General features: G+C 58.5%; 113 protein-coding genes, 3 tRNA genes and 1 riboswitch (1 of these 117 cut by a window edge). Of the genes, 55 read left to right on the forward strand and 61 right to left on the reverse strand.

What is annotated here, in order from left to right; all coding sequences use genetic code 11:
• Window positions 1–177: 177 nt before the first annotated feature.
• From ACR0J8_RS16600 to ACR0J8_RS16615, 4 genes are read right to left on the reverse strand one after another with little or no spacing between them, the layout of a single operon-like run.
• A complete protein-coding gene (locus ACR0J8_RS16600) occupies window positions 178–1149 on the reverse strand; it encodes a 2-hydroxyacid dehydrogenase (protein ID WP_480526311.1) in 972 nt (323 codons plus the stop codon).
• Window positions 1149–2039 (reverse strand): succinate--CoA ligase subunit alpha, encoded by an 891-nt coding sequence (sucD, locus tag ACR0J8_RS16605; RefSeq protein WP_170616669.1) that lies wholly within the window; start codon window positions 2037–2039, stop codon window positions 1149–1151. The genes ACR0J8_RS16600 and sucD overlap by 1 nt, the downstream gene beginning before the upstream one ends.
• Window positions 2039–3235: a malate--CoA ligase subunit beta gene (locus ACR0J8_RS16610; RefSeq protein WP_170677652.1), complete on the reverse strand. Its 1197-nt coding sequence runs from the start codon at window positions 3233–3235 to the stop codon at window positions 2039–2041. Before ACR0J8_RS16610 ends, sucD begins: the two co-directional genes overlap by 1 nt.
• 28 nt (window positions 3236–3263) lie before the next feature.
• Complete coding sequence (locus ACR0J8_RS16615; RefSeq protein ID WP_480526314.1) at window positions 3264–4505, reverse strand: pyridoxal-phosphate-dependent aminotransferase family protein; 1242 nt, start codon at window positions 4503–4505, stop codon at window positions 3264–3266.
• Between the two features lie 221 nt (window positions 4506–4726).
• On the opposite strand from ACR0J8_RS16615, the gene ACR0J8_RS16620 reads away from it, so the two are divergent.
• The gene (locus ACR0J8_RS16620; RefSeq protein WP_321253760.1) at window positions 4727–5356 is read left to right on the forward strand and encodes a response regulator transcription factor; all 630 of its coding nucleotides are present in this window, start codon (window positions 4727–4729) and stop codon (window positions 5354–5356) included.
• Between the two features lie 154 nt (window positions 5357–5510).
• Here ACR0J8_RS16620 and ACR0J8_RS16625 read toward each other — a convergent pair whose 3' ends face one another.
• The gene (locus ACR0J8_RS16625; RefSeq protein ID WP_480526316.1) at window positions 5511–7979 is read right to left on the reverse strand and encodes a GcvT family protein; all 2469 of its coding nucleotides are present in this window, start codon (window positions 7977–7979) and stop codon (window positions 5511–5513) included.
• A 134-nt stretch (window positions 7980–8113) separates the two neighbouring features.
• Window positions 8114–9634, reverse strand: coding sequence for a trimethylamine methyltransferase family protein (locus ACR0J8_RS16630; RefSeq protein ID WP_480526318.1), 1521 nt, complete (start codon window positions 9632–9634; stop codon window positions 8114–8116).
• A gap of 94 nt (window positions 9635–9728) precedes the next feature.
• Between ACR0J8_RS16630 and ACR0J8_RS16635 the strand changes: the two genes are divergently transcribed.
• Together ACR0J8_RS16635 and ACR0J8_RS16640 are read left to right on the forward strand one after the other, a co-directional pair.
• The gene (locus tag ACR0J8_RS16635) at window positions 9729–10637 is read left to right on the forward strand and encodes a LysR substrate-binding domain-containing protein (RefSeq protein ID WP_480526320.1); all 909 of its coding nucleotides are present in this window, start codon (window positions 9729–9731) and stop codon (window positions 10635–10637) included.
• A gap of 184 nt (window positions 10638–10821) precedes the next feature.
• Window positions 10822–12225, forward strand: coding sequence for an MATE family efflux transporter (locus ACR0J8_RS16640; protein WP_480891217.1), 1404 nt, complete (start codon window positions 10822–10824; stop codon window positions 12223–12225).
• Window positions 12226–12234: 9 nt separating this feature from the next.
• On the opposite strand, the gene ACR0J8_RS16645 is transcribed toward ACR0J8_RS16640, so the two are convergent.
• The 14 genes from ACR0J8_RS16645 to ACR0J8_RS16710 form a co-directional block, all read right to left on the reverse strand.
• Complete coding sequence (locus tag ACR0J8_RS16645) at window positions 12235–13332, reverse strand: M56 family metallopeptidase (RefSeq protein WP_170616656.1); 1098 nt, start codon at window positions 13330–13332, stop codon at window positions 12235–12237.
• The gene (locus tag ACR0J8_RS16650) at window positions 13319–13714 is read right to left on the reverse strand and encodes a BlaI/MecI/CopY family transcriptional regulator (RefSeq protein WP_170616654.1); all 396 of its coding nucleotides are present in this window, start codon (window positions 13712–13714) and stop codon (window positions 13319–13321) included. Before ACR0J8_RS16650 ends, ACR0J8_RS16645 begins: the two co-directional genes overlap by 14 nt.
• A 66-nt stretch (window positions 13715–13780) precedes the next feature.
• Window positions 13781–14050: a DUF2160 domain-containing protein gene (locus ACR0J8_RS16655; RefSeq protein WP_480491731.1), complete on the reverse strand. Its 270-nt coding sequence runs from the start codon at window positions 14048–14050 to the stop codon at window positions 13781–13783.
• 143 nt (window positions 14051–14193) lie between these two features.
• A complete protein-coding gene (locus ACR0J8_RS16660; RefSeq protein WP_170616650.1) occupies window positions 14194–14991 on the reverse strand; it encodes a carbohydrate ABC transporter permease in 798 nt (265 codons plus the stop codon).
• Window positions 14988–15851, reverse strand: a complete 864-nt coding sequence (locus ACR0J8_RS16665) for a carbohydrate ABC transporter permease (protein ID WP_170677640.1) — start codon at window positions 15849–15851, stop codon at window positions 14988–14990. The genes ACR0J8_RS16660 and ACR0J8_RS16665 overlap by 4 nt, the downstream gene beginning before the upstream one ends.
• Entirely contained in the window at window positions 15848–16924 is a 1077-nt protein-coding gene (locus ACR0J8_RS16670; RefSeq protein WP_480526325.1) for an ABC transporter ATP-binding protein, read from the reverse strand. Before ACR0J8_RS16670 ends, ACR0J8_RS16665 begins: the two co-directional genes overlap by 4 nt.
• 1 nt (window position 16925) lies before the next feature.
• Entirely contained in the window at window positions 16926–17975 is a 1050-nt protein-coding gene (locus ACR0J8_RS16675) for an ABC transporter ATP-binding protein (RefSeq protein WP_480526326.1), read from the reverse strand.
• Window positions 17976–18037: 62 nt separating this feature from the next.
• Window positions 18038–19777: an ABC transporter substrate-binding protein gene (locus ACR0J8_RS16680; RefSeq protein WP_170806074.1), complete on the reverse strand. Its 1740-nt coding sequence runs from the start codon at window positions 19775–19777 to the stop codon at window positions 18038–18040.
• Window positions 19778–20073: 296 nt separating this feature from the next.
• Window positions 20074–20148 (reverse strand) — tRNA-Glu (locus ACR0J8_RS16685).
• Between the two features lie 22 nt (window positions 20149–20170).
• Window positions 20171–20245 (reverse strand) — tRNA-Glu (locus ACR0J8_RS16690).
• Window positions 20246–20354: 109 nt separating this feature from the next.
• Entirely contained in the window at window positions 20355–22097 is a 1743-nt protein-coding gene (recJ, locus tag ACR0J8_RS16695; RefSeq protein ID WP_480891223.1) for a single-stranded-DNA-specific exonuclease RecJ, read from the reverse strand.
• A 93-nt stretch (window positions 22098–22190) separates the two neighbouring features.
• Window positions 22191–23174: a class II fructose-bisphosphatase gene (gene glpX / locus ACR0J8_RS16700; RefSeq protein ID WP_170616638.1), complete on the reverse strand. Its 984-nt coding sequence runs from the start codon at window positions 23172–23174 to the stop codon at window positions 22191–22193.
• A gap of 70 nt (window positions 23175–23244) precedes the next feature.
• Entirely contained in the window at window positions 23245–24531 is a 1287-nt protein-coding gene (locus ACR0J8_RS16705; protein ID WP_480526330.1) for a homoserine dehydrogenase, read from the reverse strand.
• Between the two features lie 124 nt (window positions 24532–24655).
• Complete coding sequence (locus tag ACR0J8_RS16710) at window positions 24656–24904, reverse strand: hypothetical protein (RefSeq protein WP_480526332.1); 249 nt, start codon at window positions 24902–24904, stop codon at window positions 24656–24658.
• 100 nt (window positions 24905–25004) lie between these two features.
• On the opposite strand from ACR0J8_RS16710, the gene ACR0J8_RS16715 reads away from it, so the two are divergent.
• On the forward strand, window positions 25005–25592 hold the full coding sequence (locus tag ACR0J8_RS16715; RefSeq protein WP_170616632.1) for a TetR/AcrR family transcriptional regulator: 588 nt from the start codon (window positions 25005–25007) through the stop codon (window positions 25590–25592).
• A 15-nt stretch (window positions 25593–25607) separates the two neighbouring features.
• Here the strand turns inward: ACR0J8_RS16715 and ACR0J8_RS16720 are convergent, their stop codons facing one another.
• The gene (locus ACR0J8_RS16720; RefSeq protein WP_170806078.1) at window positions 25608–26519 is read right to left on the reverse strand and encodes a pirin family protein; all 912 of its coding nucleotides are present in this window, start codon (window positions 26517–26519) and stop codon (window positions 25608–25610) included.
• Window positions 26520–26678: 159 nt separating this feature from the next.
• On the opposite strand from ACR0J8_RS16720, the gene ACR0J8_RS16725 reads away from it, so the two are divergent.
• Window positions 26679–27149, forward strand: a complete 471-nt coding sequence (locus tag ACR0J8_RS16725) for a hypothetical protein (RefSeq protein WP_480526334.1) — start codon at window positions 26679–26681, stop codon at window positions 27147–27149.
• A 1-nt stretch (window position 27150) separates the two neighbouring features.
• Here the strand turns inward: ACR0J8_RS16725 and ACR0J8_RS16730 are convergent, their stop codons facing one another.
• From ACR0J8_RS16730 to ACR0J8_RS16740, 3 genes are read right to left on the reverse strand one after another with little or no spacing between them, the layout of a single operon-like run.
• Window positions 27151–27717: a pilus assembly protein gene (locus ACR0J8_RS16730; RefSeq protein ID WP_170677620.1), complete on the reverse strand. Its 567-nt coding sequence runs from the start codon at window positions 27715–27717 to the stop codon at window positions 27151–27153.
• Window position 27718: 1 nt separating this feature from the next.
• Window positions 27719–28252: a TadE/TadG family type IV pilus assembly protein gene (locus ACR0J8_RS16735; RefSeq protein ID WP_480891229.1), complete on the reverse strand. Its 534-nt coding sequence runs from the start codon at window positions 28250–28252 to the stop codon at window positions 27719–27721.
• Complete coding sequence (locus tag ACR0J8_RS16740; RefSeq protein WP_480526338.1) at window positions 28249–29886, reverse strand: Tad domain-containing protein; 1638 nt, start codon at window positions 29884–29886, stop codon at window positions 28249–28251. Before ACR0J8_RS16740 ends, ACR0J8_RS16735 begins: the two co-directional genes overlap by 4 nt.
• Window positions 29887–30216: 330 nt before the next feature.
• On the opposite strand from ACR0J8_RS16740, the gene ACR0J8_RS16745 reads away from it, so the two are divergent.
• The 4 genes from ACR0J8_RS16745 (at window position 30217) to rpoD (ending at window position 36211) form a co-directional block, all read left to right on the forward strand.
• Window positions 30217–31647 carry a Glu/Leu/Phe/Val family dehydrogenase gene (locus ACR0J8_RS16745; RefSeq protein WP_170806083.1) on the forward strand — a complete coding sequence of 477 codons (1431 nt, stop codon included), beginning with the start codon at window positions 30217–30219 and terminating at the stop codon, window positions 31645–31647.
• 136 nt (window positions 31648–31783) lie between these two features.
• Window positions 31784–32080, forward strand: a complete 297-nt coding sequence (locus tag ACR0J8_RS16750) for a hypothetical protein (protein ID WP_170616618.1) — start codon at window positions 31784–31786, stop codon at window positions 32078–32080.
• 78 nt (window positions 32081–32158) lie between these two features.
• Window positions 32159–34108: a DNA primase gene (gene dnaG, locus ACR0J8_RS16755; RefSeq protein WP_480891233.1), complete on the forward strand. Its 1950-nt coding sequence runs from the start codon at window positions 32159–32161 to the stop codon at window positions 34106–34108.
• A gap of 114 nt (window positions 34109–34222) precedes the next feature.
• The gene (gene rpoD / locus ACR0J8_RS16760) at window positions 34223–36211 is read left to right on the forward strand and encodes an RNA polymerase sigma factor RpoD (RefSeq protein WP_480526343.1); all 1989 of its coding nucleotides are present in this window, start codon (window positions 34223–34225) and stop codon (window positions 36209–36211) included.
• 185 nt (window positions 36212–36396) lie between these two features.
• Here the strand turns inward: rpoD and ACR0J8_RS16765 are convergent, their stop codons facing one another.
• Window positions 36397–37419 (reverse strand): helix-turn-helix domain-containing protein, encoded by a 1023-nt coding sequence (locus tag ACR0J8_RS16765; protein WP_480526344.1) that lies wholly within the window; start codon window positions 37417–37419, stop codon window positions 36397–36399.
• A gap of 447 nt (window positions 37420–37866) precedes the next feature.
• Between ACR0J8_RS16765 and ACR0J8_RS16770 the strand changes: the two genes are divergently transcribed.
• From ACR0J8_RS16770 to ribD, 4 genes are all read left to right on the forward strand, one after another.
• Window positions 37867–38265: a hypothetical protein gene (locus ACR0J8_RS16770; protein ID WP_480441964.1), complete on the forward strand. Its 399-nt coding sequence runs from the start codon at window positions 37867–37869 to the stop codon at window positions 38263–38265.
• An 18-nt stretch (window positions 38266–38283) separates the two neighbouring features.
• Window positions 38284–38697 carry a secondary thiamine-phosphate synthase enzyme YjbQ gene (locus ACR0J8_RS16775; RefSeq protein WP_480526468.1) on the forward strand — a complete coding sequence of 138 codons (414 nt, stop codon included), beginning with the start codon at window positions 38284–38286 and terminating at the stop codon, window positions 38695–38697.
• A 121-nt stretch (window positions 38698–38818) separates the two neighbouring features.
• Complete coding sequence (nrdR, locus tag ACR0J8_RS16780; RefSeq protein ID WP_039525240.1) at window positions 38819–39289, forward strand: transcriptional regulator NrdR; 471 nt, start codon at window positions 38819–38821, stop codon at window positions 39287–39289.
• Complete coding sequence (gene ribD, locus ACR0J8_RS16785; RefSeq protein ID WP_480526346.1) at window positions 39286–40386, forward strand: bifunctional diaminohydroxyphosphoribosylaminopyrimidine deaminase/5-amino-6-(5-phosphoribosylamino)uracil reductase RibD; 1101 nt, start codon at window positions 39286–39288, stop codon at window positions 40384–40386. The genes nrdR and ribD overlap by 4 nt, the downstream gene beginning before the upstream one ends.
• On the opposite strand, the gene ACR0J8_RS16790 is transcribed toward ribD, so the two are convergent.
• From ACR0J8_RS16790 to ACR0J8_RS16800, 3 genes are all read right to left on the reverse strand, one after another.
• Window positions 40383–42389 (reverse strand): capsular polysaccharide biosynthesis protein, encoded by a 2007-nt coding sequence (locus tag ACR0J8_RS16790; RefSeq protein WP_480526348.1) that lies wholly within the window; start codon window positions 42387–42389, stop codon window positions 40383–40385. The genes ribD and ACR0J8_RS16790 overlap by 4 nt on opposite strands.
• 3 nt (window positions 42390–42392) lie before the next feature.
• Complete coding sequence (locus ACR0J8_RS16795; RefSeq protein WP_480526350.1) at window positions 42393–43526, reverse strand: polysaccharide biosynthesis/export family protein; 1134 nt, start codon at window positions 43524–43526, stop codon at window positions 42393–42395.
• 80 nt (window positions 43527–43606) lie between these two features.
• Window positions 43607–44902: a capsule biosynthesis protein gene (locus ACR0J8_RS16800; RefSeq protein ID WP_480526352.1), complete on the reverse strand. Its 1296-nt coding sequence runs from the start codon at window positions 44900–44902 to the stop codon at window positions 43607–43609.
• Window positions 44903–45044: 142 nt separating this feature from the next.
• Between ACR0J8_RS16800 and ACR0J8_RS16805 the strand changes: the two genes are divergently transcribed.
• The 5 genes from ACR0J8_RS16805 (at window position 45045) to ACR0J8_RS16825 (ending at window position 48267) form a co-directional block, all read left to right on the forward strand.
• A complete protein-coding gene (locus tag ACR0J8_RS16805; protein ID WP_480526354.1) occupies window positions 45045–45632 on the forward strand; it encodes a riboflavin synthase in 588 nt (195 codons plus the stop codon).
• A 115-nt stretch (window positions 45633–45747) separates the two neighbouring features.
• Window positions 45748–46869 (forward strand): 3,4-dihydroxy-2-butanone-4-phosphate synthase, encoded by a 1122-nt coding sequence (gene ribB, locus ACR0J8_RS16810; protein ID WP_321253721.1) that lies wholly within the window; start codon window positions 45748–45750, stop codon window positions 46867–46869.
• A gap of 2 nt (window positions 46870–46871) precedes the next feature.
• Window positions 46872–47423 (forward strand): 6,7-dimethyl-8-ribityllumazine synthase, encoded by a 552-nt coding sequence (locus ACR0J8_RS16815; protein ID WP_170616594.1) that lies wholly within the window; start codon window positions 46872–46874, stop codon window positions 47421–47423.
• A complete protein-coding gene (gene nusB / locus ACR0J8_RS16820; RefSeq protein WP_170677597.1) occupies window positions 47420–47902 on the forward strand; it encodes a transcription antitermination factor NusB in 483 nt (160 codons plus the stop codon). The genes ACR0J8_RS16815 and nusB overlap by 4 nt, the downstream gene beginning before the upstream one ends.
• 59 nt (window positions 47903–47961) lie before the next feature.
• The gene (locus ACR0J8_RS16825) at window positions 47962–48267 is read left to right on the forward strand and encodes a hypothetical protein (RefSeq protein ID WP_480526357.1); all 306 of its coding nucleotides are present in this window, start codon (window positions 47962–47964) and stop codon (window positions 48265–48267) included.
• A gap of 215 nt (window positions 48268–48482) precedes the next feature.
• Here the strand turns inward: ACR0J8_RS16825 and ACR0J8_RS16830 are convergent, their stop codons facing one another.
• Together ACR0J8_RS16830 and ACR0J8_RS16835 are read right to left on the reverse strand one after the other, a co-directional pair.
• Window positions 48483–48908, reverse strand: coding sequence for an SRPBCC family protein (locus tag ACR0J8_RS16830; protein ID WP_480526359.1), 426 nt, complete (start codon window positions 48906–48908; stop codon window positions 48483–48485).
• Window positions 48905–49225, reverse strand: coding sequence for a metalloregulator ArsR/SmtB family transcription factor (locus ACR0J8_RS16835; protein ID WP_170616585.1), 321 nt, complete (start codon window positions 49223–49225; stop codon window positions 48905–48907). The genes ACR0J8_RS16830 and ACR0J8_RS16835 overlap by 4 nt, the downstream gene beginning before the upstream one ends.
• A gap of 113 nt (window positions 49226–49338) precedes the next feature.
• Between ACR0J8_RS16835 and ACR0J8_RS16840 the strand changes: the two genes are divergently transcribed.
• A complete protein-coding gene (locus ACR0J8_RS16840) occupies window positions 49339–49770 on the forward strand; it encodes an MmcB family DNA repair protein (RefSeq protein ID WP_170619748.1) in 432 nt (143 codons plus the stop codon).
• A 4-nt stretch (window positions 49771–49774) separates the two neighbouring features.
• Here the strand turns inward: ACR0J8_RS16840 and ACR0J8_RS16845 are convergent, their stop codons facing one another.
• The gene (locus tag ACR0J8_RS16845; protein WP_170616580.1) at window positions 49775–49963 is read right to left on the reverse strand and encodes a DUF6324 family protein; all 189 of its coding nucleotides are present in this window, start codon (window positions 49961–49963) and stop codon (window positions 49775–49777) included.
• Between the two features lie 77 nt (window positions 49964–50040).
• Here ACR0J8_RS16845 and ACR0J8_RS16850 point away from each other — a divergent pair, with 77 nt between their 5' ends.
• Both ACR0J8_RS16850 and ACR0J8_RS16855 read left to right on the forward strand, forming a co-directional pair.
• The gene (locus tag ACR0J8_RS16850) at window positions 50041–50523 is read left to right on the forward strand and encodes an N-acetyltransferase family protein (RefSeq protein ID WP_480526361.1); all 483 of its coding nucleotides are present in this window, start codon (window positions 50041–50043) and stop codon (window positions 50521–50523) included.
• A gap of 47 nt (window positions 50524–50570) precedes the next feature.
• A tRNA-His gene (locus ACR0J8_RS16855) sits at window positions 50571–50647 on the forward strand.
• 113 nt (window positions 50648–50760) lie between these two features.
• Here ACR0J8_RS16855 and ACR0J8_RS16860 read toward each other — a convergent pair.
• The 8 genes from ACR0J8_RS16860 to ACR0J8_RS16895 all read right to left on the reverse strand — a co-directional run bounded on the left by ACR0J8_RS16860 (window position 50761) and on the right by ACR0J8_RS16895 (window position 56211).
• Window positions 50761–51567 (reverse strand): ABC transporter permease, encoded by an 807-nt coding sequence (locus tag ACR0J8_RS16860; protein WP_170677588.1) that lies wholly within the window; start codon window positions 51565–51567, stop codon window positions 50761–50763.
• The gene (locus tag ACR0J8_RS16865) at window positions 51564–52451 is read right to left on the reverse strand and encodes an ABC transporter permease (RefSeq protein WP_480526364.1); all 888 of its coding nucleotides are present in this window, start codon (window positions 52449–52451) and stop codon (window positions 51564–51566) included. Before ACR0J8_RS16865 ends, ACR0J8_RS16860 begins: the two co-directional genes overlap by 4 nt.
• Before the next feature lie 82 nt (window positions 52452–52533).
• Window positions 52534–53283: a transporter substrate-binding domain-containing protein gene (locus tag ACR0J8_RS16870; RefSeq protein WP_170616571.1), complete on the reverse strand. Its 750-nt coding sequence runs from the start codon at window positions 53281–53283 to the stop codon at window positions 52534–52536.
• Between the two features lie 33 nt (window positions 53284–53316).
• A complete protein-coding gene (locus tag ACR0J8_RS16875) occupies window positions 53317–54093 on the reverse strand; it encodes an ABC transporter ATP-binding protein (protein WP_170677584.1) in 777 nt (258 codons plus the stop codon).
• Window positions 54094–54218: 125 nt separating this feature from the next.
• Entirely contained in the window at window positions 54219–54971 is a 753-nt protein-coding gene (locus ACR0J8_RS16880; RefSeq protein ID WP_480891247.1) for a phosphate/phosphite/phosphonate ABC transporter substrate-binding protein, read from the reverse strand.
• Window positions 54968–55405 carry a tellurite resistance TerB family protein gene (locus tag ACR0J8_RS16885; protein WP_170677580.1) on the reverse strand — a complete coding sequence of 146 codons (438 nt, stop codon included), beginning with the start codon at window positions 55403–55405 and terminating at the stop codon, window positions 54968–54970. Before ACR0J8_RS16885 ends, ACR0J8_RS16880 begins: the two co-directional genes overlap by 4 nt.
• 20 nt (window positions 55406–55425) lie before the next feature.
• Window positions 55426–55875, reverse strand: coding sequence for a tellurite resistance TerB family protein (locus ACR0J8_RS16890; protein WP_170616560.1), 450 nt, complete (start codon window positions 55873–55875; stop codon window positions 55426–55428).
• 42 nt (window positions 55876–55917) lie between these two features.
• Window positions 55918–56211: a DUF1330 domain-containing protein gene (locus ACR0J8_RS16895; protein ID WP_170677578.1), complete on the reverse strand. Its 294-nt coding sequence runs from the start codon at window positions 56209–56211 to the stop codon at window positions 55918–55920.
• Between the two features lie 262 nt (window positions 56212–56473).
• On the opposite strand from ACR0J8_RS16895, the gene ACR0J8_RS16900 reads away from it, so the two are divergent.
• The gene (locus tag ACR0J8_RS16900; protein WP_480526369.1) at window positions 56474–57271 is read left to right on the forward strand and encodes a peptidoglycan-binding protein; all 798 of its coding nucleotides are present in this window, start codon (window positions 56474–56476) and stop codon (window positions 57269–57271) included.
• Between the two features lie 47 nt (window positions 57272–57318).
• On the opposite strand, the gene ACR0J8_RS16905 is transcribed toward ACR0J8_RS16900, so the two are convergent.
• Together ACR0J8_RS16905 and secG are read right to left on the reverse strand one after the other, a co-directional pair.
• The gene (locus ACR0J8_RS16905) at window positions 57319–58962 is read right to left on the reverse strand and encodes a CTP synthase (RefSeq protein ID WP_480526371.1); all 1644 of its coding nucleotides are present in this window, start codon (window positions 58960–58962) and stop codon (window positions 57319–57321) included.
• A 160-nt stretch (window positions 58963–59122) separates the two neighbouring features.
• Window positions 59123–59488, reverse strand: a complete 366-nt coding sequence (gene secG, locus ACR0J8_RS16910; RefSeq protein WP_170616550.1) for a preprotein translocase subunit SecG — start codon at window positions 59486–59488, stop codon at window positions 59123–59125.
• A gap of 150 nt (window positions 59489–59638) precedes the next feature.
• On the opposite strand from secG, the gene nthA reads away from it, so the two are divergent.
• From nthA to ACR0J8_RS16935, 5 genes are all read left to right on the forward strand, one after another.
• Window positions 59639–60253 (forward strand): nitrile hydratase subunit alpha, encoded by a 615-nt coding sequence (gene nthA, locus ACR0J8_RS16915; protein ID WP_480526373.1) that lies wholly within the window; start codon window positions 59639–59641, stop codon window positions 60251–60253.
• The gene (gene nthB / locus ACR0J8_RS16920; RefSeq protein ID WP_480891252.1) at window positions 60250–60927 is read left to right on the forward strand and encodes a nitrile hydratase subunit beta; all 678 of its coding nucleotides are present in this window, start codon (window positions 60250–60252) and stop codon (window positions 60925–60927) included. The genes nthA and nthB overlap by 4 nt, the downstream gene beginning before the upstream one ends.
• The gene (locus ACR0J8_RS16925) at window positions 60924–61253 is read left to right on the forward strand and encodes a nitrile hydratase accessory protein (RefSeq protein WP_170616543.1); all 330 of its coding nucleotides are present in this window, start codon (window positions 60924–60926) and stop codon (window positions 61251–61253) included. The genes nthB and ACR0J8_RS16925 overlap by 4 nt, the downstream gene beginning before the upstream one ends.
• A 218-nt stretch (window positions 61254–61471) precedes the next feature.
• A complete protein-coding gene (locus ACR0J8_RS16930; protein WP_480891255.1) occupies window positions 61472–62767 on the forward strand; it encodes an adenylosuccinate synthase in 1296 nt (431 codons plus the stop codon).
• On the forward strand, window positions 62767–63009 hold the full coding sequence (locus ACR0J8_RS16935) for a DUF2842 domain-containing protein (RefSeq protein WP_170806099.1): 243 nt from the start codon (window positions 62767–62769) through the stop codon (window positions 63007–63009). Before ACR0J8_RS16930 ends, ACR0J8_RS16935 begins: the two co-directional genes overlap by 1 nt.
• A 128-nt stretch (window positions 63010–63137) precedes the next feature.
• Here the strand turns inward: ACR0J8_RS16935 and ACR0J8_RS16940 are convergent, their stop codons facing one another.
• The gene (locus ACR0J8_RS16940; RefSeq protein ID WP_480891258.1) at window positions 63138–64763 is read right to left on the reverse strand and encodes a hypothetical protein; all 1626 of its coding nucleotides are present in this window, start codon (window positions 64761–64763) and stop codon (window positions 63138–63140) included.
• 123 nt (window positions 64764–64886) lie between these two features.
• Between ACR0J8_RS16940 and ACR0J8_RS16945 the strand changes: the two genes are divergently transcribed.
• Window positions 64887–65594 carry a thiamine diphosphokinase gene (locus ACR0J8_RS16945; RefSeq protein WP_480526377.1) on the forward strand — a complete coding sequence of 236 codons (708 nt, stop codon included), beginning with the start codon at window positions 64887–64889 and terminating at the stop codon, window positions 65592–65594.
• Here the strand turns inward: ACR0J8_RS16945 and ACR0J8_RS16950 are convergent.
• The 4 genes from ACR0J8_RS16950 to ACR0J8_RS16965 all read right to left on the reverse strand — a co-directional run bounded on the left by ACR0J8_RS16950 (window position 65539) and on the right by ACR0J8_RS16965 (window position 69084).
• Window positions 65539–66453, reverse strand: a complete 915-nt coding sequence (locus tag ACR0J8_RS16950; protein WP_170676500.1) for a DMT family transporter — start codon at window positions 66451–66453, stop codon at window positions 65539–65541. The two genes, ACR0J8_RS16945 and ACR0J8_RS16950, sit on opposite strands and share 56 nt — an antisense overlap.
• A 38-nt stretch (window positions 66454–66491) precedes the next feature.
• Entirely contained in the window at window positions 66492–66908 is a 417-nt protein-coding gene (locus ACR0J8_RS16955) for a GFA family protein (RefSeq protein WP_480891261.1), read from the reverse strand.
• A 99-nt stretch (window positions 66909–67007) separates the two neighbouring features.
• The gene (locus ACR0J8_RS16960) at window positions 67008–68381 is read right to left on the reverse strand and encodes an L-serine ammonia-lyase (protein ID WP_480811352.1); all 1374 of its coding nucleotides are present in this window, start codon (window positions 68379–68381) and stop codon (window positions 67008–67010) included.
• Between the two features lies 1 nt (window position 68382).
• Complete coding sequence (locus tag ACR0J8_RS16965; protein WP_480891264.1) at window positions 68383–69084, reverse strand: glutathione S-transferase family protein; 702 nt, start codon at window positions 69082–69084, stop codon at window positions 68383–68385.
• A gap of 166 nt (window positions 69085–69250) precedes the next feature.
• Between ACR0J8_RS16965 and rpiA the strand changes: the two genes are divergently transcribed.
• The 6 genes from rpiA (at window position 69251) to ACR0J8_RS16995 (ending at window position 75441) form a co-directional block, all read left to right on the forward strand.
• A complete protein-coding gene (gene rpiA, locus ACR0J8_RS16970; protein ID WP_480811354.1) occupies window positions 69251–70039 on the forward strand; it encodes a ribose-5-phosphate isomerase RpiA in 789 nt (262 codons plus the stop codon).
• 129 nt (window positions 70040–70168) lie between these two features.
• On the forward strand, window positions 70169–71527 hold the full coding sequence (gene gor, locus ACR0J8_RS16975; RefSeq protein WP_480891267.1) for a glutathione-disulfide reductase: 1359 nt from the start codon (window positions 70169–70171) through the stop codon (window positions 71525–71527).
• Window positions 71528–71599: 72 nt separating this feature from the next.
• Window positions 71600–72745, forward strand: coding sequence for an FtsH protease activity modulator HflK (hflK, locus tag ACR0J8_RS16980; protein WP_480526389.1), 1146 nt, complete (start codon window positions 71600–71602; stop codon window positions 72743–72745).
• Window positions 72745–73623 carry a protease modulator HflC gene (hflC, locus tag ACR0J8_RS16985; protein ID WP_480526391.1) on the forward strand — a complete coding sequence of 293 codons (879 nt, stop codon included), beginning with the start codon at window positions 72745–72747 and terminating at the stop codon, window positions 73621–73623. The genes hflK and hflC overlap by 1 nt, the downstream gene beginning before the upstream one ends.
• Window positions 73623–73817 (forward strand): DUF2065 domain-containing protein, encoded by a 195-nt coding sequence (locus tag ACR0J8_RS16990; RefSeq protein WP_170616506.1) that lies wholly within the window; start codon window positions 73623–73625, stop codon window positions 73815–73817. Before hflC ends, ACR0J8_RS16990 begins: the two co-directional genes overlap by 1 nt.
• A gap of 181 nt (window positions 73818–73998) precedes the next feature.
• Window positions 73999–75441 carry a Do family serine endopeptidase gene (locus ACR0J8_RS16995; RefSeq protein WP_480526470.1) on the forward strand — a complete coding sequence of 481 codons (1443 nt, stop codon included), beginning with the start codon at window positions 73999–74001 and terminating at the stop codon, window positions 75439–75441.
• A 223-nt stretch (window positions 75442–75664) separates the two neighbouring features.
• Here ACR0J8_RS16995 and ACR0J8_RS17000 read toward each other — a convergent pair whose 3' ends face one another.
• The 5 genes from ACR0J8_RS17000 to ACR0J8_RS17020 all read right to left on the reverse strand — a co-directional run bounded on the left by ACR0J8_RS17000 (window position 75665) and on the right by ACR0J8_RS17020 (window position 79957).
• A complete protein-coding gene (locus ACR0J8_RS17000; RefSeq protein ID WP_480891269.1) occupies window positions 75665–76333 on the reverse strand; it encodes a Crp/Fnr family transcriptional regulator in 669 nt (222 codons plus the stop codon).
• Between the two features lie 159 nt (window positions 76334–76492).
• Window positions 76493–77098: an inner membrane-spanning protein YciB gene (locus ACR0J8_RS17005; RefSeq protein ID WP_170616502.1), complete on the reverse strand. Its 606-nt coding sequence runs from the start codon at window positions 77096–77098 to the stop codon at window positions 76493–76495.
• A 16-nt stretch (window positions 77099–77114) separates the two neighbouring features.
• Window positions 77115–78017, reverse strand: a complete 903-nt coding sequence (locus ACR0J8_RS17010) for an EamA family transporter (protein WP_480891272.1) — start codon at window positions 78015–78017, stop codon at window positions 77115–77117.
• Between the two features lie 88 nt (window positions 78018–78105).
• A complete protein-coding gene (gene ftsY / locus ACR0J8_RS17015; RefSeq protein ID WP_480891274.1) occupies window positions 78106–79260 on the reverse strand; it encodes a signal recognition particle-docking protein FtsY in 1155 nt (384 codons plus the stop codon).
• Between the two features lie 58 nt (window positions 79261–79318).
• Entirely contained in the window at window positions 79319–79957 is a 639-nt protein-coding gene (locus tag ACR0J8_RS17020) for a lysoplasmalogenase family protein (RefSeq protein WP_480526399.1), read from the reverse strand.
• A gap of 142 nt (window positions 79958–80099) precedes the next feature.
• Between ACR0J8_RS17020 and ACR0J8_RS17025 the strand changes: the two genes are divergently transcribed.
• On the forward strand, window positions 80100–80495 hold the full coding sequence (locus ACR0J8_RS17025) for a hypothetical protein (RefSeq protein WP_480489670.1): 396 nt from the start codon (window positions 80100–80102) through the stop codon (window positions 80493–80495).
• 8 nt (window positions 80496–80503) lie between these two features.
• Here ACR0J8_RS17025 and ACR0J8_RS17030 read toward each other — a convergent pair whose 3' ends face one another.
• Together ACR0J8_RS17030 and xseA are read right to left on the reverse strand one after the other, a co-directional pair.
• Window positions 80504–81145: a glutathione S-transferase family protein gene (locus ACR0J8_RS17030; protein ID WP_480526401.1), complete on the reverse strand. Its 642-nt coding sequence runs from the start codon at window positions 81143–81145 to the stop codon at window positions 80504–80506.
• A 3-nt stretch (window positions 81146–81148) separates the two neighbouring features.
• Window positions 81149–82633: an exodeoxyribonuclease VII large subunit gene (gene xseA / locus ACR0J8_RS17035; RefSeq protein WP_480526403.1), complete on the reverse strand. Its 1485-nt coding sequence runs from the start codon at window positions 82631–82633 to the stop codon at window positions 81149–81151.
• Between the two features lie 75 nt (window positions 82634–82708).
• On the opposite strand from xseA, the gene purD reads away from it, so the two are divergent.
• A complete protein-coding gene (gene purD / locus ACR0J8_RS17040; RefSeq protein WP_480526405.1) occupies window positions 82709–83971 on the forward strand; it encodes a phosphoribosylamine--glycine ligase in 1263 nt (420 codons plus the stop codon).
• A 117-nt stretch (window positions 83972–84088) separates the two neighbouring features.
• On the opposite strand, the gene ACR0J8_RS17045 is transcribed toward purD, so the two are convergent.
• Complete coding sequence (locus ACR0J8_RS17045) at window positions 84089–84811, reverse strand: FG-GAP repeat domain-containing protein (RefSeq protein ID WP_480526407.1); 723 nt, start codon at window positions 84809–84811, stop codon at window positions 84089–84091.
• Window positions 84811–85134, reverse strand: coding sequence for a 2Fe-2S iron-sulfur cluster-binding protein (locus ACR0J8_RS17050; RefSeq protein ID WP_480526409.1), 324 nt, complete (start codon window positions 85132–85134; stop codon window positions 84811–84813). The genes ACR0J8_RS17045 and ACR0J8_RS17050 overlap by 1 nt, the downstream gene beginning before the upstream one ends.
• A gap of 127 nt (window positions 85135–85261) precedes the next feature.
• On the opposite strand from ACR0J8_RS17050, the gene ACR0J8_RS17055 reads away from it, so the two are divergent.
• Together ACR0J8_RS17055 and ACR0J8_RS17060 are read left to right on the forward strand one after the other, a co-directional pair.
• The gene (locus ACR0J8_RS17055) at window positions 85262–85633 is read left to right on the forward strand and encodes an OB-fold nucleic acid binding domain-containing protein (protein ID WP_480891280.1); all 372 of its coding nucleotides are present in this window, start codon (window positions 85262–85264) and stop codon (window positions 85631–85633) included.
• Between the two features lie 257 nt (window positions 85634–85890).
• The gene (locus ACR0J8_RS17060; RefSeq protein ID WP_480526413.1) at window positions 85891–86382 is read left to right on the forward strand and encodes a hypothetical protein; all 492 of its coding nucleotides are present in this window, start codon (window positions 85891–85893) and stop codon (window positions 86380–86382) included.
• Between the two features lie 69 nt (window positions 86383–86451).
• On the opposite strand, the gene ACR0J8_RS17065 is transcribed toward ACR0J8_RS17060, so the two are convergent.
• Window positions 86452–87150, reverse strand: coding sequence for a glutathione S-transferase N-terminal domain-containing protein (locus ACR0J8_RS17065; RefSeq protein WP_480526415.1), 699 nt, complete (start codon window positions 87148–87150; stop codon window positions 86452–86454).
• A gap of 118 nt (window positions 87151–87268) precedes the next feature.
• Window positions 87269–87346, forward strand: a riboswitch (SAM riboswitch).
• Window positions 87347–87410: 64 nt separating this feature from the next.
• On the opposite strand from ACR0J8_RS17065, the gene metZ reads away from it, so the two are divergent.
• On the forward strand, window positions 87411–88601 hold the full coding sequence (gene metZ / locus ACR0J8_RS17070; protein ID WP_480891284.1) for an O-succinylhomoserine sulfhydrylase: 1191 nt from the start codon (window positions 87411–87413) through the stop codon (window positions 88599–88601).
• Window positions 88602–88646: 45 nt separating this feature from the next.
• Here metZ and ACR0J8_RS17075 read toward each other — a convergent pair whose 3' ends face one another.
• Window positions 88647–89429, reverse strand: coding sequence for a HalD/BesD family halogenase (locus tag ACR0J8_RS17075; protein ID WP_480526418.1), 783 nt, complete (start codon window positions 89427–89429; stop codon window positions 88647–88649).
• 127 nt (window positions 89430–89556) lie between these two features.
• Between ACR0J8_RS17075 and ACR0J8_RS17080 the strand changes: the two genes are divergently transcribed.
• The 5 genes from ACR0J8_RS17080 to ACR0J8_RS17100 all read left to right on the forward strand — a co-directional run bounded on the left by ACR0J8_RS17080 (window position 89557) and on the right by ACR0J8_RS17100 (window position 94872).
• Window positions 89557–89712, forward strand: coding sequence for a hypothetical protein (locus ACR0J8_RS17080; RefSeq protein WP_480891287.1), 156 nt, complete (start codon window positions 89557–89559; stop codon window positions 89710–89712).
• 3 nt (window positions 89713–89715) lie between these two features.
• Window positions 89716–90819, forward strand: coding sequence for a GTP cyclohydrolase FolE2 (folE2, locus tag ACR0J8_RS17085; RefSeq protein ID WP_480526420.1), 1104 nt, complete (start codon window positions 89716–89718; stop codon window positions 90817–90819).
• Window positions 90820–91094: 275 nt separating this feature from the next.
• Entirely contained in the window at window positions 91095–91799 is a 705-nt protein-coding gene (locus ACR0J8_RS17090) for a hypothetical protein (protein WP_480891290.1), read from the forward strand.
• A gap of 50 nt (window positions 91800–91849) precedes the next feature.
• Window positions 91850–93298 (forward strand): TrkH family potassium uptake protein, encoded by a 1449-nt coding sequence (locus ACR0J8_RS17095; protein ID WP_170616471.1) that lies wholly within the window; start codon window positions 91850–91852, stop codon window positions 93296–93298.
• Entirely contained in the window at window positions 93298–94872 is a 1575-nt protein-coding gene (locus tag ACR0J8_RS17100; protein WP_480526424.1) for a thiamine pyrophosphate-binding protein, read from the forward strand. Before ACR0J8_RS17095 ends, ACR0J8_RS17100 begins: the two co-directional genes overlap by 1 nt.
• A 65-nt stretch (window positions 94873–94937) precedes the next feature.
• Here ACR0J8_RS17100 and ACR0J8_RS17105 read toward each other — a convergent pair whose 3' ends face one another.
• On the reverse strand, window positions 94938–96677 hold the full coding sequence (locus ACR0J8_RS17105; protein ID WP_480526426.1) for a serine protease: 1740 nt from the start codon (window positions 96675–96677) through the stop codon (window positions 94938–94940).
• Between the two features lie 205 nt (window positions 96678–96882).
• On the opposite strand from ACR0J8_RS17105, the gene ACR0J8_RS17110 reads away from it, so the two are divergent.
• Window positions 96883–97812, forward strand: a complete 930-nt coding sequence (locus ACR0J8_RS17110) for a glycine--tRNA ligase subunit alpha (RefSeq protein WP_480526428.1) — start codon at window positions 96883–96885, stop codon at window positions 97810–97812.
• An 8-nt stretch (window positions 97813–97820) separates the two neighbouring features.
• Here ACR0J8_RS17110 and ACR0J8_RS17115 read toward each other — a convergent pair whose 3' ends face one another.
• On the reverse strand, window positions 97821–98453 hold the full coding sequence (locus ACR0J8_RS17115) for a MarC family protein (RefSeq protein WP_170616463.1): 633 nt from the start codon (window positions 98451–98453) through the stop codon (window positions 97821–97823).
• Between the two features lie 71 nt (window positions 98454–98524).
• Between ACR0J8_RS17115 and ACR0J8_RS17120 the strand changes: the two genes are divergently transcribed.
• The 8 genes from ACR0J8_RS17120 (at window position 98525) to glmM (ending at window position 109446) form a co-directional block, all read left to right on the forward strand.
• Window positions 98525–99070 (forward strand): DUF6446 family protein, encoded by a 546-nt coding sequence (locus tag ACR0J8_RS17120; protein WP_480526430.1) that lies wholly within the window; start codon window positions 98525–98527, stop codon window positions 99068–99070.
• Window positions 99071–99080: 10 nt separating this feature from the next.
• Window positions 99081–100292 carry a sodium/glutamate symporter gene (gene gltS, locus ACR0J8_RS17125; RefSeq protein ID WP_480891295.1) on the forward strand — a complete coding sequence of 404 codons (1212 nt, stop codon included), beginning with the start codon at window positions 99081–99083 and terminating at the stop codon, window positions 100290–100292.
• 9 nt (window positions 100293–100301) lie between these two features.
• Window positions 100302–102521: a glycine--tRNA ligase subunit beta gene (glyS, locus tag ACR0J8_RS17130; RefSeq protein WP_480891298.1), complete on the forward strand. Its 2220-nt coding sequence runs from the start codon at window positions 100302–100304 to the stop codon at window positions 102519–102521.
• Window positions 102522–102564: 43 nt separating this feature from the next.
• Window positions 102565–105126, forward strand: a complete 2562-nt coding sequence (locus ACR0J8_RS17135) for a putative PEP-binding protein (protein ID WP_321253623.1) — start codon at window positions 102565–102567, stop codon at window positions 105124–105126.
• A 186-nt stretch (window positions 105127–105312) separates the two neighbouring features.
• Window positions 105313–105954: a cell wall hydrolase gene (locus ACR0J8_RS17140; protein ID WP_170619755.1), complete on the forward strand. Its 642-nt coding sequence runs from the start codon at window positions 105313–105315 to the stop codon at window positions 105952–105954.
• Window positions 105955–106150: 196 nt separating this feature from the next.
• A complete protein-coding gene (locus ACR0J8_RS17145; protein WP_480891302.1) occupies window positions 106151–107071 on the forward strand; it encodes a dihydroneopterin aldolase in 921 nt (306 codons plus the stop codon).
• On the forward strand, window positions 107068–108066 hold the full coding sequence (folP, locus tag ACR0J8_RS17150; protein ID WP_480891305.1) for a dihydropteroate synthase: 999 nt from the start codon (window positions 107068–107070) through the stop codon (window positions 108064–108066). Before ACR0J8_RS17145 ends, folP begins: the two co-directional genes overlap by 4 nt.
• Before the next feature lie 36 nt (window positions 108067–108102).
• Entirely contained in the window at window positions 108103–109446 is a 1344-nt protein-coding gene (glmM, locus tag ACR0J8_RS17155) for a phosphoglucosamine mutase (RefSeq protein ID WP_480526440.1), read from the forward strand.
• On the opposite strand, the gene ACR0J8_RS17160 is transcribed toward glmM, so the two are convergent.
• Window positions 109443–110345, reverse strand: coding sequence for a DMT family transporter (locus ACR0J8_RS17160; protein WP_480891309.1), 903 nt, complete (start codon window positions 110343–110345; stop codon window positions 109443–109445). The genes glmM and ACR0J8_RS17160 overlap by 4 nt on opposite strands.
• A gap of 79 nt (window positions 110346–110424) precedes the next feature.
• On the opposite strand from ACR0J8_RS17160, the gene ACR0J8_RS17165 reads away from it, so the two are divergent.
• Window positions 110425–110739, forward strand: a complete 315-nt coding sequence (locus ACR0J8_RS17165) for a metalloregulator ArsR/SmtB family transcription factor (protein ID WP_170806132.1) — start codon at window positions 110425–110427, stop codon at window positions 110737–110739.
• Window positions 110732–111187, forward strand: coding sequence for an SRPBCC family protein (locus tag ACR0J8_RS17170; protein WP_480891312.1), 456 nt, complete (start codon window positions 110732–110734; stop codon window positions 111185–111187). The genes ACR0J8_RS17165 and ACR0J8_RS17170 overlap by 8 nt, the downstream gene beginning before the upstream one ends.
• A 45-nt stretch (window positions 111188–111232) precedes the next feature.
• Here ACR0J8_RS17170 and ilvC read toward each other — a convergent pair whose 3' ends face one another.
• Window positions 111233–111862: the 3' portion of a ketol-acid reductoisomerase gene (ilvC, locus tag ACR0J8_RS17175; RefSeq protein ID WP_170616439.1), read on the reverse strand. It continues 393 nt past the right edge of the window; 630 of the gene's 1023 nt are visible here — the last part of the coding sequence; its start codon lies off the right edge, out of view; it ends in the stop codon at window positions 111233–111235.

Genomic DNA, 111862 nt, shown 5'->3' on the forward strand with positions numbered 1-111862 from the left:
GCTCGATCTCGTCGCGCTGGCGCCCCAACTCGGACCGGATCGAGCCGAAAAGCTCAGGATCACGATCCGAAAGAGACTGGGTGAAAAAACCATTTGTGCGGTGGGGGGCGTTCACGTGGAAACCTCCTGAAAAGGCCTCCCGACGGGATCACCGGCGGGAGGAAGTGAGGGAAAAGGTCAGATTACACGGTCCCGGGGCGGGCGGCCGGCAAAGAAGTCACTGAGATTGTCGAGAACCCTGAACCCCATGGCTTCACGCGCTTCGCGGGTGGCGCTGCCAAGGTGCGGCAGCATCACCAGATTGTCGCATTGCAGAAGGTCCGGGCTGATACGTGGTTCGCCGTCGAACACATCCAGCGCAGCACCGCCGATTATGTCGAACATCAGGGCCTGAATAAGCGCCCATTCGTCAATCACTTCGCCGCGCGCGGTGTTGATCAGGAAGGCGTCCTGTTTCATCAGGCTCAGCCTGCGCGAGTTGATCAGGTGGCGGTTCGCCGCGCCGCCAGGGCAGTGCAGTGAGACGAAATCGCATTGCGGCAGCAGTTCGTCCACCGTGTCCACCTGAACGGCGTTGCATTGGCCCAGAACGTCCGGCGGTACCTGGCTGCGGTTCTGCACGATGATCTTCATGCCGAAGCCATGATGGGCGCGGCGCGCCATTTCCTGACCGATGCGGCCAAAACCGATAATGCCCAGTGTCTTGCCACTGACCTTGGTGCCAACCAGATGGGTAGGGCGCCAGCCGGACCAACCTCCGGCGCGCAGTTCCCGTTCGCCTTCACCTGCACGACGGGCCACCATCAGCAGCAACGTCATGGCCAGATCGGCGGTGCATTCGGACAGCACGTCGGGCGTGTTGGTGACAGTCATACCCAGATCGCGGGCTGCAGGTTCGCAGATGTGACTGTAGCCGACACCATAATTGGCCAAGATCCTGGTCTGCGCGGCAGGCACATCCAGCGCCTCGGCGCTGAGTGTGTCGGTCACGGTCGGCAACACCGCGTCATACCGTTTCAGCGCATCGCGGATTTCGGCCGGAGACATGGGTTTGTCTCCGGTGTTCAGCACGGTGTCATAGCTCTCGGCCAGTTGCGCCTCGACCGCGGCAGGCCAGCGGCGTGTTACAAGGACTGAAGGTTTAACCATCACGCGGCCTTTCCCATGACGCGGGCGATCGTTTCGCCGATGACTGCGGGGTTTTCTGCCACGGTCACGCCTGCGGCAGAAAGGATTTCAACCTTTTCCGAGGCACTTTCGCCAAAGGCCGAAATGATCGCACCTGCATGGCCCATGGTCCGGCCCTTGGGGGCTGTCAGACCCGCGACATAAGCCACCACGGGCTTGGTGATGTGGTCACGGATATACTCCGCCGCTTCGGCCTCTTGCGGGCCGCCGATCTCTCCGATCATGGCAATGACCTCGGTGTCTTCGTCCTGTTCGAACCGTTCAAGGATGTCACGGAAGGACGAACCGTTGATCGGGTCGCCACCGATGCCGACGCTGGTAGACACACCGATTCCGCGTTCTTTGAGCTGCGCTGCAGCCTCGTAGCCCAGCGTGCCCGAGCGCCCGATGATTCCCACGTTGCCCGGCAGGTAGATATGGCCGGGCATGATACCCAGCAGCGCCTTGCCCGGGCTGATTGTTCCGGCGCAGTTCGGCCCGGTCAGCACCATGCGCTTGTCGCGCGGGTAGCGGTACATGTAGCGTTTGACCCGGATCATGTCCTGCGCGGGGATGCCGTCTGTGATGCAGACGCAATAGCGGATGCCGGCATCCGCCGCTTCCATGATCGAATCCGCTGCAAACGGTGGCGGAACGAAGACAAGGCTGGCATCGGCACCTGTGGCCTCGACGGCCTGTTTGACGGTGTCAAAAACTGGCACGCCTTCGACGGTTTCGCCACCTTTGCCGGGGACCACGCCGCCGACAACATTGGTGCCGTATTCCAACATGTCCTTGGTGTGAAAACGCGCCATGCGTCCGGTGATACCCTGAACGATAACGCGGCTGTCGCGGTCGAGAAGAATGCTCATTACACAGCCCTCATCTTGGTGTTTTGGGACAGGTCGTTGCGCCATGCGCCAACGGCGCGTTCGGCGGCTTCCATCAGGGTGGTTGCACGGATGATCGGCAAACCGGATTTGGCCAGAATCTTCTGACCCTCTTCGACATTCGTACCGGCCAGACGCACGATGACAGGAATGTCGATGTCCAGTTCGCGCAATGCCTGCACGACACCTTCTGCAACCCAGTCACAGCGGTTGATTCCAGCAAAGATGTTGACCAGAACCGCCTGAACATTGCTGTCCGACAAAACCAGGCGGAAGGCCTTGGCGACCCGCTCGGGTGAAGCACCGCCGCCGATATCGAGGAAGTTCGCAGGCTCCCCACCGGCCAGCTTAATGGTGTCCATCGTGGCCATGGCCAGACCGGCACCGTTCACGATGCAGCCGATATTGCCTTCGAGGCCGACATAGGACAGGCCACGATCAGCCGCGCGGCTTTCACGGGGGTCTTCCTGGCTTTTGTCGCGCAGTTCAGCAATCTGCGGGTGACGGAACAGGGCGTTGTCGTCAAAGCTCATCTTGGCGTCCAGCGCCAGAACGCGATCATCGCCGGTTATGACCAGAGGGTTGATCTCGACCATGGTTGCGTCCAACTCACTGAATGCGGCATAGCAGCCCTGCAGGGTGCGGACCATTTGCTGCACCAGTCGCGGCTCAAGCCCCAGTTCGAAGGCGATCTCGCGCGCCTGGAATTCCTGCAACCCCACAGCCGGTTCCACGATTGAGCGTACGATGCTGTCCGGGCGTTCGGCCGAGATCTCCTCGATCTCCATTCCGCCTTCGGACGACGCGACAATCATCACCCGCTGGCTGGAGCGATCAAGTACGAAACCCAGGTAAATCTCGCGGTCGATGGGCACGGCGGCTTCTACATATACGCGGTAGACGCCTTTGCCTTCCGGGCCGGTCTGATGCGTAACCAGCTTGCGCCCGAACAGGTTGTCACAGGCCTCGTAGATCTCGCTTTCAGTGTTGCACAGCTTGACGCCGCCAGCCTTGCCGCGCCCGCCTGCATGCACCTGCGCCTTGACGATCCACTTGTCGCCGCCAAGCTCGCGAGCGCGGTAGGCGGCTTGCTCGGGGCTGTAGGCCAATGCACCCGGCGGGACATCGACCCCAAACTTCGAAAGGACCTCTTTGGCCTGGTATTCATGAATATCCATCTGCATTCCTCCCGTTCATGCAGTGCGATTACGCGGCAATTGATGTGCCGTAACGGCTTTCCAGCAGCGCCTCGATTTCTTCGAAATCGACGGTGCCTCCCAACTCATACAGAGCCTCGGCGAACAGGCGCACGATGCGGCTGACGGCCTGATGGTTGAGCTGGTTCAGAATGCCGATGCGAACCTGCACCGGGGCGCTGAGCGTGGGCCAGATGCCAAACCCGCGCGCCCGGCAATTCTGAACAAGTTCCATTTCACGACCTGCCAGCTCTGTCGGCAGATTGAGCACGACAAGGCTGGGCATGTCCGAGGTCACTTCGCAGCCAAGCGCGGTCACAGCGTCGCGCAGAACGCATTCGTGTGTGCGATATGACGCGGATCGCTTGGCCAGCCCCTCCTGAAGGGTCAGGCGCAGCGACTCGTGAAACGCGGCAACGGCGTAGCCCGAATGTGTGCGGTGATAGGTTCCCTTTTCGACATCCTGCCCGTCGACGATGCCCCAGTGGCGGGCTTCGAAAATCGGGTTGTGGACATAGGTATATGCACCCGTCGCCTTCAGCGAATTGATATACGAGTCGGTGAAGCTGACTGGCGCGTAGGTCAGTGGCAGGCAGCACAGGCCTTTCTGCGGGCAGGATGCCCAGCCTGCGATTCCGGGAAAATCATCAATCCGGAAATCCTCGACGCCCAAGGAAGAAACCGCGTCGATCAGGCCCATGGCCCCATGACGTTCGCAGGCATCCGAGAAACCGCGCGGATCGTTGATGCGCCCCGATCCGGTTTCCCAATGCGCCATGAAGGCCCATTTCGGTTTATGGCGAGCCAGGGCCTTTTCGACCATTTCACCCGTAACCGGTTGCCCATGAGGCACTTCGATCACGACAACGCTTGCCGCCTGCGGGTCCAGCGGGCTGGCGGCGTGTTCCTGCGGTGTCGCGGCCTTGATCCGCAGGGTCAGCGAGTCGATGCCCGAAAACGTACCGTTCGAAAAGGCGACCACCTTGTCGCCCGGCATCACGGCCGAGAACATGGTGTCCAGCGCGCTCCAACCGGTGCCGGCGACGGCGAAGGTATAGGCGTTGTCGGTACCCCAGATTTCGCGCAGCATGTATTTGCATTCGACCATTCCGCGCAAAACATCGCCTTGCATGTGGTCTGCAACGCCAGCGCTGGAAAACGCCTGCAGGACGCGGGCGTCTGTATTGCCGGGGCCGGGTCCGGCCGCCAGGGTCTCGGGGATTTCCAGCGGGGGATAAACCTGGAACGTCATTTGTGATCCTCCTCAGCTACGGGATGATTGGCAGAGCCCGTGTGTCGCGTTGGCGATCAGCAAAACTGCAACTTGCCCGAACGCGCAACGTAACTTAATACTGCTTTTGGGCATCTAATTGGGTGGGAAAAAACCTACCCATTAATGTAAGAATACAAAGGTGTACTGAGATAGAACCTACCGGAATGGGTAGTTATTGAGAATTTTGGGCGGAAAATCAAATGACTGAAAAACCCCGATACCCGATTGACGTCATGCTGGCCGACAACAATCCGCTCGTCCTGTCTGCGATGTCGGAGATTTTTGAACGTGATCCGCGATTCTCTTTGGTGGCCACGTCCGCCACAGCCGAGGGGTTTCTGGGCGCGGTGATGCGGGTGCCTGTGCAGGTCTGCGTCGTGGCGTGGAATCTGCCGATTTTGGGTGCTGCCAAACTGATCGAGGTGCTGCGTGAACAGCAAAACGCACCCCGTTTCATTGTGTATGGCGACGAGGCCGGCGACGTTCCCAGGTTGGCCATGCAGGCCGGGGCCGCAGGGTTTGCCCCACGGTCAGGTGAAGTGGAGGGTTTGCTTGAAACCTGCGCCGACGTTGCCGCCGGCAAGATGGTGTTTCCCTTCATCGATGTCCGGAAGATGCATCAGGATCCGATTCATGGCCTGTCACGCAAAGAACGCGCGATCCTGGAGGCTTTGGCCAAAGGACTGTCAAATCGTGACCTGTCGAAAGAGCTGCAAATATCGACGAATACGGTCAAATTTCATCTGTCCAATATTTATGAAAAACTGTCCGTCAAAAACCGCGCTCAGGCGATCGCATATTACTATTCTTCGAAGTCAGCGCCTGAATGAGTGAGGCTCGTTTTGCGGCTGATCGTATGGCGTTCGCCGGATAATCCGGCGACGAAACACAGCCATTGCTGCGACGGAGTTCAGGGACCACCTGAACTCCGCTGATTCCGTCAGAATTGCGAAGGGCGCCCAGGCGGGCGCCCCGTACAAAATTTCAGCATCGCATATTGGCGCCGTTGGGATCGTAAAGCGGGCCGCCAAGCACTTCGGCATCGTAGAACTCGCCGAGGATTTCAACCTGAAGGACCGTTCCGGGCGCTGCGTGCTCCGACGCGACATAGCCCATCGCCATGGAATAACCCATCCGGTGCGCATATCCGCCTGAGCTGACGTAACCTACCGCCGCGCCATCCTTCAGGATTGCTTCGTCGCTGGAGACATCGATCCCTTCGACGTCGATTGTCATGGTCACAAGCTTTTGTTTCACACCCTCGGCACGGAAAGCTTCGGTCGCCTGCTTGCCGACGAAATCTTTCTTCCAGTTGATGAAGACATCCATTCCGCTTTCCACTGCATTGAAATCCGGCCGGAATTCCGTGGTCCAAACACCCCAGCCTTTTTCAAGCCGCATCGACATGAGCGCACGAGCGCCATACCAGCGATAGCCCAGATCAGCCCCGGCACCCTCGATCGTTTCGGCAAGCCGCAACAGGTATTGGGGGCGGCAGTAGATTTCAAAACCAAGCTCGCCCGAGAAACTGATACGGTTCAAAATGACCGGAGCCCCGCCCACGAAGGTTTGTCGCAGATCGCGGAATTTCATGGCGTCGGCGCTGACATCGGTGCGGGTGATACGCGACAACAGCTCTCGTGACTTGGGACCGGACAGCGCTATCCCGTGCCAGTCGTCTGAAACATTGGCATAAGCGACATCGTCCGGCAGATCCGTTTCGAACCAGCGGCGGTGCGCTTCCTGCATCGCGCCCGACCCAAACAGCATAAAGTGATCCTCGGCCAGGCAGGCAACGGTCAGGTCACCGTACAGCTTGCCTTTTGGGGTCAGCATCGGTGTCAGGGTCAGGCGGCCGGGTTTTGGAACATAGCCTGCGAGAATACGGTCCAAATATGCGCGCACGCCTTTGCCCTTGAACTCGTGCTTGGCGAAGTTGGCAATCTCGATGCCGCCGACGGCATTCTGCACGGCGTTCACCTCGCGTTTGACATAATCGAACGAGCGGTTGCGCTCGAAAGTCGGATCCTCGTGGGCGTCCTCGGGACCGTCCGCAAACCACTGGGCGTTTTCAAGTCCAAAGCCCTGATCCATCAAGGCACCCTTCGCGACCAAACGATCGTAAAGCGCGGTGGTTTTCTGCATCCGGCCCTTGGGAAGGGTCTCGTTGGGGAAGGTCATGACAAAGCGGCGTTCGTAGTTTTCAGCCGATTTGACGGTTCCCCAATCCGGCGTCGCAAACTCGCCAAACCGCGCGACGTCCATGGCCCAGACATCGATCGAGGGTTCTCCGTCGATCATCCATTCCGCCATGGTCAGACCAACGCCGCCGCCCTGACAGAACCCCGCCATGACACCCACCGCGACCCAATAGTTCTTCATCCCCGGAACCGGGCCGATCATCGGGTTGCCGTCCGGGCCGAAAGTGAATGGCCCGTTAATCATGTCCTTGATGCCAGCCTCGCCGATTGCCGGTATCCGTTCGAACGACATTTCGAGTCGTTCGGCGATGCGGTCGAGATCGGGCTGCAGCAACTCGTGGCCGAAATCCCACGGGGTCCCGTCGACTTTCCAGGGGGTCGACTTTGGCTCATAGGTGCCCAGCAACATGCCCTGCCGTTCCTGCCGGAAATAGATGTTGGCCTCATAATCGATACCCGCGGGCAGGCGACCGGCTTCGCCCATGCTTTCCATGCGCTCGGCGATCATCGGGATCTTGTCGGTGATCAGGTAGTGATGCTCCATCGGCTGTACCGGAAGGTGAATGCCGGACATCTGGCCGACTTCGCGGGCCCAGAGGCCACCGCAATTGACCACCTGTTCCGCATTGATCGTGCCTTTCGGTGTCGTCAGATCCCAGCTGCCGTCCGGGCGCTGGCTCATCGCGGTCACACCGCAATGGGTAAAGTACTGCGCGCCGTGTACACGGGCCGATTTGGCAAAGGCATAGGTCGCGCCCGAAGGGTCAAGATCACCGTCCTGATCGTCCCAAAGGGCTGCGTGGTAATGCTTGGGGTCGATCAGCGGATGACGCTCGGCCAGTTCCCTTGGACTTATGAATTCCTGATTGAGCCCCATGTACCGCGCCTTTGAACGTTCGCGTTTGAGGTAATCGTACCATTCCTTGGTCGACGCGGCGTAGAAGCCCCCAGTGATATGCAGGCCAACCGAGTGGCCCGATGTCTCTTCGATTTCTTTGTACAGATCAATCGTATAGCTTTGCAGGCGGCTTATGTTGGGGTCCGAACTGATCGTGTGTATCTGCCCGGCGGCGTGCCAGCTGGACCCGGATGTCAGTTCATCGCGTTCCAGCAGTACGACATCCTTCCACCCGAACTTGGCAAGGTGAAAAAGGATCGAACATCCGACGACGCCGCCGCCAATGACGACAACCTTGGCGTGGGAAGGAAGCGGTTTGCCTGTGGCTGTATCGTCTTTTTGAATTTCGGGCATTGAAGGTGTCCTTGGTTAAGCTTTCAGCGTTTCAAGAAAGGCCGGGTTGGGTCCGAAGTGTTCTTTGCGTTGCCCACGCGATCATTGCGGTTCCGGTCACGACGTTGGCAGGGGGCGTCGCGTTGGCTGTTTTCCTAGTACCAGGCATCGGGCAATTCCTCTTTGCGTCTGGCGACAAATGCCTCCAGTTCTTCGCGCAGCGGGGCGTCGATCGGAGGTTCCTCATATTCTTTCAGCATCTGTTTCCAGCGACTGTGGGCGCGCTGGCGCATGTCTTCCGAGCCGTTTTCTTCCCAGCTTTCGACATTCTCGCTGTCGCTGAGCCTGGGTTCGTAGAATGCTGTCTGGTAGTGGCGCATCGTGTGACCGCATCCCAGAAAGTGCCCGCCTGGGGCGACTTCGTCGTATGCGTCCCGGGCCAATGCGTCGTCTGAAGTGTCCAGCCCCTGGCACAAGACTTTCTGATAGGATCCAAGCCGGTCCGCATCCATGATCAGCTTCTCGAAACCGGTGCACAATCCGCCTTCCAGCCAGCCTGCCGAGTGCAAGACAAAATTTGCCCCTGCCAGCATAGTGGAATGCATGGAATCCGCGCTTTCGTATGCCGCTTGGGCGTCCTCGATCTTCGATGCTGTCAGGGACCCGCCGCACCGCAACGGCAACCCGGCGCGGCGCGCCAGTTGACCTATTGCATAGTTCGACATGACAGGTTCGGGCATTCCAAAAGTGGGTGCGCCCGATTTCAACGACATCGACGACAGGAAGTTGCCCAGCACAAAAGGCGCGCCCGGGCGGATTAGCTGAATATACGCACAGACCATCATCGCTTCGGCCATGGCCTGTGCCACGGACGCCGCGGTTGAGACCGGCCCCATTGCCCCCGAAAGGATAAAGGGCACCACGACCATGCCTTGCCCGCGGGTTGAATACACCCGTGCCGCTTCGGTCACCACACGGTCCACCAAAAGTGGAGAGTTCGTGTTCACGTTCCCCATGATGACGCAGTTATCGGCCATTACGTCGGCACCGAACACGATTTCGGCCATGTCGACGCTGTCCTGCGCGCGGCTCATTTCCGTAATCGCGCCCAGATGCGGTTTGTCGCTGAGGGTCATGTGCGCGAACAGCATGTCGAGATGCCGTTTGCTGACCGGAACGTCACAAGGCTCACAGGTGACGAAGCCACCGTGATGCAGGTTCGGGTGAAGATAAGTTAGTCGCACGAGATCCCGGAAGGCGGCCATATCGCCATATCGGCGCCCACCTTCGAGATCGCGTACAAAAGGGGCGCCGTAAATCGGCGCGAAGACCTGATGCTTGCCGCCAATAATGACTGATCGGTCCGGGTTTCGGGCCAGTTGTGTGAACTCGGCCGGAGCCTGAGAGCACAGATTGCGAATCCAATCGGCCGGCGCGCGCACGATGTCGCCGTCGACCTTTGCACCTTCGCGCTTCCAAAGCGCAAGCGCCTCGGGGTCGTCGCGAAAGGCGATGCCCACGTCTTGCAGGATCCAGTCGACCTGTTCCTCAAGCCGAACGATCAGATCCTCATCAAGCACATCGAAATGCGGGATGATGCGGCGAATATAGGGTGAGGGCGGTGCGCCATTCTGCGCATTTCCTCTTGTTCTTGAACTGCGTGCCCGGCGCACCATGAATGCCCTTTCTGAATCTGTCTATCCTGAAATTATCGTCTGGGTGGGCCTTTGTGACGTTTGAAAATTTCGATGAATTAGATAAACACAGCTTATGCAAAAGCTTTGGTCACATCTGTCCTCACCGCGCCACCTCGTCTTTTTCGAGGCTGCAGCAAGGACTGGATCGTTCACACGTGCGGCGCAGGAATTGAACGTTCAACAACCAGCGGTCAGTATGGCGATCAAGCAACTTGAAAGCTCGCTTGGTGTTCTTCTGTTCCAGCGTAGTCACCGTAAGATCAGCCTGACAAATGCTGGAAGCAAGCTGTTCGCCGACGTGACACGTGCGTTTGAACAGCTTGCGCAGTCCGCCGAATCCATCCGGCAGTTTGCCAGCAATGATCACGTGACACTCAGCGCGTCTTCGGCATTCAACAACTATTGGCTTCTGCCGCGCATCGGGTCCTTTCAGCGCATCCATCCGGATATCGACCTGCGCCTGCAATCCAGCGATCGAGAGCCTGATCTGAATGTTGAAACGATCAGCCTGGCCATTCGACTTGGGGCCGGAGACTGGCCGGACTGCGAATGTGCGTTGATCGCCGAGGAAGTGATCTATCCAGTCTCGTCGCCCCGGGTGATGGCGGCAGCGGTAAATCTCCGAAATGTGCCGGGGCTTCTCAGCCAGCGCTTGATCCATCTTGAGGAACCAATTCGCGAACGCCCTTCGTGGCGGCAATGGTTCTGGGAGTTCGGAGTGACGGAAATACCCCCGCGCAGCGGACTGCGCCTGAATGACTACGCGCTGGTGCTTCAGGCCGCGATTGCGGGCGAGGGGTTCGCCTTTGGGTGGGACCATCTTGTTGCCCCTTTGGTTCAGCAAGGCCTGCTTGCCGCGCGGCCAGAGTGGACCTGGAAAACAGGGAAGGGGATCTACCTGGTTTGGTCGAAGTCCCGGGAGCTGACACCCAAGGCCGAAATCGTGCGGGATTGGATATTGTCTGTGAAGCAAGGTGCCTGACGAGAGGGTCGCTGGCGGCCATCGAGAGTTTTTTCGTTTCTTGCGACGGGCCAAGGAGTGGCCGCCGTCTGAACCCTATCGCAACTGTTCCTGATCTGCGCGACCTCAGGTGAATTGGGGTTGCCGCCCCTTCCCAAACGGCGGCAAGGTGACACAAAGCGCCTGAACAGGAGCAAAGAACAACATGGCAGGTCAGTCCGGCAACGACGCCGTTTTTTTGAACGGCAGCCTGATGCGGCACGTGACGCGCATGTCCTTGACCACCAGCATTGGTCTGATGGCAATTTTCGCGGTCGACTTTGTGGACATGATATTCATCTCGATGCTGGGCAATGACGCGCTGGCTGCGGCGGTCGGCTATGCGGGGACATTGTTGTTCTTTACCAACGCCATCAATATCGGGCTGTCGATCTCCGCCGGGGCGCTCGTTGCACGTGAACTGGGCGCGGGCAGGCCAGAGCAGGCGCGCCACTATGCATCCAGCGTCGCGGTTCTGGGGCTGATTGGTGGTATCCTGATTTCGGCTTTGGTTCTGATGAACCTGACCTTTCTACTGTCGCTTCTGGGCGCCGAGGGCGAGGTGCTGAGGCTTTCGGTCCGCTATGTTTCGATCATCCTGCCGACAATGTGCGTCATGTCCGTTGCCATGACGGCGATGGCTGTATTGCGCGCGCATGGTGATGCGCGACGTTCGATGATTGCAACGATCTACGGCGGTGTGGTGAATGCCGTCCTGGATCCTGTGCTGATCTTCGCGGTGGGGCTTGGACTGGATGGCGCCGCAATTGCATCGGTTTTGGCAAGGCTTTGTATGCTGGCAGCCGCGATACTGCCCGCGTTGCGCGTGCACCGGGGCTTTATGCGGCCATCGCTGTCACAGGTTGCGCACGATCTGCGCCCTGTGCGAACCATCGCAATTCCAGCGGTTCTGACCAATGTCGCCACGCCGATTGGAAATGCCATCGTGGTTCGGGAAATTGCCCAATATGGAACCGACGCGGTGGCGGGGATGGCCGTGATCGGCCGCCTGACGCCGGTGGCGTTTTCTGTGGTGTTTGCTTTGTCAGGCTCAATCGGTCCGATCATCGGGCAGAACTTCGGGGCCGAACGATATGATCGTGTGCGGGGCGCCTTTTGGGCCGGTATCCGGTTTACCGGGGTATACGTCGTGGCAATGGCGGCTATCCTGTTTCTTCTGCGAGCACCAATCGCGGATTTGTTTGCAGCGCAAGGCGAAACACGGACGCTGATCTACCTGTTTTGCGGACCGCTGGCGCTGGCTTCGTTTTTTAACGGAGTGATTTTTGTCGCAAACGCCAGTTTCAACAATCTTGGGCACCCGGTTTATTCCACCTGGATCAACTGGGGGCGACATACCGTTGGAACTTGGGTCTTTGTCGTTATCGGATCCAAGCTGGCGGGCGCTTCTGGCGTGTTGCTGGGACAGGCCTTTGGTGGGGTAATCTTTGCCCTGGTGGGATGGGTTCTGGTCGAGCGCGTCGTCGCAGGGCTGGCACACCCGCAGAAGATCGACCCGTTTACAGGGCAAAACCGTATCCACTCGCTGTTCGGGCGTCGCGGCTGGTGATCTGAGGGATCAGTTACCCTGGTTACGGGCCTCCAGCCGTTCCAGATTGACAACCGTTGACAGCATCAGCCGATCATGGCTCCAGTCATGTGTCTGCCGAAGCGAGGCTGATCCAAGCGCGAGCAAGGTTGCAAAAGTCAGCGTCAGACCCAAAAACAGAACCGGCAGCGGAGCCGTGGCCACCTGCGTGTCGGTCAGCGCGATCACCCGCTGCTGCAAAACCCGCTTGGCCTTTCCACCAGAAACCAGCGCTACATTCAGAACCTTCGGGTTCCGCATCGCGACTGTACGGGCGCAATAATCAAGCAAGCAGGACGTGTAGTCCCGCGCGTCGATCCCTTTGCGGGCAACAACCGACTGATCACAGGCCAGTTCCCGCAACCGGTCGAACTGATATTTCAGAAGCTGATAGGCCGGGTTCCAGAAAAGAACGGGGCGCAACAGTTCGAATCCCAGTTCCCATTCCACGTCACCCGCGCGGATGTGCTGAAACTCATGTGCCAGAGCAAACCGCATTTCACGCGGCGTATTCAGCAAGTGACTGGGTAGAACAACGTGACGGCGGCGCAGACCGCGCACCGCGAAGGGCACCGTGATGCGGTCCGACAGGCGAATGTCCACTTTGCGCGAGCGGCGCCACAGAAAACTTGTCCCGATCGTGTTGCGAATGGAAATCGCATCACGCACAGCGCGGACAAGATACAGCGCCGAGATCATCGCCAGAGCTATCAGGACAATAATCAAAGCCAGAGACTCACCCGAAACGATATGATCGATCCAGCGTTCGCGGGTGTTGAGCAATGCCTCGAACTGGACCGCTGGCATCGCGATTTCGCCGCGCAGATAAGCGGCAACCGCAATGTCACCCAGCGCCACTGCGCGACCGGGCCATGCCAGCCCCGCCAATGCCGAAGCCCCTAGCGCCAGCAGAGGACTGAGTACCACGCAAACGCACAGCGTTTTGAGCGCGCGCAACTGCGCGACAAAGCTGTTTCGCATCGGAGTCTTCGCCAATGTCGCGCGAGCCAGCAGCCAGATAAGGGCGGACAGGCCAAGCACGATGTTCAATTCGAGATACGTATCGAGAACCGGTTTAACCGCTGTCATTTTGCAGTCTCCTCTCTACCAGTGCCCGAATTTCCTCCAGATCGGCTTCGCTCAGCCCCGCGTCATCGACCAGACGCGCCACCAACGTGGCGGGTGTGTCGTCGAACAATGTGCGGGACAGGTTCTGAAGCGAACGCGCCTGATACCTGTCTTTTTCCAGAAGTGGTCTGTAGATCAGCGTTTTTCCGTCCTTGCGGCTTTCGACGAAACCTTTCTCGTCGAGAATGCGCAGAATGGTCGCGCCGGACGTATAGGCCAGATTGCGTTCTGGTGGCAGACAATCAAGCACGTCACGGACCGAGCCCTGACCCAGCGCCCAGAGTTCGTTCATGAACTCGAGTTCTACTTCGGTCAGGAGGTTTGTTGTTTTTTTCTTTCGCATCGGTCTTTCGTGTCGCATTTTTTAGTATGCCTGACAGACAAGCATCCTTTCGCTGTTTCGCAAAGCTTAAACTTTCCAGAAGACGAAAATGCCCCATCCGACGGACAGGAAAAGTGGTGTCCAGACGGGCTGACCCACCAGGCCCAGCCAGGCAAGGAAGATATAGGCCGAGCCCAGCAGGGTAATAAACAGCCTGTCGCCCAGCGTGGTGGTCAGCCCCAGCACGCCGCGCCGTTCGATGCCGTCCCGGAATTTGAACCCTTCCAGCAGGCCAATCAGTGCAATGGCCGAGAAGATGCCGACGAACACGGCCAGCGTGGCTGGGGTCCAGGCCATCCAGAAGTCGGGCCACAAGGGGTCAGTCCACGAGAACCCTTTTTCCTCTTGCTGGCCGACATTGCCCCAACCGGCTTGCGCCTGTGCAAGGGCCGACGACGGCAGGAAGGGAAGGGTGAGAAGAAGTTTACGCATATCGAACCTCACACACGACCCATCGCGAAACCGCGCGCGATGTAGTTGCGGACAAACCAGATGACGATGGCACCGGGGATGATTGTAAGCGTCCCGGCTGCCGCCAGCAGGCCCAGTTCATACCCGGCACTTGAGGCAGTGCGCGTCATCACGGCGGCGATTGGTTTGGCCTCGACCGCAGTCAGGGTCTTGGCCAGCAGCATTTCAACCCAAGAGAACATGAAGCAGAAGAACGCAGCAACGCCCACGCCTGCCTTGATGTTGGGCAGAAAGATCGTGACGAAAAAGCGCGGGAAGGAATAGCCGTCGACATAGGCGGTCTCATCCAGCTCTTTCGGGATGCCGCGCATAAACCCTTCCAGAATCCACACGGCCAGCGGCACGTTGAACAGCGTATGCGCCAGCGCCACGGCCAGGTGCGTATCGAACAGACCGATCGAGGAGTAGAGCTGGAAGAACGGAAGCGCAAAGACCGCAGCCGGTGCCATCCGGTTGGTCAGCAGCCAAAAAAACAACTGCTTGTCGCCCAGAAAGCGATAGCGCGAAAAAGCATAAGCGGCTGGCAGGGCAACGCAGACCGAAAGTACTGTGTTCAGAGTCACATAAGTGATCGAGTTGATGTAGCCCCAGTACCATGTCGGATCGGTGAAGATGGTGATGTAGTTCTCCAGCGTAAAGGTCTGGGGAAACAGGGAAAAGCCCGACAGGATCTCGTTCGTGGTCTTGAAGGACATTGCCACCAGCCAGTAGATCGGCAGCATCAGGAACGCGATATAAAGGATCGGGATGATGGACCGCTTCTTCATTGCGCGTCATCCTTTGTCATCAGAGTGTAGAAGACCCAAGAGACCAGTAGCGTGATGGCGAAATAGATCAGGCTCATCGCGGCCGCAGGGCCAAGGTCGAACTGTCCCAGCGCGATTTTCACAAGGTCGATCGACAGCAGGGTGGTTGAGTTGCCGGGGCCGCCACCAGTCAGAACGAACGGTTCGGTGTAGATGTTGAAACTGTCCATGAAGCGCAGCAGCACGGCGATGGTCAGGACGGTTTTCATCTTGGGCAGCTGGATATAACGGAACACAGACCAGGGGCTGGCGCCGTCGATCTTCGCAGCTTGATAGTAGGCGTCCGGGATCGACACCAAACCCGCGTAGCACAGCAGAACCACCAGCGAGGTCCAGTGCCAGACATCCATGACGATGACAGTGATCCAGGCCGATAGCGGCTGTTGCGTCATGTCATAGTTGATGCCCAGAACGTCATTCAGAAAATACCCCAGCAGACCGATCTTTGGCAGGGTGAAGATGTTCCACATCGACCCGACCACGTTCCAAGGGATCAGCATCGGAAGGGCCATCAGCACCAGGCAGACCGGCACCCAGAACCCCTTGCGTGGCATCGACAGGGCCACGATGATGCCCAGCGGAACCTCGATCAGCAGGATCAGCGCGGTGAACAGGAATTGCCGTCCAAGCGCGGCCTGAAACCGGTCGGACCGCAGGATTTGTTCAAACCAACCAAGGCCTTCCCAGAAGAACTGGTTGTTGCCGAATGTTTCCTGCACCGAGTAGTTGACCACCGTCATCATCGGAACCAGCGCGTTGAACGCGACCAGCGCCAGCACCGGAAGGACAAAGAACCAAGCCTTTTGATTTTCCGTTCTCATTGCGCCCGCTCCTGAGTTGCGATCCAGCCGTCGCGATAGACGCGGGATTGTTCGGGTTTGAATTGCAGGAAAACCTGTGACCCGGGTTCGGGCACACTATGTTCGGTCACCGCCTTTAGGGCAGTATTGCCGACCATCGCACTGATCACATAGTGACGGCCGATGTCGGCGACTTTCGTTACGTGCGCGGGAATGCCGGTGTCGCCAAAGCCAACATACTCGGGCCGGATACCCAGATCGGTGCGGCCCCCATCACCATGAGTTGGGCCTTCCAGCATAACTTCGTGGCCTTCAAAGATAGCTCGGTCGCCTTTCGCCTCGCAGGGCAGGACATTCATGCCGGGTGAGCCAATGAAGTGGCCGACGAATGTGTGCTGAGGACGCTCGAACAGTTCAACCGGGGTACCGATCTGAACCACTTCGCCTTCCTGCATCACTACGACCTCATCGGCGAAAGTCAGCGCCTCGGTCTGGTCGTGAGTCACGTAGATCATCGTCGCTTTGACGCGCTGGTGCAGTTCTTTCAGCTTTGACCGCAGCTTCCATTTCAGATGCGGATCGATCACGGTCAGGGGCTCGTCGAACATCACCGCATTCACGTCGTCGCGAACCAGCCCGCGGCCCATCGAAATCTTCTGCTTGTTGTCCGGGCTCAGGCCTGAGGCCTTGGTGCCGAGCATATTCGTGACGTCCAGCATTTCGGCAATCTCATCGACGCGTCGCTTAATCGTGGCGGCATCGACGCCCCGATTCTTCAGAGGGAAGGCCAGGTTCTCTCCCACGGTCATCGTGTCGTAGATCACCGGGAACTGGAACACCTGCGCGATGTTGCGCTGATCAGGGGGCAGGGCGGTCACGTCGCGGTCGTCGAACAAAATCTGCCCCTCGGACGGCGTCAGAAGGCCCGAGATAATGTTCAGCAACGTAGACTTGCCGCAGCCTGACGGACCGAGCAGCGCGTAGGCTCCGCCATCGCGCCATGTCACGTCAATTTCCTTCAGCGCATAGTCTTCCGGGCCTTTCGGCGCGGGCATATAGCTGTGTCGAAGGTTTGAAAGTTTGATCTGTGCCATGTCAGGCTACCCTTTTGCCGTCTTGGCCGAAATACCGGCAATGGGCCGGGTTCATGTAGAAACTGTGATCCTCGCCCACCCGATAAGGGTGCACACCGGCGGCCAGCGAAACCCAAGCGTCGTTCCCATGTTGGAAATGCGCGCTGGAATCCGAGCCCGACAGCTCTGTCACGATCACGCGCCCGGTCAGTTCCACATCCGCGTCTGTGGTGCGGAACGGGGTCACACGGTGCGGGCGCACGGCGACCATGTAATCTCCGTCGGCAATGTCAGTGACCGGCCAGCCGCCACCGCCCGCCAGATGTGCCTGGGCACCGGAAACCGAAATGCGCGCCACATTGATCGGCGGGTCCGAGAAGACACGCGCCGCGGCGATGTTTTCCGGGTTGCGATAGATGTCGGCGGTCGGCCCAAACTGGGTCACGCGGCCGTCTTCCATCAGGGCGGTGTAGCCGCCCAGCAGCAACGCCTCTTCGGGTTCCGAGGTGGCATAGACCACGACCGCACCGCGCCCTGCAAACAGGTCGGGCAGCTGCTCGCGCAATTCTTCGCGCAACTTGTAGTCCAGGTTTGCCAGCGGTTCGTCGAGGAAGACGGCGCGGCTTTCTTTCGCAATGGCACGCGCCAGTGCGGTCCGTTGTTGTTGTCCACCCGACAACTCATGTGGGCGGCGGTGCAGCATCGGGCGCAGCTGCAGCAGGTCGGCCGCTTCTTCAACGCGGCCTTCGATTTCGCTTTTCGCCATACCCGCCACGCGCAGCGGCGAGGCGATGTTGTCGAAAACGGTCATATGCGGATAGTTCACGAAGAACTGGTGCACCAGGCTGATCTGACGTTTCTGTGTATTCAGTCGCGTGACATCCTGCCCATCCATCAGGACCCTGCCCGAGGCGATCGGGTCCAGCCCGGCCATCATCTTGATCAGAGAGGTCTTGCCCGAGCCGGTTGCACCCAACAGTACATTGAAGTGGCCTGTATGAAGGGTCAGGTTTGTGGATTTGATATGGATGACGTTGCCGACCCGTTTGGTGGCATGTTGAAGTTCGATCATCTGGGAAACTCGCGGGGCATTTTAGGGTAGGCCGGGCTTGAGCCCGACCTACGATGTTGCTGTTACTGGGACTGCCAGCGCTTAACCAGTTCGTCATAGTTGACGGTCTGGCCCTGCGGCTTTTCGTTCTCCAGCTTGGCCTTGGGCGAACCCGCTTTTTCCAGCCAGAAGGACGCATCCTGCGGCTCGTTCAAGCGCGGGCCGCAGCCACCGTAGACACCGGCGCTTTCATCCGCGGCCTGCATACGGGCCATGGTGATGTCCATCTCTTCAGCCAGACGGTCCATCGCCTCTTGTGGGGTGAAGGCGCCCGAGTTCACGTCACCGATTTGCTGCCACCAGATCTGGGCCAGCTTCGGATAATCCGGAACGTTGATGCCGGTCGGCGACCATGCCACACGGTCAGGCGAGCGGTAGAACTCGACCAAACCACCCAGCTTGGGTGCGCGCTCGGTGAACGACTCGTGGTTAACCGAGCTGTCGCGGATGAAAGTCAGACCCACATGGGACTTCTTCACATCGACAGTCTTGGAGGTCACGAACTGGGCATAGAGCCACGCTGCCTGAGCACGATCCTCGGGGGTCGACTTCAGGAAAGTCCAGGAACCCACGTCCTGATACCCAACCTTCTGGCCTTCTTCCCAGTAGGGGCCATGCGGGCTGGGCGCCATCCGCCACAGCGGTGTGCCTTCGTCATCCACCGTGTTGTTGCCTTCGGACTTCGGTTTCACCATGTCGGCGGTGAAGGCGGTGTACCAGAAGATCTGCTGGGCCACGTTGCCCTGGCTCAGCGCCGGCAGCGACTGGTAGAAGTCATAGGACGCCGCACCCGGAGGCGCATAGTTGCGCAGCCATTCGTCCCATTTGCGGATCGCGTAGACCGCAGCCGGACCGTTGGCAGCACCACCGCGCGACACCGAAGCGCCAACTGGGTTACAGGTGCCCGCTTCCATGCGGATGCCCCATTCGTCGACCGGAATACCGTTGGGCTCACCGACGTCGCCTGCGCCCGCCATCGACAGCCAGGCGTCTGTCATACGCCAGCCCAAGTCAGGCGCGCGTTTGCCGTAGTCCATGTGGCCGTAGATCGCGACGCCATCGACTTCTTTTACGTCGTTGGTGAAGAATTCGGCGATGTCTTCGTAGGCCGACCAGTTGACCGGAACACCCAGGTCATAGCCGTACTTTTCCTTGAACGCAGCCTTGTTGGCTTCATCGTCGAACCAGTCTTTGCGGAACCAATAAAGGTTCGCGAACTGCTGGTCGGGCAGCTGATACAGCTTGCCATCCGGACCGGTGGTAAACTGAATGCCCATGAAGTCATCCAGATCCAGCGTCGGCGAGGTTGTCGCCGCCCAGTCGCCGCCCATCATGTCGGTCAGCGGATAGGCCAGTTGCAAGCGGGAATGGGTGCCGATCAGGTCACTGTCGTTGACGTAGCCGTCATAGAGGTTCCGGCCGGTCTGCATCTGAGTCTGAACGGCCTGAACCACTTCGCCTTCACCAAGGATCTGGTGATTGACCTTGATGCCGGTGATCTCTTCGAACGCCTTGGTCAGAACCTCGGATTCATACGAGTGAGTGGGGATGCCTTCAGACAGGACGTTGATTTCCATGCCCGCGTAAGGCTGTGCAGCTTCGATGAACCACTGCATTTCAGCCATCTGTTCGTCTTTCGACAGGGTCGATGGCTGGAATTCGTCGTCGATCCAGCGTTGTGCTGCGGCTTCGTCGGCCCAAGCAGGACCGTGCCCCGCAATGACGGCAGCCGCCGCCACTGCGGAAAGTAGATGTCTCCGCATCTGTCTCCTCCCAAAAATTTATGGTTCTCCGGTGGGAACCGGATGTCAGATACCATCAGCGATTTTTCGCGCGCCTGTCAAACTAATTTTTTAGTAAATGAAATTGCAGATGCGTAACTCGTTGTTTTTATTATATTGAAAGAGGAATTCGGGAGGGGTCACGGCAAGGATTGCTGACTTCGCCGGAATCGGGAAAGAGCACTCAAAGTCCGGAGAACAACTGACCTAACCTCAAGTAAACCAGCGACCAGGCGCCAGATATTTGGTTCTGAAACTTTGATTTAGGAAAGTGCAAATGGCAGCCCGTAGGGGAATCGAACCCCTCTTTCCAGGTTGAAAACCTGGCGTCCTAACCGATAGACGAACGGGCCACTTGGTCCAGTCAAGCACAAGTGGCAGCCCGTAGGGGAATCGAACCCCTCTTTCCAGGTTGAAAACCTGGCGTCCTAACCGATAGACGAACGGGCCACGCTGGCTTGTGGAGGGCCTTTTACGGTTTACCTCCCACCCCCGCAAGCCGAAAAACGCAGGGATGTGAAACTTTTTTGGCGGTGCTTTCAGGGTCAGGAAACAGCCTTCAATTTACCTCGGCAGCATCCTCAAGCCGAAGCTGAACGTTTTGACGTCCGCCCCATGTGTTGACCTCAAGTCGGCCCGCGAAATGTAAGCGGGCTCCTCCGTGATTCAACAGCTTCTCGCCCATGGGGCCGTCGAACGCACCAAATGCAATGGCGTCCAGGCCGCCGTTCAACCCATCGGACAATGAAAGCTTGAGGTGCGTCTCGCCAACGCGTTTGGCAAACCGCACCTGAAGCTCAGGCAGGGCATAACGCGGAGCAGGGGCGCTGGCGCCGAACGGACCGGCCTTTTCGATCTGTTCGATCAGCTCGACCGAGGCCGCTCCGGGCATCAACGCACCGTCCAGCTTCAGATCCGCCGGGCCGCCCTGACCGGCCCCCTGTTTGGCCAGCAATTCACTCAACCGTTCCATCGCCGCGTCCAGTTTATCGCGCATGACCGTCAGACCCGCCGCCATCTTGTGGCCACCGCCCTTGACCAGCAGACCCTCGGCGGCAAGCTTCTGGATCGAAGCACCCAGATCGATGCCCGATATGGATCGACCAGACCCTTTGCCCTCATCCCCGTCAAAGCCGATGACAATGGCAGGGCGGTTCGCCATTTCCTTAAGGCGAGAGGCAACGATACCCACGACGCCGGGGTGCCAGCCTTCACCCGCTGCCCAGACCAGCGGCGCATCCAGACCGCGTTCTTCCGCCTGATCAAGCGCAGCGGCACGCACCGCGTTTTCAATATCACGCCGTTCGGTGTTCAACTCATCCAACCGCTGAGACAAGGCCTCGGCCTCTGCTGTCGATTCCGTGCTCAGCAGGCGGGCACCCAGATCGGCCTGACCAATGCGACCACCGGCGTTGACACGAGGCCCCAGCAGAAACCCCAGATGATAGGAATTGGGTGCCGCGTCCATGCGGGACACATCCGACAGTGCAACAAGCCCGGGGCGTTGACGTCTGGCCATGACCTTGAGTCCCTGACGAACAAGGGCCCGGTTGGCGCCGATCAAAGGTGCTACATCCGCAACCGTCGCCAGGGCGACCAGATCCAGCATCGACATCAGGTCCGGACCTTTGATACCGGCGTCGCGCAATTGCCGCCCGGCCTCGACCAGCATCAGGAAAACGACACCCGCCGCGCAAAGATACCCCAGATCGCCACTTTCATCCTGCCGGTTCGGGTTCACGATCGCGGCGCAGTCGGGCAGGGTCTCTCCGCCAAGGTGGTGGTCCAGAACGATCACATCCGCGCCGTTGGCTGCCGCGATGGGCTCATGGCTCAGCGTTCCGCAATCGACACAAATGATCAGGTCGTGTTCAGCAGCCAGCGTCTGCATGGCAGGAACATTTGGCCCGTAGCCTTCGTCGATGCGGTCCGGGACATAAAGCGTGGCGCTGATCCCCATCTGTCGTAGCCAGACCAGCAACAATGCGGCCGAACTTCCGCCGTCCACATCGTAATCCGCGAACACGGCGATCCGTTGCCGCGCCCTGACGGCCTGTAGGAACCGCGTTGCTGCCGTCTCCATATCCAGCATCGAACGCGGGTCCGGCAGCAGTTCTTTCAGCTTGGGCTCAAGAAATCCTGCTGCTTCCATCGCTGGCACGCCGCGCCGTGCCAGTACCTGACAGACAGCGCGGGGCAACCCGGCCTGCTGCACCAGCATTTCTGTTGCCCGCTCGATGTCCGGCGTAGGTCCGATCCAGCGGCGTCCGGTCAATGACTGCTCGACCCCAAGAAAGCTCATACCATGCCCCTTATGCGCCAAGGCCGGACCCTCGCGGACCCGGCCTCTTCATCTTTTCACAAATACTCCCGCCGGAGGCAGCGGCGCAAGCCGCTATGCGTCGCTATGTGGCCACATCGGTGTGCGATAGGACATACGCCGCACCGAACCGGTTTTCGACCGCATCAGCAAAGTGGTCGTTTCAACCCAGCCCGGCTCGCGTTTGATACGCGGTAGCAGCGAGCCGCCGGTTACGCCGGTCGCAGCAAAAATCACGTCCGCCGTCACCATTTCGTCCCGCGCATAGACGCGATCCAAATCGGTAATACCTGCCTTGGCGGCGCGGCCGCGCTCGTCATCGTTGCGGAACAGCAGGCGGCCAAAGATTTGCCCGCCCATGCATTTCAGCGCAGCTGCTGCCAGAACGCCCTCGGGTGCGCCGCCCTGGCCCATATACATATCGATGCCGGTTTCTTCGCTTTCTGCGCAGTGCATGACACCGGCCACATCACCGTCAGTGATCAGGCGGATTGAGGCTCCGGTGTCACGAACTTCGGCAATCATGGCCTCATGACGCGGGCGCTCCAGAATACAGACGGTGATGTCCGCCGGATCACAGCCTTTGGCCTTTGCCAGCGCTTCGACGCGTTCCCGCGGGCTCATGTCCAGATTGACGACGCCTTCCGGGAATCCTGGGCCAATGGCCAGCTTATCCATGTATACGTCCGGGGCATGCAGCATCGACCCGCGCGGGCCCATTGCGATAACGGTCAGCGCGTTGGGCATGTCCTTGGCGGTCAGGGTCGTGCCCTCAAGCGGGTCCAGCGCAATGTCGACGCCGGGGCCGTTTCCAGTGCCGACTTCTTCGCCGATAAAAAGCATCGGCGCTTCGTCACGCTCACCTTCGCCGATCACGACGACACCTGCGATGTCCAACAGATTCAACTGCTCACGCATTGCGTTGACGGCGGCCTGATCGGCAGCCTTCTCATCGCCTCGTCCGACAAGCGAGGCGGATGCAAGCGCGGCCTGTTCAGCCACACGGGCAAGGCCCAAAGAAAGCATTCGGTCGTTGAAATCGGTCTTGGCAGCGTTCATGTGTCGGTATCCTTGGGTCAATAAAGGCGTTCTGTCCGGCATAGCCTGCGTCTGGCACAGGCCGCAAGGGTCAAACCTCTTCGACGCGCAGCGCGACAGGTTCCCCCGAAACCACGTCAGTGGACCTGAACCCCTCCAGCGCCACATCAAGTGTCGCGCGCGTGGTCTTGTGAGTTACAATCAGGACGGGTGCCGTGTTTTCAGAATGGGCATACTGGCGCATCCGGTCGATTGACACTCCGGCATCACCCAGAATGGCCGCAACTTTCGCCAGCGCACCGGGTTTGTCCAATAGGGCAAGGCGAAGGTAATAGGGCGCGGGCAATCCGGTTCGCGCAGGCGTAGCCTCTTGCAGCGTCGAGGCCGGTCGGCCGAATGTCGGAATATGAAATCCACGGGCCAGATCACAAACGTCACCCATGACAGCACTGGCAGTTGGGCCTTCACCGGCACCGGGACCGCGCAGAACAACTTGCTCGATCGAGTCACCCTCGATCACCACCATGTTGGTGCCGCCTTCCAGTTGCCCCAGAGGTGAGCCGCTTGGCACCAGGCAGGGCTGCATGCGCTGTTCCAGCCCGCGCCGGGTACGCTGTGCCACGCCCAGCAACTTGATCCGGTATCCCATGTCGTCCGCCTGATGAATGTCATCCAGGCTGATATGCTGAATACCCTCGATCTCGATCCCGTCGAAATTCGGCTTGGTTCCAAAGGCAATCGAGGACAGAAGCGCCAGTTTATGGGCCGCGTCAATGCCACCCACATCCAGGTTAGGGTCAGCTTCCAAATACCCCAGTTGGGCGCATTCTTCGAACAGCGCATTGTATCCCAATTCCTGGGACTGCATCCGGGTCAGAATGTAATTGCAGGTTCCGTTCATCACGCCCATGACACGGGTGATGTCGTTCCCGGCAAGCCCTTCGGTCAGGGACTTGATCACAGGGATGCCACCCGCGACGGCCGCCTCGAACCGGATGACACGGCCTGCAGCTTCGGCCTGCTCCGCCAGTTTCTGACCATGGACGGCCAGCAGCGCCTTGTTGGCGGTTACCACGTCTTTACCGGTTTCCAGCGCCGCCTCGACCGAAGCCAGAGCCGGGCCGTTTTCGCCCCCCATAAGCTCGACATAAACGTCAATGTCGTCTCGGCGGGCCAGCGCGACGGGATCACTTTCCCAAGCGTAGTCGGACAGGTTGACACCGCGATCCTTGCCGGAGTCCCGGGCGGAAACGGCCACGATTTCAATTGGCCTACCGGTCCGGGCTTGCAACAGATCCGCATGTTTGCGGACGATCCGGATCACACCCACGCCGACGGTCCCCAAGCCAGCAATTCCCAGCCGCAGCGCCTGTGTCATTCGGTGGATTCCTTTCCGCTCGTATTCGCCAGTCTGGATTTTTCATCCGTCAGGCGCTGCCTTAGCGGGTTCATGGGGACGGTGCAATGCGTCAGAGGACAGCGCGGCCAATGAAATCCGGCAATCAGTCGATTTCTGCGTTCTGAAGTGCCTGCGCTTTATTCGCCAGCGCTTCGGCACGCGCATTCAGGTCCTCTTCGACCTCGGCCGCTTCGCTTACGGGATCAACCGGTGGGCCCAACGCTTCGCTCAGTGGGATCAAGCGGGGAAACGTGGACTTGCGCACGGTTGGCGACTCGCTGCCTTCCAGTTCAGGAATGTCCGCGCATGCGGCGCAGACAAGCATCAAAAACAGCAGGGGCACGGGTTTCATGACAAGCCGGTTGTTGTTGCAGTCGCCATTGTGATGCACCTTTTGCCCGTTCGGTTCAAGCGGGGTTCTATTTGAACAAACGTTCAGATACTGTCGGCCTATGGCTCGTACCCAAGGTTCACACTCTGACATAACCGGCCCGCGGATCCGCAAGGCAGCGTTGGCTCTGTTCGCCCGACATGGGTATGCGGCGGTTTCAATGCGCCAGATCGCGTCCGAGGTCGGTGTGCAGGCCGGTGCTTTGTATAACTACACCCCAGACAAGCAAAGTCTGCTTTTCCGTCTGATGCGCGACCATATGCAGGAGCTTCTGTCGGCATATGAGGCACAGGACAAATCCGAAGATCCACGCGATGCCTTGCGCCGCTTTGTCGGATTTCACATTCGCTTTCACCTGGAACGCCCGGACGAGGTGTTCATAGCGTATATGGAGTTGCGAAACCTGACGCCCGAGAATTTCACGGAAATCGAAGATCTGCGCCGCAGGTACGAGGATTCACTGGAAGGTATTCTGCGTGACGGTCATGTCGCCGGCCTGTTCAAAGTACCCGACACCAGGATCGCAAGCTTTGCTGTGATCGCAATGCTGAATGGTGTGATGACCTGGTATCGGGCAGGCGGGAGGTTGTCACTGGATCAGGTCGAGCAGATCTACTGGGACATGGTATGTCGCGCCGTTGCGACGTGATCTGCCCGCCCGTCCTTAGTGGGCTGGCCGGATGAAGGTTCCGTTTCGAAGCTCTTCAAAGGCTTGTTTCAGCTCGGCCCGGGTGTTCATGACGATTGGCCCATGCCAGGCGACCGGTTCGTTGATCGGCGCACCGGAGATCAGCAGGAACCGAACTCCTTGCGGCCCCGCCTGTACCGTAATTTCGTCGCCAGACCCAAAGCGGACCAGCGTCCGGTTGCCTGACATGTCGCGAATGTTGACCTCTTGCCCCGCCACCTCTTTTTCCAGCAGAACGCCGGTGGGTTGTGACGCGTCGGCAAACGCGGCCTGACCATCGAAAACATAAGCGAAGGCCCGGCGATAAGTGTCTATGGGAAAAGTTTTTTTGACGCCTGCCGGGATGCGGATATCCAGGTATTGCGGATCAGCCGCAATGCCGTCGACAGGGCCGGTTTTCCCCCAGAACGTACCCACGATCACACGAACCGTGGTGCCGTCATCATCCGTGATCTCGGGGATTTCCCGGCTTTGAACGTCCTGATACCGGGGTGCAGTCATCTTCTGGTCAGAAGGCAGGTTCCCCCACAACTGAAAGCCGTGCATCTGACCACTGGTGTTTCCATGTGGCATTTCCTGATGCAATATCCCCGAACCTGCCGTCATCCATTGCACGTCACCGGCGCCAAGCGTTCCGGTGTTGCCCAGTGAATCCGAGTGTTCAACGGTCCCGGACAGAACATAAGTAATGGTCTCAATTCCACGATGCGGATGCCACGGAAACCCTGCTTCATAGTCTTGCGGGTTCTCATTCCTGAAATCGTCGAAAAGTAGAAATGGGTCGAGTTCGGACGGGTCCTGAAACCCGAAGGCACGATGCAAATGCACACCGGCGCCTTCCCGTGTTGGAACGGATTGTCTGGTTTCCAAAGTAGGCCTGAGGGACATTTTTGCCTCCTGATTTACATGACAATCATGTAATGTGTGCGCCTGCGCGGTCAATTGACAAAAACGCGCGCGGATTGTGCGACGCCGCGCAGGTCGGGACCCCCTGTCCATTATTTCGCAAAGCAGGTAAGGGAAGTCGAGGCAAACAAAGAGGGCCCCATGCAGGACGAAGTGCTGGCAACAGTTCAGGCATCATCACCCAGACGATGGGCAGGTGTAGGAATGCTGGGCACAGTTGGCGCAATTGTACTTTACGTCGCCTTAGCGGCACCACCTGCTTTGGGATGGCAGGTTTTCCTTTTCGTGATCGCGGGCGGGGCGTTCTGGCTGGCACATCGCATGTGGCATGCCACAACAGACCGTATCGAACTGACTCGAGCTGAGTTGCGCACCGGAGCGGGGCAGGTCATTGCCAATGTCGAAGATATTGAAACTGTTGATCGCGGCGTGTTTGCCTTCAAACCATCAAACGGGTTTCTTGTTCGCACGACCGGCAAGGGAAAAAACACCTGGGCGCCCGGCCTTTGGTGGCGATTGGGTCATCGCGTGGGAGTCGGCGGCATGACTGCCGCCGCCGAGACCAAGTTCATGTCCGAAATGTTGTCCGCGCTTCTGGCTGAAATGGATTGACCTAGACCGAGGCCGCAATTTCGTTGGTGAAACGCGGGCGAGTAAAGACAAAGTTTTCGAAAGTAACTCCGGTTGCGAATTTAAATCCCGTGTAAAAAATCGGAACATATTCATTTGACGTTTCAACCAGAATCAAAGTGTCTTGGTTGGGCATCGGCGGAAGCTGGGACCGAATTTCGTGAATGCTGTCATCTGTCCACTTGACGTCATAGCCGCGAGTCGACGACCACCGCACATAGTGGCGATCATCTTCTTCATCGAAAACAATCAGCGAAACACGCAAATTCATTTGCGAATTATTGTTGACCATCTTCTCCATCAATTCGTGCAGAGAATCTATGTAAACATCTGTAATAGTTTGAGTTTCACGAGAGATAAGATCGCTTACGGTAAATGCGGCCTTCAGATTTGACGCGCTTTGACGGAAGCCTTCGAACGCGACGAAGGTCATCGATACCGTCCAGAACAGTAGGGGAAAGACCATGATGGCCTCTACGGTAATAATACCACGTTCATCCCGCCGAAACGATTTCAGACACTTTGCCATTTTTGTCATGATCGACGTCATCTTACAAAGGTTCCTGTACGAAGGCTGTCGTAGCCGTTAGCGCATATTGACCGGTTTCATCCACGAGGGTTTTGCCGATTGTCGAGGTCGGAAACACCGGATCAATCCGCGCGCATGCCCGCAGGATCATCAATTCATTGGATTGACCATTGGTGAAGTTCAGAACAGGATCTACCTGTTCGGAGTTGTCCGTGCAGTCAGGTGTTTCGGACAGCACGACCCCGTTGAAGGCACTCTGACGGATCATCTCTAGCCGAAGGTTGGAGGAGCAGTTTTTGATGAACTGAGCCCGTGAACAAATGGTGTCTTTTAGTTCGTCGTGCTGCGGATTATTCCCTGTTCCAAGTCGAATGTCGCGAACGGTCTGGTCAACAGCACGTTCCAACATACCCTGTTGTGTCGTCAATAATGTCAGTTCTGCGCCTGCTAGGATGAAAAACATGAACGCCGGAAAGATAATAGCGAATTCAATCGTGGCGTTTCCATCTTCAGACCCAAATAACCGGTGCATCAGCGGCAAAATACTCTGAGTCATTGTGTCAACCTCAGTTTGCGGATCGATGATGCGATCGAAGAAAAGGCGTCTTCAAGCGACAGTCCGCTCACGTCGTAGACATGGCTGTGCGAGCTAGCGCAGTCCCGAAGAACCCGATAGCCACTTCTTGGTGCTTCGAAGGCGATACCATATACGATAATGCCCTCGTCTTTTGCTGCGTCACAGATGTGTTTGGTGTGCTGGTTCTTGGCAGCGGTTTCTACTTTGGAGAACGCTGCAGAGTACCACTCAGCCCAGGCACTGGACTGCCAGTAGTAGTTGTAATTGGCGTTCCAAGCCAAAGACACACGGTTGAACAGTTGCGGGTATGTCAGGCGGAAAGCCGTACCTACCTCTTCGTTGTCGGCAGTTTCCGGCTCAGGGTTGCCGAACGGATGGTCTGCCCACTGGTCTTGCTGAGGCCAGAAAAAGTTCGGCTGTCCCTGCGAGTGATAAACGGTGTATTCTTCTGCTTCGGGGTTGTACCATACGTCCGACATACCTTCCCTCAGTGACGGATTCAGCATGTACTGATCGGTGTTCTTTCCATCGGTCATAACGATCACAATTTTCAGAACGTCCGAGTCATAGTTTGTCGGACGATTCGCAAACTTGGAAGGGACTATTGTCTTCGGCGCATATGCCGCATCCGTTTCAAGGGACAGATCGGAGACAATACCGCTCATGCCGGGATCAAGAAGCGCAACGCCCCATTTCATTCCAACATCAATCGACGTGTTTCCGCCGGGTGAAAGAAGTGCGATCTGGTCAAGCAATTTGCCCAGGTCATCCGTGACAGGTGTGATCGCGCTGCCGGCGCGGACAGGGCAAACAGGCAGAGTGATCGAACCCTCAGAATAAGTGAACGGGTCAAAATGCGCTGTCCGTTCTAGCCTGTCACCCCGCAGGAGATCGGAATCACTGTATTGCTCAGGGATAAAATTCACGCAGTGCGAATAGCTATGCTCCTGCGTGACATTCGTGAATTGGTCCAGCAGGGAAGCGCCCGCATTAACCTGCGTCGCATAGGGTATAAGCGAGATCGATATCTGGCTTTCACCTGGTTTGTCGAGCATCAGTTTAACGAAATCAGATGCTGCTTCTTTCAGAACATCGATTTTGCTGATCCCCGGGGTGGCCGAATTTTCGGACATTGAACCCGAAATATCGAGAACCAGCGAAATTTCAACGGCTCCGATTGATTCTTCAGCGGCGCTGGCTGCGGTCGCGGTCAAAGTTTTGATACCTGACAGGGCCATGAAATTTGTCGGTATCACTGCTTCGGCCGTCGCATAAACTCTTCGCGTACCAAAACTGTCTTGTACGTCGACGGTCTTGAGATTTTCCAAAAGCCCTGCCTTGTCGAGATAGGACTCAACAACGGTCTTCGGGCTTTCTTTCTGATCCAAATCGGCTGCGGCGAGAACGGCGCGGTCCAGAGTGGCCTGTAGTTTGGCTCTGTCGCGTTCATGGTTCATTAAATCGACGCCGACACCCGCTGCGGCCAACATTCCCAAAAAAACAAACAGCACAAAATATGAAAATGTACCGTCTTCATTTTCGACGAACTGCCGCAACGTGGAAGGTTTGCGTTTCTGCAAAATGCTACCGGCAATAAGCGAGAACTTTTTCATTTTGATGCCTCCGCTTCGCACATAACGTGTGCGACATAGGAAAATAAAATTGGGTTAAAGCTAGCTTTGAAACATGGCGTCAATTGGGCAAAAAAAGCCTGGTTTTGACCTTTTCGCCACTCAAGTGAGGATAATATAGGTATGCCAAAGGGTCTGTTTGTGTTTTGGCGACAATCTCCTGCAACTCGGCCAAACCAAACGACTCAGTAACAGTTGCGCATACGCCTTGAGGGCATTCTTATCAAAAAAGTGCAGTTGGGCGTTGCGGCTTTCCATGAAGGGTGCGACAAAAAGTCGTGACATATGTCAGTTTCCGGTACGGAGGAATTTATGACCGGCATTATTGAACCGAGCTTTCGTAAAAGTGTTGACCTGATGTTCAACAGGGCCGCGTCCCTGATGGATCTGCCGCCGGGACTTGAAGAGAAGATCCGGGTGTGCAACGCCACATATACCGTCCGTTTCGGTGTGCGCCTGCGCGGTGATATCCATACATTTACCGGATACAGGTCGGTCCATTCCGAACACATGGAGCCGGTCAAAGGCGGTATTCGCTATGCCATGGAAGTCAATCAGGACGAGGTCGAGGCGCTGGCTGCCTTGATGACGTACAAGTGCGCGCTGGTAGAGACGCCGTTCGGGGGCTCCAAAGGCGGCTTGTGTATTGACCCGCGTCAGTATGAGGAACACGAACTGGAACAGATCACCCGACGGTTTGCCTATGAACTGGCAAAACGCGACCTGATCAACCCATCGCAGAACGTGCCCGCCCCGGACATGGGAACCGGCGAGCGTGAGATGGCCTGGATGGCCGACCAATACGCGCGCATGAATACGACGGATATCAATGCGCGTGCTTGTGTGACGGGCAAGCCTCTCAACGCGGGTGGTATCGCGGGGCGCGTCGAGGCAACCGGTCGCGGAATTCAGTATGCGCTGCGTGAATTCTTCCGGCACCCGGACGACATCGAGAAGGCCGGCTTGTCCGGAAGTCTGGATGGCAAGCGCGTGATCGTTCAGGGGCTTGGAAACGTGGGCTATCACGCCGCAAAGTTCCTGAGCGAGGAAGATGGCGCGCGCGTTATCGGGATCATTGAGCGGGACGGTGCCCTGCACAATCCGGATGGCATCGACGTTGAATCGGTGCGGAACTGGATTGTGAAACATGGCGGCGTCAGCGGCTATCCGGATGCGGCGCATACCGCAGAGGGCGCTGCCGTCCTTGAGGCCGAATGTGACATTCTGATCCCGGCGGCACTGGAAGGTGTCATCAACCTTTCCAACGCAGAAAGGATCAAGGCGCCGTTGATTATCGAGGCCGCGAATGGTCCGGTGACTGCCGGTGCGGACGATATCCTTCGGAAAAAGGGCGTCGTTATCATTCCGGACATGTATGCCAACGCGGGCGGTGTGACCGTTTCGTATTTCGAATGGGTCAAGAACCTGAGCCATATCCGGTTTGGACGGATGCAGCGCCGTCAGGAGGAAGCCCGCCACGAACTGATTGTCAGCGAACTTGAGCGGCTGGACAGATATCTGGGCGATGCGTGGTCAATGTCCCCGAACTTCAAGTCCAAGTACCTCAGGGGCGCGGACGAACTGGAACTGGTCCGCTCGGGTCTGGATGACACGATGCGTATCGCCTATCAGTCGATGCGCGAGGTCTGGCACAGCCGCGATGATGTCGAAGACCTGCGGACTGCGGCATATATCGTCGCCATCGACAGAGTTGCCAAAAGCTATCGGGCCAAGGGCCTTTGATTCAGTAAGGCGATCCGGGTGCAAGGTAACCCGGGTCGCCTCCGATCATTTCAACGAATTCGGGAAATCGGTTGTGGCGGGCGCAATGGCGCACAGGTAAGTTGCCGCGAGTGAAACGAATCCCGGGGGACTTTCAATGTTGCGCATCGCCATCGCCGCCATTCTTTTGGCAACGCCTCTGGCCGCGGCTGAGACCAAAGAACAAAGCTGCAAGTATCAGGCCGACGTGGTGGCCGCTATTCAGAACGCCCGCCTGGATCGCGTCAAGGAACGCGATGTCGCGAAGGCGGTCGCTGACAGCGGCCCGACCTGGCCCGAAAACTACAATGCCGCGATTCCGTTGATCACCCCCTGGGTGTATGAGCAAAAGATGCGCGACGTTCGCAAAAAGGATCTGGGCGCGGCCTGGCTCGAGCTGTGTCTACAGCAATAATCCACAGCTGGCTCAATTCCTTGTGGATAAGCGCGCCATCCCCTTGGCGCGCGTTTTCATTTCTGGCAGGTTCGACACATGTCATTGCCCCCCGGTTTCCTGGATGAATTGCGCACCCGGCTAAGCCTGTCTCAGGTCGTCGGACGCAAAGTCATGTGGGATCAGCGCAAGTCCAATCAGGGCAAGGGCGACATGTGGGCGCCATGCCCGTTTCACCATGAAAAGACGGCATCGTTCCATGTCGATGACCAGAAGGGGTTCTACTACTGCTTCGGATGCCACGCCAAAGGCGACGCGATCAGCTTTGTGAAAGAGACCGAGAATGTCTCGTTCATCGAAGCAGTCGAGATTCTGGCGCGTGAGGCGGGTATGCCCATGCCGCAACGCGACCCGAAAGCACAGGAAAAACAGGATCGCCGCGCGCAACTGGCTGATGTGATGGAGCAGGCCGCCCAGTTTTTTCGCCTGCAACTCAAGACCGGGGCAGGTGGGGCTGCGCGGGAGTATCTGGCGCGTCGCGGGCTTAACGAACAGGCGTTGGACCGGTGGGAAATCGGCTTTGCCCCGGATGGCTGGCAAGCGCTGTGGGATCATCTGCGGGGCAAGAAAGTGGCCGAGGATCTGATCCTCGGGGCCGGGCTTGCCAAACCCTCGAACAAGGGCAAGAAGCCCTATGACACATTCCGCAACCGGATCATGTACCCGATCCGTGATCCGCGCGGGCGCTGCATTGCATTTGGTGGCCGCGCGATGGACCCCAATGACAACGCGAAGTACCTGAACTCGCCCGAGACGGAGTTGTTCGACAAAGGCCGAAGCCTTTACAATCAAGGCCCCGCACGACAGGCGGCCGGGAAGGGGCAGCCGCTGATCGTGGCCGAAGGCTACATGGATGTGATCGCCCTGGCCGAGGCTGGTTTTGAGGCGGCGGTTGCGCCGCTGGGAACCGCAATTACCGAACACCAGCTGCAGCTGCTGTGGCGTATTTCGGATGAACCGATCATTGCATTGGATGGCGACACGGCAGGCCTGCGGGCGGCGATGCGGGCCGTTGATCTGGCTTTGCCGCTTCTGGAAGCCGGCAAATCTCTGCGCTTTGCACTGATGCCCCAAGGCAAAGACCCCGACGATCTTTTGCGCGCCGAAGGGCCTGCGGCTGTGCAGACCGTGTTGGAAGGCGCCATACCCATGGTCAAGCTGCTGTGGCAGCGTGAGACCGAGGGTAAGGTTTTCGACAGCCCGGAGCGTAGAGCGGCTTTGGAGCGTGCTCTGAAGGACAGGACGGCGTTGATCCGAGATGCATCAATACGCTCTCATTATGAACGGGAAGTCAAAGACCTGTGCTGGCAGCTTTTCCGTCCGCAACGCCAACCGCAAAACCGCCAATGGCAGCCGGGCGGCAAATGGAAGCCACAAAAACAGCCTGCTTCGCCGGGCGCGCGCGCCTCGTTTCTGGCCTCGTCCGAGAATGCAGATATCCAGATGCGCGAAGCGGTCATTCTGGCCATCGCCATTCTGAACCCCAAGGTTGTCGTGCAGTTCGAACACCAGTTGGAAGAAATGGACTGCCACGATCCAGACCACTCGGCGCTGCGCGAGGTCATCCTGCGCCACGCAATTGATGACCCGGACAATCTGAAAGATCACATAGTGGGAATTTTGGGGGCCGAACCCCTTGAAAACCTTCTGGCCCTTCGCCATGTCGCAGTCATCCCCTGCGTGCACAAACCGGGCGACGTGGAAAAGGCCGAGATGACGCTGGCCGAGGAACTCGCAAAAATCAAAGCGCTCCGGGGGTTGGATGCCGAGATTGCCGAAGCTGCGGAGGAACTGTCCGAATTGGCAGATGAGGCGCTGACCTATCGGCTGGCGCAAGCCGCCGAAGAGCGCAACCGTACAAGCCGCAGCCAGAATGAGGACAGGGCCGTTTTTGACATCGCCGACAACGGCGCGCGGATCAACCGAGACGAGAAAGACGCGTTCGAGGCCATCATGTCCGGCATCAAATTCGAACGGAAACGCCGCTAAAGTGATGTTTTCGTAAGGCACTGGAAAAGAAAAACGGGTAAACGGGTGGCCGAATCACTTCTACGCGCTAATGATTCGGTTCAAACGAATCACCCATCCCTGCAGGAGCATTGAATGGCCGCCAAAGACACGTCCGAAGATCGCAAATCAGACGAGCAGGAACAGGAAATCTCGCTGGACATGAGCCAGGCCCAGGTCAAGAAGATGATCGCCGAGGCCCGCGAAAAAGGCTACATCACCTACGACCAGCTCAATCAGGTATTGCCGCCTGATCAGGTCAGTTCGGAGCAGATCGAAGACGTTATGTCGATGCTGTCCGAAATGGGCATCAACATCATCGAAGATGAAGAGGCCGAAGAAGAAGAGAACAAAGGTTCGACCGAGCTAACCACAACGGAAAGCAACCGTGAGGTTGCGCTTTCGGGTGCCGCGACCGAGAAACTGGATCGCACCGACGACCCCGTGCGCATGTATCTGCGCGAGATGGGCAGCGTCGAACTGCTGAGCCGGGAAGGTGAGATTGCAATCGCCAAGCGGATCGAAGCCGGCCGCAACACGATGATTGCTGGTCTGTGCGAAAGCCCGTTGACCTTCCAGGCCATCACCATCTGGCATGACGAACTTTTGTCCGAAGACATTCTGCTGCGCGACGTCATCGATCTGGAAACCACGTTCGGCAATCAGATGGACGAAGAAGGCGATGTCGAGGAACCGGTGGTGGACACGTCAGCGGTTCAGGCCGCCAAACCCGCCAAGGACACCGGGCCCGAGCTGGATGCGGATGGCAACCCAATCGCCACCGACGACGACGACGATGAAGACGAACAGGCCAACATGTCGCTGGCCGCGATGGAGACAGCGCTTAAAGAGCAGGTTCTGACCACGCTCGAGCGGATTTCGTCTGATTTCGCGATGCTGTCCGAAATGCAGGACAGCCGTATTTCTGCAACTTTGAATGAAGATAGATCTTTCACCGCCAAGGATGAAGAGACCTACCAGAAGTTACGGGCCGAGATCGTAGAGCTTGTGAATGGTCTGCACCTGCACAACAACCGGATCGATGCGCTGATCGACCAGCTTTACGGCATCAACCGCCGCGTCATGTCGCTGGACAGCTCGATGGTGAAACTGGCGGACCAGGCGCGTATCAACCGCCGTGAGTTTATTGATGAGTACCGTGGTCGCGAACTGGATCCGAACTGGTTGGCCGAGATGGCCGAAAAGCCGGGCCGGGGCTGGCAGATGTTCATCGAACGCTCGACCGACAAGGTCGAGGAACTGCGCAACGATATGGCTCAGGTCGGGCAATATGTCGGTCTGGACATCAGCGAATTCCGCCGCATCGTTCAGCAGGTTCAAAAGGGCGAGAAAGAGGCCCGTCAGGCAAAGAAGGAAATGGTCGAGGCCAACCTGCGCCTGGTGATCTCGATTGCCAAGAAGTACACGAACCGTGGCCTGCAATTCCTTGATCTTATTCAGGAAGGGAATATCGGCCTGATGAAGGCGGTCGACAAGTTCGAATACCGTCGCGGCTACAAGTTCTCGACTTATGCGACATGGTGGATCCGTCAGGCGATCACGCGTTCCATCGCGGACCAGGCCCGGACCATCCGTATTCCGGTTCACATGATCGAAACGATCAACAAGCTGGTTCGGACCGGTCGTCAGATGCTGCACGAGATCGGTCGCGAGCCGACGCCGGAAGAATTGGCCGAAAAGCTGCAGATGCCGCTGGAAAAGGTTCGCAAGGTGATGAAGATCGCCAAGGAACCGATCAGCCTCGAGACGCCGATCGGTGACGAGGAAGACAGCCAGTTGGGCGATTTCATCGAGGACAAGAATGCCGTGCTGCCGCTGGACAGCGCCATTCAGGAAAACCTCAAGGAAACGACCACCCGGGTTCTGGCTTCGCTTACCCCGCGTGAGGAACGCGTTCTGCGGATGCGCTTTGGCATTGGTATGAACACGGACCACACGCTGGAGGAGGTTGGCCAGCAGTTCAGCGTGACGCGCGAACGGATTCGCCAGATCGAGGCGAAAGCGCTGCGCAAGCTGAAGCATCCCAGCCGGTCAAGAAAACTGCGGTCCTTCCTGGATCAATAACTACAAAGGCGCCCCGATCGAGGCGCCTTTTTCTTTTCCTGGGGCGTTCACATCTTGTTGTCCTGTCTGAAAGTCAAATTGGCGAGAACTCACAAGAAGAGGGACAGCGGGATTTCTATATCCGTCTGGTCCACTCATGGGACGGGCCGGGGCGAGATGGTCTCATCGATGACCCCCGGCTACGCTCAAACGCGGTTCAGCGGGCGATCGACGCGGCCGCGAAATGTGGTCGGAGGCTGGCCGGTCCAACGTTTGAACGCCGTCGAAAACGCTGCCTGATCGGCATACCCCAGAGAATAAGAAATCTCGGACAGGTTCATCCCGTTTCGCAGAAAGGTCTGCGCAAGATCACATCGCAGGTCTTCAACGATGTTGCGATAGCTGGTCCCTTCATCGGCCAGCCTGCGGGCCAGTGTGCGAGGGCTAAGACCCAAATCGGCAGCTGCCTGATCTGCCTGGATAATGGTTCCGGGCAGGGACCGGGTGATCAGCCCTTCGACCCTTGCGCGTGTTTCTTGCCTTGGCGATTGCCGGTCGGCCAGCAAACGCTCGGCATAGTCAAGCAGATGGGCGCGCAGCGTAGGGTCGTAAGTTGGAATTGGAAGATCAAGCGAGGACAGCGACAGGACGATACACATCCGTTCGGCGCCGAAAACTACTGGAAACCCTCCTATTTTCTCATATTCCGACGCACGTTGACCGATTTCATGCTGAAAGCGCATCTCGACGGGGTGAAAATCTGACTGGGTCAGGGCGCGCAGTCGGGCTATGGCCGCAAATAGCAGGAACTCGGTGCGTCTGTGATAGCGGGAATAACTGGCGTCCTTCCAGTCGATTTCAAACACTGCCGAGTCGTCTGAAAGGCGCAGATTGAAAATCAGCGCAGGATCAATCATCCAGTGAAAGTAACACGTGTTTTCAACGGCTTGTCGTAAGTTTCGGGAGTATTTACTGATATAGGCCGTAAGAGTAGATGACTCATCAAATCGGATGCCTGCCCGGGCGGCAAAAGTGATGTCATTGACCGCATCGCAGGCATACCGGACAAACTGGGCCTCTTTTGTTGCATGGTAAGTGGTTGTCGGCGGGGCAATTCCAGCCCGACTGAGCCCGCTTTGCCGCAGGACGTGATCCGTCAGCGCAGATTGTCCGGTTTCTTCGTCCAGCGTCTTGGCCAATCGCTGAATGCGACAAATATCAACTTCCATGGCTCGGCGTAATCCATTCTCAAATCTGAAGCTGATCTTAATACCAAAGATCCGGCGCGCACCAACTTTTGTGGCGGAAGCCGAGTGCTGAGGGGCGGCTTTCGGTGCGATTGGCAAATTCACACAAGGATTTGACTGGTGTGCACATGACCGAGTTTTGACAATTCTTATGTACATATTGCTGTCGGGTCCGCGCCTTTTGGGGAAGAGGTCAGAGCCCAGAGAACCGGACTACCACCCCGGTTCAAAGGGTTCCCCGACACGCTGCACCCACAAGATCGTTTTCTTTTTATTGAGTTTTTTGGCTTGGCCGGAATATGCTTGGGCAGGTCCGGGGGCACCGGTTCACAGATTTTGACTGCGCGTCTGAATAGATCGTGAGGACCACTGTTCCGCCGATGCTGGCATACTAGTCTATGCGGCAGTCAGAAACAGGAAAGGTCGAAAATGATGAAACGGGTCATGACTTCAATGGTTCTTGCCACTGTGGCGATCTCCGCTCCGATGACAGCCGGGGCCGCGCCCAACGGGTTTCAGACGGTTGCCGTCAACAATTCGGTTTTTGAGGTGATCCCAAGAGCACGCCAGGATGTAGACGGTTATTGGTGCGCCGCGGCCGATTTCGCGCGTCGGACGCTTGGCGCCGGTTGGCAGCAAAGGGTGTATGTTGTTCGGGGTTATGGCCCAAGCGAGGCGACAGGTCGCCGAACGGCTGTTCAGTTTTCCCTGACACCACCGAAAAACGCACCTCAGCAAAGCAGTGTGTCACTTGGCTTTCAGGTTGGTGAAAGTATGTCGGTACAGGGCGCAAATGGACGGTGCAACCGCCGGCAGTTCATAAACTAGGTAATGGTAAGCAGAGCTTTGCAGGTCGAATTCACCATCTCAACACGCGGCGCCGGTCTCTATGAAATTACAGGCGACGTTTGCCGATGGATGAGTTCGGTTGCAGGCGACGGTTTGCTTACGCTGTTCGTCAGGCATACATCCTGCTCTCTGCTTATTCAGGAAAACGCGGATCCCGAGGTTCAGACCGATCTGCATGCGTTCTTTGAACGGCTCGTGCCTCCGTCGGATCATCCTTCGATGGCGTATTTGAGGCACACCTATGAAGGCCCCGACGATATGCCCGCACATATCAAGGCTGCCCTTTTGCCGGTTTCACTTTCCATACCTGTTGCGGCGGGGCGGCCTGTGCTTGGGACGTGGCAGGGGATCTATCTGTTCGAACATCGCACTGCACCGCATGTACGTCGGGTCGCTGCACATTTTGCATGACCCCTTTATATTGCGGTGATAAATTCCGACTACCCAAACCCTAGCGGCTGCCCTATAGTTGTGGATAAGTAAGCCGCAGTGCTTACAAAAAGAGGCGGAACAAGGGACGAGGAGACGGCGGATGCGCTGCCCGTTTTGCGGAAATATCGATACTCAGGTCAAGGATTCACGCCCGGCAGAGGATCACGTCGCGATCCGCAGGCGACGGTTCTGTCCGGCCTGTGGCGGACGCTTTACCACCTATGAACGGGTACAGTTGCGCGATCTTGTGGTGATCAAGACCAACGGCAAGCGCGAGGATTTTGACCGGGATAAACTGGAGCGTTCGATCCGGATCTCGATGCAGAAACGCCCCATCGATCCGGACCGGATCGATCAGATGATCTCGGGTATCGTGCGGCGCCTGGAAAGCATGGGCGACACGGATATCCCGTCCAACAAAATCGGTGAAATCGTCATGGAAGCGCTGGCCCGGATTGATACGGTGGCGTATGTTCGCTTTGCGAGCGTTTACAAGAATTTCCAGGCGGCCGATGATTTCGAGGAGTTTGTCCACGAACTGCGCCCGCCGCAGCCTTCGACGGACGAGTGAGCGAAACAGATAAGCGATATATGGCGCTGGCTTTGTCGTTGGGTCAGCGCGGACAGGGCACGTGTTGGCCCAACCCTTCCGTAGGGTGTGTCATCGTGCGTGATGGCCGGATCGTCGGTCGCGGGTGGACGCAGCCGGGCGGGCGCCCTCATGCCGAGACCGAAGCCCTGAAACAGGCCGGAGATGCCGCGCAGGGCGCAACGGCCTATGTTTCGCTGGAACCTTGTGCCCATCATGGCAAAACACCCCCTTGCGCGCAGGCCCTGATTGACGCCGATGTGGCGCGGGTCGTTTCAGCCATCGAAGACAGCGACCCGCGTGTAGCCGGGCAGGGCCTGGCCATGCTGCGTGAGGCCGGTATCAAAGTGACTACCGGTGTGCTGGATGAACAGGCTGCCAAGGCCCATGCGGGTTTTTTTCTGAAGACCGAACAGGGCCGCCCATTTGTAACTTTGAAACTGGCCAGCAGTTTTGACGGGCGGATTGCAACGTCCAGCGGTCATAGCCAGTGGATTACTGGACCCGAAGCGCGGCGTCTGGTCCACGCCATGCGGGCGCAACACGACGCGGTACTGATCGGCGCAGGCACCGCGCGTGCGGATGACCCATCCCTGACAGTGCGTGATCTGGGCATTGCGTCACAGCCGGTTCGGGTCGTTGTATCGCGCCATCTGGACCTGCCGCTGATGGGGCAGCTTGCGCGCACGGCCTCTGACGTTCCTGTCTGGATATGTCACGGCCCGCATCCGGATCCGGATCGTGCCAATGCCTGGCAGGGCATGGGTGCGCGCCTGATCCCGTGTGCATTGCAGGAACACCACATTGATCCGACGGACCTGTTGCAGCAGCTTGGACATGCCGGCCTGACACGTATCTTTTGCGAAGGCGGTTCCGCTCTGGCCGCATCGTTACTGGCGGCGGATCTGGTCGATGAACTGGTCGGGTTCAGTGCCGGGCTGACCATCGGTGCGGAAGGCCTGTCTGCGATTGGGGCGCTGGGTCTTGATAAACTGAACGAAGCGCCTCGGTTCGACCTGATCGAAACACGCGCTGTTGGCGGCGATATTTTGCATCGCTGGTCGCGGGCCTTGCGCTAGCGCCCGCGCCACAGGTGAGCATGGGTTGCGAATGCACCCTGAAGCTTTGACAGCAGACGATTCAAAGGCCCGTGTGGAGCGTCATACCCCTCGGCCAGTCGTTGCAGTACGACCTCAACCGGGCAGGGCAGGCCCGTTTTCGGATCCAGATAGCGGGGGTAGTCGATAAGGACCGCATGAACCAGGCCCGACAGACTGGGTCGCGCGCCTCGCCGGGCGGGAACTGTGCCCAGATCCTGCGTCAAACCCCATCCAGCATAGAATGGCGCGCCGAGCGTTGTCACCGGGACACCACGCAAAAGGGCCTCGAACCCCATGAGTGACGTCATGGTCCAGACCTCATGTACCTGTGGCAACAGAATGCCCGGGTTTGTGTGCGGAACAATGATATCTGCCAGACCTTCGGCTTCGATTGCGCCTTCCCGAAGCCCCGCCTCGACATCTGGATGAGGTTTGTAAACCAGGATCGCGTCCGGGTTTGCTTCACGCGCAGCCCTTAGCAGGTCCATATTCGTGCGCACGGCTCCACAGCCCAGCAGGATGGAGGCGTCGTCCTCGACCTGACCCGGGATCAGGATGCGGTGCCCGTCCGGCAAATCGGGCGGGTGGGTGCCGGTATTGTATTTGCTCAGACTGTTCGAGATGATTTGGGTAACCAGCCGCTCGGCCCGGAGCGCCTGATCGGGCCGCAGGTTTCCCCGGGCCGTGATCAGGTTTTCCAGTTGGCTGGGGCGCGTCGGGTCATAGTAAATTCCCAGATCGTCCGTCACCAGCGACAGCGGAGGCACAAGATTGGCGCCCAGCCCCCGTGATCGCAAAAAACCGTCTTCAACCCTGGTAACGCCGTCTAGATCCCGCGCCTGATTGGCCCACACCATATGAGGCCGTTGCGAAGCGCCAGGAGGATCGGCAGTGAAACGAATTTTGCGCTGTTGGCCGAACATCCGCTGCAGGTGCGGTCGTTTCCACAGCCGCATGCCCGATGCGGTCCAGCCCGCATGATCCTGCCGCCAGGCGCGTGACTGCGCCTCGAGCGTGTTTAACAGGGTCTCAAGCTCGCACAACTGGTCGCGGTACGGATCGTACCATGTTGGATAAAGCAGCATCGCAGCGGCGAACAACTGAGCGCGTGTCAGGTTTCTCTGGCGTCTTGCAAGAGGTGTTTCATCCTGAGTGAGCCCCCATCCGGCGTAAAAGGGTTGCCCGAACACCCGGGGCTTGTGACCGGCGAGAATGGCTTCGAACCCCAATTGTGAAGACAGCGTGTAGACCCCAATCGCGCCTTCCAGCAGGGTCCAGGGGCTGACCGGATCATTGAAAAACCGCACCCTGCCAGACAGGTCCTGATCGGTAAAGTGGCCGGGCCGGTGCCCTGACTGCGTTTCCGGATGTGTCTTTATCAGGATTTCGGCACCCGGGTTTTCCTCTTGCGCGATGACCAGCATCTCGCGGAAGCGGGCCGTGTCCCCCTTGCTGGCAGTTACGGCGGCGTCGCCCATGGTCTGGTCGACAACCAGAACATAGCCGGGGTCTGGGGCTTGGATGTTTGGATCAAAGGCTGAATACTTGCTCAGGTGCAGTTCCTGCATTCGCGCCATCGCGCCGCGCGCACGGTCCAGCAGGGCCGTGTCGTCCAGCGGATGTCTGGCCAGCAGGGTTTCCAGATCCGAGGGTTGATCAGGGTCGAAGTGCAGACCTGAACGGTCCAGCAGCAAACCCAGCGGCGGTTCGCCTGAGCGACCGGGGTGCAAGGACCGAAGAAAGGCATCCTCGACCCGCAATACCGGTGTCTGGTGCTTCGACGCGATCTTCAGCCCGCGATGCGCGGTCGGGCTGTTGCCCCAGACACCAACTAGATCACCGGGCTTCGGCAGGCCCAGACGAATATCAAACCCGGCCAGAGACAGTATCCGCCAGATGCGCCGTGATGTGAGAAACCCGCCGTTGTAGACAAACAGCCGGGTGCGTTCAGCCCCGGCTGCGGTGTCCTCTTGCGGCAACATACATCAGTAGCCGGTCAGTGTTGCGACATTGGCGATCGGGGTCAGTCCACCCGCAATCAACGAAATAGACTTACTCCACTGCGCATAGGGCGCTTCGGTCACGTAAATCGTGTCATCGTCGCGGATTACGAAGTCCCGCGCAATGAACAGGCCATTCGGGGCCGTCAGATTAAGCAGGTAGATCAACCTTTGATCCCCTTGCAGATCTGCCCGGCCCATCACATTGCGCGCCACATCCTGACGTTCTCTGCGAAGAACGAATATGCCGGTCGGGTCCGACGACAGCGACTGAAGACCGCCAACCTGCGCCAGGGCTTCCAGCGCGGACAGGTCCTGACTGTCAAATGCAACGCGGGATTGTCCTCCGGTTGCACCCAGCGCGATATAGGAGCGGCTGTCTTCTTCAACCAGAATGCGGTCGCCACCGCGCAGGGCGACGTCCAGCTTGGGGTTGCGGAACAGATCATCGTACCAGATGGTCCCGCGCTGATCACCTCGGATCAGCGTGACCAGCGCAATGTCGGACGAGACAGTGACGCCGCCGGCCTGCGCCAGCATCCCGGACAATGAGCGGGTCGGGCGCTGGATCGCGTAGATCCCCGGTGCGCCAATGGTTCCGGTCAGGGACACGGTCGAGCCGTCACCGGCAGCACGACGAACTTCGACCTGCGGATCCGGGGTCTGGTCCTGCAGTTTGCTGGTGATCAGGGTGCGCAATTCTTCCGGTGTGTTGCCGGCAGCCCGCAAACGACCGGCATAGGGAACAAAGATGAAGCCTTCGCTGTCGACCTGAACTTCTTCGAGTGTCGTGGCCGGTCCCGTCTCGCTGGCCAACAAGCCGTCATCCACGTTTTCCCAGATTGTCAGCCCCAGAACATCGCCGGGGCGAACGGTGTCTGCGGTCAGGTTCGGGGCAGTGCTGAAGGCGGCAGAGAAGCCGTATTGGGGCACGGCAGATGTTGCCTTGGCGACGCGGTCATCCACTTCCACGACAAATGCATTCCCGCCATTCTGCACAGAACCTGCAAGGATTTCAGATTTGTTCGGGCCGGACTTGGGAAGCTGGCACGCAGCCAGAAAGCCGCAAGCCGCCACGAGAGTTACCCCCCGTATCCACCGGATTGGAAAGCGCTTCACTGCCGATATACCTCAATTATCTTTCTTTCAGCGCAGGCTACCCGCAATGTGGTGTGACTTCCAGAAACAACCGTCCAGATTCACTGAACGATTCTCAACTGTGGCGTCAGCGCCGCTTTGCCTGACAGAACTGTTTGATATGGATCTTGCGGCCGCAACATCATGTCGACAGCCCGTCGCAACAATTGCCGCCGCCCCCGGCATGAATAGAACCCACCGGGCACCTGGCTGGTTTCCAGAAGAAACCGGCGATAGATCCGATAGGCACCGCTGTCAGGGGCGACCGGGTTCGCGAAGAAAGCAGTCAGGGCCTGCCCGGAAACGAATTCGGGTTTGTCATAGACGGACTTGCCGAAAATTCGCAGGGGAATGCCGCGCCATAACACTTGCTGGCCGGCGGTCGAATTGATCGTGACCGCAGAATTCGCATCATCCAGAAGTCCGGCAAGCTTGCCACCGGGAACATAGTAGACGCGATCGTCAATCCCGTACCGGGCCGACAGTTCACGCACGCGTCGTCGCAATGGTTCGCGATGATTTTCCAGCGGATGTTCCTTGATCACCAGCCGATGATGTCTTGGCGCGCCCTTTGCGAAACCTTCGAGAATTTGATCCAGAAAATCGCTCATGCAGGAATACCCGGAATGCGCCTGTACCGAGCTGTCATGACCCAGTTGCAGCAGGACCATGTGATAGGGGTGACCGCCCAGCCGAACGCGGGTCGTTGCCCAGATCCGCTGTAGCCGGTGAAATGGCATAAGGGACAAACGCTTGAAGTACAGACGAAACTCCTTCGATACCGGCAGGTCCCGATGAGGTCTGAAATTGCGATAGCGGCGGTTCAGGAACAGCACAAACCAGTGATACAGGGCACCGTAAAAGATATGTTGCCTCATATCGCCCCAATGGGACGGTGGTGGTGATTGCGTATCTGACTGGGCTAGGGCCTGCTGCATCTGGTCAACGTTCAGGTCCATCAGCCGGGAATTTCCGTTCGAGCCCGTGCGTTCATATGTGACCCACCAGGGGCGCAGATAGCCTTCTTCGAACACGTGGACGGTGATGCCCCTTTCCCTTGCGATTTCGACTGCCTGAGCATGGATCGGACGCGTGTCGCCATAGAGTACGATGTCTGTGATATCGAGGTCGTTGATCAACCCGGTCAGGGTTTCCGGCCAATGCTCTGGTTTGTCCAGGAACGGAATGTAGGATGAGCGATCGAACCAGAACGCGTGGTCGCCGGCATTGAAGCCGACGCGCCAGACCTGCGCGCCGGATGCGCGCAACATGCGCCCAAGGGCGTTGAAAAACGGGCCATGAGGTCCCTGCAGAAACAGGAACACACGGCGATCCGGGGCATAGGGCAGGTGGGTCATCGGGACTGCTGTATTCGTGTTAAATTGTCAAAACTATGCCCGTTTTGCGATTTCCCGGCAAGCCGGGGCTTGCCCGAGAAGCCGCTTGGGCTTACCTCGGCTGTGGAAGCGAGACACAGGTTAGGAACAGAGGGTTAACAGAATGTTCACAGGGATCGTCACCGATGTTGGCACTGTCACCGAGCTGGAACAGCAAGGCGATCTGCGGGCCCGGATCAGCACCGGCTATGATACTGCGGGCATCGATCTTGGCGCTTCGATTGCCAGCGACGGGGTCTGCCTGACCGTTATCGCGCTGGGCGACGACTGGTACGATGTCCAGATCAGTGCTGAAACCGTGTCAAAAACCAACCTCGACGCCTGGCAGGTTGGCAAGCGTGTCAACCTTGAACGCGCCTTGAAGGTTGGAGACGAACTGGGCGGGCATATCGTCTCGGGCCACGTGGACGGGGTCGCTGAGGTGGTTGGCATTGAAGACGAGGGCGACAGCACTCGTGTTACACTGCGCGCACCCAAGCATCTGGCCAAGTTCATTGCGCCCAAGGGATCGGTCGCTCTGAACGGCACCTCGCTGACTGTCAACGCGGTGGAAGGTTGCGACTTTGGGATCAATTTCATCCCGCACACCAAAGAGGTCACGACCTGGGGTGATGTTCGAATGGGCGACCGCGTCAATCTTGAGATCGACACGTTGGCCCGATATGTTGCGCGGCTGGCGGAAATGTCCTGAACTTTAAGGCCGAACAACGCCGCGTTCTGGTCCGCTGACGCCGCATGTGGTCTGGCCTTTGGGCGAATGGTGGTCTATCCAGCCGCTCATACGTGCTCTTGCGAAAGGCTGCCCCATGAGCTTTGAAACCCCCGGCCCGGTCGAGGCCCAGTTGCGTGACGCGATAAGTCCGATCGAAGAAATCATCGAAGAGGCGCGCAAAGGCCGGATGTATATTCTGGTGGATCACGAAGATCGCGAGAACGAAGGCGATCTGGTCATCGCCGCCGAATTCGCGGATGCCGAGGCAATCAATTTCATGGCCACCCACGGGCGCGGCCTGATCTGCCTGCCGATGACCGCCGAACGGGTCGACGCGCTGGGCCTGCCGATGATGGCGGTGAACAACTCGTCCCGGCATGAAACCGCCTTCACCGTGTCTATCGAGGCGCGTGAAGGTGTATCAACCGGTATTTCCGCAGCTGACCGCGCATTGACTGTGTCGACCGCAATCAATGAGCAAAACACGATGGCGCAAATCGCCACCCCCGGTCACATCTTCCCGCTGCGGGCCAAGCGGGGCGGGGTGCTGGTGCGTGCCGGTCATACCGAGGCTGCCGTGGACATTTCGCGTCTGGCGGGGCTGAACCCCTCGGGCGTGATCTGCGAGATCATGAAACCGGACGGCACCATGGCACGCCTGCCTGATCTGGTCGCCTTTGCTAAAGAGCACAACATGAAGATCGGCACGATCAGCGATCTGATCGCGTACCGGTCCCGCAATGACAATCTGGTGGTCGAAACCTCACGCGAAACGGTGATGTCGGAATATGGTGGCGAGTGGGAGATGCGTCTGTTCACGGACCAGACCCACGGCATTGAACATGTGGTCATGACCAAGGGCGACATTACCACGCCCGAGCCTGTCCTGACCCGAACCCACGCCCTGCACGAAGCGCCGGACATCCTGGGCCTAGGCCCGAAATCGTCGCGGGAACTGCCCCGCGCGATGGAAAAAATCGCCGAGGAAGGGCGCGGGGTCGTGTGCTTGTTCCGCCAGCCGCGCAACTCGCTGTATGCGGCCGAGGACGAAGGCCCGCGCACCATCAAGCAAACCGGTCTGGGCGCTCAAATCCTGTCCAAAATGGGCGTTCAGCAACTGGTGTTGCTGACGGACTCGCCGGAAACCGTTTATCTGGGGCTCGATGCGTTTGGCCTGTCCATCGTTGGCACCCGCTCCATACTCAAGGATGACTGATCGTGGCTGAACAAGACAAACATGGCGTTCTGCCGACGCCGACATTCGATGAACCGGTGAAACTGCTGATCGTGGCCGCGCCTTTCTATCGCGCGATTGCCGACAACCTGATCGCCGGAGCCAAGGCCGAGATCAAAGCGGCAGGTGGCACTTGCGAGGTTGTCGAGGTGCCCGGTGCGCTGGAAATCCCAACCGCCATCGCCATGGCCGATCGTCAGTGCAACTTTGATGGCTATGTCGCGCTGGGCTGCGTTATCCGCGGTGAGACCACGCATTACGAAACGGTATGCAACGATTCCAGCCGGGCCATTCAGCTCATGGGCTTGCAGGGCTTGTGCATCGGTAACGGTATCCTGACTGTCGAGAATGACGATCAGGCAGAAGTCCGCGCAAACCCTGAAAAGATGAATAAAGGTGGCGGAGCGGCCGCTGCGGCCTTGCATCTGATCGCGCTCAGCCGTAAGTGGGGCTCTTCCAAAAAGGGCGTCGGCTTCAAGCCTCCGTCCGAGTCCATCCTTGTGGCGGGCGACAGCAACGGACCCACGACAGCATGACCCAGACAGACGCGCCGAAACCGGCCAATCAGAAACGCTTGATGAAATCCGCAGCCCGGCTTTACGCCGTGCAGGCGTTGTTCCAGATGGAGCAGTCGGGACAAACGACCGAACAGGTTGTTAATGAGTTTCTGGATCACCGGTTTGGCGCAGTTTACGAGGGCGAAGAAATGCTGGATGGCGACATCAGCGTTTTTCGCAAGCTCGTGGATGATGCCGTGAACTATCAGGCGCCGATCGACCAGATGACCGATCGCGCATTGGTCGCAAAATGGCCCATCGCGCGCATCGACCCAACTTTGCGTGCAACCTTCCGTGCTGCAGGTGCCGAACTGACCCAAAGCGACACGCCGCCCAAAGTGGTCATCACCGAATTCGTCGATGTCGCACGGGCCTTTTTCCCGGAAGGCAAGGAGCCGAAATTCGTGAACGCCGTTCTAGATCACATGGCGCGTGAGGCCAGGCCCGAGGCGTTCTGACGCCTTTACCGGCGACCGACAAGCGCTAGACTGAATGTCAGAGCGCAAGGAGGCCCGCCATGCCCAAACTGATACGGTTATACATCACTCAGGTTGCCTGGGGATTTGTCATCTCGGCGGCTTTCGTTGCGGTGCTTTTGGTTTTCAACGTCGCCAATCTGCGCAATCTGATCACCGGGTCGGAACTTGGCCTGATTGCATTGCTGATGATCTGGTTCATGAATGGAATCGTTTTTGCCGGGGTGCAATTTGCCTATGCCGTCATGAGCATGGCGGAAAAGCCGCAGGGGCCACGCCGGGGAACCCCGGTTATCCACAAATTTGAACCCGCCTTGGTGAAGCAGGAAACTGGCGCAGAGCGCTGATTTTTTAGCGGAAAATGTGGCGGGACCACCAGTCAACCGTGCGGTGTGATTCCCGAGGACCTGTATGTACAGGTGGGCGCCAGGTAATCAGGCCAGGACCTGAACAGAGCCAGCCCCCTCGGAATTGCTTAAGGCCACCAGAATGCTACCAGTCACAAGAAGGGCAGAACCCGCCACGCGCCTAAGTAGGGGTTGCAGCGGGTTTGCACAAGGGGTCAGGCATCAACAGTTTCGTGCAATGCGGTGCGCATCTTGCCGAAATGCTCATCCCAACCGTTATCCAGCGCCAGGATCAGGCCAAAGGCCTCGGCGCCCTGTGGCAGGCCTTCGTGCAGCAGGCCAAGCTTCGTGCCCCCGGCAACGGGTTCCAGGGTCCATTTTACTATACTGACGGCTTCTCCCATCGGCTTCACGGTGAACGTGTATTCAAGGTATTCGAAAGGGTGTGCCTTTTTGACTTCACCCCAGATCAGCAGATCGCCGCTGGTGGTTCCAAACATCGCCAGCTTGCCGCCCTCGGTCAGGGGGTGTTTGGGTTTGTGAAACCACTCTGCCAAGCGGTCAGGGTCGGTCAGATAAGCCCAAACCGTTTCAGGTTCGGCACGCAGGAAGATTGTTTTCTGCAAAACAGCGTTGGTCATTTCTTTTTCCCTTCAATAGCTTCCTTCAGATTGTTCAGACGGTCATCCCAGAACTGATCAAAATAGCTGAACCAGTCCAGAACGGGTGCCATGCCTTGGGGTTCCAGGCGGTTGATGCGCTCTCGCCCGCGAGCCTCGACCGTAATCAGACCGCCATCGGACAGAACGGTCAGGTGTTTCTTGACGGCAGCTCGGGTCATGTCGAAACGGTCCGTCAACTGGCCTATCGTCAGATCCTCCGATGCCAGCATTCTTACAATGTCTCTGCGGGTAGGGTCGGCCAGCGCCCGGAATGCAAATTGTGTTTGTGTGTTCATTGGTCACCTCAAAGAGATACCGATTGGTATCACGTTATTATGATACTGAATGGTATCATGTCAACATGTTTGAGGGGCTTGATATTTGTTCATGAATTGTTCACATATTTTGAATGACACTGGAAATGCAGCCCGGCCAGAAACTGGCCCGCGGGGTTTCACGCCACCTTCTGACCCACGGGTATGTTTCAATTGAAGAATTTGTTCCCGCGCGTGGATTGCGGGTGGACGTGATGGGGCTTGGCCCCAAGGGCGAGCTTTGGGTTGTGGAATGCAAATCCAGTTGGGTGGACTATCAATCAGATTCCAAGTGGCACGGCTACCTGGAGTGGTGCGACCGGTTCTTTTGGGCCGTCGATACCGAATTTCCGACCGAGATGCTGCCGCCGGAAACCGGCCTGATCATTGCCGATGCCTATGATGCAGAAATCGTCCGAATGGCGCCAGAGGACAAGGTTGCCCCGGCGCGGAGAAAAAAGATGATCCAGAAATTTGCCATGGACAGCGCCCGCAGGCTGCACGCTTTTCGCGACCCCAGGCTGTAAACGCTCAGCCCTGAACCGCGCGGGCAGCCTGTGCTGCGGCGAGAATTTCTTCCGCGATTTCTTCAGCTTCTTCCGGGTCAAAATCCATCGGAATCTCGACGCCATCGGCTTCGATGAACAGGCGGACCATGCCGTGATCGGTCGGACCGATCTGCAGGTTAGCCTGAATGTCGCGTTCGGTATTGATGCCCATAAGTGCCTCCGGGACTGAGCATTCGTGCTAGCGCGCAAAGGGTTGAGAATCAAGTCGCCTTTGCGGTCAGATGGCTTATGGAAGATGCGCTTATCAGACCGTTTCGTTCCGACGATGCATCGTGGCTGGTTGACCAACACGACCGTCACTACACGCGCGACGAAGGCTTTGACCACACATTTGCGCCGCTTGTTGCCAGTATTCTGGACGCATTTACTGCATCGCATGATCCGGCCAGGGAACGCGGCTGGATTGTTGAACAGGCGGGCGAAAGGCTGGGAAGTATTTTTTGCGTGTCGCTGGACCGTGACACGGCAAAGCTGCGGCTGTTTCTGCTTGTGCCGCAAGCAAGAGGGCAGGGGCTGGGCAAACGGCTACTGGACACCTGCATGAGCTTTGCGCGCACTGCCGGTTACAAGGAAATGGTCTTGTGGACGCATGAAAGCCACAAGGCCGCGTGCGCGCTTTACAAGGCGAACGGTTGGCAGCTGACGGGCAGCAAACCGGTACACTCATTCGGCGTCGATCTGGTTGAACAAAGCTGGAGAATTCAGCTTTAATCCTCTTGCAATCCCGCTGCGCGTTCGGTACATCGCCCCTCACGAGTGCCGCCTTAGCTCAGTTGGTTAGAGCGCTGGATTGTGGATCCAGAGGTCCCCTGTTCAAGCCAGGGAGGCGGTACCACTTCTCCCTATTATCTCAGGTACGGATTTTCGCAACCTAACCCGCATTGGGCTAGGGCAAAAAGACGTTCGGGCCTGGTTGTCCAGACCCGGTCATTGATTCAAAAGCGTTTGTTAACGCGCCAGATTCAGGCGAAGCCGCATTTTGGACCGTTTGGCCTGCGGCAGGTGCCGGTTCAGGTGCTTGTTCACCCTGCCGAACCCCCAGACGATCACCAGTGTCAGCAGGATGAAATAAAAGGCCAGAATCGGATAGGGGACAAACGGGTTGAATGTTTTGTCCGCAAAATAGCTGGCGTAGTACAACGCGTCTCCGCGTTGTTGCCAGGCCGGAAAGGCCGAGAAAAACACCAGCGTGGTTGCGTGGAACAAAAAGATCGCCTCGTTTGTGTAGGCAGGCCATGCTAGGCGCAGCATCGTAGGCCAGACAACGCGGCGGAAACGGGACCACCCGGTCAGACCGTAGGCGTCGGCCGCCTCGATATCGCCCTTTGGGATCGAGCGCAGGGCGCCATAGAAGATTTCGCCCGTGTAGGCGGCCGTGTTCAGGAACAGAACGATCAGCGCCCCAAGCCATGCCGAGGTCAAGGCGTCGAACATGGGGTAGGATTTCTTCAGCGACAGGAAGAAGAAATAGGCAAAGAAGAACTGGATGAACAGCGGCGATCCCCGGAAGATGAAGATGAACCATTCAGACGGTTTGCGCAGCCATTTGTTGGCGGACGACTTGCCGACGGCCAGCGCGGTGGCCAGAAAGAACCCGGTCGCCAGCGCCATCAGGCCGAAATAGACGTTCCAGATCATCCCCGATCCGATCAGGGTGAACTGTTCGCACAAGGTAAAATCGTTGCGCGGCAGCAGGCGCTCGCCGAGGCCGATGGAACGCAGGGCATAGTCCTGGATGGTTTGCAGGCAGCTCATGCGGTGGTCTCCTTGCGCAGCAATTCTCCGCCGGATGTTGCCTGACCGTGCGACAGTCGCCGCATCAGTCGTTCAAGCCCGATTTCGGATACTCGGGTCATGCCCAGATAGAAAAGCAGGAGGAACAGGAAATACCACATGCGCCAGTCACCATGCGGGTATTGCGTGAATTTCGACGTCTTGGTGCCACCCAGCTCACGCGCCCAGTAGACGATATCCTCAATCCCCAGCAGGAACAGCAGGGGCGTGGCTTTGATCAGCACCATCCACAGGTTCGACAATCCGGGCACGGCATAGACCCACATTTGCGGAACAAGCACGCGCCAGAAGGTCTGACGGCGGGTCATGCCATAGGCCTCGGCGGTCTCAAGCTGGGCGTGCGGCACGGCGCGCATCCCCCCAAACAGAACGTTGGCGGCGAATGCACCGAATACGATCGAGAATGTGATGATGGCCAGAAAGAACCCATAGGTTTCGTGCACCCATTCCGGCGAAGTGCCCAACGGCAGCTTGGCGGCCTGACAGACGATGAAATCATTGCCCTGTCGAATCGGATCGGTCCAGTCGGGGCAGAGGACTTTGTGGCGGGTCCATTCGAACGCCTGATCCAGTGCAATCACGAAGAACAGGAAAAACGCGATGTCGGGTACGCCTCGAACGATGGCGATATACCCCTTGCCCAGCCAGCTGAGCGGTGGGAAATGTGACCGGGCGGCCATGGCTCCTGCGAAACCAAAGCTCAGCGCGACAGGGGCGGTGACAGCCAGAAGGGCCAGTACCTTGACGAACGAAAGATAAAACGACCAATGCACGCCATTGGTCAGATAGCAGGAAAACCAGCGGAAAGTGCCGAGCGTGTCGGGATCGGTACAGTAGGAGAACATAAGGCGTCTTTCGAACGTCGGATCCGGCGCGGGGCCAAGACAGGTTCGGCGCCAAGAGGCGCCGAACCATCAGACAGAGTTTTTAGTTGGTAACGACTGAGCCGTCAGCGTTGTATGTCGGAACGCCTTCGCCGAACCACTTGATGATCAGCTCGTTCAGGCTGCCATCCGCCTTCATCGAAGTAATGGCTTCGTCGAACTTGCCGCGCAGCTCGCCGTCGGATTCACGGATACCGAGACCGATGCCGCCGCCAAGCGGAACATCGTCGCCGACAAATACCAGTTCACCGCTGGATTCTTCGACGATCGGCACCAGGAAGTCCTTGTCTGCAAATACAGCGTCAGCCTCGCCGTTGCGAACCGCAGCGATGGTTTCTTCAGGGGTTGCAAACTCGACGAGGGTCGCGCCGGATTCGGCCACGTGGCCGGCCTGGATCGTTGCGGTTTGCGCCGCGACGATGCCGCTGCTTACGTCAACACCTTCGGATGCCCCGACATAAGCCGATGCCGCCGGAGGGAAGTAGTTCTGGGTGAAGTCGATAACCTCATCACGCTCATCGGTGATCGACATGCCCGCGATGATGGTGTCGTAGTTGCCCGAAACCAGGTTCGGAATGATCGAATCCCAGTCGTTCTTGACCCATTCGCATTCCAGACCGGCGCGCTTGCACAGCTCGTCGCCGACTTCGCGCTCGAACCCGTCGATTTCGCCTGAGTCATTGATGAAGTTATACGGAGGGTAGGCGCCCTCGGTCCCCATGCGGACGGTATCGGCCATTGCCATGCCAGCGGTCAACGCCAGTGCTGCAGTGGTCAGAATCAGGTTTTTCATTGGTTACTCCCCATTAGTGATTCTGTGGATCAGTTAAGCCGCCTTGGTGGCGGAGAGAAAGCCCCGAAGCCGTTCGGATTCCGGGGTGGTAAAGATATCTTCGGGCAGGCCTTCTTCTTCGATAAGGCCCTGATGAAGAAAGACAACGTGGCTGGAGATGTCAGCAGCCATCTTCATGTCGTGGGTTACGATGATCATGGTGCGGCCCTCGGCGGCCAGATCCTTGATCACCTTGATGACTTCCTGCTCCAACTCGGGGTCCAGTGCCGAAGTGGGTTCGTCAAACAGCAGCGCCTCGGGTTCCATGCACAGCCCGCGCGCGATAGCTGCGCGCTGTTGCTGACCGCCCGACAGTTGTGCCGGATAGACGTCACATTTGTCGCCGATACCCACTTTTTCCAGGTATTTGCGCGCGCTGTCTTCAACCTCGGCCTTGTCGCGGCCCAGAACGGTTACGGGTGCTTCCATCACGTTTTGCAGAATGGTCATGTGGGACCAAAGGTTGAACTGCTGGAATACCATCGACAGGTTGGTCCGGATGCGCAGGACCTGTTTGGGGTCTGCGGGCCGGCGATGATGACTGTCACCACTCCAGCGAACCGGCTCACCCTTGAACAGGATTTCGCCCTCCTGACTGTCTTCCAGAAGGTTGCAGCACCGCAGCAGGGTCGACTTTCCGGAGCCGGAGGATCCGATGAGCGATACAACATCCCCTCGCCTGGCTGTAATATCCACCCCCTTCAGCACCTCCAGATGCCCGAAGCTTTTGTGAAGGTTCTTGATCTCGATAACGGGAGTGGAATCTGTCACGGGTCGTCCAGTTGTTGTGATTGTTAGTGCGGTAATAGGGCGCAAAATGTTGAGCAATGCAATGCGCAAATAACATGTTCCCATCGGGAAACGACCAAATTGAACAATTCAGCTGTTCAATTTGTTCAGTCGTGCGACCCGAACGCTTGCGGGGCCGGGGGCGTGGAAACCGCCAGGTAGCGCTCGGCCGGGATGTTGACCAAACCGTTGATGTGCAGTGCCTGGCAGTCGGCATCCGACAAACGGGTAATGGCCCTTCTGACGGCCCCGGCGATGCGGCCGGCGTCTTGCCCAAGGGCAGTTATGTAGGGCAGCGTCGGTGTCGGTTCCGTTCTTGCGACTTCGCGCAGTTGCGATCCCAGTTCTGTGTGTTCCCTGAGCAGCGTCCAGGTCAGCAGGTCGAGCGAGGCATAGTCGGCCCGTCCGTCCGCGACCGCGTTTGCGGAGCGCGCGTGGCCGCCGGTTTCAAGCAACTTACCCGGGCGCAGGCCCAAAGCGGACAGATGAGTAACAGGTGCGGACCACCCAGATTGGGACAACGCCTCGTTATAAGCGAAGATGCCGGTCGCCAATTCGGACAAGGGGCGTGTGTCATCGGTGCGGGCCACAAACACAGAGCAGTAATAGCCGGTTGGGCAGTCGGGCAGGCCATAATCGGGCGTGCCGACCAGTTGCACTTTTCCGTGCAGGCTTGTGCGGTAGGGCATTCCGCAGGTTTGCGACAAAACCAGATCGGGGTCTTGCCAGACCTCCCAGAAATCCTGGTCTCGGGTCAGGTGCGTCGGGCCGAACCCAAGTTCCGCACGAATCAAGCTCCAGAACCGGTCATTGGCCGCGTGAAGCGCGGGCATGTCGTACATGCCCAGCATCGCCGTCACGATTTGGCAGCCTTTTGTCTGGCTAGCGCGGAGTCCACGTCGCTGACACCCAGAAGACTGACCACTAATCGCAGAAGCGAATCCTCTTCTCCCGAGCGCTGCCCATCGGCAAGAGCCACAGACCACATTGCCTGAACGACGGCCAGTCGGTCGTCATAGGCGACGGCTTCCTTGATGGCGCGGGTAAAGCGCACGGTGTCCGGTGCCTCGCTTTCAAGGTCTTCCGCGCGGGCACGAAGACCGGCGGCCTCGAAAGGGGACAGACCGTAGCGTTCTGCCGAAATCCGGTCGATCCGCGCCATTTCAGAGTCTGCATAGTCGTTGTCGGACCGCGCGATACGAACCATCAAGGCGGTCAGCGCCAATCGGGCATCGTCTTCGGCAAGCGGGTCGGGCTGAGGCTGGGAAAGCCGTGACAGAAAATCCTTGAACATGAGAGAGATATAGATCCGGTTTATTCAGCTTCCAAGCGTGACAGCACCCGTTCGCGGGCAATCTGGCTGTCCTTGAAGCTAAGGCCCATGGCAATCCGGGCCTCTTCCACGATTTTCATTTCACCTTCGTCAGAGTTGCCATCGGCCAGCACGATCTCCCACAAGGCATCCAAAGCCGCCAACCGTTCTTTCAGGTCTGTTGTTTCGCGGATCAGCTTGCCGAATGTGTCGGTGTCGGGGGCCGCCGCGTGCAGCTTTTCGCAAGTTGCCCGCACTTTTGCAGCCTCGATCGCGTTGTGCTGGTAGAGGCGGGCCAAAATCCTGTCGATCAGGCTGATTTCTTCAAGCTTATAATCCCGATCCGCCTGTGCCACCCGCACCATCAGGGCCCCAAGAGCCAGTTCGGCATCCGGGTCGGGCAGTGTCGTCTGCTGGGGTGGGCGAAAGGCCTGAAAAAGCTTTTTTAGCATGAGCGCAGCTTATCCCATATTTTGTAGGTCGCCAAGCGTGGACTACCCGTCATAGCCCTGAACAATCACCAGATCGCTAGTCGCGACCGGGTCACGCAAAGCCTTGGCACGTTGATAGGCGTCGCTATCATAACAGGCCAGCGCATCCTCATAGCTTGGAAATTCAATCACGACCGTACGCGACCGCGAGGTGCCTTCCTTGATTTCGTATTCACCACCGCGGACCATGAACTTTGCCCCATAGGCGTGAAAAGGTTCGGCGTTTGCCGCAATATAGTTTTTGTAGGTTTCAATGTCGTCCACATCGACGTGAGCGATCCAGTATCCTTTGGTCATAACTTGCCCTCTGATTCACGCTATACGTGGCCTGATTGTGTGGCACATGGCAATCCCGCAAATGACGAAAACCGCCCTTCGGAGTTTATTCGCCGGATTTGCCCGATTTGCGGAAATCGTGTATGCATAATGATTAATTAGACAAAGCAATTTTCGCCTCACGTATTCAGCGGTGCCTTGGTGCGATTGATTTTTGTCCAGGACGTGGACGCACCCTAAACGCGCTTTGATGTTGTGAGATGCGGTATTTTCGGAGGTCAAAATGGTTAAGCCCAAGAAAGTTGTCGACATACCGAAAAAGATCAACAAAGGGTTAAGCTCTGCCAAGCGGTCCACAATGTTGGCTATCCTTGGCATGCCGCGGCCTGTGTTGGACAACAAGTGCCGAGGAATTGCAGGAAACGACAAGCTCAAATCGCTGATGGTCACAGACGACGTGGGGCCGTTCAAAGCGACCGGCCTGAAACCCGCTATTGCTTCGCTGCGCGGCGTTATGGCGGATGTGAAAGATGCTCATCCAGAAGTGTTCAAAACCCTTGGGAGTTCGGGGATGCTGTGTGTCCGAAAAATCAAAAACAGCAACAATCCGTCCAATCATTCATGGGGTTGCGCAATCGACATCAATATCGAAGGTGCATTGGATGGTATCGGTGTCAAAGGGGGAACCGATGGTAAGGACGGCAAGACACTGGCGGGCCTTGCCGCGATGGCACCGTTTTTCAACGCGGCTGGCTGGTTCTGGGGCGTGGGTTTCAGCAGTTTTGAAGATGGAATGCACTTCGAGATTGCTGACGAGACCATACGCAAGTGGCACAAGGACGGTGTTTTGGGAGAGGCGATTTCAAACCGGACCGTCCCCAACGCAAACCTTTCCATTGGCGATATCGGGGCCGAAGTTCAGGAACTGCAAAAGCGGCTGGCGGAATTGGGCTACGACATTATCGCGGATGGTGAATTCGGCCAGATCACGCATGCAATTGTGATTGATTTCCAGGCGGAAAACGGTCTGGAACCGGACGGTATCGTCGGGCCCAAGACCCGCAAAGCACTGAAGCTCTGACTGGTGCAGTAGCCGGGCGCTGTTCAGCGCCCGGTCAGTCTGTTGGGTCAGACCAGGCGCGACGTATCTTTGGCCGCGCGCACGAAATCGCGGAACAGCGGATGCGGGTCAAACGGCTTGGATTTGAGTTCCGGGTGGTATTGCACCCCGATGAACCACGGGTGATCCGACCATTCGACAATTTCCGGAAGGCGGCCGTCAGGTGACATGCCCGAGAAGTTCAGGCCCGCCTTTTCAAGCTTGTCCCGGTACTTGATGTCCACTTCATAGCGGTGACGGTGGCGTTCTTCGATATTGGTGTTGCCGTAGACCTCGGCCACTTTCGATCCTTCGGCCAGCACTGCGTTGTATGCGCCCAGACGCATGGTACCGCCTTTGTCGTCACCGACTTTGCGTTCGATCTTGTGGTTGCCCTGCACCCACTCTTTCAGGTGGTAAACCACGGGTTCAAAACGTTTTTTCCCGGCCTCGTGGTCGAACTCCTCAGAGCCCGCCTCGGTGATGCCGGCGGCGTTCCGCGCTGCTTCGATGACGGCCATCTGCATGCCCAGACAAATACCCAGATAGGGCACCTTGTGCTCGCGGGCATATTGCGCGGCCTTGATCTTGCCTTCTGTCCCGCGCTCTCCAAATCCGCCGGGGACAAGGATGGCATGGTAGCCTTCCAGATAGGGCGCGGCATCCTCGGTGTCGAAGATTTCCGCATCAACCCATTCAATCTTCACCTTCACCCGGTTCGCCATTCCGCCATGGGTCAGTGCTTCGGCGATGGACTTATAGGCATCTTCCAACTGAGTGTACTTGCCGACGATGGCGACCTTCACTTCACCTTCGGCGTTGTGGATGCGATCGCTGACATCTTCCCATTTCGCGAGATCCGGTTTGGGGGCCGGGCTGATCTGGAACGCATCCAGAACGGCCTGATCCAGCCCTTCATGGTGATAGGCCAATGGCGCGTCGTAGATCGTGGACAGGTCTTGCGCCGCGATCACGCTGTCCGGGCGCACGTTGCAGAACAGGGCCAGCTTCTCGCGCTCTTTTTGGGGGATCGGACCTTCGGAGCGGCAGACCAGGATGTCAGGGGCCAGCCCGATGGAACGAAGTTCCTTCACCGAGTGCTGGGTTGGCTTTGTTTTCAGCTCACCCGAGGCCTTAATATAGGGCAGCAGCGTCAGGTGCATAAAAATGCACTGGCCGCGTGGTTTGTCCTGGCTGAACTGGCGGATGGCTTCAAAAAAGGGCAGGCCCTCGATATCGCCGACGGTGCCGCCGATCTCACACAGCATGAAATCGACCTCATCCTCGCCGATGGAGATGAAATCCTTGATCTCGTTGGTAACGTGCGGAATGACCTGAATGGTCTTGCCAAGGTAGTCGCCACGGCGCTCTCTCTCGAGCACATTGGAATAAATTCGCCCCGAACTGACCGAGTCGGTTTTTCGGGCGGCAACACCGGTGAAACGCTCATAGTGGCCAAGGTCCAGATCCGTTTCGGCCCCGTCATCGGTGACGAAAACTTCGCCATGTTCAAATGGTGACATCGTGCCGGGATCGACGTTCAGATAGGGATCCAGCTTGCGCAGACGCACCGAATATCCCCGGGCCTGCAACAGCGCGCCCAAGGCCGCCGACGCCAGTCCTTTGCCCAAGGACGAAACCACACCACCAGTGATGAAAATAAATCGCGCCATGTTTTTTCGGCTGCTCCCGTGAGACGTCAAAATCAGCTGCCCGGCGGTTCCGAAAAACCGCTGCATCACGGGACTTCACGTATAAAGGATTCGCGCCAATAGCGCAAGAGAACCGCAAGATGCTGTTGCAGTTCTCTTTCAGGTTTCTAGGTCTAGTGAATCAGTCGGCTTGCGGAATCAGCGGCGCGTTGTCGCCCTGCGCCGGTGGCAGAAGATCATCCGCCGACGGAACCGCTGGTGTGCTGTCTTCTGTTGCGGCCGGTGCCGGAACGCCCAGACGATCGATCACCGAACTGCCCGAGGATTTCTGAGCCGCCAGAATGGTCAGCGTGATCGAGGTTACGATAAAGCATGCCGCCAGGATCCATGTCAGCTTGCCCAGCGCGGTTGCAGCCGCACGACCGGTCATGGCGCCACCACCACCCCCGCCCATGCCAAGGCCGCCGCCTTCGGACCGCTGCATCAGGACGACGGCGATCAGGCCCAGAGCCAAAAGAAGATGGATGATGAGAACGACGTTTTCCATGGTGGTCCTGTACAGCGTGGCGTGTATCGCGTGGTATCTATGCAAGTTTGATGCTGGGGGCAAGGGAGGAGTTGGCATCAAGAACCCTGATGCCTCAGATCACGTCAAAGGGACTGGACAGCAGGGCTTTTCCTCGCGCAGGCTGCGGCCATGCCACATGATGATCACGATCACCCGCACGCCCTTTTGCCGCCTGAACCCGCGCTTCGCGTTAAGGCACTTGAGACGATTCTGACACGCAAGGGTTTGATTGATCCAGCAGCGCTGGATGAGATCATAGATACGTATCAGAACAGGATCGGCCCTCAGAATGGTGCCCGCGTTGTCGCCAAGGCCTGGAGCGATCCGGCCTTCAAGGCCGCGTTGCTGGAAGATGCCACGCCGGTTGTGGCCGAACTGGGATACTACGGACGGCAGGGTGAACATATGGTGGTGGTGGAAAACACGCCCGATCAGCACAATATGGTCGTCTGTACATTGTGCAGCTGTTACCCTTGGCCGCTGCTTGGAATACCGCCGGGCTGGTACAAGTCGGATGCCTACCGGGCGCGTGCAGTGCGAGAACCTCGCAAGGTACTGGCGGATTTTGGCGTGACGCTGCCCGATAACACGTCGGTCCGGGTTTGGGATTCCACGGCCGAGGTTCGATACCTTGTACTGCCGATGCGTCCGCATGGAACGGAGGGGTTAGGCGAAGACGAACTCGCCACGCTTGTCACGCGGGACAGTATGATCGGGACCGGATTGCCGAAGGTGCCGGCATGACTCGCGTGCACGACATGGGTGGACGTTTCGGCGACGGACCGGTTCGCCCCGAGCCCGAGGACGGCCCTGTATTTCCCGAAGGCTGGCACGCCCGGGCGCTGGCGCTGACCCTGGCAGCCGGACCACTGGGACAGTGGAACATCGACATTTCCCGCCACGCACGGGAACGCCTGTCGCCCAAGGATTACACCCGGTTCTCGTACTATGAAAAGTGGATCTCCGCCCTTGCCGATTTGTTGGTGGAACGCGGCGTCCTGACGCCCGATGACCTGGAGGGGAACCTGTCCAAAGGCCCACATCCGTTGGCAGGCAAGGCCATGAAGGCCGAAGCAGTGGCCCGTGTACTATCCAGTGGTGGTCCCGCCGATCGTCCGTCGGATATTCCGGCCAGGTTCGTGGCAGGCCAGGACGTCGTTACCTCGCATCTGGCGGCCAATCGTCTTGTGGACGGCGGTCACACGCGTCTGCCCATCTATGCCGCCGGTGCAAAGGGGCGCATTCTGAGACTGCACGGAACGCATGTTTTTCCCGATTCAAACGCACACGGTCTGGGAGAAGCCCCTGAACCGCTTTACGCAGTGGTCTTCCCCGCATCTGAACTCTGGGCCAACCCGGAACACCCGAGGGATGAGGTGGTTTTGGACGTCTGGCAGAGCCATCTGGAACCCGCATGAGCACCTGTCTGACACATTCGGCACCTCAGCCCGTTTTTGACCAGCCATGGCACGCACAGGTCTTTGCGATAACCATGGCCCTGAACGAAACCGGTCGGTTCGGTTGGTCAGATTGGGTCGCCAGGTTTTCGGCGACCTTAAGAAAACATGGGCTGAGCAAAGAGTTGGATGGCGGAGATGATTATTTTCACGCCTGGCTCGAAACGCTGGAGGCGCTGTTGGCAGAGCATGGTGATGCTGCCCCGGATGAACTCCTGTTGCTGCGGCACGCTTGGGAAGACGCCTATCTGACGACGCCTCATGGTGAGCCCGTTTGCCTCAGGTAAGGGTGAGGGGGCGCTGCCCCCGCCGCCCACCGGGCGACTCCCCCGGGATATTTCGGGCCAGATGAACAAGGGATCCGGACTTCATCTGGCCCAAAAATATCCCCGCCGGAGGCATCGCGCGCAGCGCGATTTGCGGATGCGTCGAATTACCTGTTTCCCTGCTGCTGTCACCTCGCTATACGAGCCGGGTTTGGTAAATCAGCACAAAAGGACCTGGTATGGCCAATGTGGTTGTTGTCGGAGCCCAGTGGGGCGACGAGGGAAAAGGCAAGATCGTCGACTGGCTCAGCGAACGGGCGGACGTGATCGCGCGTTTTCAGGGCGGGCATAACGCCGGTCATACTTTGGTTATCGATGGCGAAGTCTACAAGCTTCATGCGCTGCCATCCGGTGTTGTGCGCGGCGGCAAGCTGAGTGTCATCGGCAATGGCGTGGTTCTGGATCCGTGGCATCTGGTCAAAGAGATCGAAACGGTCCGGGCACAGGGTGTCGATATCACGCCCGATACACTGATGATCGCAGAAAACACACCGCTGATCCTGCCGATTCACGGCGAACTGGACCGCGCGCGCGAAGAGGCTGCAAGCAAGGGTACCAAGATCGGCACAACCGGGCGCGGCATCGGGCCGGCATATGAAGACAAGGTCGGTCGCCGTTCGGTCCGTGTTGCGGACCTGGCGGACGGGGCAACTCTTGAAGCTCGGGTTGACCGGGCGTTGCAGCATCACGACCCGCTGCGCAAAGGCTTAGGGATCGAGCCGGTTGACCGCGACGGTCTGATCGCGCAGCTCAAGGAGATTGCGTCGCAGATTCTGCCGTTTGCCGCCCCGGTCTGGAAGGTGCTGAATGAAAAGCGCAAAGCGGGCAAACGTATTCTGTTCGAAGGGGCGCAGGGCGCCTTGCTGGACATTGATTTCGGAACCTATCCCTTTGTGACCTCGTCCAACGTGATCGCAGGGCAGGCTGCAACCGGGGTCGGCATCGGCCCGGGGTCCATCGATTTTGTGCTGGGTATCGTCAAAGCCTATACGACGCGCGTGGGCGAGGGGCCGTTCCCCACGGAACTGGAGGATGATGACGGTCAGCGCCTTGGTGAGCGTGGTCACGAATTCGGCACGACCACTGGTCGTAAGCGCCGGTGCGGTTGGTTTGACGCCTGCCTGGTGCGCCAGACCTGCGCGACCAGCGGTGTGAACGGTATTTCGCTGACCAAGCTGGATGTTCTGGATGGTTTCGAGACGCTCAAGATTTGCGTGGGTTACGAACTGGATGGCGAGCGCCTGGATTATCTGCCCACGGCGGCAGATCAACAGGCGCGTTGCAAGCCGATTTATGAGGAAATGCAGGGGTGGAGTGAATCGACCGAAGGCGCGCGCAGTTGGGCGGACTTGCCAGCCAATGCGATCAAATACGTTCGCCGTGTCGAAGAACTGATCGAATGCCCTGTCGCCCTGTTGTCCACCAGCCCGGAGCGGGAAGACACCATTCTGGTGACAGACCCGTTTGCCGACTGATGAGCGACGAACAAAAAACCGGCCTGAGCTACAAAGCGCGCCGCCGCTGGTCGCTGATTATTCTGCTGGTTGGCTTGCCCGTTTACGTCGTTGCCGTGGTGACGGTTGTGAACTGGCTGGATCGCCCGCCAATCTGGCTGGAACTGCTGGTCTACATCGTGCTTGGCATCTTGTGGGCATTGCCGTTCAAGTTCGTTTTCCGTGGTGTTGGCAAAGAAGACCCTGACCAGGGATCACGTTAGCCACGCCGGCGAAAGCGAGTGTGTTGGAACGACGGAAACGTACGCGTCTTCCGGTTCGTTCCCAGATACGCAAACAGAAAAAGGCCGGAGTTGTCCTCCGGCCTTTTTCTGACTAAACCTTTTGCGGATCAGCCCGCTGCGCGCTCGTCGCTGGGGCGAAAACCGATCTGGTTCGAGGCGGCAAAGCGGCCTCCGCCAGCCTTTTCGATTTTTCCATCCCGCAACAATTGACCGAACGAACGCAGGCTTTCTTCGCGGTTGAATTCGTCCTGCTTGAGGGACCGGACCTTGTTCATCAATTGCGGACGCGAGAACTGTTCCTGACCCTCGATAAAGGACAGGTATGCAGCGGCGGCTTCCAGCAGATCAGGCAATGACTGAGCGCCCTGTTCCTGGGCGAACGTCGCGAAACCACCTTCGTCAGCGGATTTCTCCTCTTGCGGGGTGGTGACGCGGCGGGGCGTGACAGGGCCAGATTCGCTTTGCTGATTGTCGATGCGCTGTTCCGCCACCAGTTTGAGCGGTGCAGCGGCATCGGATTCCGGACGCATGCTGGTGACCTGAATTTCCGGGCGGCGCGGGCTGACGACCGACGCCAGATCCCCCCGGTATTCCTGATCCTGAGCTTTCTCGGCCGAGTCACCCTTTTCTTTACGCTCGGCTTCGGTGGCCGCAACCGCGGTGCGCAGGTGCGAATATGTCTCGCGCTGATCATTTGCAGCCGGGTCATCAAGTTGTTCGTCGGCTTTGTCCATCAGGCGGGACACGTCCAGATCAAGGCTCGAATGATCCTTCGGTTTTTGGTCTTCGGCCCGCTGCGCCAGTTCTGCCTCGACGGCCGAGATCTCATCCAGCAGTGCAACTTCATCTTCGGCAGTCAGGAGAAGCTTGTTGTCTTCCGCTGCTTCCTCTTGCGACTCGGCTGCTTCGGATTCCTCTTCCTGCTCTGCCACGTCTTCTTCGCTGAGGATGTTTACGATCTCGTCTTCTTCGGCTTCCGCTTCCGGCTGTTCGTCTTCCGTCAGATCATCAAGGTCCGAAAACAGCGCGTCCGCTGCCGGAGCTTCAGCCTCGTCTTCAAACTCTTCGGATACAACAGGCTCCGGTGCGGAAACAGGTTCTGGAGCGGCGGGTGGGGTTGCCGCTTCGGGTGCAGGCATCGAGACGGGGGTCACAGGCTCGATGTCTGCCGGGTTCAGCGCACCCGCCTCAAAGGCTGCGGCCACGGCGTCAACCGGGGCGGCACCACCTGTCAGCAAGGTGCTGTCTTCGTCTTCCGAGTATTCAACAGGATTGTCAGCCGAGTGCGAAACTACCGCGCGTATCCGCTGAAGTTTGGCGGCGATGCTGTCAGCAGGGGGGGCTGGCGCAGCATCGAAGGGTTCGGCAGTGGCAACGGGTTGCGCTGGTTGCGGTGTATTGACGACGTTCAGATCGGGGGCACTGATGGTTGGTTCCTGTGCTGGCGGCGTTGCGGGCGTGGCGATCGTGGCTGAACTTTCGGTTGCGCGCAGCAGCAGGCCAGTGTCGCTCTGTCTGGCTTCCACGCGTTTCGAGGCGTCCCGCTGTGCGATCCGGGTCAGCATTTCGGTGTCAGGCTGTGGCGGTTCCGAGCCGAAGTATCGATCATCTGCTGCAAGGTCGCGAAAGTACTCGGCAATCGCTTTCATCGTTTCAAACGAATCGTCAAAGCCTTCTAATGTGCAGGAGAAGGTTCCATAAGAAACGGTCAATACCTTGTTATTCTGTACCATCAGACGCACGTCCTTTACAAACTACCTGAACCAATTCGCCCGGAATCAGGCACACGTATTGGTTCGAAACTCTCTATATGAACCTATCATTTTGTGGTCTGAATGTGTCCAAATCCGGGAAAAATGATCAATCTTAGAAAAAATGCGCCGATTGTGCGGTCGTCCGAGCCAATCTTACTGGTTGGCGGAGGGCAAATCGGGCCCGATGATCTGAATCTGGCGCTGAATCGCGCCAATTTGGCCGTTGCAGCGGATGGTGGTGCGACGGTTCTCAGGGAATCGGGGCGTATTCCGGATGCCGTCATCGGTGATTTCGATTCGCTCTCCGCAACTGACTTCGACGAAATACCGGCGGACCGCCTGTTTCCCATACCTGAACAGAATAGCACGGATTTCGACAAGGCGCTGCGCAATATCGAAGCCCCCGTGGTTTTGGGCGTTGGCTTTCTGGGCGGGCGTCTGGATCATCAATTGGCGGTTCTCAGCGTGCTGATCAAGCGTCAGAACCAATCATGCATCCTGCTGGGAGAGCACGAGGTCGTGTTTCACGCGCCGCCCAAGGTTTCCCTGAACTTGCCGAAAGGGAGCGTGGTATCCCTGTTTCCCCTGCAAAGAGTGACAGGACGCTCGCAAGGGCTGGAGTGGCCGATCGATGATCTGGTTCTGCAGCCGGACGGTCAGATCGGCACGTCCAACCGGGCGGTATCCGAAGTCACGTTGCAGATGAATGGCCCGGGTCTGGTTGCAATGGCTCCCCGCTGCGCGCTGGATCAGGTCATGCAGGCGTTTCTGTCGGAGCAGACCGGGCGCTGGCCCGCTCGCGCAGAATGACGTAAAGACCTGCCGCCATCGTGATGCCGATCCCCAATGCGGCGATGCCGTTGGGCAGGTCGTGAAAGATCAGCCAGCCGAACACGGTCGCAACCGGGATTTCCAGATACTGCATCGGCGCCAGCGTTGCTGATGGGGCATAGCGCAACGACCAGGTCATCAACAGGTGGGCAACGGTGCCCAGAACGCCGATACCCAAAAGCAGCCAAACCGCGTCTTTATCAGGCAGGCTGAACGTCAGTTCCGGAACGTCAATGGCGCTTCCTAGGGTCAGCACAGGCAGCAGGATCAGCGTTGCCATCGCGCCCGAGACAGCCTGGAGCGAAACCGGATCGGTTTCCTTGGCGATCTGCCGCGTGACAAGCATGAACAGCGCAAACACCACGGCCACGATCAGCGGCAGCAGGGCAGGCGCTCCGACCTGAGCGAAGCTGGGTTGAATGACGAGAAGCGTACCGGCAAACCCCACGACGCAGGCCAACAATCGCCTTATGCCAACCTCTTCATCCAGAACGAACCTGCCTAGAAGCAGCATGATGAAGGGCATAACGAAGGCGATAGCGATGGCATCGGCCAGCGGCAGGAATTGCAAGGCACTGAACATCGCTGTGATGCCAAGGATGTGCAGACCGGTCCGGATCACGGTCAGTTTCAGAATTCGCCCCCGCAGACGCCAAGGACGACCCGTGAGGGCGACCAGAGGGATCAGGATCAGTGCCTGCACGGCAAACCGGGTGAAGACCAGTATGCCGATCGGAGTTGTCTCACCCAACAGTTTGGCCATGGCATCACCCAGCGGGGCGAGCATGCAAAAGCCAAGCATCAGAATGATGCCGAGTACGGGTCGGTCCTGAGTCATGTCCGCGACGCTAACGATTTGCTGCGGACGGGGAAAGGTCAGCTTTCCGGAAGCGGTTGGTATTTGGTGTAGTCGGGTCCGATGCAGCAGGGCAGGCCGTCATTCAGCTTGAGCCAGCTGAGTTTCTCTTCATGGGCGACGTGCAGGGTAGGCTGCAAAGCCTCAGGATCCTCAAGTGCGGCGACGTAAAGATGCATTACGTCGGACATAGACTGCGAGCGAAAGGACATTGGTGTGCCGCAATGCGGGCAAAAGCTGCGTTCAACGCCCGGAGAGGAATGAAACGTCCTTGGTGTTTCACCTGTCCAGCGCCATTGGTTGTCCCGGATGCCGAAATAGGCGGTCATCGGGGCCGAGCATTGCCTGCGGCAGCTTTCGCAGTGGCAGGTGACGCAGGACAGAACAGGTGGACTGACTTCAAATCCGACCTTTCCGCAAAGACATCGTCCACGCATGAAACACCTTCCTTTCAGGAACAGATTTGCACCGCTTTTGGTGCAAATCCATCCAGAAAACGCGGAAATACGGACGCGTTGCGACGTCGCCCGTTTGCCTCAGCAGTTTGGAACATTGACGGCCAGGCCGCCCAGAGACGTTTCCTTGTAGCGTTCGTGCATGTCGTGCCCGGTCTGGCGCATGGTTTCAATGACCGAATCCAGAGGAACGAAATGCTTGCCATCGCCGCGCAGCGCCAGCGAGGCCGCTGAAACGGCCTTGATCGCACCCAGACCGTTCCGTTCGATACAAGGCACCTGAACAAGTCCGGCAACCGGGTCGCATGTCATTCCCAGGTGATGCTCCAGCGCGATCTCCGCAGCGTTTTCGACCTGTTCGGGCGTGCCGCCCATCACTGCGCACAAACCGGCGGCCGCCATCGCCGAGGCGCTGCCAACCTCGGCCTGGCATCCGGCTTCCGCGCCCGAGATCGAGGCATTGAACTTAACCAGCCCGCCAATCGCGGCAGCCGTCAAAAGGAAATCTTCCACATGGCTTTCGGACGCGCCGGGTACGTGATCCAGATAGTACCGCAAAACGGCCGGCAGAACGCCTGCGGCCCCATTGGTGGGCGCCGTGACCACCTGGCCCCCGGCAGCGTTCTCTTCGTTGACGGCCATGGCGTAAACGCTCATCCAGTCGTTGATCGTGTGCGGAGCGTTCAGATTCATCCCACGCTCGGCCACCAGTGCGTCATGGATGCCTTTGGCACGGCGGCGAACCTTGAGGCCACCGGGCAAAATGCCATCTGTGACCAGTCCACGTTCGATACAGTCATTCATTACCTGCCACAGGCGCGCGGTGCCCTTGGCAAAACTGTCCGCGCATCCACGCGCGATCTCATTCGCGCGTTTCATGTCCGCGATGCTTTTGCCGCTGGAACTGGCCATCTCGAGCATCTCGACCGCAGTTTTGAACGGAAATGGCACCGGATCACCTTCATCCGTTGCCTTGCCCTCGGCCAGTTCTTCTTCGGTCAGGACAAACCCGCCGCCGATCGAGTAGTAGACCTGCCTGAGGATCACATCGCCCTGCGCGTCGGTGGCCATCAGGATCATACCATTGGCGTGGCCCGGCAGGTTGTTTTCATAGTCGAACACCAGATCCGATTTGGGGTCGAACTTCAGCGTCGGCAGCCCTTCCGGCGTGACAGTATGGGACTCGGAAATGGCGGCCAGCGCTTCTTCGGCCTTGTTGTTGTCATAGGTGTCCGGAACAAACCCGGCCAGCCCGAGGATCGTGGCGCGGTCGGTCGCGTGGCCTACGCCTGTGAATGCCAGTGAGCCATGCAATGACCCCCGAAGCCCCGAGAATTCGAACGGCGAGGCGCGCATCAGGTCCAAAAAGCGGGCCGCGGCAACCATTGGTCCCATGGTGTGGGACGAGGACGGGCCGATGCCCACTTTGAACATATCGAAGACAGATAGAAACATATCAGGTAGCTGAGCCTTCTGGTGGTGTAGCGTATGATGGTGCAGTGAACGGTGCAACTCCCAGCCCTTCCGCTGCGATTGCTGCGCGCGTTGCGGGGCGGGCTTCCAGTTGAAGCAAAAGCTGCCTCAGATGAGGAGTGTCAGTCAGTTGGAACCAGCTGCGATCGGCCTCGGCCGGATACAACGCCATCCATCGCATCATGCAGGCGATGTAGTATGACAGGGCCGACGGTTGGTCTGATCCAAACCAGCCCGGCGTGTCCTTCGCCTGCTTTTCGAGGATTGAAAGATGTCGTTTCAGCCGGGTCCGGATACCAGCCCGCAGCGCTTCTGTTTGCGCCGCCTTGATGTACTTCTCGGCATAGAACAAAATGCGCAGGTCTGCGTGCAGAGTGTTCGACGCAAAAAACAACCACTTCAGATACGCCGCGCGGTCCGGATGTTGCGGAGCCGGTGCGAGTTGCCCGTGTGTATCGGTCAACCACAACAAGATGGCTGCAGTTTCAAAGACCGGTCCCTGCGGCGTCTCCAAAACAGGGATAAGGCCGTTGGGGTTCAGTTGCTTATAGGCAGCACTGTTTTGTTCATCACGGGTCCGATCGACCAATGCGGTCTCATAAGGCAAACCCATCTCTTCCAACGCCAGTCGGATCACCAGCGAGGCGTTGTCAGGGGCGTAATGCAGGCGGTAGCGCGGTTCCATAATGCATATCTATTACGCACCTTTCCCGCAGGACACGCCGATTGCGACGTTTCCAATAGGAAACGCGTATTTTCGCGACAGGGCGCCCCGTTGATTGGCGTTTTGGGTCTCGAAGTTGAGTGTGGCATTTCGTATAAGGCCCGCAGCAACTTGGGGGAAAGCTGCCATGACAGGGGATCTGTCGCCCATCGACAAGGCGAAATATGTAGCCGCGCACCGTGCCGCGGAAATGGTTCAGGACGGCATGCGTGTCGGATTGGGAACCGGATCAACGGCCGCTTGGCTTGTGCGTCGGCTCGGCGAACGGGTGCAAGTGGAAGGGTTGCGGATCAAGGGCGTGCCCACTTCGACCCGCACGGCACAGTTGGCGCGAGAGGTCGGGATCGAAGTCGTCTCGCTGGATCAAGCGGGGTGGCTGGACCTGACCATAGACGGCGCAGATGAATTCGATGGCGAATTGAACCTGATCAAGGGCGGCGGCGGTGCGCATCTTCAGGAAAAGATCGTGGCAACGGCCAGCGATCAGATGGTGGTCATTGCCGATGCAGGCAAAGAGGTTGAAACCCTGGGGGCATTTCCTTTGCCGGTCGAGGTGATCCCATTTGGCTGGCAAACCACGCGAACCCTGATCGAGGAAGCACTGGATACGATGGATGTGCTTGGTACCTCGGCTGCGCTGCGAATGAACGGCCAGGCCCCTTTTGTCACTGATGAGGGCAACCACATTCTGGATCTGCACCTGCAACGCATCGGAAATGCCCGTCAGTTGGCGCTGGTGCTGAACCAGGTTCCCGGAGTGGTCGAGAACGGGTTGTTCATCGATATTTGCGACAAGGTCGTAATTGGCCACGGTGACGGGCGGGTCGAACTGCGCGACATCAACGAAGGAACCCTGGAACTGGACCAGTTGGCCGATGGCGACAGGGACAATCTGTTTTCGGACCTCTCTGATTGAAAATTGCGGCTGGATTTTCTGCAAATGGCCAGAGAGAAACCCGAAATCCTGATCCTAAGGGGTTGGCAGACGATTTTCCGCGCCCAGATATCCAGAACCCTTCAGGCAAACTGAACAAAGGAACCCGGTATGAGCTTTGACTATGATCTTTTCGTTATCGGTGGCGGCTCGGGCGGGGTCCGTGCAGCGCGCGTGGCCGCTGGTGAGACCGGCGCCAAGGTGGCGCTGGCGGAAGAGGATCGGTATGGCGGAACCTGTGTGATCCGGGGCTGTGTTCCAAAAAAGCTGATGGTTTTCGCCAGCGAGTTTTCCGGCATGGTTGACGATGCGCAGGCCTATGGATGGGATGTTCAGCCGGGTGCGCTGGACTGGAATACATTCCATGGCAAACTGGTGGCGGAACTGGACCGGCTGGAAGGTATCTATCGCAACATTCTGAAAAACAACGGTGTCGAAAGCTTTGACCAGCGCGCCACTGTGGTCGATTCCCACACGGTTGAGCTGGCGGATGGGACACGCAAGACGGCCAAGCACATCCTGATCGCCACCGGCGGACGCCCTGTGGTGCCCGAATTTCCGGGCTCTGACCTGGCGATCACATCTAACGAAATCTTCCACCTTGAGAAGCTGCCTGAATCTATCCTGATCGTTGGCGGCGGCTATATCGCCAGCGAGTTTGCCGGGATCATGAACGGGATGGGGGTCAAGACCACTCAGTTCTATCGCGGTGCGCAAATCCTGCGTGGGTTCGACGAAGAAGCGCGTGGCCTGATCTGCGAAGAAATGCGCCAGAACGGCATCGATGTGCGCCTTGGCACCAACGTGCTGGAGATGATCAAGGAAGATGACAAGATCCGGGTAAAGGCCACTGACGGCACTGAAGATCGGTTCGATGTTGTCATGTACGCAACTGGCCGGGCTCCGAATGCGGACAATCTGGGGCTTGAGGCGCTGGGCGTCGAACGAGGTCGCAAGGGCGAGATTGTGGTGGATGAGTACAGCCAGACTGGCGTGCCCTCGATCTATGCCATCGGTGATGTGACTGATCGCGTGAACCTTACGCCGGTCGCCATTCGCGAGGGCATGGCTTTTGTGGAAACCGTGTTCAAGGGCAACCCGACCCCGGTTGATCATGAACTGATCCCGACGGCGATCTTCACGCAGCCGGAATTCGGGACCGTCGGACTAAGCGAGGAAGAGGCTGCGGCACAGGAGCCGGTCGAAGTTTACTCGACGTCCTTCAAGCCGATGCAGAAAGCCTTCGCCGGCGGCACGCAGCGGGTGCTGATGAAACTGATCGTCAGCCAGGCGACCCGCAAGGTGCTGGGCTGTCACATCGTCGCGCCGGGTGCGGGCGAGATGATACAACTGGCCGGGATCGCCGTCAAAATGGGCGCGACCAAAGAAGATTTCGACCGCACGGTTGCGGTTCATCCGGTAATGGCGGAAGAACTTGTTACAATGCGGCAACCTGTGCGCACTGCTTGATTTGCAACCGCGCGCACACAAGTTACAAGGGATCCCGTGATCACACGGGCCTAAACGAAGGAATAGACACATATGGCGGGCAACAGCGGCGGCCCCTGGGGGGGCGGAGGCTCCTCGGGCGGCGGAGGAAATCGGGGTAACAACGGTGATGGGCGCAAGCCCCCCGAAGGAGATGGCCCGCAGATCCCCGAGATCGACGAGCTGATGAAGAAAGGTCAGGAGCAGCTGCGCGTGCTGATGGGTGGTCGTGGTGGCGGTGGCCGTGGCGGTAACGGTCAGGGCGCAGGTGGCGGTGGCCCGGTCTTTACCAAAGGCACAGTAGTCATCGGCGCTCTGGTCGCAGTGGGCCTTTGGGCAGCTGCCAGCTTCTATACCGTAAAACCGGAAGAACAGTCGGTTGAGTTGTTCCTGGGTGAGTTTTCGGCCGTTGGGAACCCGGGTCTGAACTTTGCACCCTGGCCGGTTGTGACCGCCGAGGTTATCCCCGTCACCCGCGAACAGACCGAGGATATGGGCGGTGCGCGCGGCAGCGACGATGGCCTGATGCTGACCGGTGACGAGAACGTGGTCGATATCGACTATCAGGTTGTGTGGAACATCAACGATCCCGCGAAATTCCTGTTCAATCTCCGCGACCCGCGCCAGACGATCCGCGCCGTGTCGGAATCGGCGATGCGTGAGATCATCGCCCAAAGCGAACTGGCCCCGATCCTGAACCGGGATCGCGGCATCATCGGTGAACGCCTGCAAGAGCTGATCCAGTCCACGATGGACAGCTACGATTCGGGCGTGAACATCATCCGCGTCAACTTTGACAAGGCCGACCCGCCGCAGGACGTGATTGCCGCGTTCCGCGATGTTCAGGCCGCCGCGCAGGAACGTGACCGCCTGCAGAACGTGGCTGACGCCTACGCAAACCGGGTTCTGGCCGAGGCGCGCGGTGAAGCGGCACAGGTTCTGGAAGAGGCCGAAGCCTATCGCGCCCAGCAGATCAACAGCGCGCAGGGTGAAGCCAGCCGTTTCAGCGCGGTTCTCGAGGAATATTCCAAAGCCCCTGACGTAACCCGCAAACGTCTGTACCTTGAACGGATGGAGCAGGTTCTGGGTGACGTGGACAAGATCATACTGGACGAGGGCTCGACCGGGCAGGGGCAGGGCGTCGTGCCTTATCTGCCGCTGAACGAACTGCGCCGCAATCAGGCCGAGGGGAGCAACTGATGCGTAAGTCACCCATTATTCTGATCGTTCTCGTCATACTGGTTGTTGCGGGGCTGTCATCCATCTTCATCGTCGACGAGCGGGAACGCGCCCTTGTTCTGCGTTTTGGACGGGTCGTAAACGTCAAGGAAGAACCCGGTTTGGCATTCAAGCTGCCGGTTTTCGACGAAGTGGTGCGTTATGACGACCGTATCCTCTCGATCGACGTGCAGCCTCTGGAAGTGACACCGCTGGACGATCGCCGCCTTGTGGTTGACGCCTTCGCCCGCTATCGGATTTCCGATCTGAACCGCTTCCGTCAGGCTGTTGGTACGGGCGGTGTCCCGGTTGCCGAGAATCGCCTGGACAGCATCCTGCGGGCCGAAACGCGCGAGGTACTGGGGTCGGTTTCGTCCCGTGACATCCTCAGTTCGGACCGTGCGGCGCTGATGCTGCGCATCCGCAACAGCGCGATTGCCGAGGCTCAGGCGCTGGGCGTCAGCGTCATCGACGTGCGTCTGAAAGCCACCGATCTGCCGCAAGCCAACCTTGAGGCAACCTTCGACCGGATGAAGGCCGAGCGGGAACGCGAAGCCACCGACGAACGCGCCCGCGGTAACGAGGCGGCGCAGCGTGTGCGCGCGCAGGCCGACCGGACCGTGGTCGAACTGGTCTCGGACGCCAACCGCGAGGCCGAGATCATTCGCGGTGAGGCCGACGCTGAGCGGAACGCGATCTTCGCCGAAGCCTTTGGCAAGGATCCGGAGTTTTTCGAGTTCTATCGCTCGCTCTCCGCATATGAGCGCGCGCTGCGCGGTGGCAACAGCTCGATGGTGCTGAGCCCGGACTCTGATTTCTTTAATTACCTGAAATCACCTACGGGTCAGGGCGGCCGGTAATGGGTATGATCCTTCTGGCCTTCGGGCTGGTGCTGATTGTCGAGGGGCTGGCCTATGCGCTGGCCCCTTCGCTTATCGAACGGATGCTGGAAACCCTGCGGACCCTGCCCGAGCAGGCACGGCGAATTACGGGTCTTTTGTGCGTGATCAGCGGGCTGATCCTTCTGTGGGGTGCCTATCAGTTGGGCTTTTGAGCAGGACATCTCACTTGCCGGTGATTTCCACGCGATCCTGAGTTGCGGGACAGGTCAAACTGACTACATTAGTCCGTAAGAAAGGCCGCGCTAGAGTGGCCACCTGAATAATTCGACAAGGAGACCACAGGTGCAGGCAAAAGCACGCAGTATTTCCCTCGGGCGCGAAGACGCGGTTTTTATGATGCGGTGGATGTGGTTGGCCTTTGCCGCAATGGTGTTGGTTCTGGCCCAGACCGTCGCTGTTCATGCCCGGGGCGAAAGCCTTGCGCCGCTGGCAGAAAAGATAAGCCCCGCGGTTGTCAACATCACGACCAGCACGCTGATCGAGGGACAGACCGGTCCACGCGGGATCGTGCCCGAAGGGTCTCCGTTCGAAGACTTCTTTCGCGAGTTTCAGGACCGTAATGGCGACGGCGATGAGAACCTCCCACGCCGCAGCAATGCGCTGGGTTCCGGGTTTGTGATTTCCGAAGACGGGTTCATTGTAACCAACAACCACGTCATCGCCGAAGCGGACGAAATCCTTGTCGAATTCTTTCCCGGTGACGGGCAACCCGTAAAGGAGTTGCCGGCCAAGGTGATCGGCACGGACGAAAAGACCGACATCGCACTGCTTAAGGTCGAAGCGACCGGTCCGCTCAAATATGTAAAGTTTGGCGACAGCGACACGGCGCGCGTTGGTGACTGGGTGATTGCCATGGGCAATCCGCTGGGGCAAGGGTTCTCGGTCTCGGCCGGTATTGTCTCGGCGCGCAACCGCGCGCTCAGCGGGTCTTACGACGACTACATTCAGACGGATGCAGCTATTAACCGGGGCAACTCGGGTGGGCCGCTGTTCAACATGGATGGTCAGGTCATAGGTGTGAACACCGCGATCCTGTCACCCAATGGCGGGTCCATCGGTATTGGCTTTTCCATGGCTTCGAATGTGGTGGTCAAGGTTGTCGATCAACTGCGCGAATTCGGCGAAACGCGTCGCGGCTGGCTGGGTGTGCGCATTCAGGACGTGACCGAAGACATGGCCGAAGCCATGGGGCTGGAGAAGCCCGGTGGCGCCCTGATCAGCGACGTTCCCGAGGGGCCGGCAAAAGAAGCCGGGCTGAAGGCGGGTGACGTGATCCTGAGTTTTGACGGTGTCGAAGTGGAAGACACGCGCGGGTTGGTGCGTCAGGTGGGGGAAACGACGGTCGGCAAATCCGTTCGCGTCGTTGTCCATCGAGATGGCGGCACCCAGACCGTTCTGGTCACTCTGGGGCGTCGCGAGGATGCTGAACGGGTGGAAAACGGAGATGAGCCCGCGCAAACGGACGACGAGGACGAAAACTCCGAGATTCTGGGCCTGACCATTTCCCCGCTGACCGACAAGCTACGGGAAGACCTTGGTCTGGACGCCGAAGCCGACGGGCTGGTCGTCAGCGAAGTTGATGAGGCGTCCGAAGCCTATGCCAAGGGATTGCGGGCCGGTGATCTGATTACCGAGGCCGGTCAGCAAAAAGTGACATCCGTCAGTGACCTCGAAACACGCATGGAAGAAGCACGAGAGGCCGGGCGCAAGTCCCTGCTGCTGTTGGTGCGTCGCGGAGGTGAACCCCGGTTTGTCGCACTCAGCCTTGGTGAATGACCCAAGGCGCAAAAAGGTAATCGGGCCGGAGTGTAAACTCCGGCCCTTTTTTGTCTGAAATTGCTGATGGAAAAGGTGAGCCATACGCCTGGGAAGGACGTATGGCTCTGGTACAGGGAGAGGTCAGTGGACAGATATCGGGGATGATTCTCTGACCTCCTACGGTAACAGTTATTAATTTAGTGTTAACGTCGCCGCTTGTATGTGAAGCAGGTCACAGGCGTCAGATCAGGTCGGATTCGGCCAGTTCCCGCAATGCATCGAAGTCCTGGATCAGCAACCCACCCCGCGACGCCTGAACGATATTGTCACGTTTCCAGGTGGATATGGTCTTGGACACCGCCTCGCGCGTGGCGCCTACGAATTCGGCAAGTTCGCTTTGCGACAGGGTTATCCTGTCTGCCGGATTGTCCTGAAGTTCCGAAAGGTGAAGCGGTTTGCGGGCCAGCCGGATCGGCATCGGCAGAAAGACCTGCTCGTTCAGCTGCGAGCCCATCCAGCGCATGCGCAGACCTGCCAGACGGATCATGTCCTCGGCCAGATCGGGGTGCTGTCGTATCTGACGCAGCACATCGTTGCGCAGCACGCGCAGGACACGCGAGGGTTCGGCAGCGGAAATGGTGGCGGTACGCGGGCCGTTGTCAAACAGGGCGATTTCGCCGAAGATCTCACCCGGACGCATCAGCGTCAGCGTAAGCTTTCGGCCGCTCATCGCCAAAAAGGACACTTCGAGTGTGCCTTCCAGAATGGCGTAGAGCGCGTTGCCCTCGTCACCCTGTTCGAAAAGGGTTTCTCCGTCGTTCAGTGAAATTTCGGTAGCCTGCGCGGTAAGCATGGCTTTCAGGCGATCAGATGCTTCGGCAAGAAAGCCGCTGTTTGGGAAGGCCGTCATGAGTGTACGGGGCTCCGGATGGGGGTGGTGAGTGGTTACCCCATTCTTCACAGCTTTGGCGCTTAGCCAAGCTGTTTGTGGGTAATTGCCGGATTTCAGACAGAATACTTGGCGCCAATGCGGGCATGTTCACGGTTTTGTGATGTCCGCTGTCGGAACCTATTGATGATCCGGGTCGTCCATATAGCTTTGCAGCAGGTTGAATTGCAGCATCAGAAAGACCATCAGGGCAATCGGAAACCCGAAGGTTTCGATTTTGACCCAGAGATCGGTCGACAAGGTCCGCCAGACAACTTCGTTGGCAACCGCCAAAACGGCGAAGCAGCCACAGAGGCGACGTGTCAAAATCATCCAGCCCTGATGGCGCATGGGCAACATCTCGTCCAGCACATAGGCGAGATAGGATTTCCCCTGCAAAAGACCGATGCCCAGGATGACCGAGAAGAAGCCGTAGACCAGCGTGGTTTTCATCTTGAAAAACCGCTCGTCATTGAACCAGGCCGTCAGACCGCCGAAGAAAATCACCATGAAGGCCGTGAAGATCTGCATCCGGCTGAGTTTTCCGGTCAGAAACCACAATATGCCCATGGCACCCAGCATCAGCGGTACAAAGATGATCGTCGCTATGATGAAGCCGGAATACTCGATGCCGCCGATCAGGAAACTGTCGTCACGCAGGCGCAGATAGATGAAGAAGAAGGCCAGAGGCGGGCCCAGTTCCAGCACCTGTTTCAGAAACGGGTTGATTTCTTTGTTACCTGTCATGATTCTGTCCTGCTGCTTACCCGCCCATTTCAACTATTACTGCACCCAATGCAATCAAGGCCATCAGGGCAATACGCCGGGGGCCGACGGTCTCTTTCAGCACCAGCCATCCGATCAGGGCCGCAAACACGGTCGAGGTTTCGCGAAGCACCGCGGCCTCGCCAACTTTGTCCAGCCGTGTGGCGAGCATGATGGCCCCGAAGGACAATGGGGCGATGATACCGCCCGCGAGCCCGCGCAGCATCAGTGGGCCAATCGCAGGGCGATGGATCATGGCCCGCCATCTGAGGAAGGCATAGATCGGCATTGCCGCCCCGTCGATCATGAAAAACCAGGCCAGGAATGTGAACGGATCGGCGGTCGCACGAATGCCATAGGCGTCATAGGTTGTGTAAAGCGCTACGAACAGCCCGGTTACGACGGCCAGAAACAAGGCGATACCCAGCGTTTCGCGGTTGGTCTCGAGATAGCGCAGATTGTATCCGGCCAATCCGAAGATACCGGCCAGCAACACCGCGACGCCGAACCACTGCGTGGCCGAAAATGTCTCGCCGAACAGCAGGTAGGCGCCAATGACGGTGAACAGGGGGCCGGTGCCGCGCACCACCGGGTAGACCACGGTGTAGGAGCCTTTGGTGTAGGCCAGGGCCTGCAAGGTCTTGTAGGCGATGTGGATCAGCCAGACGACTGCGAAGATGGGCCACATATAAGGTTCAGGCCAGGGCACGACGAAAAAGGCAAAGGGCGCGGCCATCAGGCAGTAGCAGATGTCGATCGCGCCGCGTGACAGCCAGGGGTCGTGACGCCCTTTCTGCAACGCTCCGAAGACCGCGTGCAGGAATGCCGCCATAAGCGCCAGTCCCAGCGCAAGTTGGTGGCCCGCTTCGGTGCCTTCGAGGGAAATCAGCCAGTCGCTCAACTATCGGCCTTTTGCTGGGTGGAAAGGGTGGGGGGCTGTCTGCCCTTCACACCCCCCGAGGATATTTTCAGCCAGATGAAGGGGTGGATCAGCCCTTGTCGAGGCCAGTGAGGGCGGCGGCGAATTCTTCCGGGTCGAATGGGGCCAGGTCGTCGATCTGTTCGCCGACACCAATGGCGTGGATGGGCAGACCGAACTTGTCAGCGAGCGCCACAAGAACACCACCCTTGGCCGTGCCGTCCAGCTTGGTCATCACAAGGCCGGAGACATCGGCCAGTTTGCGGAAGGTTTCAACCTGGCTCAGCGCGTTCTGGCCGGTGGTGGCGTCGAGGACCAGAAGGGTGTTGTGCGGGGCGGTGTCATCGACCTTGCGGATGACGCGGACGATCTTGGCCAGTTCCTCCATCAGGTCGGCGCGGTTTTGCAGACGGCCTGCTGTGTCGATCATCAGAAGGTCCGCCCCTTCATTCTGCGCACGGGTCAGGGCGTCGAAAGCCAGCGAAGCCGGGTCCGAGCCTTCGGGCGCGGTCAGGACGGGGACGCCAGCGCGGTCGCCCCAGACCTGAAGCTGTTCGACCGCGGCGGCGCGGAAGGTGTCGCCCGCTGCAATGACCACTTTCTTACCCGCGGATTTGAACTGGCTTGCCAGCTTGCCGATGGTTGTGGTTTTGCCGGATCCGTTGACGCCAACAACCAGAACCACCTGTGGGCGTTTGGGGTAGATGGGCAACGGCTTTGCAACAGGTTCCATCACTCGGGTGACTTCCTGCGCCAGAAGTTGCTTGATTTCCTGGGTCGACAATTTGCGGCCAAAACGACCTTCGGCCATGTTGGCGGTGACACGCAGTGCGGTATCCACCCCCATGTCCGAGGCGATCAGCAACTCTTCAAGCTGTTCAAGCATGTCATCGTCAAGCGTGCGTCGTACCACGACCTGAGTGTCGCCCCGATTGAACAGCCGTCCTAGAATACCCTTGCGCTGCGCCGGGGTTGCTTCGGGCGGAGGAGGGGCCGGTGTGGGGTCCGCCGGAGAAGGTGTTTCGACCGGTTGCGGGGCGGGGACTGGTTCGGGGGTCGGTTCGGGAACCTCGGGGACGGGCTGAGGCTCCGGTTCTGGCGCGGGGATGACCGGATCGGGGGCGGTCGTTTCTTCGCCGCCATCTTCGACAATCGCATCGAGCCCCTGTTCCAGCCGGGACGAGGATTTGAACAGCCGATCCTTGAGCTTTGAGAAAAACGCCATCTTTGGTCTCCGCAGGTGTTCCCTTCACCTAATGCGGATTTGCGGCAGTTGCAAAGGGTCAGAGAAACGCAAGCAGCAATGCAGCTTGTGCGCCCCAGTAAAGCGGCCAGACCAGATATGGGGTCAGGGCCGTTGCGGGATGCCGGGGCGGAAGCAGGAACTTTTCTGTGGCCAGGATCAGGTCGGATGCGATGAAGGCCAGCGCTCCGGGAAGGGCCCAGCGTAATGCTCCGGTCTCGGGCAGGCTCAGAACCGTAATCCCCATCCCCAGAATGATCGGGATATAGCAAAACACCGGGATTTTCAGATCACCAGCTCGTGGTGCCAGAAGTGTCGCCGCGACAATGCCCAGTAGAACCAGCGACCAGACATATCCTGGCCGGTCCAGGATCAGCGCCGGATCGCTGCTGGCGTGGGTCAGAAACAGGGCAATATAAGCCAGATGCCCGGCGGCAAAAGCACCGATCCCGGCCATGAACGTCGCCTCGGTCTCTTGCGACAGCAAAGCATCCCCGACGGCACACAACACCAGGGCCAGGATCAGCAGGGAAGGGGCGCCGGCAACCGCTGCGATCAGCGCCAGGATGGCAACCGATCCGGTCTTGAACGCCGTTCGCATTAGGCTGGCCGGTTTTGGAGCCATCGGAAGGTAGGCGACTGCAAACAATGCGGCGATCCAGAACAGAGCTGTTGTCATCCCTTACTCTCCTGCCAGTGTCGGCTGTTGGTTCTGATGCAGTGTCAGCCTGATGTGCCGGGCAACTCAACCGGTGACGTCAAGGAAACCGGTCGCAAAATGCTGGTTGGCGTCGGATTGCGGCATCTGACAATATGAAACCATGTTGAGGCATTTGGTGATTCTTCTGATTGCGTCCGCGCAGGCCGCAACCGCGCAGACTGCGCTATCGGCTGCAGAGTTCGACGAATACACACGCGGCAAGACCCTGTTTTATGGGTTCCAGGGGCAGGTATATGGGGTGGAACGCTATCTGCCCGGGCGCAGGGTCATCTGGTCGTTTCTGGATGGCGATTGCAAGGAAGGTGTCTGGTACGAGCAAAATCAACAGATATGTTTCGTCTATGAAGACCGACCGGATCCTCAATGCTGGTTGTTCACCAGATCGGGTGGAAGGCTGATTGCGCAGTTCGAGGGCGACCCTCAGGAGACTGAACTGTACGAGGCTGATGACCGTGGCGAAGAAATGGTGTGCTATGGTCCGGAAATCGGAGTTTGAGCCTTTGATTAACGCGCACGCAGGCTTTCGTAGTTTATCATGACGTGATCGCGATAGGCCGGTCTGGCCGACAGGGTTTCATAGTATCGCCGTAGGTGCCTGAATGGTGCGCGCGGGATGTCGATGTCAAAATACCTGTACAAAATGTGGCCCAACTGGATGTCGGCCAGCGTGAAACTGGTCCCTGCGATATAAGCGCTATGCGACAATTGTTGGTTGGCAATGGCCAGCTTGTCTTCCAGCACATGCAGGGCAGCGGTGATCGCTGTTTCATCCCGGTCGGAGGGCGCCGTTCTAACGACTCGCCAGAAGACCGGCACGGTAAAATTCATGGCGACGTTCAGCTTGGCCCATTCCGCCCATTTATCGACCGTTGCACGTCGCACCGGGTCGTCGGGCCAGAAACTGTCATCAGCATAGCGTGCAGCGAGGTATCGAAGGATCGCGCCCGTTTCCCAAATTGTTGTGTCGTCGTTGTCCTGTACCACCGGAATTGTCCGGTTTGGGTTGAGGGCCGCGAAGGCATCGCTGTCCAGCCCGCCAAATTCATGTCCGACGTCATGGCGGCGAAACAGCAGGCCCAGTTCGCCGACACACCACATCAACGCCTGGACGTTGGATGATGTTTTGCGACCCCAGATTGTCAGCATGAGTCAGAAAAGCGATCCCTGATCCGGGGCGTCGGGTTTGGTTTTTTTGGCCGCTGGTTTGGCCGATCCGCCGGTTGTCAGACGACCATCAGAAAATTCGATCTCAAGAACAGGATGCCCGGCTGCCTGCGACTTGGTGGTGACAACCGCACCTTCTGCGCGAACCACAGCGTACCCTCGTTCCAGCGTCGCTTTGTAACTGAGCGTTTCGCGCAGCCGGTCGGTCGCGTCCAATTGTTGACGAAGGCTGTCCAGCCGGGATTTTTGCGCTGTATTCAGACGCTCTGACAGTCGGTTCAGGTTTTCGGTGCGGTTTTTCAGTTCCTGTCTGATCGGGCGCAGAGACAGGCGGGACGTCAGGTTGTGCCATCGGTCGCGGCGGGTTTCGACAATCCCGCGCAGGGTTGACGGGCGTAAATGTGCGGATGTGTCCAGCAACTTGACGCGCCGGTTCTGAACACCGCGGATCAGGGCGTTGGGCAGGCGGTCTGAGACCTGATCCAGGCGTTGCCTTGGTGTGTCGAGCAGGCTGTCAGCCCTTGGCAGTGCACGTGACAAATCCCTTAAGCGCTGCGAACGGCGTTGCACGGCATCCGTTGCTGCCCGCGACAGACGCGCGCCTTGTTCGCCGGTCCAGGCCAGCAATTCCAGCCGCACGGGTACCGCCAGTTCGGCGGCGGCGGTTGGCGTAGGAGCCCGACGATCCGAGACGAAGTCGATCAGGGTCGTGTCCGTTTCATGCCCCACGGCTGAAATCAGTGGAATCGCGGATGCGGCGGCAGCCCGCGCGACGATTTCCTCGTTAAACCCCCAAAGGTCTTCGATTGAGCCACCACCGCGCGCAACGATGATCAGATCGGGGCGGGGTAAAGCGCCGCCGGGTTTCAGCCGATTGAACCCTTCGATTGCCCGCGCGACCTCGGGCGCGCAGTTGGCGCCCTGAACTGCAACCGGCCAGATCAGCACCTTTCGCGGGAACCGGTCGCGCAGCCGGTGCAGGATGTCGCGGATCACCGCGCCGGAAGGAGAGGTCACAACGCCGATGATCTGGGGCAGGTAGGGCAGGGGAGTCTTGCGTTCGGGCGCAAACAGGCCTTCCGACTCAAGCTGTTTCTTGCGTTTCTCCAGCAAGGCCATCAGCGCGCCTTGCCCGGCAACCGCAACTTCGTCGACGTTCAGATTGTATTTCGATTGCGCGCCGAAGGCGGTCAGCCGTCCGGTGACGACAACCTCAAGACCTTCTTCGGGCACAACGGAGAGGCCGGAAACCTGACCTTTCCAGGTTGTGCAAGCCAGGACGTTCCGGTCATCCTTGATGTCATAGTACAAATGCCCCGAACGTGCTTTGAAGACGCGACCGACCTCGCCGCGCACACGGATTCGGCCAAACGCACCTTCGAGGGTCCGTTTCACTTCGCCCGAGATGTCCGAAACAGTGTATTCAGGGGTATTCTGGCCGGGAATTGGGTCGTCTAGCAGGTCGGACATTTCAGCGCCTTGTTTCAAATGCTCACCCAGCTTAGAACGCCGCGCAGGCAAGGCCAAGCAGATCGGAGAGCATTCATGAACATCCTTATTCTCGGCAGCGGCGGGCGTGAGCACAGTCTGGCCTGGGCGGTGCTGCAGAACCCCAAATGCGACCGTCTGATCGTGGCACCCGGAAATGCCGGGATCGCGCAGATCGCCGATTGCGCGGCGCTGGATATCGAAAACGGTGGCGCGGTTGTCAGCTTTGCCGAAGAAAACGCGATAGATTTCGTGATCGTCGGGCCCGAAGCCCCTTTGGCGGCAGGTGTTGCCGACCGGTTGCGGGAAGCGGGCGTCCTGGTTTTTGGACCGTCGGCCGGTGCCGCACAACTTGAGGCATCAAAGAGCTTTACCAAGGAAATCTGCGATGCCGCGAGTGCCCCGACAGCGGCTTATGCCCGGTTCACCGAGGCCGGTCCGGCCAAGGACTACATCCGGACCCAGGGTGCGCCCATCGTCGTCAAGGCGGATGGTCTGGCCGCGGGCAAGGGCGTGATCGTGGCAATGGACGAGGACACCGCGCTGGCGGCCATCGACGACATGTTCGGTGGCGCTTTTGGCGGTGCCGGAGCCGAGGTCGTGATTGAAGAGTTCATGGAGGGCGAAGAGGCCTCGCTTTTCGTGCTGTGTGACGGTGAGGATATCCTGTCCATCGGTACTGCGCAGGACCACAAGCGTGTGGGAGAAGGCGATACCGGGCTGAATACCGGTGGCATGGGCGCATACTCTCCCGCACCGGTTTTGAACGCCGAAGTCGAAGCGCGTGCGATGGAAGAGATTGTGCGCCCGACCATGGCCGAGATGAAACGTCGCGGGATGCCGTTTCAGGGCGTGCTTTATGCTGGATTGATGATCCGGGACGGGCGGCCGAGGTTGGTCGAGTACAATGTTCGTTTCGGCGATCCGGAATGCCAGGTACTGATGATGCGACTTGGTGCGCAGGCGATGGACCTGATGCACGCAGCCGCCGAGGGACGTTTGCGCGATACACAAGTTAATTGGGCAGATGATCACGCGATAACGGTTGTCCTGGCTGCAGAGGGATATCCGGGGACCTATGAAAAAGGTTCGGTGATCCGGGGGTTGGATAACCTGCCGGAAGACAGCAAGAACATGGTGTTCCATGCCGGAACCAAGTCTTCTGAAGGGCGGACTACGGCGTCGGGCGGGCGGGTTCTGAATGTCACGGCACGTGGCGGATCGCTGCAGGACGCGCGTGACAGGGCTTATGCGATGATTGATGCGATAGACTGGCCCGAGGGCTTCTGTCGGCGGGATATCGGCTGGCGGGCACTGTAAGCTCTGGCAGAGGTCTCGTGGCGGGCTGCGCCCGTCACGGGTTCTTGATCAGGGGGCTTTGCCCCCTCGGCCTGCGGCCTCACCCCCAGGATACTTTTGGCCAGATGAAGGGGCGGATCAGCAAGTCAGGGCTTGGGCGAGGCTGTCGCGGCCTTGGAAGGGTCCCAGATCTGTAGATTGCCAGCCATTGTCATACGTGACGCTGACAATATGCGACCAGTTCCCGTCGGCCAGTATCAGCGAGGGAGTGTCCCCGCAGGAGCGCAGGCCGCCAGAGATGAAATCTTCGCCGATGCGATGGTTTGTCAGATTGGGAATTGTTGCGATCTCGGTCAGTTGGTTGTTTTCGAAACGCCAGATCCGTAGCGTTTTCGCCAGATGAGGGCGGTCGACATAGGCGATTTCGACATGGCCGTCGTTGTCCAGGTCCGCTGCGCCGACCGGTGCGAGCCAGCGGAAACGGGTGCCGATGTAGGGCGTGGCCGCGATCAGGCCGCCGCCGTTGTAGATTGCAAGCCGGGCACCCTTGTCGCGATGGCTTTCGACGACAAGGGCTTCGCGACGGCCGTCGTTGTCAACGTCGACCAGGCGCGGCCGGATGTCTTCGAAAACACGTTCTTCTGGCAGCCGTATAGTATACTGCGTCGATCCGGGTGCGTATTGCAGGACCAGCGCGCCGTATTCAATCTGATCACCCAGAACACCATGGGGGTATCGCGCCGTGGGTTCGGAGTATTCGGCCGAGCCCAGTGGTTCATACTGCCACGGTTGCTGCGATTGTGCCGTGACCGGACATACACCGAGTGCGATTGCGACGGCGACGACCGGTCTGGCTGGCATCAGATCTGTTTTTCCGGCATCTGCACGACCAGACCGTCCAGAGCATCCGTGACCTTGATCTGGCAGGTCAGGCGCGAGCGGGTCGGATCGGGTTCATAGGCAAAGTCCAGCATGTCTTCTTCCATGTCGTCCTTGGCCGGGATTTTCTCGACCCAGTCGGGGTGAATGTAGACATGGCAGGTCGAGCAGGCGCAGGCGCCGCCGCAATCGGCCTCGATGCCGGGGATGTTGTTGTCACGGGCCCCTTCCATGACGGTCAGTCCGTTGGCGACCTCGACAGTGTGTTCGGTACCGCCATGCTCGACATAGGTGATCTTTGCCATTGCGTGCGTCTTCCTTTTGCGATGTTCGAAACCTTCCTTAGTCAAGGCATTTAGCTCTTTCCAGCCTCATTTGCGACTCGGCGTGCCGCGACTGGACTTTCTTGTCATTTGTTCTATTTTTGTTCTCATGCTTATTGTCCCTGTTCGCCCCACAGATCAAAATAGCGATTGGCCACGCCCGCCCGCGTGCCTGCCCGCCTGCCAACTGAACGCCCCGCCCGAAGGTGCGAGCGTGACGGTGGCGGGGCTGGTGATCCTGCGGCAGAGACCGGGGACGGCCAAGGGGGTGATATTCGTCACGCTTGAGGATGAGACCGGCATCGTCAACGTGGTGGTCTGGCGCAAGATCTACGAACAATTCCGCCGCGCGGTGATCTCGGGGCGGTTGTTGCGAGTAACGGGCCGGATGCAGCGGGCGCATTCTGTGACACATGTGATCGCGGAAGAGATCGAGGATATCTCGGGGATGCTGGATGTGCTGGTGCGGGGGGAGGGATAGGTCTGCCTTACGGACAAAGTGGACGCTTACCGGTTGCAAGACTTGCGGTCCGGCGCTCATGGATACGTGCTTTATGATCCATGTGTGAGTATAAGGATGATCCATGTGTGAGTATAAGGCGCTTTTCCGCCGCTTTGACGCCGGTTGGTCGACTCTCCGATGCCGGAAGGGTACTTGCAAGCATCTTTGCGCGTCGGCCTTTGTCAAAGTCTGGGCTTGACTGTGCACCACTCAACGTCTTCTCGAAGTCAGTCCGGATGCCCAACGTAACACAAAATGGATCGCTCAAAAAAAATGTCCGACCGGATGAGAGCCAGATCCATGATCGTTTTGTCGAACTTTCAGAGTTCACGCGATCAAAAGGATATGTACACACCGCCAGAATGATCGAAGAGGCACTGAATGCTTACGCCTTCGAACGCAGGCACCTTGGGATTGCAACAACGTACCTCTCAGAATTGCAGCAGCAGAAGGGCGTTGAGTTGTCACGGTCGGAGGAAGAAACAGATCGGAAACAGCATTCGGTTCCAAACTTCCGCTCTGCGCGGTCGAAAAAACCGATTGGCGTGGATTTCAAAAAGACAGAGCGTTCAGTCGGCCCAGCTCAAACAACAGAGACAGGGCATGCGGCTTTTGTCCTGACCGCCCGGATGCGTACGGACGGCAGCAATGCTGCGCAAATGCGCAAGGGTCTCCGGAAAAAAAAGCTGATGCCTTTGCCGGCGGAGCCTGAATTCCTGTTTCGCTAGCGGTCTTTGGTATGGCCAAGGTAAAATCAGCGATGATCATTGAGAACCCAAAACGACTTCCAAAAACCATCACCGCTTGAATAGCACCCCTTGCGATTGCTTGTCCCGGTGATCGCCGCGCAAATCGGCATGCAGCGCGCGACCGGCCTGCACGCCGGGGCGGGCACTGACGATTTCCAGCCAGCGCGCAAAATGAGGCTTGTCCTCAAGCACTTGCTGTTGACCTTCCCACAGGCTGGCCCAGCCCCAGATCGACATGTCGGCGATGGAATAGAAGTCGCCCGCGACGTACTCGTTTTCCGCCAGCCGACGATCCAGTACGCCATACAGACGCCCAACCTCTGCCCGGTAGCGGTCCTTGGGATAGGGGTGGTCCTGCGGCGGGTCCATGTTCGGGGCGTATTTCAGGAAGTGGTGCGCCTGACCGGCCATGGGGCCGACGCCGCCCATTTGCCACATCAGCCATTCTTCGACGGCAATGCGATCACGCTCGGTTTCGCCATAGAACCGTCCCGTCTTGCGGGCCAGATACATCAGGATCGCTCCGCTTTCGAAGACCGAAACCGGGGCGCCGCCCGGGCCGTCGGGGTCGACAATTGCGGGCATGCGGTTGTTCGGCGAAATCTTCAGAAATTCGGGGTCGAACTGATCACCCTTGCCGATATTGATCAGATGGGTTGTGTAGGGCAGGCCCATCTCTTCCAGGGCAATGGAAACCTTCCAGCCATTCGGTGTTGGCCAGAAATACAGATCGATTGGGTTGGTCATGGCTCCTCCGTGTATCGGCGATCATGCGGCTTTTTGCCGGTTCGGCAAGAGGCGGTTACGAAAGCGTGACAGAACCAAGCGCAGCCTTGACGAATAGCGGCCCGAGGCGTATGGCAGCACAGAGCTACGTGGCGATTTGTTACCGGATTGCGGGCCACGCTAAACAACACCGCTAAAAGGTCAGGATGAAAGACCCCTTTCGCTTGGCCGCGTCTGGGGTTTTTTGTTTGCCTCCTGCGCCGGGGGCGGAAAGGAAAAAGATGAGCGAGACCTGGAACAAACGCACTCAAGCCGTTCATGGCGGTATTCGCCGCAGCCAGTACAACGAGGTCAGCGAAGCGATCTTTCTGACGCAGGGTTTCGTCTATGACACTGCCGAGCAGGCCGAGGCGCGATTCATCGAATCCGGCCCGGATGAGTTCATCTATGCCCGCTATGGCAACCCAACCGTGGCGATGTTTGAACAGCGCATCGCCGCTTTGGAAGGCGGTGAAGATGCGTTTGCCACCGCATCCGGCATGGCGGCCGTGAACGGCGCGCTGACGTCGATGCTGCAGGCCGGTGACCATGTTGTTTCGGCCAAGGCGTTGTTTGGCTCCTGTCTGTATATTCTTGAAAACATCCTGACGCGGTATGGCGTCGAGGTGACGTTTGTGGACGGAACCGATCTGGCCGCGTGGGAGGTTGCGATCCGGCCTGACACCAAGGCTGTTTTCTTCGAATCCATGTCGAACCCCACGCTTGAGGTCATTGATATTGCCGCAGTGTCCCGGCTTGCTCATGTGGTCGGTGCCGTGGTTGTCGTCGACAATGTGTTCTCGACCCCGGTCTTCTCGCGCGCGATCGAGCAGGGTGCCGACGTGGTTGTGTATTCAGCCACCAAACACATAGACGGGCAGGGGCGTGCTCTGGGTGGTGTGATCATCGGAACTAAGGAATTCATCCGTGGCACGGTCGAGCCGTATCTCAAGCATACAGGCGGCGCGCTGAGCCCGTTCAACGCCTGGATCATGCTGAAAGGGCTGGAAACGATGTCGTTGCGCGTAAACGCGCAGGCCGAGACGGCGCAGACAGTTGCAGAAGCGCTTGAGGGGCATCCTGCTCTGGTTCGCACATTGTATCCGGGGCTGAAAACCCATGCGCAGAACGCGCTTGTTCAGGATCAGTTGGGCGGCAAGGGCGGAACGGTTCTGTCGCTGGATATCCAAGGCGGAAAAGAAGCAGCCTTTGCATTCCTGAATGCCATGACCATTCCGGTGATCTCGAACAATTTGGGTGATGCGAAGTCGATCGCGACACACCCCGCCACAACCACGCACCAGCGCCTGAGTGAGAAGCAGCGGGATGAGTTGGGCATCACGCCGGGCCTGATCCGCCTTTCAATCGGGCTGGAAGACCCGACAGATCTTCTGGCGGACATTCAACAGGCACTTGCGGCATCGCAAAAATAGACAGATGCACCCTGTGGCTTGCAGTCGCCGCAGGGTGCACGTGCCTCAGGCCCGTCCGTAGAAACCCATCCGCTCGGTATCCGAAAACGTGACACCGGGACTCTCATAGTAGGAAAACACCGCAATTATCCGTGGCTTGCTTCCGGCTACGGGCGTCACCCGATGGGCGGTATTCTTGCCCTTGAACACGTTCAGGGTTCCGGGGCTGAGGGAAATAACCCGACTGTTTTCATCGTTGCCGCTCAGCAGTTTTGCAACGCCGTCATAGTTCGGGTCGGTTTCACTGCGCAGGTCTTTCCGGTACTCAAAAGCGCCACCCTGATCCGGTGCCTGTAACAGCATCGTTGTGGTAAACTCTGACCGGTCAAAATGCCAGTTCAGGGCCTGACCCTCGCGATAGGACATGACGTTCACCCGGGCCATCGGATCGTCCATCACATACAAAGTGGGTTTGTCCATCGTCGCCGCCAGAAATCGGGCGAATTCGGGCCATTCATAAAGTCTGAGCAAGGCAGAGTCAGGGATCTGGTCCGCGCAGAGCGTCCGGTTGGACGTCTGAAACTCCTGCAAAGCCGGGTGGTCGCCCGGCAGGCCGTCGATCCTTTTGAAGTAAATGTTGTGTCGGCGCTCGTGCAGAAATGCTTCGCTGTCAAATCGGGGGGCCATTTCCGCCACCGCCGCTGCCGCGACCTTGCTGTGCATCAACCCATCGAGGTTGAACATTCCGGTCGCTTCAAGGTCTCTGCGGCAAGTTTCGACAAGCGCGTCCCATTCCGGGCTGCCGGGTTTGTCGATTGGAAACCGGTCAAGATCAAGAATGTCTCTCATGCCCTCCCTTTCCTTTGCTGGGGTCCTGCACCCTTTGCACCTACTGAAAGGCTAGGTCGGGAAATTTGAATTAACTGTCCCGTTTGCGACAGACATCCAGTCCTGGGCTATCGCGACTTGCGAACCAATGCAGGAATTTCGCAAGGAACGGCGCATTCTTGTTGAAAATGACGGTTTTGCATTATTTTTTGCAGTGCGATCTGATACTGCGCGCCTATCGGGCAAGACTGGTAAAAGAACGACAGTCGTATATATTCCGACGACCAACCCCGAGGAAATCTGATTGATGAACGTTTACCCCGGCGACCTGAACGACGCACCCGACGACGAAGATGCTGCCGCGGCGCTGAAGCTTCTGCGCAAATGGGCAGAATCTGCTACAGAGGCCGAGATCAATCAGCTTGATCCTGCTGTTGCCCGGCTTGTTCCCGGCTTGATTGCGTCCAATTATCCCCCTTTGTCGCGGCAATACCCTCAGAACTTTCGCGTCGATGAGGCGTATCGCGCGACGTTGCCCGATCTGCAAAACGGTCCGTCCAGCCTGATCCGCGGCGCAAAGCAGCAAATTCAGCATGTGGGTATCTCGAATTTCCGCCTGCCGATCCGCTTTCACCGCAAAAATGATGAGGATCTGACGCTGGAAACCTCGGTCACGGGCACTGTCAGCCTTGAGGCCGGGAAAAAGGGCATCAACATGTCCCGGATCATGCGATCCTTCTACAAACACGCGGAACGCACCTTCAGTTTCGAGGTGATGGAAGCGGCACTGGACGACTATAAGACCGATCTGGACAGTTTCGATGCGCGTATTCAGATGCGGTTCTCGTTTCCAGATCGCGTTGAAAGCCTCCGCTCTGGCCTGGGTGGGTTCCAGTATTATGATATCGCGCTTGAACTGGTCGAACAAAATGGCGTGCGTCAGAAGATCATGCATCTGGACTACGTCTATTCTTCAACCTGCCCATGTTCGCTGGAATTGAGCGAGCACGCACGCGCATCGCGGGGGCAATTGGCGACACCGCATTCGCAGCGTTCGGTCGCGCGAATCTCGGTCGTTGTCGACAGCGCCGCAGATTGCTTGTGGTTCGAGGACCTGATTGCCCTGTGCCGTCGCGCGGTTCCGACCGAAACTCAGGTCATGGTCAAGCGCGAAGATGAGCAGGCGTTTGCCGAACTGAATGCCGCCAACCCGATTTTTGTCGAGGACGCCGCTCGGTTGTTCTGTGCCGAACTGCTGGCGGACCACCACATCGGCGATTTCCGGGTAGTTGCCAGCCATCAGGAAAGCCTGCACAGCCACGACGCGGTGTCCATTCTGACAGAAGGGCCGACCTTTGCGGCGGCCAGTCTGGATCCCCGGCTGTTCACCACATTGTTCCACGTCGGTTGATCTGCCTGATTTAAGGGCAGTTTTCCGAAAATAGGGTGCGTCTTGGCGATTTTTTGCCGCACTGCAGCAAAAATTCTGCACAAGCACAAATATCCGGGTAGTCTGCAAGACAATGCAGATGCAGCATGATCGCACCAGGTGGTGCGACACCTTGAGGGATGCCGGGACGTGCAACGCCTTGGATTGCAAATTCGGTCTGCCGCCCAAAGGGCCCGAGCCGGGGAATCCCCTTTGCTCTGTCTCTGCCTGCATCGCTTTCAGAGGAGAATTAGTAGATGAACCCGATTTCCGGACCATTGGAACTTCAGGCTGCGGCCGTGCGTGTGGCTGGCTATGCCATGGTCAATCAGATGAAGATCATGCAAATCATGACCCGCTCTGCGATCGAGTTGCCTTTAGTACCCTTGCAGGCACTACGTGCGGCAGCGTCTGAGTCCTCTGCGGTGGAACCTGCTAAGGAACCAGTCCGCGCAAAGCCAGCGGCAAAGCCAAAGGCAGCGGCAAAACCAAAGGCAGCGGTAGAACCAAAGAACCGGGCAAAACCTAAAGCGCAGGCAACGCCAAAGGCACCTGTTGTCAGAGCGTCGTCTGTCACGCCCAAACCGGTGGCAAAGAAAGTGGAATCTAAGACCACGCCGGTCGTCAACGCTGCCACGCCGAAACCGGCCAGCGCAAAATCGTCCGCTACTGTGGCCGAGGCGCCGACGCCCAAAAAGCCAGCGGTCAAGCCGGAAGCGGCGGCAAAGCCTGAAACCGTCAAAGTGGCGGCACCCAAATCTCAGGCAGGCAAGACGGCCGAAATAGTGACAACCAAACAGCCGGAGGCCGAGCCAAAGCCTGTCGCGCGTCAAGCAAGCAAGGCATCCGAGGCACCAGCGGCGGCAAAACCTAAAACCGCCGCCGAACAGCCGGTGCGGCGCACCCGGGCACCTTCCAAACCGCCCGCGATGCCAGTTCAGGCACCAAAATCGGACAGTTGATCCCGACATCCGCTTGACACAGTCGTGCAGGCGCGCCAACGCTGCGCCTCATGACGGATATGCGCCCGGTTGGATATGTGATTGGCCTGTTGGTCGCCATTCTAGGGGCGACCATGCTGCTGCCGTTGCTTGCTGACCTGATCGAAGGGCGGGGCGAATGGAATGTGTTTCTGGAAAGCGCCGTCATTACCGTTATGACCGGCGTGGTCCTGGCCATGAGCTGTTCGAACGGTGTGGGCGAGGGGCTGACAATCCGCCAGACCTTTCTGCTGACAACCGGCGTGTGGGTTGCCCTGCCGGTGTTTGGCGCCATTCCGTTCATGTTCGGCGAAACCGAACTGCGTTTCGTTGACGCCTATTTCGAGGCCATGTCCGGCCTGACTACGACAGGGTCCACGGTTCTATCGGGCCTGGACGGCATGCCCACTGGATTGCTGCTGTGGCGCGGAATCCTGCAATGGTTGGGCGGGATCGGAATCATCGTGGTTGCGATGGTGTTCCTACCCGAACTGCGCGTCGGGGGGATGCAGATCTTCCGCTCGGAAGGGTTTGAGACCATGGGAAAGATTCTGCCGCGCGCGCAAGAGATCGCCGGGCAGATTTCCATGATCTATGTTGTACTGACTCTGATTTGTGCCCTGGTCTATGCAGCCTTCGGGATGAGTTTTTTCGACGCCGCCGTGCATTCGATGACGACCATCGCGACCGGAGGATTTGCCAACTATGACAGCTCATTCGCCGTATTCTCGGGTCCTACAGAGTATGCCGCTGCCGTTTTCATGATTCTGGCTGCACTGCCATTCGTGCGGTATGTGCAACTGGCCAATGGCAACACCGGTTCGCTTTGGCAAGACAGCCAGATTCGCGCCTTTCTGGCGACCATTGCGGTGTTGGTCGTTGTCATGACCGTCTTTCTGACGACCGTGTTCCCGCACCATTGGGAAAGAGCTTTGCGGGAATCGCTGTTCAACATCACCTCGATCATTTCCGGCACGGGCTATGCCAGCGTCGACTACATGGGTTGGGGCAATTTTCCGATTATGCTGTTCTTTCTGATCGGTCTGATCGGTGGCTGCGCGGGTTCTACGGCCTGTTCGATCAAGGTATTCCGGTATCAGCTTTTGTTCGCGTCGATCAAAACCCAGATCAGCCGCATTCGTTCGCCACACGGCGTGTTCACACCGCAATATGACGGCCGCCCCATCAGCCGAGATGTTTTGACCTCGGTCATGAGCTTCTTCATGTTCTTCGTGCTGACGATGGGCGTCCTGTCCTGGGCGCTGGCTCTGACCGGGTTGGATTTCATTACATCCGTGTCCGGTGCTGCAACCGCACTTGCCAATGTCGGACCGGGCCTCGGCAATCAGATCGGACCGGCCGGCAATTTCGCGGGGTTGAGCGATACGGCGAAATGGCTGCTGATCACGGGTATGCTGGTCGGTCGGCTTGAACTGCTGGCGGTTTACGCGATCTTCACCGTTCAATTCTGGAGAAGTTGATGAAAAGAACCCTTGGTGCGCAGATCTCGCATATGCTTAGGGATCGTGGCGTAGATGTGATCTTTGGCATTCCGGGCGTACATAACCAGGAAATGTATCGCGGTATCGAAGAGGCGGGCATCAAGCATGTGCTGGCGCGGCACGAGCAGGGGGCGGGCTTTATGGCCGACGGCTATGCTCGTGCTACCGGGAAACCGGGCGTGGCTTATGTGATTTCCGGACCAGGATTGTGCAATATCATGACGCCGATGGGGCAGGCTTATTCCGATTCCGTCCCGATGCTGGTTCTGTCATCTTGTCTGGATGAGGTAAATGCCCAGCGGGGCCAATTGCATCAAATGAAGGATCAGCGCGCCGCCGCGGAAACCGTGGCGGACTGGTCCTGCCTGGCCAACACCGCCGACGCGGCCTTTGGCCTGGTCGAACGCGCGTTCGAAGAGTTTGAGCTGAAGCGCCCCCGCCCCAAACACATTCAGGTGCCGATCGCACAGCTTGAGGCCGAGGCTGACCCGGCGCCGTTCCCGAATCAGCCCGGGCTCAGAACAAAAGTGCTGCCACCTGATATCGCGCCGGTCCTGTCGATGCTGAATATCTCGCGCCGCCCCCTGTTCATTCTGGGCGGAGGGGCGCATTCAAATCTGTGGCGGCAGATATTAACGCAACTGGGGGCGGCGTGCTTCACCACCTTTGCTGGGCGGGGAATGGCGGGCACCGGCTATGCTCTGGATTTCGGGGCGATGCTGACACGACCGGGCAGCGCCGATGTGATCGCGTCAGCGGATCTGGTTGTCGCCGTTGGGGCAGAATTGGGGGAAGTCGATCTCTGGCGCGACAAACTTGGGCACACATCGCAACTGATCCGCGTCGATCTGGACCCCGAGGTTCTGTCAGACCGACATCGTGCAGCGATCAAGCTGCAGGCGGATGGTGAAAGCTTTGCGAAAACGCTTTGGGCGGTGTTGGATAAGGTGAAACCGGCAACTGGTTGGACTGCCGAGGAGGTGGCCAGTGCCCGTACCAAGTGGCGGGCCGAAATCGACGCCGAACGCCCCGGGATCGCCGCAGCGATTGATGTGATGCGCGCGGCTTTGCCCGCAGATTCAATGATTTATTCGGATATGACGCAGTTTGCCTATGTCGCAAAGGAACTCTGGGACATGGCCTATCCGTATCACTGGCATCACCCGACCGGGTTCGGCACGTTGGGATATGCGTTGCCTGCCGGCATTGGCGGCGCGATTGCCCGACGCGGCAAGCCCACGGCCGTGATCGCCGGGGACTATGGGTTCCAGTACACGATGCAGGAATTGGGCGTGGCGGTCGAACTGGGTTTGTCCCTGCCAATCATTCTGTGGGACAATGGCAAGCTGAAGGAAATTGAAGACAGCATGGTGCGCAGCCAGATTGCGCCGAATGCCGTTGAGGCTCGCAATCCAGATTTCTGCAAGCTGGCCGAAGCATTTGGCGCGTTGTCGTCCCAACCCAACTCGGGGGTCGACTTGCAATCCGCCATCCGTGCGGCGTTTGATGCGCCGGTGCCCACGCTGATCCGCGTCACACCGGACATATTCTGAAGCTTCGGAAAACAGATATGGCGCCGCCTGGTCAGGCGACGCCATTAGTGGAACCTAACGGTTTCTTAGTCCCAGCAGTGAACCAGAACAGTCATTCCGGTTGCGCGGCGGTTCAACTCGTTTGGTGAAATTTCACCGACTGCCTGCCCAGGCTGACCTGCAACACCGGCTTTATCCAGGACTGTACGCAGTCGATCAACCGAGGCGGCAAGACTGACCGAGTCGGGCAGGGTGCGACCGTCAGAGGCCTTAGGCAGAAGCATCCCGACCACGTTTCCGCTGTCGTCGAACACCGGACCGCCTGCATCGCCGGGCTGTGCGACCAGTGTAAGACGTTTTATTCCATCTTCGCCATTCAGGCCCCGCACATCGGCGACTTGACCGAAAGTCAGTGTTGGTGCACCCAATGCGCCCAGATAGGAAAAGCCAGATACGGCCACTTCGGATCGGATACGAGGCTCATCTGCGCTGAATTCGGCCACGCTCATGGGGGCAAGTGCCCGGCTTGGGCGCAACACGGCCACGCCTAGATCGGCATCGTCCCACGCCACCTGAACCTCCTGATCGTCGTCCAGGGTCATACGGGTGCAGTTGTTTGCCACTTCCGAAACCGTCAGAACCGTACCGTTGGCAGCGGCGAAGAAGCCCGAGCGGGACAAGCGCGGTTTACGCACCTGCAAGCCTGAAACCAGGTCGATCCGCTGTTCCGCATCCGCGCCGGCACCGGCGTCAAGGACGGCATCCGTTGTGGCAAAGCTGGCGTTGATGGAGGCCAGTACGCGTGCACGACGCGCCTCGTCCCCTTCCGGCCAGACCAGGGTGAAGCCCTTGATCTTGCCATCCTTCAATGCGGCCTGCGTATACGATACGATCCCTTTCCCGCGGCCTTCCAGCGTGAAGCGATCGCCCCGCAGGGTGCGCGGGCCGTTCAGCGGAACAATTTCCAACGACTGCATCACCTCGTACAAAGCGCGCAACGTCGCTTTGTCACCTTCCTGGCTGATCAACAGCACCTGTGCATTTAGATCTGAGGTCGCATTGAAATGCGCAAACGGTGCTTCGTAGCGGTCAAAGGCCACAACACCCAGCGGCAAGTCCAGTTCAATACCGGCCTGCGGGTCTGCATAACGCTTCATGCCAACGCTGATCAGCGGTGCATTGTAGTCATCCATCAAGGCCTTGCGCTGCAGCGTCGTCAGAACGCCGGTGGTTTCAAACCCATTGAAGCGCTGCCATTCGGCCATGGAACGGCGTGTACCCTGACCAAATGCCCCGTCGATCGTCGAGTTATAGAAACCCTCCGACTGCAATGCTGACTGCAGGTCTTTGCGTTCCTGCGCAGTCAGCAGACGTTCGCCCTGCAGAGCTTGCGATCGGGTTTCATCGGCATCTTGCGGAACCGCTGCAGCTTGCGGCTGTTCTGTTTGCGCCTGGGTTTGAACCGGCGGCGTTACCGCGCCCCGATCCAGAACGTTCGCACCAACTGGCCAGAATTGCGGCCCCAGTGCGTTCGAAAAGGCAATGAAACTGTCCGACGGGATTTGACCCTCAGCCCGGTAAACCTGCAGAACCTGATCCGCATCTGATCGTAAATAGGGTCCTATTACAATGGCATACCAGCCGCTGTTAAGGCGAAACCCATTCACGTCGGGCAGGGTATTTGCATAGATCTGCGCCCGATCCTGCGCCGCCTGCAAGGTCGGTTGTGCCTCGATCTGGACCCAGACACCCGTATCCTGTTGCGCAAAAACGGCGCGCACACCCAGTAGAAAAAGAAATGCAATTGAAGTGAATATGCGTGCCATTGTCCGCCTGTGTTTCGCAGAGTTTTTTCAGCCCGGAGAATACGCCAAATCAGCCTCGGAACGCCATGGCCAGATTACGGGGAATTTCCAGTGTGGCCGCACAGAGACATGACGAGCCCACTGGCCCGTTGACGCCCCCGGACCCCTTGCATAGGAAGGGCAAAACCGACCGGAAACGGATGCTGCGGCGTCCAGGGGAAATGTCATGACCGAACCGTCCAGCGCTCCACGTTCATTTCAGGAGATCATCCTGAGGCTTCAGACCTACTGGGCCACCAAAGGATGCGCCATTCTGCAGCCCTATGACATGGAAGTTGGAGCTGGCACGTTTCATCCTGCCACGACGCTCCGCTCGCTGGGGTCCAAACCCTGGGCTGCGGCCTATGTGCAGCCCTCGCGCCGTCCCACTGATGGTCGCTATGGCGAAAACCCGAACCGGTTGCAGCACTATTATCAGTATCAGGTGCTGATCAAACCCAGCCCGCCCGATCTGCAGGAGTTGTATCTGGGCAGCCTCGAGGCGATCGGCATCGACATGGAATTGCACGACATCCGATTTGTCGAAGATGACTGGGAAAGCCCAACTCTGGGCGCATGGGGTCTTGGCTGGGAAGTCTGGTGCGACGGGATGGAAGTCAGCCAGTTCACCTATTTCCAGCAGGTCGGCGGACATGATTGCGCGCCGGTCTCGGGTGAACTGACCTATGGGCTCGAGCGTCTGGCGATGTATGTGCTGGGCATTGATCACGTGATGGACATGCCGTTCAACGACCCGCAATCGTCCAGCCCTTTGACCTATGGCGACATCTTCAAACAGACCGAAGAGGAATACGCCCGCTGGAACTTCGATGTGGCCAATACCGAGGTATTGCTGCGTCAATTCGAAGAGGCCGAGGCAGAATGCGCCGCCATTCTGGCGCAGGAACATGACGATCCCAAGACCGGGAAGCGTATCATCATGGCGCACCCCGCTTATGACCAATGCATCAAGGCCTCGCACATCTTCAACCTGCTTGATGCCCGTGGCGTGATCTCGGTGACGGAGCGTCAGGCGTATATCGGGCGTGTGCGGGCGCTGGCCAAACAATGTGCGGATGCGTTTGTTCTGACCGGGGCCGCCGGTCACGCGGGCTGATGGGCCGGTCAGGCCAAACCGGGAAGCAATGCCTTCAGGCCGTCCGCGATCATGCCGATTGCGATGGCCGACAGGATCATGCCCATGAACCGGCTCATGATCACGCGCGCGTTGTCAGACAGCCGCTTTGCCAGGGCCGTGGCGTTCCAGAACGTGATCAGAAGCAACAGCACGACCGCAAGAAAAACACATGTGTACACAATGGCTTCGGTCGGGCTTTTGATGCGATGAGCATACAGGATCAGGGTTGTAATCGTTCCGGGACCCACGAGAATGGGAAATGCAAGCGGGTAAAAAGCGACCGCTTCAAGCGTCGCATAGGATTGCTTTTCATCCTGCGTGCCATGGTGCGAACTGCTTTCGTTACCGTTCAGCATGTTCAGCCCGAACATCAGAACGACAAGGCCCCCGGCAACGCGCAGGTCGTCGACGCTGATTCCAAAAAGACCCAATACCTGACTGCCGATGACGGCAAACCCTCCACCCAGGATCAGGCAATAGACAGCAGTCTTGATCGCAACTTTTCGCTGGTCGGCGACGGACAGGCTCTGTGTGACGCTCAGGAACACCGGCAGGTTGGTGACCGGGTTCATAATCGCGAAAAGCGCGCCAAAAAAGCCGATGGCAAGGGTCGTTTCCATTCAGTGTGCCTCGATCAGTTCTGCAATCTGCGCGAGGTTGTCCTATTTTCAACGATGAATGAAGGGGCAGCATGAGCGAAAAAAGAAAAAGTTCGGCCGGAAAGGTCCTTGTTGTCATTCTGTTGATGTGCGCGGCCATCGCGGGCATCAGCATGTATTATTTGCAGATTTACGGGTTCTACTATGATGTCGAAGCGAAACCGGGCAAGGATGTCGTTCTGACGGAAGTCAAAACGAACCAGCCGGTTGCTATCAAATACAGCGCATTTGAGGCGATTGACGCGGATAGTTCGCCGATCCGCTATCGCGCCTGTTTCGAAACAGAGCTGACATTGGAAGATTTGTCCGCAGCCTTCATGCCTGCCGACGATCCCGAACCGCTAACCGCGCCCGGCTGGTTTGACTGCTATGATGCCTTGGCCGTCGCCGATGCGCTGAAAACCGGACATGCGCGGGCGTATGTCGCCATTAAAAACGTCCATTTCGGGGTCGATCGCATTGTGGCCGTGACCGATGGCGGGCAGGGCTATGTCTGGCACAGGCTGAACAATTGCGGCGAAAAGGCTTATGACGGGACAGTTGTGGGCGAAGAATGTCCGCCGCGGCCACAGGAGTAAGAGGTTCATTTTGGTTGATACGGTCCAGATCCCCGATTTCCTGACAGCGACGCTGGGATTTGCGGTTTACCTGATCGGTGCCGAGATCAACGCCCGGGTCGCAACTCTGCGTCAGTTCAACATCCCCGAACCGGTAACAGGGGGGCTGCTGGCGTCGCTCGTTGTGCTTCTGCTGTATTTGGTGGCGGGTCTTGAACTGTCCTTTGGTTTGGCGGCGCGGGACTTCCTTCTGGTGCTGTTCTTTGCCGGGATCGGATTGAATGCCCGATTGTCGGATCTGATTGCGGGCGGCAAGCCCCTGTTTTTGCTTCTTGTCCTAACTCTGATCACAATTGTTGCGCAAAACGTCATTGGCGCGGTTGGGGCTGTCGTGTTCGGGTACCCGATGCAATCCGGAGTATTGTTTGGCTCTGCCGCGCTGATCGGCGGTCACGGTACTGCAATCGCATGGGCCCCGGAAGTGGGCCGGGCCACCGGTCTGGAAGGCGCGACCGAACTTGGTGTGGCCGTGGCCACGCTGGGTCTTGTTCTGGCTGCGCTTGTCGGCGGCCCCGTCGCTCGGTTTCTGATCGAAGGGCGCAGCCTCAGCCCGGATCGGCCGGAAGAAGAGCACACCGTTGGTCTGCCGGACAATCCGGATGAAGCGAGCGCCGGAATAGATCACCTGACGGTGATGCGCGTTTTGCTTCATCTGAATCTGGCCATCATTCTTGGTTACGCACTCAGCGAAGTCATCACGGCAGCCGGGCTCAAACTGCCATTGTTCGTGCCCTGCCTGATCATGGGCATCGTGATCGCCAACGTCCGATCGGCCATCGCGCCCTCAGCCCCTCCGGTTGCGCGAACTCCGTCGCTGGCGCTGATCTCCGAGTTCGCGTTGGGTGCTTTTTTGGCCATGTCACTGATGAGCCTGCAATTGTGGACCATTGCGGAACTTGGAATTGCAATCGCCGCAATCATGACCGCGCAAACCCTGTTTGCGGTGGCATTCGTTATCTGGGTGCTGTTTCCGATCATGGGGTCGAATTACCGCGCTGCGGTGCTGGCTGCCGGGTTCGGAGGTTTTTCGCTGGGTGCCACTCCGACCGCCATCGCAAATATGACCGCCGTGACCAAGCGATATGGGCCGTCGCCTATTGCCTTTATCGTGCTGCCCCTTGTATCCGCATTCTTTGTGGATATCGCCAACGCCATCGTCATCCAGACGATCGTGAATTTCTAAGGACCGAAAATGCCCGACCTGCTGATCGAACTGTTTTCCGAGGAAATCCCCGCACGCATGCAGCGCCGTGCGGGTGAGGATCTGAAAAAGAAGGTGACAGATGGTCTGGTCGAGGCCGGTCTGACGTATGCCGGGGCCGCAGCGATGACCACTCCGCGCCGTCTGACATTGGCGGTCGAGGGGTTGCTGGCCGAAAGCCCCACCATCCGGGAAGAGCGTAAAGGCCCGAAGGTCGGCGCGCCGGACAAAGCCATCGAAGGGTTTTTGCGCGGCGCGGGCCTGACCCGCGATCAGTTGGAAGAACGCGAGACACCCAAAGGTGCGGTGTATTTCGCAACCATCAAAAAGTCGGGTCGCCCGGCTGCCGATATCGTGTCCGAGGTGCTTGAGGCCACCATCCGCAATTTCCCTTGGCCCAAATCGATGCGCTGGGGCAGTGGCCCGATGCGCTGGGTACGCCCTTTGCACTCGATCCTGTGTATCCTGACCGACGAGGCCGGAGCGCAGGTGGTTCCGCTTGAGGTCGAGGGGATCACCGCCGGGGACAGAACCGCCGGTCATCGCTTCATGGCGCCGGATCGTTTCTCGGTTTCGTCTTTCGAGGACTATTCGGCCAAGTTGAAGCGAGCCTTTGTTGTATTGTCTCCCGAGGAGCGCGCCGAACATATCTGGAATGACGCCCAGAACCTTGCCTTCGCTGCCGGTCTTGAAGTGGTCGAGGATAACGGGCTACTGGCCGAGGTCGCCGGTCTGGTCGAATGGCCGGTCGTTCTGATGGGCAAGATTGATAGTGAATTCCTGGATTTGCCACCCGAGGTTCTGCAAACCTCGATGAAGGAACACCAGAAGTTCTTTTCGGTCCGCAATCCCAAAACGGGTCGGATCGAACAGTTCATTACCGTTGCAAACCGTGAAACCGCTGACAACGGGGCAACCATTCTGGCCGGGAACCAGAAGGTTCTGTCGGCGCGTCTGGCAGACGCCAAGTTTTTCTGGGAGAACGACCTGCGCGTTGCCAAGTCGGACATCGCCCAGTGGACCCGTGCGCTGGAGAATGTGACCTTCCACAACAAACTGGGCACGCAGGCCGAACGGATCGACCGCATCGCAGCGCTGGCCCGCGAACTGGCCCCGGTGGCGGGGGCGGATGCGGATCAGGCCGAGAAAGCCGCGCGTCTGGCCAAGGCCGATCTGAATTCCGAGATGGTCTATGAATTCCCCGAACTTCAGGGGCTTATGGGCCGCTACTACGTCGCGGCCGCAGGCGAAGACGCGACCGTCGCCGCCGTGGCACAGGAGCACTACTCGCCGCTGGGTCCGTCGGATGACGTGCCGACCGCGTCGCTGTCGGTGACCGTAGCGCTTGCCGACAAGCTGGACACACTGACCGGGTTCTGGGCGATTGATGAAAAGCCGACCGGATCGAAAGACCCATTTGCCCTTCGCCGCGCGGCGTTGGGCGTTATTCGGCTGGTGCTGGATAACAATCTGCGTGTTCGGATGGACCGTTTCTTCGACAGCCAATTGGTTCGAGCGGAAAGTGCTATCAACGACGCGCTGCCGGAAGCGAATACACGCGTTCTATTGGAAAAAATCGCCGAGCACGGCGTATTTGGTGCGGCCTTTCAGACAGTCAAAGAAGGGCTTGAAGGATCACCAGCGGCGGCGTTTCTTGAGCTGGAGAAAAAGGTTCCAGACGCATCTGACGACCTCCTCTCCTTCTTCCATGACCGCCTCAAAGTCTTCCTGCGTGACGAGGGTATCCGCCACGACATCATCGACGCCTGTATCGCGATGGACGGCAATGACGACCTCAACCTGCTGGTCAAACGCGCCCGCGCGCTGAATGCGGTGATTGCGACCGAGGATGGAGAGAACCTCGTGCAGGGGTTCAAACGCGCCAACAACATCCTGACACAGGCCGAGGAGAAGGATGGCGTCGAATACTCCTATGGCGCCGACATAAAATTTGCGGAGACCGACAGCGAAAGGGCGCTGTTTGCTGCGCTGGATCAGGCGCAGGCCGAAATCGAACCTGCGCTGAAGGCCGAGGACTTTCCAAAGGCGATGGCTACCATGGCCGCGTTGCGCGGCCCGGTCGATGCGTTCTTTGACGAGGTTCAGGTGAATACCGACAATGATATTCTCCGCCGCAACCGTCTGAACCTGCTCAGCCAGATCCGCCGGGTTTGTCTGGGCGTCGCCGACCTCAGCAAGATCGAAGGCTGACCCAGAACTCACTTGCGCCAACAGTGTTTGCGCTTATGCTGCGGTGAAATCAAAAGGTGCCGCAGTGCAGAATAACCCGCATACAACGCTGATCACATCCGACGCGCCCGTCGCCGCCCATACCCATGGCGGCCGGGCGAAATGCCTGCAACGTCTGGTCCGGCTTGACCTGCCGGTCCCGCGCACGGTCGCCTTGTCATTCGATGCGGTCCACCGGATCGCCGAAGGTCATATCCCCGACATCGCCGCCATTCTGGAACAGTTCGAACCGACTGCATTGCTGTGTGTGCGTCCCAGCTCCGAGGACCCCGACTGGGGCGGGCCGGGCGCGGTTCTGAACATCGGCATGAACGACGCCCGCTTTGTTGACCTGTCCGACAAGATGGGAGCTGAAGCAGCGGCCGCACTGTATCTGCGTTTTGTCCAGAGTTATGCCATCCATGTTGCCCGGCTGGACCCTGACCTGTTTGATGATATCGATCTCACCGGTCGCGAGGGGTTGCGCCAGTCCTTGCGCGCTTACGAAGATGAAGCCGAAGAGGCCTTTCCGCAGGATCGGGGCGAGCAACTAATCGGTGTTCTACGTTCGATGGCCCGAGCCTGGGATGGCACTTCCGCGCGTTTGCTGCGTCAGGCCAAGGGCGCGCCGGCCGATGCCGGCCTTGGCCTTGTCATTCAGGAAATGATACCGGGCGTCGGGCAGGGGGAATGCGGTTCCGGAGTTCTGCAGCTTGTGGATTCCACGACCGGGCTGCCGCAGATCACGGGCCGTTACCTGAGTCAAAGCCAGGGTCGGGACGCTTTGGGCGAAGACGTGGCGGCGCTGTATCTCGAAAAAGACCCGCGCGGCTTGTCACTCGAAGAGCTGGCCCCCGATGCATTTAACGACCTGAAATCTCATGCCGCGCTGATGCGCGAAAAGCTGCGTGAGGAAATGCAGGTCGAATTCGTTATCGAAAACGGACACGTGCATATTCTGGACGGGGTACGCGTTCAGCGCAGTGCCCGCGCCGCGATGCGGATAGCCGTGCGTCTGGCCGAAGACGGTATTGTGCCGCCGCAGGACGCGGTGATGCGCGTTGATCCGCACTCATTGAACGAGTTGCTGCACCGGCAGGTACACCCCAAGGCAGAGCGGGACATCCTGACCACCGGGATCGCCGCCAGCCCGGGTGCGGCAACAGGCAAGATTGTTTTTACCTCCGCCGAGGCACAGGCCAGCGCGGCGCGTGGTGAACCCTGCATTCTGGTGCGGCGCGAAACTGCGCCCGAGGATGTGCGCGGTATGCATGCCGCAGTGGCAGTGCTGACGGAAAAGGGCGGCATGACCAGCCACGCAGCGGTTATCGGGCGCGGTTTGGGCCTGCCGTGTATCGTTGGCGCGTCGGAGATGCGGTTCCAGACAAAAAAGAAGCTGCTGACCGCTCCGGACGGGCGTGTCTTCCAAACCGGTGACGAACTGACAATTGATGGCAGTTCGGGTCAAGTTCTGGCCGGTCGGCCCGCGATGCTTGAGGCCGCGTTGGACGATTGTTTCCAGACACTGATGGGTTGGGCCGACGCCGAGCGCGATATTGCAATCCGCGCCAACGCAGACACGCCGGCGGACGCACAGACCGCGCGGAATTTCCAAGCCCAGGGCATCGGCTTGTGCCGAACCGAGCATATGTTTTTCGATCCCGGTCGGCTTATTGTCATGCGCGAGATGATATTTGCGCAGACCTCGTCGGGTCGTGCGGCTGTGCTGGAACGTTTGCTGCCGATGCAACGCGAAGATTTCGTGCAGCTTTTCCGGATCATGGAAGGGCAACCTGTCTGCATCCGCCTGTTCGACCCGCCATTGCACGAGTTCCTTCCAACCACTCGTACAGGGCAACGTGAACTGGCCGAAGCACTTGATCTGCCGGTGTCGGATGTCGAGCGGCAGGTCAATGCGATGACTGAATACAACCCGATGCTGGGCCTGCGCGGCGTGCGTCTGGGGGTTACGGTGCCTGAAATCTATGACATGCAGGCGCGGGCCATCTTCGAGGCCACGATCGAAGCCAGTATGGATGGTGCGGCCGTCGTGCCCGAAGTCATGATTCCGCTGGTTTCCGCCAGGCGCGAGGTCGAGCTGGTGAAGTCCCGTATCGACTCCGTGGCTGCGGCCGTCGCCTCGGAAAAGGGGCAGGAATTCGAATACAGACTGGGCGTCATGGTGGAAACACCGCGTGCGTGCCTGCGTGCGGATGAGATCGCGCCACAGACCTCGTTCCTCAGCTTCGGAACAAACGACCTGACCCAGATGACCTATGGGCTGTCACGCGACGACGCGGGAAGGTTCATGTCCGCCTATGTGCGCCAGGGCGTGTTTGTCGAAGATCCGTTTCATGTACTGGACCGCGACGGCGTCGGCGAGCTGCTGAAACTCGGGGCTGAACGCGGGCGTGCCGCGCAGCCGGATGTCACGCTTTCGGTCTGCGGCGAACATGGCGGAAACCCCGAATCAATCTCGATTTGCCGCGATCTGGGTTTTGACTATGTGTCCTGTTCGCCCTTCCGGGTGCCTGTCGCTCGGCTGGCTGCCGCTCAACTGGCGATTTCGTCCAGACTTGGGGGTTGACAAGGGTCGCAAGCCCTAGGAATAGTGGTTTTGGAAGGACCTGTGGTCGAAAAAACTCGACCCCGCAGGCAATTTTCCTCTTGCATTTTTTTCAGATGTAGACCTTTCGCCCTCAGTGCGTTAAGAGCCTCATCGCGCCCGCCGGGGGAGGGTATGGCGCGAGAAGTGCCTGTGCGAGGTTATCTGATGCTACGTTACATAATGGCTGTTGCCACTGTGGCAGCAACCGTGCTGCCGACTGTATCCTTCGCCGAGAAGGAAGAGACTCATTCCGCCAAGGCTGAGCTGGTGACTCGGAGTGAACTGCCGGGTCAGGTTTTTCGTGATTACCTGAAGCTATTTACGCCCCGAAAAGAAGCCAAACCGCTGGACGTATCCTATTCCAAGGAATGGTTGGACCAGCAGCCCAAGGCAACCGGCGATGAGCATTGGAAGTGTCTGGCCGAAGCGCTGTACTTCGAGGCACGCGGCGAAAGCGTCCGTGGTCAGTTTGCGGTGGCCGAGGTTATCTTGAACCGGGTTGAAAGCAGCCGCTTTCCGGATGATCTGTGCGGTGTCATCCAGCAGGGAACGGGCAAGAAGTACCAGTGTCAGTTCACCTACACCTGCGATGGCCGCAAAGAGGTCATTCACGAAAAGAAAGCCTATGAGCGTGTCGCTAAAGTTGCCCGCACGTCCATTGATGGGATTGCAGATCAACTGACCGAAGGGGCAACGCATTATCACACCAAAGCCGTACGCCCGTCTTGGTCGCGGGTGTACAAGGAAACCGCCCGGATCGGTGTGCACATCTTCTATCGTCACAATTACCGTACCGCGAGCAACTGACCTGCTTCCGATTGGTGACTAAGCACCGCGAATGCTGAACCGGCATTCGCACGCTCGGGTTTCGCAAGTTCTCGCCGGTGCAAATGGCCCAAGTGGCGTTTTAGGCGGTTGGAATGGCGTTTGTATGAATGTTATAGGCCTGCGCACCGCCTATGATAGGCAACCTGCACTGCCCGAGCCCGAAAAGGCCATACCCATGAGTTCTGAAATCCGCCTTGCCTTTGCGCACCCGTCCGAACGCTCGGAAGCGACAGCGTCCCGGGGTCCTCTGGACCGTATTTCACTGCGCGATCACATCGTCGAAGTGGAAATCGGCGCATTTCAGGCCGAGCGGGGAACAACGCAGCGCATCTGTTTCAACATCGTGGTCGAAGTGCGCCCGATCAGCGATCCGATTGATGATGATGTCGACCGGATTCTGTCCTACGACCGCGTCACAGAAGCCATTGCATTTGAACTGGCTGCTGAGCGGTTGAACCTTCTGGAAACTTTGGCGGACCGGATCGCCGAGCGTATCTTGCTTGAACCTCAGGCTGTAAGGGCTTTTGTCAGAATAGAAAAGCTGGACCGGGGTCCAGGTGCTTTGGGCGTCGAGATCGTTCGCGGCAAGGACACGGTCCATCATGACCTGATTGAAGAAGAGCGGCCGCATCCACGTCTGGTTTATTTGTCGAACGAGGCGATGCAGTCGAAAAATCTGACCGGTTGGATCGATCAGCTTGAAAGCCGTCAGCGCCCTCTGATCCTGTGTGTCGGGGCATCGGACCTGACTGTTCCGAAAACCGGTCATGCAATGACACAACGTCGGATCGACCTGCTGGCCATTGAACAAAATGCATGGGTATTGGCGGCGCGCGATCACCGGTGCGTGGTGGTTTCAACGCGGACAGAGCTGGATTGGGCCATGAAGAACGGCCAGATTTGTGTCTGGGCGCCGTCCAAGATCGTTCTGGATGCGGTGGATGGCCCGTCAGCGGCGCCGTCCGATTCGGTTGCGTTGGCAGCGTGGTTCGCGGCAACATTCGAAGCCAGCGAGATGTTGGTCATAGGCGGCGATCTTCCAGAGGCTCCCAAAACTCCCCTGCGGGCGGTGCCGGTGGATCAGGCCAAACTGTGACCGCGTATTTTCGTCCTCTTGTACAGCACGGACTGACGCGCCCGACCCATGCGGTGTCGTTGGCTGGGCAGGATTTGTGGTTCACCCATGCGGAAAAACTGACACGCGACGGCGACCCGGTTCTGGTCGCCGTGAACGACATCCCGGAAGAAGTGATCAGCCGCCTGACCCGCAAAAGGGCGGCAGTTGCAGGTCTGGACATGACGGTCCCGCAGATCATGGGCATTTTGAACGCAACGCCCGACAGCTTCTCGGACGGAGGTCTGCACAATTCGGTCGAAGCCGCTGTGACCGCAGCTAAATCCATGGTCACGCATGGCGCCAGCATTCTGGACATTGGTGGGGAATCCACCCGTCCGGGCGCCGAATATGTTCCGGAAGCTGAAGAGATCGAGCGGACGCGCCCGCTGATTTCCGCGATCTGCGCGGAAACGGATGCTTTGGTTTCAATCGATACACGCAAGGCCAGCGTCGCCGAAGCCGCCTGGGCAGCCGGGGCAGGGCTGATCAACGACGTGTCAGGGTTTACCTTTGATCCGGATCTGGCCCCGTTTTGTGCCCGGGTCGCTGCCCCGGTCTGCCTCATGCACATGCAGGGTGATCCCGCGACGATGCAGGATGACCCGCAATATGATGACGTCCTGCTGGATGTATACGATTTCCTCAATGGACAGATCGAACATCTTGAGGGCCTTGGCCTGAACCGGGACCAGATCATTGCCGATCCGGGCATTGGGTTCGGCAAAACCGAGGCTCATAACTTGACCCTGTTGCGGAACCTCAGCCTGTTTCACGGGTTGGGTTGCCCGATCCTGTTGGGCGTGTCGCGCAAGGGATTCATCGGTCAGATCGGCAAAGAACCGCGCAAGGATGCGCGTGCGCCAGGATCAATTGCTGTTGCGTTGGCCGGATTGTCGCAAGGTGTGCAGATCATTCGGGTCCATGATGTGGCCGAGACGGCTCAGGCCTTGCGCTTGTGGACTGCCGTCCGGTAATCCGGTCCCAAAGCTGGTATTTTGGAGAAAACGCCGATGCGCAAATTGTTCGGAACCGACGGGGTGCGGGGCACTGCCAACACGCATCCGATGACGGCGGAAATGGCTTTGCGCATTGGTGCGGCAGTCGGGCGATACTTCCGGCGCGACGCCTCCGGCGTGCACCGCGTGGTCATCGGCAAGGATACGCGCCTTTCGGGCTATATGCTGGAAAACGCGCTGACGGCAGGTTTGACTTCGACCGGTATGAACGTGTTGCTGCTGGGCCCGGTGCCAACACCGGCGGTGGGTCTGATGACCCGGTCGATGCGCGCTGATCTGGGCGTGATGATTTCTGCCAGCCACAACCCGGCTGAAGACAACGGGATCAAGTTTTTTGGCCCCGACGGCTTCAAACTGTCAGATCAGGCCGAAATGGATATCGAAGACCTGATTGAACAAGGCGTCCACCCCGCCAAAGCTCAGAATATTGGAAGGGCGCGTCGCGTGGATGATGCGCGGTTCCGCTATGGCGAGCGTGTGAAATCCTCGTTGCCACGTGAATTGCGGCTCGATGGTCTGAAAGTTGTGATCGACTGCGCCAATGGCGCTGCGCACCGCACCGCCCCGGAGGTTCTGTGGGAGTTGGGTGCCGAGGTCATTCCGATTGGCATCGCGCCCAACGGCAAGAACATCAACCTTAACTGCGGGTCGACCAAACCGCAAATGGCGGCGGAAACCGTAGTGGCCCACGGTGCCGATGTAGGGATTTGCCTGGACGGTGATGCAGACCGGGTCGTGATTGTCGATGAACAGGGGCAAGTTGCCGATGGTGATCAGTTGATGGCGCTGCTCGCCAGCAGCTGGGCCCGTGCTGATCGGCTGACCGGCGGGGCGTTGGTGGCAACGGTCATGTCCAACCTCGGGCTCGAGCGGCACCTGGCTGCGCGGGGGCTGCGACTTGAACGCACAGCGGTAGGTGACCGCTATGTTGTAGAACGCATGCGCGAAGGCGGGTTCAATCTGGGCGGCGAGCAGTCGGGTCATATCGTGATGACGGACTACGCAACCACCGGGGACGGGCTGATGGCAGGGCTGCATTTCCTGGCGGAAATGGTTCGGGCTGACCGCAGCGCCTCCGAGATCTCGCAGCAGTTTGAGAAAGTTCCGCAATTGCTGAAAAACGTCCGTTACGAAGTTGGCCAGCATCCCCTGGAAGCTCAGAACGTCAAGACGGCGATAGCCGATGCCGAAGCGCGATTGAACGGGCAGGGGCGTTTGTTGATTCGCATGTCCGGGACTGAGCCGCTGATCCGTGTCATGGCCGAATGCGAAGATGATACCCTGTTGAATCAAGTCGTTGACCGCATCGTCTCCGAGGTCGAGGCGGCGGCTGGCTAGCGTCTGAAAAGCAGTTTCTGAAGGCTGAACCATTGGCTGATGGCCAGCCCCGTCAGGATCATTGCCAGCGCCAGATAGAACCGGAAAGGCAGCGCTTCGGACAGGATCCAAGCGCCAAACACCATTGACCAGATTGGAACCTGATAGTTCACCAGGGTAAGGAAAACGGATCCGGCGCTGCGAATGATGGAAACCCGCAGGAGCGTTGCAAAGGCAGTGGGGAACAGGCCCAGCACGATGATGGCAAGACCGGGCCGGGTGCCTTCCCAACGGGGAATACCTTCGTAAACCAACATGATCGGCAGCAACAGCACAGCACCGACCACAAGCGTCAAGGCGGCCAGGACAACCGGATCAACGGGCGGGCAGCGGCGGGTGAAGATCGAGGCCAGGGCGTAGGACAATGCTGCACCGACGCAGGCCAGTTGAGCCATGGGTTCAGCCCCCGACCCCAATTGTGCAAGACCTGGCCCGATCAGTATCAGCGCACCGGTGAACCCAAGGGTTACGCCGAACAGTCTGCGCGCATTCATCGGTTCATCGGAAAAGAAATGGGCAAGCGGCAAAACCATTAACGGGATTGCGGCCATGGAAAGCCCGGCAAAGGCTGACGGAACAAATTGCTGTCCCCAGCTTAGCAGGACAAAGGGCAGGGCTGTCGACAGGATGCCGATGATTATGATCGACCACCAGAGTGCCGGGTTTCCAGTGGGAATTTTTCGGCCCGTCGCCGCCATCATCAACAGCAAAGTCAGTGCACCCAGTGTCGTTCGGGCGGTTGCCACGGTGATCGGGCCGTAACCTTTCAGGGCCATGGCAACGACCATGAAAGTGCCGCCCCAGATCAGGCCAAGCGTTACAACACCGCTCCAGTCGCGTGAATTGGGGCTCTCTACCATGGCTTCCCCTTATCTTGCGCATCCGGGGATGTCACGCCGCCATATTTGACAATCAGTAAGTTCTTACTTACGGTAAGTGATGGCTAACCAATATGTATTCTCTGCTTTAAGTGATCCCACCCGGCGACAATTGTTCGAAGCGATTGCAATCAAGCCGCAGGCAGTTGGGGAATTGGCTGAAAACATGCCTGTCAGTCGTCCTGCCGTGTCCCAGCATCTTCGGGTTCTAACCGATGCGGGCCTCGTGGTGTGCCGTGCCGAAGGGACCCGGCGGATATATGCTGCCCGCCCCGAGGGGCTTGCCGAGTTGCGGGATTGGCTGGACCGGTATTGGTCCGAAGTGCTGGAAGGTTATGCGGCCGAATTTAATGAGAAGGGACAGAACCATGACTGATCCCATCGTCAAAACGGTGATTGTAAATGCGACGCGTGAACGGGCATTTGATGTATTTGTGAACCGGATTGGAAAATGGTGGCCGCTGCATGGCCATGCCGTGTCCGCCGCATACCGTAGACCGGCACTTTCTGTCTCGATCGAGCCGTTTGTAGGCGGCGCGATTTACGAAACCATGTTTGACGGCACACGTTCGGACTGGGGAGAGGTTCTGTCGTTTGCGCCCGGGCAAAAGGTGGCGTTTACCTGGCATCCCGGAACAGACGAAAAGCTTTCCACCCTGGTGACAGTCGAATTTGAAGACCACGGGCCGGGGCAAACAAAGGTAGTCCTTACCCATTCCGGCTGGCAGGTCTGGGCAACCGAAGCACCGGACAAACGCGGCAGTTACGACGGCGGCTGGGATTACGTTCTGGGCGAGTGCTATCGAAATGCGGTTGCAAACTGAAAAGGGCGGCCACCGGGGCCGCCCTTGTGCTGACAAAAGTCAGGCTCAGTTCTTTTCCTGATCGACCAGTTTGCCGGCCGAGATCCAGGGCATCATGTCACGCAGTTTCTTACCGACCTGCTCGATCTGATGTTCATCGTTGTGACGGCGGGCCGCTTTGATGGTCGGTTGGCCAACAGCGTTTTCCAGCATGAAGTCACGCACGAACTTACCGGTCTGGATGTCCGACAGGGTCTCTTTCATCGCCTTCTTGGTCTGCTCATAGGGCAGGATCCGCGGGCCGGTGACATATTGGCCATACTCGGCGGTGTTCGAGATCGAGTAATCCATGTTCGCGATGCCGCCTTCATAGATCAGGTCAACGATCAGCTTGGTTTCGTGCAGACACTCGAAATAGGCCATTTCCGGTGCATAACCTGCCTCGACCAGCGTCTCGAAGCCGCAGCGGATCAGTTCGACGATGCCGCCGCACAGAACGGCCTGCTCGCCGAACAGGTCGGTTTCGCACTCTTCGCGGAAGTTGGTCTCGATGATGCCCGAGCGGCCGCCACCGATGGCCGAGCAATAGGACAGACCGATTTCCAGCGCCTTGCCGGTGGCGTCGTTGTTCACGGCGACCAGACAGGGCACGCCGCCGCCTTTGACATATTCGCCCCGCACGGTGTGTCCGGGGCC

The organism is Ruegeria sp. N11, from assembly GCF_056531525.1.

Coding starts and splice junctions, on each gene's coding strand:
- ACR0J8_RS16600 (WP_480526311.1), bottom strand. CDS start 1,149: ATGGTTAAACCTTCAGTCCTTGTAACACGCCGCTGGCCTGCCGCGGTC.
- sucD (WP_170616669.1), bottom strand. CDS start 2,039: ATGAGCATTCTTCTCGACCGCGACAGCCGCGTTATCGTTCAGGGTATC.
- ACR0J8_RS16610 (WP_170677652.1), bottom strand. CDS start 3,235: ATGGATATTCATGAATACCAGGCCAAAGAGGTCCTTTCGAAGTTTGGG.
- ACR0J8_RS16615 (WP_480526314.1), bottom strand. CDS start 4,505: ATGACGTTCCAGGTTTATCCCCCGCTGGAAATCCCCGAGACCCTGGCG.
- ACR0J8_RS16620 (WP_321253760.1), top strand. CDS start 4,727: ATGACTGAAAAACCCCGATACCCGATTGACGTCATGCTGGCCGACAAC.
- ACR0J8_RS16625 (WP_480526316.1), bottom strand. CDS start 7,979: ATGCCCGAAATTCAAAAAGACGATACAGCCACAGGCAAACCGCTTCCT.
- ACR0J8_RS16630 (WP_480526318.1), bottom strand. CDS start 9,634: ATGGTGCGCCGGGCACGCAGTTCAAGAACAAGAGGAAATGCGCAGAAT.
- ACR0J8_RS16635 (WP_480526320.1), top strand. CDS start 9,729: ATGCAAAAGCTTTGGTCACATCTGTCCTCACCGCGCCACCTCGTCTTT.
- ACR0J8_RS16640 (WP_480891217.1), top strand. CDS start 10,822: ATGGCAGGTCAGTCCGGCAACGACGCCGTTTTTTTGAACGGCAGCCTG.
- ACR0J8_RS16645 (WP_170616656.1), bottom strand. CDS start 13,332: ATGACAGCGGTTAAACCGGTTCTCGATACGTATCTCGAATTGAACATC.
- ACR0J8_RS16650 (WP_170616654.1), bottom strand. CDS start 13,714: ATGCGAAAGAAAAAAACAACAAACCTCCTGACCGAAGTAGAACTCGAG.
- ACR0J8_RS16655 (WP_480491731.1), bottom strand. CDS start 14,050: ATGGCCTGGACCCCAGCCACGCTGGCCGTGTTCGTCGGCATCTTCTCG.
- ACR0J8_RS16660 (WP_170616650.1), bottom strand. CDS start 14,991: ATGAAGAAGCGGTCCATCATCCCGATCCTTTATATCGCGTTCCTGATG.
- ACR0J8_RS16665 (WP_170677640.1), bottom strand. CDS start 15,851: ATGAGAACGGAAAATCAAAAGGCTTGGTTCTTTGTCCTTCCGGTGCTG.
- ACR0J8_RS16670 (WP_480526325.1), bottom strand. CDS start 16,924: ATGGCACAGATCAAACTTTCAAACCTTCGACACAGCTATATGCCCGCG.
- ACR0J8_RS16675 (WP_480526326.1), bottom strand. CDS start 17,975: ATGATCGAACTTCAACATGCCACCAAACGGGTCGGCAACGTCATCCAT.
- ACR0J8_RS16680 (WP_170806074.1), bottom strand. CDS start 19,777: ATGCGGAGACATCTACTTTCCGCAGTGGCGGCGGCTGCCGTCATTGCG.
- recJ (WP_480891223.1), bottom strand. CDS start 22,097: ATGAGCTTTCTTGGGGTCGAGCAGTCATTGACCGGACGCCGCTGGATC.
- glpX (WP_170616638.1), bottom strand. CDS start 23,174: ATGAACGCTGCCAAGACCGATTTCAACGACCGAATGCTTTCTTTGGGC.
- ACR0J8_RS16705 (WP_480526330.1), bottom strand. CDS start 24,531: ATGACACAGGCGCTGCGGCTGGGAATTGCTGGCTTGGGGACCGTCGGC.
- ACR0J8_RS16710 (WP_480526332.1), bottom strand. CDS start 24,904: ATGAAACCCGTGCCCCTGCTGTTTTTGATGCTTGTCTGCGCCGCATGC.
- ACR0J8_RS16715 (WP_170616632.1), top strand. CDS start 25,005: ATGGCTCGTACCCAAGGTTCACACTCTGACATAACCGGCCCGCGGATC.
- ACR0J8_RS16720 (WP_170806078.1), bottom strand. CDS start 26,519: ATGTCCCTCAGGCCTACTTTGGAAACCAGACAATCCGTTCCAACACGG.
- ACR0J8_RS16725 (WP_480526334.1), top strand. CDS start 26,679: ATGCAGGACGAAGTGCTGGCAACAGTTCAGGCATCATCACCCAGACGA.
- ACR0J8_RS16730 (WP_170677620.1), bottom strand. CDS start 27,717: ATGACGTCGATCATGACAAAAATGGCAAAGTGTCTGAAATCGTTTCGG.
- ACR0J8_RS16735 (WP_480891229.1), bottom strand. CDS start 28,252: ATGACTCAGAGTATTTTGCCGCTGATGCACCGGTTATTTGGGTCTGAA.
- ACR0J8_RS16740 (WP_480526338.1), bottom strand. CDS start 29,886: ATGAAAAAGTTCTCGCTTATTGCCGGTAGCATTTTGCAGAAACGCAAA.
- ACR0J8_RS16745 (WP_170806083.1), top strand. CDS start 30,217: ATGACCGGCATTATTGAACCGAGCTTTCGTAAAAGTGTTGACCTGATG.
- ACR0J8_RS16750 (WP_170616618.1), top strand. CDS start 31,784: ATGTTGCGCATCGCCATCGCCGCCATTCTTTTGGCAACGCCTCTGGCC.
- dnaG (WP_480891233.1), top strand. CDS start 32,159: ATGTCATTGCCCCCCGGTTTCCTGGATGAATTGCGCACCCGGCTAAGC.
- rpoD (WP_480526343.1), top strand. CDS start 34,223: ATGGCCGCCAAAGACACGTCCGAAGATCGCAAATCAGACGAGCAGGAA.
- ACR0J8_RS16765 (WP_480526344.1), bottom strand. CDS start 37,419: ATGGAAGTTGATATTTGTCGCATTCAGCGATTGGCCAAGACGCTGGAC.
- ACR0J8_RS16770 (WP_480441964.1), top strand. CDS start 37,867: ATGATGAAACGGGTCATGACTTCAATGGTTCTTGCCACTGTGGCGATC.
- nrdR (WP_039525240.1), top strand. CDS start 38,819: ATGCGCTGCCCGTTTTGCGGAAATATCGATACTCAGGTCAAGGATTCA.
- ACR0J8_RS16790 (WP_480526348.1), bottom strand. CDS start 42,389: ATGTTGCCGCAAGAGGACACCGCAGCCGGGGCTGAACGCACCCGGCTG.
- ACR0J8_RS16800 (WP_480526352.1), bottom strand. CDS start 44,902: ATGACCCACCTGCCCTATGCCCCGGATCGCCGTGTGTTCCTGTTTCTG.
- ACR0J8_RS16805 (WP_480526354.1), top strand. CDS start 45,045: ATGTTCACAGGGATCGTCACCGATGTTGGCACTGTCACCGAGCTGGAA.
- ribB (WP_321253721.1), top strand. CDS start 45,748: ATGAGCTTTGAAACCCCCGGCCCGGTCGAGGCCCAGTTGCGTGACGCG.
- nusB (WP_170677597.1), top strand. CDS start 47,420: ATGACCCAGACAGACGCGCCGAAACCGGCCAATCAGAAACGCTTGATG.
- ACR0J8_RS16825 (WP_480526357.1), top strand. CDS start 47,962: ATGCCCAAACTGATACGGTTATACATCACTCAGGTTGCCTGGGGATTT.
- ACR0J8_RS16830 (WP_480526359.1), bottom strand. CDS start 48,908: ATGACCAACGCTGTTTTGCAGAAAACAATCTTCCTGCGTGCCGAACCT.
- ACR0J8_RS16835 (WP_170616585.1), bottom strand. CDS start 49,225: ATGAACACACAAACACAATTTGCATTCCGGGCGCTGGCCGACCCTACC.
- ACR0J8_RS16840 (WP_170619748.1), top strand. CDS start 49,339: ATGACACTGGAAATGCAGCCCGGCCAGAAACTGGCCCGCGGGGTTTCA.
- ACR0J8_RS16845 (WP_170616580.1), bottom strand. CDS start 49,963: ATGGGCATCAATACCGAACGCGACATTCAGGCTAACCTGCAGATCGGT.
- ACR0J8_RS16850 (WP_480526361.1), top strand. CDS start 50,041: ATGGAAGATGCGCTTATCAGACCGTTTCGTTCCGACGATGCATCGTGG.
- ACR0J8_RS16860 (WP_170677588.1), bottom strand. CDS start 51,567: ATGAGCTGCCTGCAAACCATCCAGGACTATGCCCTGCGTTCCATCGGC.
- ACR0J8_RS16865 (WP_480526364.1), bottom strand. CDS start 52,451: ATGTTCTCCTACTGTACCGATCCCGACACGCTCGGCACTTTCCGCTGG.
- ACR0J8_RS16870 (WP_170616571.1), bottom strand. CDS start 53,283: ATGAAAAACCTGATTCTGACCACTGCAGCACTGGCGTTGACCGCTGGC.
- ACR0J8_RS16885 (WP_170677580.1), bottom strand. CDS start 55,405: ATGTTCAAGGATTTTCTGTCACGGCTTTCCCAGCCTCAGCCCGACCCG.
- ACR0J8_RS16890 (WP_170616560.1), bottom strand. CDS start 55,875: ATGCTAAAAAAGCTTTTTCAGGCCTTTCGCCCACCCCAGCAGACGACA.
- ACR0J8_RS16895 (WP_170677578.1), bottom strand. CDS start 56,211: ATGACCAAAGGATACTGGATCGCTCACGTCGATGTGGACGACATTGAA.
- ACR0J8_RS16900 (WP_480526369.1), top strand. CDS start 56,474: ATGGTTAAGCCCAAGAAAGTTGTCGACATACCGAAAAAGATCAACAAA.
- ACR0J8_RS16905 (WP_480526371.1), bottom strand. CDS start 58,962: ATGGCGCGATTTATTTTCATCACTGGTGGTGTGGTTTCGTCCTTGGGC.
- secG (WP_170616550.1), bottom strand. CDS start 59,488: ATGGAAAACGTCGTTCTCATCATCCATCTTCTTTTGGCTCTGGGCCTG.
- nthA (WP_480526373.1), top strand. CDS start 59,639: ATGCCACATGATGATCACGATCACCCGCACGCCCTTTTGCCGCCTGAA.
- nthB (WP_480891252.1), top strand. CDS start 60,250: ATGACTCGCGTGCACGACATGGGTGGACGTTTCGGCGACGGACCGGTT.
- ACR0J8_RS16925 (WP_170616543.1), top strand. CDS start 60,924: ATGAGCACCTGTCTGACACATTCGGCACCTCAGCCCGTTTTTGACCAG.
- ACR0J8_RS16930 (WP_480891255.1), top strand. CDS start 61,472: ATGGCCAATGTGGTTGTTGTCGGAGCCCAGTGGGGCGACGAGGGAAAA.
- ACR0J8_RS16935 (WP_170806099.1), top strand. CDS start 62,767: ATGAGCGACGAACAAAAAACCGGCCTGAGCTACAAAGCGCGCCGCCGC.
- ACR0J8_RS16940 (WP_480891258.1), bottom strand. CDS start 64,763: ATGGTACAGAATAACAAGGTATTGACCGTTTCTTATGGAACCTTCTCC.
- ACR0J8_RS16945 (WP_480526377.1), top strand. CDS start 64,887: ATGATCAATCTTAGAAAAAATGCGCCGATTGTGCGGTCGTCCGAGCCA.
- ACR0J8_RS16950 (WP_170676500.1), bottom strand. CDS start 66,453: ATGACTCAGGACCGACCCGTACTCGGCATCATTCTGATGCTTGGCTTT.
- ACR0J8_RS16955 (WP_480891261.1), bottom strand. CDS start 66,908: ATGCGTGGACGATGTCTTTGCGGAAAGGTCGGATTTGAAGTCAGTCCA.
- ACR0J8_RS16960 (WP_480811352.1), bottom strand. CDS start 68,381: ATGTTTCTATCTGTCTTCGATATGTTCAAAGTGGGCATCGGCCCGTCC.
- ACR0J8_RS16965 (WP_480891264.1), bottom strand. CDS start 69,084: ATGGAACCGCGCTACCGCCTGCATTACGCCCCTGACAACGCCTCGCTG.
- rpiA (WP_480811354.1), top strand. CDS start 69,251: ATGACAGGGGATCTGTCGCCCATCGACAAGGCGAAATATGTAGCCGCG.
- gor (WP_480891267.1), top strand. CDS start 70,169: ATGAGCTTTGACTATGATCTTTTCGTTATCGGTGGCGGCTCGGGCGGG.
- hflK (WP_480526389.1), top strand. CDS start 71,600: ATGGCGGGCAACAGCGGCGGCCCCTGGGGGGGCGGAGGCTCCTCGGGC.
- hflC (WP_480526391.1), top strand. CDS start 72,745: ATGCGTAAGTCACCCATTATTCTGATCGTTCTCGTCATACTGGTTGTT.
- ACR0J8_RS16990 (WP_170616506.1), top strand. CDS start 73,623: ATGGGTATGATCCTTCTGGCCTTCGGGCTGGTGCTGATTGTCGAGGGG.
- ACR0J8_RS16995 (WP_480526470.1), top strand. CDS start 73,999: ATGATGCGGTGGATGTGGTTGGCCTTTGCCGCAATGGTGTTGGTTCTG.
- ACR0J8_RS17000 (WP_480891269.1), bottom strand. CDS start 76,333: ATGACGGCCTTCCCAAACAGCGGCTTTCTTGCCGAAGCATCTGATCGC.
- ACR0J8_RS17005 (WP_170616502.1), bottom strand. CDS start 77,098: ATGACAGGTAACAAAGAAATCAACCCGTTTCTGAAACAGGTGCTGGAA.
- ftsY (WP_480891274.1), bottom strand. CDS start 79,260: ATGGCGTTTTTCTCAAAGCTCAAGGATCGGCTGTTCAAATCCTCGTCC.
- ACR0J8_RS17020 (WP_480526399.1), bottom strand. CDS start 79,957: ATGACAACAGCTCTGTTCTGGATCGCCGCATTGTTTGCAGTCGCCTAC.
- ACR0J8_RS17025 (WP_480489670.1), top strand. CDS start 80,100: ATGTTGAGGCATTTGGTGATTCTTCTGATTGCGTCCGCGCAGGCCGCA.
- ACR0J8_RS17030 (WP_480526401.1), bottom strand. CDS start 81,145: ATGCTGACAATCTGGGGTCGCAAAACATCATCCAACGTCCAGGCGTTG.
- xseA (WP_480526403.1), bottom strand. CDS start 82,633: ATGTCCGACCTGCTAGACGACCCAATTCCCGGCCAGAATACCCCTGAA.
- purD (WP_480526405.1), top strand. CDS start 82,709: ATGAACATCCTTATTCTCGGCAGCGGCGGGCGTGAGCACAGTCTGGCC.
- ACR0J8_RS17045 (WP_480526407.1), bottom strand. CDS start 84,811: ATGCCAGCCAGACCGGTCGTCGCCGTCGCAATCGCACTCGGTGTATGT.
- ACR0J8_RS17050 (WP_480526409.1), bottom strand. CDS start 85,134: ATGGCAAAGATCACCTATGTCGAGCATGGCGGTACCGAACACACTGTC.
- ACR0J8_RS17055 (WP_480891280.1), top strand. CDS start 85,262: ATGCTTATTGTCCCTGTTCGCCCCACAGATCAAAATAGCGATTGGCCA.
- ACR0J8_RS17060 (WP_480526413.1), top strand. CDS start 85,891: ATGCCCAACGTAACACAAAATGGATCGCTCAAAAAAAATGTCCGACCG.
- ACR0J8_RS17065 (WP_480526415.1), bottom strand. CDS start 87,150: ATGACCAACCCAATCGATCTGTATTTCTGGCCAACACCGAATGGCTGG.
- metZ (WP_480891284.1), top strand. CDS start 87,411: ATGAGCGAGACCTGGAACAAACGCACTCAAGCCGTTCATGGCGGTATT.
- ACR0J8_RS17075 (WP_480526418.1), bottom strand. CDS start 89,429: ATGAGAGACATTCTTGATCTTGACCGGTTTCCAATCGACAAACCCGGC.
- ACR0J8_RS17080 (WP_480891287.1), top strand. CDS start 89,557: ATGCAGGAATTTCGCAAGGAACGGCGCATTCTTGTTGAAAATGACGGT.
- folE2 (WP_480526420.1), top strand. CDS start 89,716: ATGAACGTTTACCCCGGCGACCTGAACGACGCACCCGACGACGAAGAT.
- ACR0J8_RS17090 (WP_480891290.1), top strand. CDS start 91,095: ATGAACCCGATTTCCGGACCATTGGAACTTCAGGCTGCGGCCGTGCGT.
- ACR0J8_RS17095 (WP_170616471.1), top strand. CDS start 91,850: ATGACGGATATGCGCCCGGTTGGATATGTGATTGGCCTGTTGGTCGCC.
- ACR0J8_RS17100 (WP_480526424.1), top strand. CDS start 93,298: ATGAAAAGAACCCTTGGTGCGCAGATCTCGCATATGCTTAGGGATCGT.
- ACR0J8_RS17105 (WP_480526426.1), bottom strand. CDS start 96,677: ATGGCACGCATATTCACTTCAATTGCATTTCTTTTTCTACTGGGTGTG.
- ACR0J8_RS17110 (WP_480526428.1), top strand. CDS start 96,883: ATGACCGAACCGTCCAGCGCTCCACGTTCATTTCAGGAGATCATCCTG.
- ACR0J8_RS17115 (WP_170616463.1), bottom strand. CDS start 98,453: ATGGAAACGACCCTTGCCATCGGCTTTTTTGGCGCGCTTTTCGCGATT.
- ACR0J8_RS17120 (WP_480526430.1), top strand. CDS start 98,525: ATGAGCGAAAAAAGAAAAAGTTCGGCCGGAAAGGTCCTTGTTGTCATT.
- glyS (WP_480891298.1), top strand. CDS start 100,302: ATGCCCGACCTGCTGATCGAACTGTTTTCCGAGGAAATCCCCGCACGC.
- ACR0J8_RS17140 (WP_170619755.1), top strand. CDS start 105,313: ATGCTACGTTACATAATGGCTGTTGCCACTGTGGCAGCAACCGTGCTG.
- ACR0J8_RS17145 (WP_480891302.1), top strand. CDS start 106,151: ATGAGTTCTGAAATCCGCCTTGCCTTTGCGCACCCGTCCGAACGCTCG.
- glmM (WP_480526440.1), top strand. CDS start 108,103: ATGCGCAAATTGTTCGGAACCGACGGGGTGCGGGGCACTGCCAACACG.
- ACR0J8_RS17160 (WP_480891309.1), bottom strand. CDS start 110,345: ATGGTAGAGAGCCCCAATTCACGCGACTGGAGCGGTGTTGTAACGCTT.
- ACR0J8_RS17165 (WP_170806132.1), top strand. CDS start 110,425: ATGGCTAACCAATATGTATTCTCTGCTTTAAGTGATCCCACCCGGCGA.
- ACR0J8_RS17170 (WP_480891312.1), top strand. CDS start 110,732: ATGACTGATCCCATCGTCAAAACGGTGATTGTAAATGCGACGCGTGAA.